The sequence below is a fragment of the Desulfovibrio psychrotolerans genome, assembly GCF_013340305.1.
GTDB lineage: Bacteria > Desulfobacterota > Desulfovibrionia > Desulfovibrionales > Desulfovibrionaceae > Halodesulfovibrio > Halodesulfovibrio psychrotolerans.
This window is the reverse complement of sequence record NZ_BLVP01000010.1, coordinates 57,672-173,014: the sequence shown is the minus strand read 5'-3', so window position 1 is coordinate 173,014 and position 115,343 is coordinate 57,672. Positions and strand designations below refer to the sequence as shown.

Annotated in this window: 97 protein-coding genes, 7 tRNA genes and 1 riboswitch (2 of these 105 cut by a window edge); of the genes, 74 read left to right on the top strand and 30 right to left on the bottom strand. The window is 59.5% G+C overall.

All coding sequences use genetic code 11. The features are described from left to right. The 11 genes from HUV26_RS12690 to HUV26_RS12640 form a co-directional block, all read left to right on the top strand. Window positions 1–607, top strand: the 3' portion of a protein-coding gene (locus HUV26_RS12690) for a hypothetical protein (RefSeq protein ID WP_174410506.1). Its footprint begins 521 nt before the window's first position; the window shows 607 of its 1,128 coding nt (coding positions 522–1,128); its start codon lies off the left edge, out of view; the stop codon is at window positions 605–607. Continuing rightward, window positions 604–2,658 (top strand): glycosyltransferase, encoded by a 2,055-nt coding sequence (locus HUV26_RS12685; protein ID WP_174410505.1) that lies wholly within the window; start codon window positions 604–606, stop codon window positions 2,656–2,658. Before HUV26_RS12690 ends, HUV26_RS12685 begins: the two co-directional genes overlap by 4 nt. Window positions 2,659–2,714: 56 nt before the next feature. Continuing rightward, the gene (locus HUV26_RS12680) at window positions 2,715–3,914 is read left to right on the top strand and encodes a glycosyltransferase (protein ID WP_174410504.1); all 1,200 of its coding nucleotides are present in this window, start codon (window positions 2,715–2,717) and stop codon (window positions 3,912–3,914) included. A 58-nt stretch (window positions 3,915–3,972) separates the two neighbouring features. Further along, on the top strand, window positions 3,973–5,040 hold the full coding sequence (locus tag HUV26_RS12675; RefSeq protein ID WP_174410503.1) for a glycosyltransferase family 2 protein: 1,068 nt from the start codon (window positions 3,973–3,975) through the stop codon (window positions 5,038–5,040). A 259-nt stretch (window positions 5,041–5,299) separates the two neighbouring features. Beyond that, on the top strand, window positions 5,300–5,617 hold the full coding sequence (locus tag HUV26_RS12670) for a hypothetical protein (protein ID WP_174410502.1): 318 nt from the start codon (window positions 5,300–5,302) through the stop codon (window positions 5,615–5,617). Window positions 5,618–6,004: 387 nt separating this feature from the next. Beyond that, entirely contained in the window at window positions 6,005–6,325 is a 321-nt protein-coding gene (locus HUV26_RS12665) for a hypothetical protein (RefSeq protein WP_174410501.1), read from the top strand. A 588-nt stretch (window positions 6,326–6,913) separates the two neighbouring features. Beyond that, window positions 6,914–8,449, top strand: coding sequence for a TolC family protein (locus HUV26_RS12660; protein ID WP_174410500.1), 1,536 nt, complete (start codon window positions 6,914–6,916; stop codon window positions 8,447–8,449). Next, a complete protein-coding gene (locus HUV26_RS12655; protein WP_174410499.1) occupies window positions 8,407–9,768 on the top strand; it encodes an efflux RND transporter periplasmic adaptor subunit in 1,362 nt (453 codons plus the stop codon). The genes HUV26_RS12660 and HUV26_RS12655 overlap by 43 nt, the downstream gene beginning before the upstream one ends. Continuing rightward, a complete protein-coding gene (locus HUV26_RS12650) occupies window positions 9,765–10,433 on the top strand; it encodes an ABC transporter ATP-binding protein (protein ID WP_174410498.1) in 669 nt (222 codons plus the stop codon). Before HUV26_RS12655 ends, HUV26_RS12650 begins: the two co-directional genes overlap by 4 nt. Continuing rightward, a complete protein-coding gene (locus HUV26_RS12645; RefSeq protein WP_174410497.1) occupies window positions 10,420–11,607 on the top strand; it encodes an ABC transporter permease in 1,188 nt (395 codons plus the stop codon). The genes HUV26_RS12650 and HUV26_RS12645 overlap by 14 nt, the downstream gene beginning before the upstream one ends. A gap of 20 nt (window positions 11,608–11,627) precedes the next feature. Next, window positions 11,628–12,809 carry an ABC transporter permease gene (locus tag HUV26_RS12640; RefSeq protein WP_174410496.1) on the top strand — a complete coding sequence of 394 codons (1,182 nt, stop codon included), beginning with the start codon at window positions 11,628–11,630 and terminating at the stop codon, window positions 12,807–12,809. A gap of 127 nt (window positions 12,810–12,936) precedes the next feature. On the opposite strand, the gene HUV26_RS12635 is transcribed toward HUV26_RS12640, so the two are convergent. Then, window positions 12,937–15,243 (bottom strand): PAS domain-containing sensor histidine kinase, encoded by a 2,307-nt coding sequence (locus HUV26_RS12635; RefSeq protein WP_174410495.1) that lies wholly within the window; start codon window positions 15,241–15,243, stop codon window positions 12,937–12,939. A gap of 311 nt (window positions 15,244–15,554) precedes the next feature. Between HUV26_RS12635 and ftsY the strand changes: the two genes are divergently transcribed. Then, the gene (gene ftsY, locus HUV26_RS12630; protein WP_174410494.1) at window positions 15,555–17,051 is read left to right on the top strand and encodes a signal recognition particle-docking protein FtsY; all 1,497 of its coding nucleotides are present in this window, start codon (window positions 15,555–15,557) and stop codon (window positions 17,049–17,051) included. 91 nt (window positions 17,052–17,142) lie between these two features. Here the strand turns inward: ftsY and HUV26_RS12625 are convergent, their stop codons facing one another. After that, on the bottom strand, window positions 17,143–18,480 hold the full coding sequence (locus HUV26_RS12625; protein ID WP_174410493.1) for a Y-family DNA polymerase: 1,338 nt from the start codon (window positions 18,478–18,480) through the stop codon (window positions 17,143–17,145). A gap of 14 nt (window positions 18,481–18,494) precedes the next feature. Continuing rightward, window positions 18,495–18,932 (bottom strand): LexA family protein, encoded by a 438-nt coding sequence (locus HUV26_RS12620; protein ID WP_174410492.1) that lies wholly within the window; start codon window positions 18,930–18,932, stop codon window positions 18,495–18,497. 180 nt (window positions 18,933–19,112) lie between these two features. Here HUV26_RS12620 and HUV26_RS12615 point away from each other — a divergent pair, with 180 nt between their 5' ends. From HUV26_RS12615 to HUV26_RS12600, 4 genes are all read left to right on the top strand, one after another. Further along, entirely contained in the window at window positions 19,113–19,856 is a 744-nt protein-coding gene (locus tag HUV26_RS12615) for a hypothetical protein (RefSeq protein ID WP_174410491.1), read from the top strand. Window positions 19,857–20,134: 278 nt separating this feature from the next. Next, window positions 20,135–20,584 carry a MarR family winged helix-turn-helix transcriptional regulator gene (locus tag HUV26_RS16845; protein ID WP_243451383.1) on the top strand — a complete coding sequence of 150 codons (450 nt, stop codon included), beginning with the start codon at window positions 20,135–20,137 and terminating at the stop codon, window positions 20,582–20,584. A 2-nt stretch (window positions 20,585–20,586) separates the two neighbouring features. Further along, window positions 20,587–21,171, top strand: coding sequence for a manganese efflux pump MntP (locus HUV26_RS12605; RefSeq protein WP_174410489.1), 585 nt, complete (start codon window positions 20,587–20,589; stop codon window positions 21,169–21,171). Between the two features lie 336 nt (window positions 21,172–21,507). Continuing rightward, on the top strand, window positions 21,508–22,464 hold the full coding sequence (locus HUV26_RS12600; protein WP_174410488.1) for a BMP family lipoprotein: 957 nt from the start codon (window positions 21,508–21,510) through the stop codon (window positions 22,462–22,464). 26 nt (window positions 22,465–22,490) lie between these two features. On the opposite strand, the gene HUV26_RS12595 is transcribed toward HUV26_RS12600, so the two are convergent. Next, window positions 22,491–23,051, bottom strand: coding sequence for a CD3072 family TudS-related putative desulfidase (locus tag HUV26_RS12595; protein WP_174410487.1), 561 nt, complete (start codon window positions 23,049–23,051; stop codon window positions 22,491–22,493). A 143-nt stretch (window positions 23,052–23,194) separates the two neighbouring features. Between HUV26_RS12595 and HUV26_RS12590 the strand changes: the two genes are divergently transcribed. Then, window positions 23,195–25,729, top strand: coding sequence for a response regulator (locus HUV26_RS12590; protein WP_174410486.1), 2,535 nt, complete (start codon window positions 23,195–23,197; stop codon window positions 25,727–25,729). A 14-nt stretch (window positions 25,730–25,743) separates the two neighbouring features. On the opposite strand, the gene HUV26_RS12585 is transcribed toward HUV26_RS12590, so the two are convergent. Further along, window positions 25,744–26,499: a TlyA family RNA methyltransferase gene (locus HUV26_RS12585; protein WP_174410485.1), complete on the bottom strand. Its 756-nt coding sequence runs from the start codon at window positions 26,497–26,499 to the stop codon at window positions 25,744–25,746. A 233-nt stretch (window positions 26,500–26,732) separates the two neighbouring features. On the opposite strand from HUV26_RS12585, the gene rpmE reads away from it, so the two are divergent. The 28 genes from rpmE to HUV26_RS12445 all read left to right on the top strand — a co-directional run bounded on the left by rpmE (window position 26,733) and on the right by HUV26_RS12445 (window position 53,886). Next, window positions 26,733–26,942: a 50S ribosomal protein L31 gene (gene rpmE, locus HUV26_RS12580; protein WP_174410484.1), complete on the top strand. Its 210-nt coding sequence runs from the start codon at window positions 26,733–26,735 to the stop codon at window positions 26,940–26,942. Window positions 26,943–27,210: 268 nt separating this feature from the next. Continuing rightward, window positions 27,211–28,137 (top strand): DUF1385 domain-containing protein, encoded by a 927-nt coding sequence (locus HUV26_RS12575; RefSeq protein WP_243451390.1) that lies wholly within the window; start codon window positions 27,211–27,213, stop codon window positions 28,135–28,137. Beyond that, the gene (prfA, locus tag HUV26_RS12570) at window positions 28,137–29,207 is read left to right on the top strand and encodes a peptide chain release factor 1 (protein ID WP_174410483.1); all 1,071 of its coding nucleotides are present in this window, start codon (window positions 28,137–28,139) and stop codon (window positions 29,205–29,207) included. The genes HUV26_RS12575 and prfA overlap by 1 nt, the downstream gene beginning before the upstream one ends. Window positions 29,208–29,213: 6 nt before the next feature. Continuing rightward, window positions 29,214–30,119 carry a peptide chain release factor N(5)-glutamine methyltransferase gene (prmC, locus tag HUV26_RS12565; protein ID WP_243451382.1) on the top strand — a complete coding sequence of 302 codons (906 nt, stop codon included), beginning with the start codon at window positions 29,214–29,216 and terminating at the stop codon, window positions 30,117–30,119. A gap of 112 nt (window positions 30,120–30,231) precedes the next feature. Continuing rightward, window positions 30,232–31,146 (top strand): UDP-3-O-acyl-N-acetylglucosamine deacetylase, encoded by a 915-nt coding sequence (lpxC, locus tag HUV26_RS12560; RefSeq protein WP_174410482.1) that lies wholly within the window; start codon window positions 30,232–30,234, stop codon window positions 31,144–31,146. Between the two features lie 389 nt (window positions 31,147–31,535). Then, window positions 31,536–31,611 (top strand) — tRNA-Thr (locus HUV26_RS12555). Between the two features lie 3 nt (window positions 31,612–31,614). Beyond that, a tRNA-Tyr gene (locus tag HUV26_RS12550) sits at window positions 31,615–31,700 on the top strand. A gap of 58 nt (window positions 31,701–31,758) precedes the next feature. Next, window positions 31,759–31,834 (top strand) — tRNA-Gly (locus HUV26_RS12545). 36 nt (window positions 31,835–31,870) lie between these two features. Beyond that, window positions 31,871–31,946 (top strand) — tRNA-Thr (locus HUV26_RS12540). A 49-nt stretch (window positions 31,947–31,995) separates the two neighbouring features. Then, window positions 31,996–33,189, top strand: a complete 1,194-nt coding sequence (gene tuf / locus HUV26_RS12535; protein ID WP_174410481.1) for an elongation factor Tu — start codon at window positions 31,996–31,998, stop codon at window positions 33,187–33,189. A gap of 3 nt (window positions 33,190–33,192) precedes the next feature. After that, entirely contained in the window at window positions 33,193–33,342 is a 150-nt protein-coding gene (rpmG, locus tag HUV26_RS12530) for a 50S ribosomal protein L33 (protein ID WP_174410480.1), read from the top strand. A 17-nt stretch (window positions 33,343–33,359) separates the two neighbouring features. Beyond that, window positions 33,360–33,436: transfer RNA gene (locus HUV26_RS12525), tRNA-Trp, on the top strand. A gap of 35 nt (window positions 33,437–33,471) precedes the next feature. Then, window positions 33,472–33,720 carry a preprotein translocase subunit SecE gene (gene secE / locus HUV26_RS12520; RefSeq protein WP_174410479.1) on the top strand — a complete coding sequence of 83 codons (249 nt, stop codon included), beginning with the start codon at window positions 33,472–33,474 and terminating at the stop codon, window positions 33,718–33,720. A gap of 14 nt (window positions 33,721–33,734) precedes the next feature. Further along, the gene (gene nusG, locus HUV26_RS12515; RefSeq protein WP_174410478.1) at window positions 33,735–34,289 is read left to right on the top strand and encodes a transcription termination/antitermination protein NusG; all 555 of its coding nucleotides are present in this window, start codon (window positions 33,735–33,737) and stop codon (window positions 34,287–34,289) included. Between the two features lie 54 nt (window positions 34,290–34,343). Next, the gene (rplK, locus tag HUV26_RS12510; protein WP_174410477.1) at window positions 34,344–34,766 is read left to right on the top strand and encodes a 50S ribosomal protein L11; all 423 of its coding nucleotides are present in this window, start codon (window positions 34,344–34,346) and stop codon (window positions 34,764–34,766) included. A 123-nt stretch (window positions 34,767–34,889) separates the two neighbouring features. Then, a complete protein-coding gene (gene rplA, locus HUV26_RS12505) occupies window positions 34,890–35,597 on the top strand; it encodes a 50S ribosomal protein L1 (protein ID WP_174410476.1) in 708 nt (235 codons plus the stop codon). Between the two features lie 169 nt (window positions 35,598–35,766). Further along, a complete protein-coding gene (gene rplJ, locus HUV26_RS12500) occupies window positions 35,767–36,288 on the top strand; it encodes a 50S ribosomal protein L10 (protein WP_174410475.1) in 522 nt (173 codons plus the stop codon). Between the two features lie 40 nt (window positions 36,289–36,328). After that, window positions 36,329–36,712: a 50S ribosomal protein L7/L12 gene (rplL, locus tag HUV26_RS12495; RefSeq protein WP_174410474.1), complete on the top strand. Its 384-nt coding sequence runs from the start codon at window positions 36,329–36,331 to the stop codon at window positions 36,710–36,712. A 465-nt stretch (window positions 36,713–37,177) separates the two neighbouring features. Further along, the gene (rpoB, locus tag HUV26_RS12490; protein ID WP_174410473.1) at window positions 37,178–41,287 is read left to right on the top strand and encodes a DNA-directed RNA polymerase subunit beta; all 4,110 of its coding nucleotides are present in this window, start codon (window positions 37,178–37,180) and stop codon (window positions 41,285–41,287) included. 105 nt (window positions 41,288–41,392) lie between these two features. Further along, entirely contained in the window at window positions 41,393–45,565 is a 4,173-nt protein-coding gene (rpoC, locus tag HUV26_RS12485; protein ID WP_174410472.1) for a DNA-directed RNA polymerase subunit beta', read from the top strand. 223 nt (window positions 45,566–45,788) lie between these two features. Further along, window positions 45,789–46,568, top strand: coding sequence for a GAK system XXXCH domain-containing protein (locus tag HUV26_RS12480; protein WP_174410471.1), 780 nt, complete (start codon window positions 45,789–45,791; stop codon window positions 46,566–46,568). 14 nt (window positions 46,569–46,582) lie between these two features. Further along, window positions 46,583–47,749, top strand: coding sequence for a PHP domain-containing protein (locus HUV26_RS12475; protein ID WP_174410470.1), 1,167 nt, complete (start codon window positions 46,583–46,585; stop codon window positions 47,747–47,749). A gap of 18 nt (window positions 47,750–47,767) precedes the next feature. Next, window positions 47,768–48,040: an amphi-Trp domain-containing protein gene (locus HUV26_RS12470; RefSeq protein ID WP_174410469.1), complete on the top strand. Its 273-nt coding sequence runs from the start codon at window positions 47,768–47,770 to the stop codon at window positions 48,038–48,040. Window positions 48,041–48,042: 2 nt separating this feature from the next. After that, complete coding sequence (locus HUV26_RS12465) at window positions 48,043–49,704, top strand: PhoU domain-containing protein (RefSeq protein WP_174410468.1); 1,662 nt, start codon at window positions 48,043–48,045, stop codon at window positions 49,702–49,704. A 23-nt stretch (window positions 49,705–49,727) separates the two neighbouring features. Then, window positions 49,728–50,603 carry a GAK system ATP-grasp enzyme gene (locus tag HUV26_RS12460; protein ID WP_174410467.1) on the top strand — a complete coding sequence of 292 codons (876 nt, stop codon included), beginning with the start codon at window positions 49,728–49,730 and terminating at the stop codon, window positions 50,601–50,603. After that, window positions 50,600–51,754, top strand: coding sequence for an HprK-related kinase B (locus HUV26_RS12455; RefSeq protein ID WP_243451381.1), 1,155 nt, complete (start codon window positions 50,600–50,602; stop codon window positions 51,752–51,754). Before HUV26_RS12460 ends, HUV26_RS12455 begins: the two co-directional genes overlap by 4 nt. Before the next feature lie 80 nt (window positions 51,755–51,834). Beyond that, on the top strand, window positions 51,835–53,193 hold the full coding sequence (locus HUV26_RS12450; protein ID WP_174410466.1) for a GAK system CofD-like protein: 1,359 nt from the start codon (window positions 51,835–51,837) through the stop codon (window positions 53,191–53,193). Between the two features lie 33 nt (window positions 53,194–53,226). Further along, window positions 53,227–53,886: an amphi-Trp domain-containing protein gene (locus tag HUV26_RS12445; RefSeq protein ID WP_174410465.1), complete on the top strand. Its 660-nt coding sequence runs from the start codon at window positions 53,227–53,229 to the stop codon at window positions 53,884–53,886. Between the two features lie 145 nt (window positions 53,887–54,031). On the opposite strand, the gene HUV26_RS12440 is transcribed toward HUV26_RS12445, so the two are convergent. Further along, window positions 54,032–54,616 carry a LysE/ArgO family amino acid transporter gene (locus HUV26_RS12440; RefSeq protein WP_243451380.1) on the bottom strand — a complete coding sequence of 195 codons (585 nt, stop codon included), beginning with the start codon at window positions 54,614–54,616 and terminating at the stop codon, window positions 54,032–54,034. A 171-nt stretch (window positions 54,617–54,787) separates the two neighbouring features. Here HUV26_RS12440 and HUV26_RS12435 point away from each other — a divergent pair, with 171 nt between their 5' ends. Then, window positions 54,788–55,684, top strand: a complete 897-nt coding sequence (locus HUV26_RS12435) for a LysR family transcriptional regulator ArgP (RefSeq protein WP_174410464.1) — start codon at window positions 54,788–54,790, stop codon at window positions 55,682–55,684. A 248-nt stretch (window positions 55,685–55,932) separates the two neighbouring features. After that, window positions 55,933–56,307, top strand: a complete 375-nt coding sequence (locus HUV26_RS12430) for a hypothetical protein (protein WP_174410463.1) — start codon at window positions 55,933–55,935, stop codon at window positions 56,305–56,307. Window positions 56,308–56,439: 132 nt separating this feature from the next. On the opposite strand, the gene HUV26_RS12425 is transcribed toward HUV26_RS12430, so the two are convergent. Then, complete coding sequence (locus HUV26_RS12425; protein ID WP_174410462.1) at window positions 56,440–57,744, bottom strand: TolC family protein; 1,305 nt, start codon at window positions 57,742–57,744, stop codon at window positions 56,440–56,442. Window positions 57,745–57,986: 242 nt separating this feature from the next. Between HUV26_RS12425 and HUV26_RS12420 the strand changes: the two genes are divergently transcribed. The 5 genes from HUV26_RS12420 (at window position 57,987) to HUV26_RS12395 (ending at window position 66,261) form a co-directional block, all read left to right on the top strand. Beyond that, window positions 57,987–59,984, top strand: a complete 1,998-nt coding sequence (locus HUV26_RS12420; RefSeq protein ID WP_243451379.1) for a response regulator — start codon at window positions 57,987–57,989, stop codon at window positions 59,982–59,984. Window positions 59,985–60,021: 37 nt separating this feature from the next. After that, window positions 60,022–62,136: a PAS domain-containing sensor histidine kinase gene (locus HUV26_RS16840; protein WP_243451378.1), complete on the top strand. Its 2,115-nt coding sequence runs from the start codon at window positions 60,022–60,024 to the stop codon at window positions 62,134–62,136. A 97-nt stretch (window positions 62,137–62,233) separates the two neighbouring features. Further along, window positions 62,234–63,682, top strand: a complete 1,449-nt coding sequence (locus HUV26_RS12405; protein ID WP_174410461.1) for a sigma-54-dependent transcriptional regulator — start codon at window positions 62,234–62,236, stop codon at window positions 63,680–63,682. A 687-nt stretch (window positions 63,683–64,369) separates the two neighbouring features. Then, window positions 64,370–65,506, top strand: a complete 1,137-nt coding sequence (locus HUV26_RS12400) for an ABC transporter substrate-binding protein (RefSeq protein WP_174410460.1) — start codon at window positions 64,370–64,372, stop codon at window positions 65,504–65,506. Between the two features lie 254 nt (window positions 65,507–65,760). Next, entirely contained in the window at window positions 65,761–66,261 is a 501-nt protein-coding gene (locus tag HUV26_RS12395) for an RrF2 family transcriptional regulator (RefSeq protein WP_174410459.1), read from the top strand. 234 nt (window positions 66,262–66,495) lie between these two features. Here the strand turns inward: HUV26_RS12395 and HUV26_RS12390 are convergent, their stop codons facing one another. The 5 genes from HUV26_RS12390 to HUV26_RS12370 form a co-directional block, all read right to left on the bottom strand. Then, the gene (locus HUV26_RS12390) at window positions 66,496–67,953 is read right to left on the bottom strand and encodes a carbon starvation CstA family protein (protein WP_174410458.1); all 1,458 of its coding nucleotides are present in this window, start codon (window positions 67,951–67,953) and stop codon (window positions 66,496–66,498) included. A 410-nt stretch (window positions 67,954–68,363) separates the two neighbouring features. Continuing rightward, window positions 68,364–69,086 carry a PAS domain-containing protein gene (locus HUV26_RS12385; RefSeq protein WP_174410457.1) on the bottom strand — a complete coding sequence of 241 codons (723 nt, stop codon included), beginning with the start codon at window positions 69,084–69,086 and terminating at the stop codon, window positions 68,364–68,366. A 187-nt stretch (window positions 69,087–69,273) separates the two neighbouring features. Continuing rightward, window positions 69,274–69,432 carry a rubredoxin gene (locus tag HUV26_RS12380; protein WP_174410456.1) on the bottom strand — a complete coding sequence of 53 codons (159 nt, stop codon included), beginning with the start codon at window positions 69,430–69,432 and terminating at the stop codon, window positions 69,274–69,276. Window positions 69,433–69,522: 90 nt separating this feature from the next. Beyond that, window positions 69,523–70,869 (bottom strand): KamA family radical SAM protein, encoded by a 1,347-nt coding sequence (locus HUV26_RS12375; RefSeq protein ID WP_174410455.1) that lies wholly within the window; start codon window positions 70,867–70,869, stop codon window positions 69,523–69,525. Between the two features lie 871 nt (window positions 70,870–71,740). After that, window positions 71,741–72,433, bottom strand: a complete 693-nt coding sequence (locus HUV26_RS12370; RefSeq protein WP_174410454.1) for an arylesterase — start codon at window positions 72,431–72,433, stop codon at window positions 71,741–71,743. Here HUV26_RS12370 and HUV26_RS12365 point away from each other — a divergent pair. Together HUV26_RS12365 and HUV26_RS12360 are read left to right on the top strand one after the other, a co-directional pair. After that, complete coding sequence (locus HUV26_RS12365) at window positions 72,432–73,235, top strand: ABC transporter ATP-binding protein (RefSeq protein ID WP_174410453.1); 804 nt, start codon at window positions 72,432–72,434, stop codon at window positions 73,233–73,235. The genes HUV26_RS12370 and HUV26_RS12365 overlap by 2 nt on opposite strands. After that, window positions 73,232–75,790 (top strand): ABC transporter permease, encoded by a 2,559-nt coding sequence (locus tag HUV26_RS12360; RefSeq protein ID WP_174410452.1) that lies wholly within the window; start codon window positions 73,232–73,234, stop codon window positions 75,788–75,790. Before HUV26_RS12365 ends, HUV26_RS12360 begins: the two co-directional genes overlap by 4 nt. Window positions 75,791–75,958: 168 nt before the next feature. Here the strand turns inward: HUV26_RS12360 and HUV26_RS12355 are convergent, their stop codons facing one another. Both HUV26_RS12355 and murI read right to left on the bottom strand, forming a co-directional pair. Continuing rightward, entirely contained in the window at window positions 75,959–76,642 is a 684-nt protein-coding gene (locus HUV26_RS12355; protein WP_174410451.1) for a hypothetical protein, read from the bottom strand. Window positions 76,643–76,786: 144 nt separating this feature from the next. Further along, on the bottom strand, window positions 76,787–77,680 hold the full coding sequence (gene murI / locus HUV26_RS12350) for a glutamate racemase (RefSeq protein WP_174410450.1): 894 nt from the start codon (window positions 77,678–77,680) through the stop codon (window positions 76,787–76,789). A gap of 488 nt (window positions 77,681–78,168) precedes the next feature. On the opposite strand from murI, the gene HUV26_RS12345 reads away from it, so the two are divergent. Then, window positions 78,169–80,148, top strand: coding sequence for a methyl-accepting chemotaxis protein (locus HUV26_RS12345; protein ID WP_243451377.1), 1,980 nt, complete (start codon window positions 78,169–78,171; stop codon window positions 80,146–80,148). Window positions 80,149–80,372: 224 nt separating this feature from the next. On the opposite strand, the gene HUV26_RS12340 is transcribed toward HUV26_RS12345, so the two are convergent. Beyond that, window positions 80,373–81,248, bottom strand: coding sequence for a flagellin N-terminal helical domain-containing protein (locus tag HUV26_RS12340; RefSeq protein ID WP_174410448.1), 876 nt, complete (start codon window positions 81,246–81,248; stop codon window positions 80,373–80,375). A 303-nt stretch (window positions 81,249–81,551) separates the two neighbouring features. Continuing rightward, a riboswitch (cobalamin riboswitch) is annotated at window positions 81,552–81,695 on the top strand. Window positions 81,696–81,920: 225 nt separating this feature from the next. On the opposite strand from HUV26_RS12340, the gene HUV26_RS12335 reads away from it, so the two are divergent. From HUV26_RS12335 to HUV26_RS12320, 4 genes are all read left to right on the top strand, one after another. After that, window positions 81,921–83,984 (top strand): ribonucleoside triphosphate reductase, encoded by a 2,064-nt coding sequence (locus tag HUV26_RS12335; protein WP_174410447.1) that lies wholly within the window; start codon window positions 81,921–81,923, stop codon window positions 83,982–83,984. Window positions 83,985–84,244: 260 nt separating this feature from the next. Continuing rightward, window positions 84,245–84,880 (top strand): cysteine hydrolase family protein, encoded by a 636-nt coding sequence (locus tag HUV26_RS12330; protein ID WP_243451376.1) that lies wholly within the window; start codon window positions 84,245–84,247, stop codon window positions 84,878–84,880. Between the two features lie 81 nt (window positions 84,881–84,961). Further along, a tRNA-Val gene (locus tag HUV26_RS12325) sits at window positions 84,962–85,037 on the top strand. Window positions 85,038–85,042: 5 nt separating this feature from the next. Then, a tRNA-Asp gene (locus tag HUV26_RS12320) sits at window positions 85,043–85,119 on the top strand. 153 nt (window positions 85,120–85,272) lie between these two features. Here the strand turns inward: HUV26_RS12320 and HUV26_RS12315 are convergent. The 11 genes from HUV26_RS12315 to HUV26_RS12265 all read right to left on the bottom strand — a co-directional run bounded on the left by HUV26_RS12315 (window position 85,273) and on the right by HUV26_RS12265 (window position 98,104). Continuing rightward, window positions 85,273–87,381: an SLC13 family permease gene (locus HUV26_RS12315; protein WP_174410446.1), complete on the bottom strand. Its 2,109-nt coding sequence runs from the start codon at window positions 87,379–87,381 to the stop codon at window positions 85,273–85,275. Between the two features lie 191 nt (window positions 87,382–87,572). Next, window positions 87,573–88,445: a uracil-DNA glycosylase gene (locus HUV26_RS12310; protein WP_174410445.1), complete on the bottom strand. Its 873-nt coding sequence runs from the start codon at window positions 88,443–88,445 to the stop codon at window positions 87,573–87,575. Further along, window positions 88,445–89,638 (bottom strand): pyridoxal phosphate-dependent aminotransferase, encoded by a 1,194-nt coding sequence (locus HUV26_RS12305; RefSeq protein WP_174410444.1) that lies wholly within the window; start codon window positions 89,636–89,638, stop codon window positions 88,445–88,447. The genes HUV26_RS12310 and HUV26_RS12305 overlap by 1 nt, the downstream gene beginning before the upstream one ends. Window positions 89,639–90,016: 378 nt before the next feature. After that, window positions 90,017–91,243 carry a PhzF family phenazine biosynthesis isomerase gene (locus HUV26_RS12300; RefSeq protein WP_174410443.1) on the bottom strand — a complete coding sequence of 409 codons (1,227 nt, stop codon included), beginning with the start codon at window positions 91,241–91,243 and terminating at the stop codon, window positions 90,017–90,019. A gap of 90 nt (window positions 91,244–91,333) precedes the next feature. Continuing rightward, window positions 91,334–92,401 (bottom strand): glycosyltransferase family 4 protein, encoded by a 1,068-nt coding sequence (locus tag HUV26_RS12295; protein WP_174410442.1) that lies wholly within the window; start codon window positions 92,399–92,401, stop codon window positions 91,334–91,336. Between the two features lie 108 nt (window positions 92,402–92,509). Then, window positions 92,510–93,454 carry an aminotransferase class IV gene (locus HUV26_RS12290; protein WP_174410441.1) on the bottom strand — a complete coding sequence of 315 codons (945 nt, stop codon included), beginning with the start codon at window positions 93,452–93,454 and terminating at the stop codon, window positions 92,510–92,512. 25 nt (window positions 93,455–93,479) lie between these two features. Further along, complete coding sequence (locus tag HUV26_RS12285; RefSeq protein WP_174410440.1) at window positions 93,480–94,526, bottom strand: aspartate-semialdehyde dehydrogenase; 1,047 nt, start codon at window positions 94,524–94,526, stop codon at window positions 93,480–93,482. Between the two features lie 100 nt (window positions 94,527–94,626). Further along, entirely contained in the window at window positions 94,627–95,040 is a 414-nt protein-coding gene (locus tag HUV26_RS12280; RefSeq protein ID WP_174410439.1) for a bacteriohemerythrin, read from the bottom strand. Window positions 95,041–95,266: 226 nt separating this feature from the next. Then, complete coding sequence (locus HUV26_RS12275) at window positions 95,267–95,710, bottom strand: DMT family transporter (RefSeq protein ID WP_174410438.1); 444 nt, start codon at window positions 95,708–95,710, stop codon at window positions 95,267–95,269. Next, window positions 95,707–96,126: a (deoxy)nucleoside triphosphate pyrophosphohydrolase gene (locus tag HUV26_RS12270; protein WP_174410437.1), complete on the bottom strand. Its 420-nt coding sequence runs from the start codon at window positions 96,124–96,126 to the stop codon at window positions 95,707–95,709. The genes HUV26_RS12275 and HUV26_RS12270 overlap by 4 nt, the downstream gene beginning before the upstream one ends. Window positions 96,127–96,133: 7 nt before the next feature. Then, window positions 96,134–98,104, bottom strand: a complete 1,971-nt coding sequence (locus tag HUV26_RS12265) for an ABC-F family ATP-binding cassette domain-containing protein (RefSeq protein ID WP_174410436.1) — start codon at window positions 98,102–98,104, stop codon at window positions 96,134–96,136. Window positions 98,105–98,397: 293 nt separating this feature from the next. Between HUV26_RS12265 and flgF the strand changes: the two genes are divergently transcribed. From flgF to fliW, 11 genes are all read left to right on the top strand, one after another. Continuing rightward, window positions 98,398–99,180 (top strand): flagellar basal-body rod protein FlgF, encoded by a 783-nt coding sequence (flgF, locus tag HUV26_RS12260; RefSeq protein ID WP_174410435.1) that lies wholly within the window; start codon window positions 98,398–98,400, stop codon window positions 99,178–99,180. Window positions 99,181–99,198: 18 nt separating this feature from the next. Further along, window positions 99,199–99,984 (top strand): flagellar basal-body rod protein FlgG, encoded by a 786-nt coding sequence (gene flgG, locus HUV26_RS12255; RefSeq protein WP_174410434.1) that lies wholly within the window; start codon window positions 99,199–99,201, stop codon window positions 99,982–99,984. Between the two features lie 238 nt (window positions 99,985–100,222). Next, window positions 100,223–101,221, top strand: a complete 999-nt coding sequence (gene flgA, locus HUV26_RS12250) for a flagellar basal body P-ring formation chaperone FlgA (RefSeq protein WP_174410433.1) — start codon at window positions 100,223–100,225, stop codon at window positions 101,219–101,221. A 63-nt stretch (window positions 101,222–101,284) separates the two neighbouring features. Next, window positions 101,285–101,986 carry a flagellar basal body L-ring protein FlgH gene (locus HUV26_RS12245; RefSeq protein WP_174410627.1) on the top strand — a complete coding sequence of 234 codons (702 nt, stop codon included), beginning with the start codon at window positions 101,285–101,287 and terminating at the stop codon, window positions 101,984–101,986. A gap of 76 nt (window positions 101,987–102,062) precedes the next feature. Further along, entirely contained in the window at window positions 102,063–103,196 is a 1,134-nt protein-coding gene (locus HUV26_RS12240) for a flagellar basal body P-ring protein FlgI (RefSeq protein WP_174410626.1), read from the top strand. Between the two features lies 1 nt (window position 103,197). Then, entirely contained in the window at window positions 103,198–104,607 is a 1,410-nt protein-coding gene (locus HUV26_RS12230) for a peptidoglycan DD-metalloendopeptidase family protein (protein WP_243451375.1), read from the top strand. A 12-nt stretch (window positions 104,608–104,619) separates the two neighbouring features. Next, the gene (locus HUV26_RS12225) at window positions 104,620–105,084 is read left to right on the top strand and encodes a flagellar protein FlgN (protein WP_174410432.1); all 465 of its coding nucleotides are present in this window, start codon (window positions 104,620–104,622) and stop codon (window positions 105,082–105,084) included. A 12-nt stretch (window positions 105,085–105,096) separates the two neighbouring features. Further along, window positions 105,097–107,220: a flagellar hook-associated protein FlgK gene (gene flgK, locus HUV26_RS12220; protein WP_174410431.1), complete on the top strand. Its 2,124-nt coding sequence runs from the start codon at window positions 105,097–105,099 to the stop codon at window positions 107,218–107,220. Between the two features lie 24 nt (window positions 107,221–107,244). Beyond that, window positions 107,245–108,795 (top strand): flagellar hook-associated protein FlgL, encoded by a 1,551-nt coding sequence (flgL, locus tag HUV26_RS12215; RefSeq protein ID WP_174410430.1) that lies wholly within the window; start codon window positions 107,245–107,247, stop codon window positions 108,793–108,795. Between the two features lie 5 nt (window positions 108,796–108,800). Further along, the gene (csrA, locus tag HUV26_RS12210; protein ID WP_174410429.1) at window positions 108,801–109,040 is read left to right on the top strand and encodes a carbon storage regulator CsrA; all 240 of its coding nucleotides are present in this window, start codon (window positions 108,801–108,803) and stop codon (window positions 109,038–109,040) included. Next, window positions 109,016–109,465 (top strand): flagellar assembly protein FliW, encoded by a 450-nt coding sequence (fliW, locus tag HUV26_RS12205; RefSeq protein ID WP_174410428.1) that lies wholly within the window; start codon window positions 109,016–109,018, stop codon window positions 109,463–109,465. Before csrA ends, fliW begins: the two co-directional genes overlap by 25 nt. A gap of 530 nt (window positions 109,466–109,995) precedes the next feature. Here fliW and flgM read toward each other — a convergent pair. Continuing rightward, window positions 109,996–110,304, bottom strand: a complete 309-nt coding sequence (gene flgM / locus HUV26_RS12200; RefSeq protein WP_174410427.1) for a flagellar biosynthesis anti-sigma factor FlgM — start codon at window positions 110,302–110,304, stop codon at window positions 109,996–109,998. A 27-nt stretch (window positions 110,305–110,331) separates the two neighbouring features. After that, on the bottom strand, window positions 110,332–110,748 hold the full coding sequence (locus HUV26_RS12195; protein WP_174410426.1) for a DVU0524 family FlgM-associated protein: 417 nt from the start codon (window positions 110,746–110,748) through the stop codon (window positions 110,332–110,334). A gap of 300 nt (window positions 110,749–111,048) precedes the next feature. Between HUV26_RS12195 and HUV26_RS12190 the strand changes: the two genes are divergently transcribed. From HUV26_RS12190 to HUV26_RS12180, 3 genes are all read left to right on the top strand, one after another. Next, on the top strand, window positions 111,049–111,795 hold the full coding sequence (locus tag HUV26_RS12190; protein WP_174410425.1) for a Maf family protein: 747 nt from the start codon (window positions 111,049–111,051) through the stop codon (window positions 111,793–111,795). Window positions 111,796–112,008: 213 nt separating this feature from the next. Further along, window positions 112,009–112,764: a substrate-binding periplasmic protein gene (locus HUV26_RS12185; protein WP_174410424.1), complete on the top strand. Its 756-nt coding sequence runs from the start codon at window positions 112,009–112,011 to the stop codon at window positions 112,762–112,764. A gap of 216 nt (window positions 112,765–112,980) precedes the next feature. After that, window positions 112,981–113,664, top strand: a complete 684-nt coding sequence (locus HUV26_RS12180) for a helix-turn-helix domain-containing protein (RefSeq protein WP_174410423.1) — start codon at window positions 112,981–112,983, stop codon at window positions 113,662–113,664. On the opposite strand, the gene HUV26_RS12175 is transcribed toward HUV26_RS12180, so the two are convergent. Continuing rightward, a complete protein-coding gene (locus HUV26_RS12175) occupies window positions 113,622–114,011 on the bottom strand; it encodes a VOC family protein (protein ID WP_174410422.1) in 390 nt (129 codons plus the stop codon). The two genes, HUV26_RS12180 and HUV26_RS12175, sit on opposite strands and share 43 nt — an antisense overlap. A 217-nt stretch (window positions 114,012–114,228) precedes the next feature. On the opposite strand from HUV26_RS12175, the gene HUV26_RS12170 reads away from it, so the two are divergent. Continuing rightward, window positions 114,229–114,627, top strand: coding sequence for a hypothetical protein (locus HUV26_RS12170; RefSeq protein WP_174410421.1), 399 nt, complete (start codon window positions 114,229–114,231; stop codon window positions 114,625–114,627). Window positions 114,628–114,921: 294 nt separating this feature from the next. Here HUV26_RS12170 and HUV26_RS12165 read toward each other — a convergent pair whose 3' ends face one another. Further along, on the bottom strand, window positions 114,922–115,343 hold the 3' end of the coding sequence (locus HUV26_RS12165) for a sensor domain-containing diguanylate cyclase (protein ID WP_174410420.1). 514 nt of this gene lie beyond the right edge of the window; the window shows 422 of its 936 coding nt (coding positions 515–936); the start codon falls outside the window, past its right edge; the stop codon is at window positions 114,922–114,924.

Genomic DNA, 115,343 nt, shown 5'->3' with positions numbered 1-115,343 from the left:
GCTACGCGGGCAAGACGGCGAAACCCCGTGGGATAAGCCTGCGGGCAGCCAGTGGCTTCCTCCGTTCCAGCATTTTGACGGCGCGGTGGCCTATCTGCGTACCGACACCCTGTGGGCAGGCGACGGGCCTGAACCTTGCTCGGACGCCCGATCTGAGAATGATGCACCGCCCCGCGTGGCCTATAAAACAGGGGGCGAGACTTCCCTTGGCGTTATGGGAATCCCCGGCAGCATAACCGCAGACGGAGAATCCCTGCCCCTGCTCTACGCCCTGCCCCTGTTCGACCTTCATCCGGACCAGCCCGTACACTGGTCCCTGACGGAGCAGGATGCGGAACGGCTGCTGCACCCCTTCCCCGCTCCCTGCCACGCCGCGCACCCGAACGCTGTTGCGGACGGGCCTCTTGTGCCGCATTCGCCCCATTCGCACGGCACGCCAGCTGTACCAGTTTCGCCAGCATCGCCAGCATCACCAGCATCACCAGTCGCGCAAGCCAAACCAGCCACACCGGTTCCTCAGGCGGCAGAATCTGTCAGGAAGGCTTTGCCCGCCCCGGCTTATTCCCGTCGTCCTTCCGCGCAGACAGCCCACGGAACACGTTCATGAAAGCCCTGTTCTGCACCTACGACCGCCCCGGCTATGTGGGCGGGCCCAACGCCGGACTGCGCCGCCTGCTGCCCGCCCTGCGGGAGCGCGGCATAGAGGCGGAATGCCTGCTGCTTACCTTCGGGGATGTACGCGCCTGCCCCACGCTAAACGCTCTGCACAGGTCGGGCGTGCCGTGCCAGCACGCCCCCTACCACGCCACCACGGAAGAGCGTGTGCGCTGGATACTCTCCGCCGTGCAGCAACGCCCGCCCGCCGTGTTTGTCCCCAACATCGTGCCCGCCGCCTACTACGCCGCCATGCACCTGAAACGGCGCGGCATCCGCTGCATAGGCGTGCTGCGCTCGGACGACGGGTTCCACAGGCAACTGGCCCAACTCTTCCTGCGCACATCGCAGGAGCGGGCCATGGATGCGTGGGTTGCCGTTTCCGACCATCTCAAACGCATGGTGGAGCAACACACCCCCTGTGTGGTGCAGATTCCCTCCAGCGCGGTCTTTCCCCATGACGATTTTCTGCCGCGCATGCACCCGGACCAGCCCCTGCGCATCCTCTATTCCGGAAGGCTCGCCGACACCCAGAAACGCATCAGCCTTGTTACGCGCTCCCTGTGCAGGCTCACGCACACCCTCCCGGACACGCAGGCAACCATAGCGGGCAACGGACCGCAGCGCGCAGAGGTGGAAGCTATTCTCGCCGCCCACCCAAATGCCCGCGTCACGCTGCTGCCTCCGCAGGACAGCGCGAACATGCCCGCCCTGCTGCGCACCCACCATGCGGTGCTGCTCATGTCGGAATACGAGGGAATGCCCCTGTGCCTTCTGGAAGGCATGGCCCACGGCCTTGTGCCTCTTTCCACCCCCGTGGAGAGCGGCGTGCCCGAACTTATCCGCCACGGAGAAACCGGTTTTCTGCTCCATGAACCGGAACGCGATCTTGAAGAAGCGGCCCGTGCCCTGCGCGACCCGCACACCTTTGCCCGTCTTTCCCGCAACGCCCGCGACCTTGTGCGGGAACGGTTTTCGCCCGATGCCTGTGCCGATGCGTGGGCGCACCTCATCGCCACGCAGGGTGCATCTGCCCGCCCGCAGCCCGTCCGCATGCCCGTAAGGCTCTGCCTGCCCCCGTCTGTCGGCATCCGCGAGGATGACCGCGCAACCCCTTTCCGGGCGCTCACGGCAGCCGCAGCCAGCCTGCTGCCCCCGCACCACCCGTTTCTGCGCCCCCGCTGCCGCCCCGGCTTTGTGGACCTGTATACCGTCCGCCGCAGCATCCTTGCCGCCCTCACGCACACCCTGCCCCAGTTCCGGGGAACGGTGGTGGACATGGGGGCAGGATGCGCCCCGTACCGCACGCTGTTTCTGGATGCCCCCGCCGTCACCCGCTATCTGACGGCAGACATGCCGCAGGGCGGCTACGGTCCTCAGGATATGCCCCATGACGCCCCGCCGCCGTGGGATATGCCATGGGACGGACGCACCCTGCCCATGGAACCGGGCAAGGCAGGTGCCGTGGTGCTCACCGAGGTGCTGGAACACTGCCCGGACCCGGCCCGCGTACTGGCAGAGGCGCACCGCGTTCTTACACCGGGCGGCCTGATTTTCCTGACCGTGCCCTTTCTCTGGCCCCTGCACGATGTGCCCTGTGATGCCTACCGCTACACCCCGTGGACGCTGGAGCGCCTGCTGCAATCAACTGGCTTTGCCGATGTGCAGGTACGGCCGCTGGGCGGGTTCGATGCGGCCATGGCTCAGATGCTGGGCCTGTACATCCGCCGCCGTTCCCTGCAGAGCGGCTACCTGCGCGTTCTGCGCCCCCTGCTCTCTTTCGCCGCCGCTCCGGTTGTCCGGCTGCTCACCGCGCAGGACAATCCCCCGAGCCATTTTCATGAAGGGCTCATGTGCTCCGGCCTGTGGGCCACCGCCCGCAAGCCCTCTTTTGCGCCCCATGCGGACGCAGGAACCCCGGCACCGGAAGCCCGGCACGGCGAGCGCGGGTGCGCTTCTCCCCTGCCTGATGCCTGCACTCCCGCCGCACCCGAACAGTCGTGACCGGAACATTCATACATGGCACAAGCACGAATGGAACTGGCATAAAGGGAACTGGCATGACCGAAACAGCCCATGCGCCCCGCACCGCTCCGCAGGCGGAATCCGCCGCCGGGCGCGTCTCCGGTGCCGCACTGCGCATCTGCCTTGCGCACCCCAATCCCGGACCGGAATGCGAAACGTTCATCCGTGCCCATATCCGGGGATTATCCGGCGTGCACGCCGTGCTGCACGGAGGCCACATGGCCCTGCGGGATACTGCGGACAACGTGCTACACCCCGGCCTGCCGCAGGAACCTGCGCAGCTCTTCTCCCCCTCGGGCAAGGCGGAAACGCAGACGCACGGGCAGGCTGCCATGAACATGGCCCGGTTTCTGCGCTCCGGCCGCACGGATGTGGTGCTGGCGCAATACGGCCCCACGGGAGTGGCCCTGCTGCCAGCCTGCCGTGAGGCCCAAATTCCGCTGGTGGCGCACTTCCATGGTTACGACGCTTCGCTCTGCCCTGTGCTTGCCAAGTACGCTGCGGGCTACGCCGCACTCTTTGAGCACGCCGCCGCCGTTATAGCCGTTTCGCAGGAAATGCGGCAGGACCTGCTGCGCCTTGGCGCGCCCGAAGACCGCTTGCACGTCATCCCCTACGGTGTAGATGCGTCCATGTTCACTGCTGCTTCGCCGCAGGATGCCCCGCCCCGGTTCGTCAGCGTTGGGCGATTTGTAGACAAAAAGGCCCCGGAAACGGTGCTTGCGGCCTTTGCCGCCGTGCACGCCGACATACCCGATGCCACTCTGGTCATGCTGGGTGATGGTGTGCTGCGTCCGGCGTGCATCCGCCTTGCCGCCTGCCTTGGTGTGGCGCACGCCGTGTCTTTTCCCGGAGCCGTTTCCCATGACGAGGTTGCGCAGGCTATGCGCGGGGCGCGCTGTTTTGTGCAGCATTCCGTCACCGCCCCCACCGGCGACAAGGAAGGCACGCCCAACGCCGTGCTGGAGGCGGCTGCCTCGGGCCTGCCTGTTGTGGCCACGTATCATGCAGGTATCCGCGAAGCCGTAGTGCATGAGCACACCGGCCTGCTGTGCCATGAACACGATGCCGCCACCATGGCCGACCACATGCGCCGCATGGCCCGCTCTCCTGCGCTTGCCGCCGCGCTGGGCGCGGCCGGAAGGGCACACGTGCAGGCCTGCTACGACAGGGAAAGGCAGCTTGCGGCACTGACGCAGGTGCTTCAGGCTGCGGTACAGGAAACGCCTCGCTGAGCCGCTGACACCGGACAACCGCCCTCCGCAATCCCCCACATCCTCAGGAGTAAACGCCATGCCTGACACCATACCGAAAAGCGCCCTTGCCCCGAGCCGGTTCCATGTGGTCATCCCGTGCTACAACTGCGAGCGCTACATTGATATCTGCCTTGATTCTTTGCGGAATCAGGCCTTTACACAATGGACCGCCCTGGTTGCAGACGATGCCTCGCAGGACAGAACGGCACGCCTCGCATCCCGCCACGCAGCCGATGACCCGCGCATAACGGTGCATTCGGGCTTCCAGCGGGCATGGCTCATGGGCAACACGCTGGCCACGCTGCGTTCACTCCACCTTGCTCCATCCGATGTGGTGGCCGTGCTGGACGGGGACGATTTTATCCGCCCGGACTGCCTGCAACGCTTGTGGGATGCCCATCAGCAGGGCTACGACATTGTGTATACCGATGAGACCATTGAGAGACAGAAACACTCCATCGGCGGCCCGCTGCTGCGCGGCGTGCCTGTTCGCGAACAGGCATGGTGCTTCTCGCAGCTACGCTCATTCAAAGCTTACCTGTTCGGGCTTCTGGACGATGCCACGTTCCGCGATGAAAGCGGGAGATACTTCCGCGCGGCTGGCGACCTTTCGCTCTACCTGCCCATGGCAGAGCTTGCCGGGCCGGATAAGGTACACTTCATACCGGAGCGCCTCTATTTCTACCGTGTGCACGACCAGTGCAACTCCGCCGTGATGCGTCATGAACAGTTGTGCAACAACAGGTACATACGGTCCAGACCGGCACTGGCAAGGCAGACCACCCATTTTGATTTCCGCCTGCGGCTCAACGGTCACCAGCAACCGCCAGCATCACAGCACACGCCCGACCTGTGGTCGCAGCTCTCGGAGCTCATCCAAAACGAAGTGCTGCATCAGCACAGCACAATAGAATTGCCCGTGACTCTGGAAAAAAGCGATCTTCCCCGCCTGGGCCCGGCAGTGCGCGCCCTGCTTCCTCAGCCTTACACCATAGCGGTGGAGCACATCATATTACCTGAAGAGCGGGATGCGTGGCGTGCCTACCATGGCCTGTGGATTGGCGAGGGAGTGTTCCTTATGGGGGTGCCTGCGTCTACGATGTAACGGCAAGTTTATATTGACACTTATTGTCAAGGTGTGCATTAACTTCTCAGGGGCACTTGGCAGGTGCATAAAAAACAACGGATCCACGTTGTTTTTTTTCAAGATCCCATTGAGAATGAAATGCAAATTCAAACCAGTAACGTAACGCGAAGACAGGGAGGATGAGGCTTTTCGACGTAAGAACTGGAATTTTCATTACTGCAATGCGGAATATACCGGCAAGACACCCTTTTAGAATAGATTAAGGAAAAGTGACCATATGAATGCAAGACATATACTGCTAGCGTTTCTTACAGCTTCATTAAGCTTTATTCTCTATGTCCTCATCGCCCATCAAGCTGCAGACAAGTTGACAACATATAGACACTCTTTTTTGCTTGTAGCACTACTTGCACTTATCGCCCAGCTAGCCACGGCCGGAGAAGAAAAAGCAAGAAACATTAATACTGACATTAAAAGTACTAATAAAAATGAGTCAAGCTTCTTTAAAAAGAATTTTTTAACTAAAAACACAACCCAATCCAGCATACTTACCGTTATTGTTCTTTTCTCATGCTTTATGTATTTCGGAAAATAATGAGCCACTGAGGCGAGTCTGTTCACCACAATAAGTCAAGGCCACACGCTCCCACCATTACATTAATCTGAATCTCTGATGGCATTGGCCATACAACCAATGCCAACAGAACTGTAATGACTTCACAGCATTACAAGACAAGCCATATCTATCGAGAGTAGCCCAGCTCATTCTTTACGCTTTTGACCAATACAAGCAGACAACAAAACAACACATAACACTACAAAACACACCGAAGAAGTGTCGATAGCATTCGACACTACATACCCTGCATTCAATGCAAAGTTTTCATAAAAAACATCATCGATACCGACAATGCTGAATATGACAAACATGATTTTTATGCTATCCAACATGACTCATAACTAACGAACAAGAAGGCAAAAAATGAAAATGAAACTTTTAATTACAGGCATTGTTGCAAACCTTTTCGGAATACTTCTTTGCTATGCCATGCTTAACCTGCCAGAAGGAAGGCAAGCTGCCTTAAAATATGGATACCTGCTTGTGTCCATGATCACCCTGTCCTCCATGTTTGTTTATACAAAAGATGATTCTACATCTGAGCAAATTGCACAAAAGAACGAAAACGACACTTCATTCAAACCAATAAACAACGACACAGAACAGATAAATCGCAATATTATTCGCAACCTGCTACTTTCCGTAGCATTCATCTTTTGCTTCACGATGTTTCTAAAAGCATGAAACAGAAACTTTTGAGCATATCATAATTGAAAACACAATACAAAACGTATTCAAAAGGATAGTAGCCACATGAATGCAAAATCAATCCTATTCGCACTAGTCACGGCTTTTTTCAGTCTTCTTCTCTATTATCTCATGACCCGTCAAATCACAGGACCGTATGCGATATACAGATACTCATTCTTAATAGTGTCTGTACTTGCTTTTGTCGCACAGCTAATCGAAATCATAGACGATAAAACAAAGATTACTGAAAACAAAAAAGGCAATTCAAATAACGTAATCACCAATGAACCGAAAAACAAGTTTATAACACTAAAATTAATTCAAACTAGCATAATTGGAATTATCTCTCTTTTCTCATTCTTTATGTTTCTAGGAAGATGGTAAATCCTTAAGGCAATTCAACACGCAGAAACAGAAACTGATCACACGCAACCACCATCACACCAAACTGAAACCCTGGTGGCATTGGCCATACAACCAATGCCACCAGAGCTAACAGACCTCACATCACTGCAAGACAATCCGTAGCAATAGGCTAAAACCACATTATATTATACACTAGAAGCCACCCTCGGTACACACATGCCCATCCAAAAGACGACTTTTAAAACAATTACCACAGCTACATTTTTAGCAATTTCAATTTTCATTTTCTTTTTCAGCAAAGATGCATATGCAGACACCTCTCTCCCAAGCCAGGAACCGGTCGAGCTACACTTAGATGAAGCTGTTGCTCTTGCACTACGAACCAATCGAACCGTAACCATGGCAAACATTGAACGACTCGCAGACAAATTCGACCTAGAAGTCGCACACGATAAATTTAAGCCCGACGTTAATTTTGACATAGGCAATACATATTCCGGGGGACAGAACCTATCAGACAAAGCATCTAGAATACAATCGCAGTCATCTGTCACACCTGGAGTAGAAGTAACACAGCTATTCAGCACAGGGTCTAAAGTAATATTCTCTTGGGATCGCTATGCTGATACCTCTGGAAAAAGATCTGACAACAACGGCAACAGCTGGTCAGTAAATTTTTCCCAACCACTTTTAAAAGGTGCCGGACAAGAGGTTAACACTGCATCTATTGTTTTAGCAGAAATGTCTGAACAATCAAGCCTTCTCTCTTTGAAAAAGAAGACAACAAACACAGTTAACCAAACAATAAGACAATTCAGACACTACTACTCTACCATTCAGCAACTAGAAATTAACGCATCTGCTCTTAAACGCGCCAGAGACAGCTTAGAGTCTAATCAATTACTTGTACAACTAGGCCGCATTCCTGCAAATGAAATTATACAAAGCGAATCACAACTTGCAAATCAGGAATACGCTTACCAATCCTCGCTTGACAATGTGGACAAAGCGCGACTTCAACTGCTGGGTGTTTTAGACCTGCCGAACACTACACGAATAATACCCAGAGAAAACCAACAACCCACGTCAACCCACCCAGACCTTAAACAATGTATTGAAATTGCTTTGAAGAAACGGGCAGACCACCTCGAGGCAGAAATGAACGTTGAGCGCGCCCGAATCAATCTCATGCTTGCCAAGAACAACGCACAATGGGACCTAAGTCTAGATGCCAGCTACAAAGGTGCCTCGCAGCTCAGTCCGCTCACTAAAGACACAGGCACACACAGATGGGAAGCAGGCGTAAACTTGCGTATTCCACTGTACGGCGACCTTACCCGAGAACAAAACATGCGCAGGGCAGATGCCAACCTTAAACAAGCTGAAATCGCACTGACTGAAACTCGCGAGAACATAACGCTGGAAGTAATTAACGCCATCAGAGACGTTGAGAACACAAAGACCAAACTGCAACTGGCAACAAAAGCACGCAACCTGTCAGAAAGAAAACTGGAAGTCGAAAGAGAAAAGCTGTCTCTAGGCCGTTCTAACAGCTTTCAGGTTGTTTCTTTTCAAAACGAGTTGGTAGAGCGAGAAACCCAAGAACTTAATGCTCTCATCAATCATCACAATGCGCTCACTACGCTTGATGAAACGCTGAATACCACCCTTGAGACATGGCAGGTGGAATATAATAAGGAGCACGGCAGATGGCTGGACACACGCCTAACAATGCAACCAACCACAAACTGACGAGCGTATTAATACGAAGGGCCCTTCACAAACTTAAGAAGCACCTCCTTATCTCAACACTTTTAGCAGTCACTTTAGCGGCAACAGCAGCATATTTATGGGTTAATGAGTCTGCATTTTCCACATCTACAAACGATCATAATAGTCTTTCATCTGTCAAAGTGACAACTCGAAAATTTTCAACCAATATTTTGCTAAGTGGAAGGCTTGCACCACTCGAAGATGTGCCTATTACCGCACCATTTCAAGGTATTTTAAAAAAAGTTTTTTTTGAATACAACACCAAAGTAACGAAAGGCACGCTTCTTGCCGCCATGGAAACTGACGAAATTGAAAGACAACTACGCACGACAAAGGCAGAGCAAATCAAATCTGCGCAAAAACTAAAGGAACTAGAAAATTGGGAAAGAGGGCCAGAAGTAATATCTGCACGCAGATCCTGTATAAAAGCTAAAATCGGCCTTGAGAATGCGCATCTGAAACTTCAAGAAAATAAATTCCTTTTTGAAAAGGGGATTATTTCCGGAAACGAGTTGCGCGCATCAGAACAGGATTATAACGACAGAGAATCTACCCTGCTTGAGGCTGAAGAGTCTTTTAAAACAACACTGGCTCAAGGCAGCCGCGACAACATAGAGATGGCACGACTTGAACTCACCAATGCACAAACCCTCTTGCAATCACTCACAAGAAAACTGGACAACGAGAAGATTATTGCCCCTGTTGACGGGGTAATACTCGAAGCTTCCGGCGATTCAACCAAAACGCTAGAACCGGGGCGCTCCGTCGATCAAGGCGAACTTCTCTTCACTATAGGCAATATTACCGGTTTATCTGTCAAATCCCGAGCTGATGAGGCAGACATTAACAATATCCATTTGGGGCAACGGGTAGAAGTTTCCGGAGATGGGTTTGATTTTATCATGCAAGGCACTATCCGACACATTTCTTCCAATGCAGCGCCATCGGATAAAAATGAAAGATCATACGGAATGCCAGCTGAAGGTGCTAAATTTGAGATTGTTGCCGTTATAGAAAATGTACCAGCAGAGCTTCAGTCAAAATTGCGCCTGGGAATGACATCAACGCTAAAGATAATCACGTACGAAAATCCCGCAGCACTTGTTATTCCCATACAAGCAGTTACCGTGGCCGGATCACAGAGAACGGTAAAAATTCTTGATAGTCGCACGGGCAACATCATTGACCACCCCATCTCTACAGGCCGTGTTTCCGGCAACTTTGTTGAGGTTGCAGACGGCATTGAGCATGGCCAGGAAATATTCATCGTGTCACCTGCACACAAAAAACTCCCATGATCCACCTTAAGGACATTTGTAAAACATTTGTTTTAGGCGACAGCCCCCTGAAGGTTCTCAAGAACATTAATCTTGAGATTCATTCCGGTTCGCTCGTGTCTGTGGTGGGCCGCTCCGGATGTGGCAAATCCACCTTAATGAACATTCTTGGCCTGCTGGAAACTCCGGACTCCGGAACATATCTCCTTAATGGCCAGGCGACCTCTGGCCTCAACGATGCAAACGCATCGCGCATTCGGAACCGCGAAATTGGTTTCGTATTCCAGCAGTTCCATCTTTTGCCCAGGCTGACGGTTTTTGAAAACATCGCCCTGCCCTTAGTCTATGGCGGCGTTGGCGAGGCAGACCGAAAAGAAATGGTCAGCGCGATGCTTGACCGCGTAGACATGCTTGCCTGGCAGAACCAACTTCCTTCCCGACTGTCTGGGGGCCAGCAACAACGGGTAGCGGTGGCAAGAGCTCTTGTCGCAAAACCAAAGCTTGTATTGGCTGACGAACCGACAGGAGCACTAGACCAGCAGACCGGACAAGACATAATGAGCCTTTTCTTACGCCTAAACAGAGAAGAGCGCACCACACTTGTCATTATCACGCACGACCCTGCCGTAGCAGGAACATGCGATATTCGTTTCAGAATGCAGGACGGCGTCATTGAGCCCGCTTAAAACCATTATTTATGGAGCTTTCAGAAACCTATCTGCGTCTCCGCTTAAGTCACTTCTTGCCCTTACGGGAATCATAACAGGCGTTGGATCTGTTATTGCGTTGCTTGCCGGAACCACTATGATCAGAGAACAGGCGCTTTCCGCATTTTCAGAAATGGGGACTGATGCAATATCTATCATCGTGGTAAAAAACCCATCTGAAACACATAAGAAACCAGTTACTTTCGAAACCCTGCAAAAGCTTCCTGATATCTTTCCTGAAATCAACCAGGCGGCTTCCTATATTTCTGGCCCTCAAGCAACCGTTGTTTTTAATGGAAAAAATAGCGTAGCGCACGTTATTGGCGCATCACCTGAACTAGCTTCTGTCACAATGCTTTCGCTTGAGACAGGGCGTTTTATTCACCCGCTGGATCACGGGGAGATGGTTTGCGTTGTCGGCTTTTCTCTTGCCGAAAAATTACGCAGCTCCGGGCACGCCTCCATAGTAGGGAGTCAACTTCGTTTAGACGGGCGTCCATTGACTATTATAGGCGTACTCCAACGCACCGAAAGTTCATCTGAATTTCGACCAGCTCAACTGAGCAACGGCGTTGTCATTCCCATTTCCACACGATACAGGCTTTTTGAAAGAGACACAGGAACTCTTATCACTATACTTTCAACTCACAACACCCCACAAGACGTAAAGAAGAAAATAGAATCTTATTTTATTCAAGAAGACTATCGACGAATTAACGTACGATGCGCCGATGATTTACTGAATTTACGATCACAACAAGATGGCCTGCTCATACAGCTTTTATGCATTCTTGGAGCCACTTCTCTTATCGTTGGCAGTGTTAGTGTTATGAACATCATGCTTGCCTCGGTAACAGAACGAACACAAGAAATAGGCATACGAAGAGCACTTGGCGCGACACGGCAAGCTATCCTACTTCAGTTCATGCTCGAATCAATAATCCTTTGCCTTATTGGCGGATCACTGGGCATCGCAATTGGAACACTAATGAGTCTTGCTATTGCCATAATTTTCAATCTTCCATTCATGATTCCAATGCTCGCCTTCTGGGCCGGATGCGGTGCATCGTTCGGAGCTGGTCTATGTGCTGGCACCTACCCTGCAATACGGGCTGCGCGCCTTAATCCTGCCGTTGCGATAAACACCCGATGATGCCCTTACTGAGAACACACATGCCGCCCGTCAAAACAATTGTTTATGACGCCTTAAAAAACCTGACTCTGTATCCAATTCGCTCTGCCCTTGCATTAATTGGCATCATGGTAGGCATAGGATCGGTAATCTCCATGGTGGCAAGCACCGCCATGATCAAAAACACGGCCATGTCTCGCTTTGAAGAAATGGGCAAAAACACGCTGACCATCAAGACCTTATACGACATCCCCCACGCCGCCCCTTATGCCCACATGGATATTTTACAAAACATCCCCTCCCATTGCTCCGGGGTGCTAACTGTCGCACCTGTGTCCATGCAAAGCGGCTTTCTAAAGCTGCAGGGACAACCCAAAACTACCTCTTTTCTCGGAGCAACACCCGACCTACTGAGAGCCGCCCGGCTAGAAGTGCGAGAAGGACGCTTCTTACACCATTTGGAAGATCGCCTGTTAGTTTGCGTTCTCGGCTCGGACATAGCCCGTGCACTAAGGTACGGCGAATCAACTCCTATTATCGGAACACATATCGCTATCAACGGGTATCACCTTGAAATCATAGGCGAGCTTGAAAAGTCAGGCGCCTCAGCAATCGCCAATTCATATGAACAAATCAACAACACAATCATTCTTCCACTTGCCAGTCTGTACAAAATATTCGGAATCAACAAGTCAATGACAACACTCGTGACTACACAAGGAGACATACATCTAGCGGAAACAGCTATTAATAACTACCTAAAGCAGAACAACTTTAAACAAACATCCATTCTTAAGGCAGAAGAGATACTTCAACTCTCTTCCAAACAAAACACGACGTTAAGCAATCTAATGATATTTGTCTGCATAATCTCACTTACAGTAGGAGGCATAGGCGTAGTTAATGTCATGCTCTCCGCTGTCACGGAGAGAAAAAAAGAAATTGGCATACGCAGAGCAATTGGAGCAACGCAAACCGACATAATACTGCAATTTGTCATGGAATCTGTCATTCTGTGCATAGTAGGCGGGATTCTAGGCATAGCAGTAGGCATTACGCTAACCAAAAGCACCGCACTCTTATACAACCTGCTCTATTCAATTCCGCAAGAAGCGTTATGGATAGGATGCGCCACATCGCTTGCGTCAGGACTATGCGCCGGCATCTACCCCGCGATGAGAGCGTCTCAACTGAACCCTACAGATGCGCTACGGGCTGATTGACGCAAGGCTGCTCCACCCCTGCTTCACACACAGGCGCAGGGGCATAACCCATTATCATTCGTATGCTTGCAGGGGGGGGAGGCTCAACAGCCCGGAAACATTAAGGGCGGGAGGGGTACGGGAAGGCCTACCGCCTGCCCAGCGGCAGCCGGATGGTGAAGGTAGTGCCGCGTCCCGGTTCTGCGTCCACGGTGAACTGACCTTCGTGATTGGTGGTGATGATGAAGTAGGAGACGGAAAGCCCAAGCCCCGTTCCTTCGCCCACCGCCTTGGTGGTGAAGAACGGCTCGAACACGCGCTTGCGGGTTTCCTCGTCCATGCCGGGACCGTTATCGGCCACGTCTATGCGGGCGCGCCCCCGGTCAAGGCTGGTGGTTATGACAATGCGCGGGGCATCGCTCCGATCGCCGCGTTCCACCATCGCCTGTGCGGCGTTCTTGAGCAGGTTCAGCAGCACCTGTTCAACCTCCTGCGGCGAGCAGAGCACCTGCGGCAGGGTAGGATCGTACTGGCGGACGATCTCAATGTGCCTGAAGTCATATTTCTTTTTCAGGTCATAGTCATTGGCGGCCAGCTCTATGGTTTTGTCTATCAGTTCGCCAAGATTCACAGACGAGCGACGCGCCTCGCTGCGGCGGCTGAATTCCAGCATGTTGCTCACAATATCTGCTGCGCGCCTGCCGGATTCGGTAATGCCTTCCAGAAAACGGATGATTCCCCGGCTCTCCAGATAGGTGCGGATGTTCTCCAGCGGGCATCCTGCTTCTTCCGCCGCCTTGTGGTTGGCAGGAAAATCCATGGAAATGCGGCGTTTGATATTCTGTGTGCCCTGCAAAATTCCGCCGAGCGGGTTATTGATTTCGTGCGCCATACCTGCCGCCAGCCCGCCCACGGAAAGCATCTTCTCAGTCTGAACCATCATTTCCTCAATGCGGAAGCGGTCCGTTACGTCATCCAGCCGGATAACGGCGGAAAACTCTCCCCGCGTGACAACAGGGTAGATGATGATGTCAAAATACCGGGTGCGCGCGTCTTCGGTAACAGCTTCTTTTTCCAGAGAAATATTGGTTCCCGTGGCAATGGATTCCGTAATGTGTGAGAGCAGGAACCCGTAGCGGGGCAGCACGTCCGCAAAGGGCCGCCCGTAGGCTTCGGCGGCGGCAATGCCCGTCACTTCTTCCGCCGTCTTGTTCCACTGGGTTATGCGCGCGTCCTTGTCCACGCTCACAATGGTGGAGGGCATGGAGTTGAGGATGTTGTCTAGGGTGTTCTTGGTTTCCCAGAGCTCACGTTCCGCCTGCTTGCGCTGGGTAATATCCGTGTGTGCGCCCGCCATGCGGTAGGGTTCGCCCGATTCGTCACGCACACACATGCCGCGCCCAAGTATCCAGCGGTATTCGCCGTCCTTGTGGCGCATCCGGTATTCCACCTCAAACTGCTCCGTCACGCCGCTCAGATAATCGTCCTGCGCGCGCAGCACCCTGTCGAGATCGGCAGGATGCATACGCCCCTGCCACTCGTCCAGATTATTGTCTATCTCGGCGTCCTGATACCCGATAATGGCTTTCCAGCGGGTGGAATAATACACCCGGTCCTGCCGCAGGTCCCAGTCCCATATGCCGTCGTTGGTGGCGATAACAGCCAGCGAATAACGTTCCTCACTCTGCCGCAGGGCGGCTTCTGCCCGTTCGCGCTCGCGTATCTGGGCTTCCAGTTGGCGGTTCATTTCCACAAGCTGCTTTTCGCGCGCCGCCACCTCTGCCGCCATAACGGCAAAGTTGTCGGCAATAAGCCCCAGTTCCGCGTTCTGAATGACGCTGAAGTCGAACTTGAAGTCGCCCCGCGCCACCTGCCCCATGCCCCGGAGCAGCTCTTCCAGCGGCTTGCGCAGATGGATGCGCAGCAGAATGCCCGTGGCCACAAGAATAACCACCAGCACGCCGCTCAGTGCCAGCAGGTTGGTGGTGACAAGACGCGATAAGTCCTTCTTGTATCCGGCAAGAGTGAGCACCACCGTGGCGTGGCCTATCACCTCGCCCTCGTACATGATGTCGCGCTCGCGGTAGACCCGGGCATCCGCGTCATCACGCTTTACGGTGCTGAAAAGCACCTTGCCCAGCGGGTCCATTATGCGCACCTCGTTCACCAAGTCGTACTGGGCGAACACGGTGCCTATCTGATCAATGGTGCGGGTGTCGAAATTCCAGATGGGAACAGACAGAATATCCGAAAGGCGGGTTATGTACTCATCGGCCTTGCTTTCCACTTCGCGGAGCATGGCCTGCGAATTGCGCAGATACTGCCACGAAAGCGTGGAAGCCACCACAAGCAGGATCATGACCATAAGGCTTATGGTCAGATCACGCGATATAGAGCGCCCCCTGAAGAGGTTCACCGGTGAATACGCACGTTTGGAAGCAACCTTTTCCTGCATGCTCAACCTGTATTGCCCGTATTGCCAGCAGGGCCAGTATGAAAGATACACCGCGCCGCATGCTCAAACGAACCGCCACGAACGACAAAACGTAACAGCCTGTGCCATAAGGGACATAGCATAAGTACGTGCTGACTTAAAGGTAAATATTGCACGTTTTCCCGCCTCTGCGCAACCTCCCGCACTTGACTCCGTGCGCGTAATGCGCAAGAAAGACTGGTTCATCAAACCCACATCGCGGCAGATGCACCATTGGTCGCGCTTATTTTTCAATACAGACGGGATACGTCCCGCTTCAGTCGGGGAACGCCATGGGCTTTTTTTCCAAGTTGAAACGGTTGTGGTCCGGCGAGACCACTGACGATACGGCAGCCGCTCCGGCAGAAACCGCTGCACAGCCGACCGATGCCCAGGCACCGGGACAGGCTGCCCCGGAAGAACTGCCGGTACTGTCGGAACTGCCGGAACAGATAACGCAGGCAGAACCGGAAAAACAGACCACGGCATCGCCTGACACTCCGGCGGAAGGCGCGCCTTCACGCGTGCAGGCTCCGGCTGCTCAGGAACCGGCACAGCAACCGGCACAGGCAACGGCACGGGCAGACTCGCCCCAGTGGCAGAAGGATCTCACCCTTGCCCTGCGCGGCGCGGAACCCCGCCTTTCTGTCTGGCTGGAGCATGTGCTCGGCGGAGTGGACAAGGCGGACGACACCCTGTGGGAACGTCTGCGCTTCTTCTTCTCCGCGCTGGACGCCCCCGCAGCGGAAGCGGATGCCTTCATCGCTGAATTCTCCCGCTGGCTGGATGTTATGGAATACGTCCACGTGGGCGACTTCCGCTCCGAACTACAATACCGCCTTGCCCTTGCCCTTGATCTGGAAGACGAGGAGGACGAGCGTTCGCGCCTGCTCCTCAAGCTTTCCGAGGGGCTTACCAAGACCAAGGAGCAGATTACCCGCCAGATAGACGGGCTGCTCTCTTCCCACGCCACCATGAACGAAGGCTTCTGGCAGGAGCTGGAAGAAATACTCATTATGGCGGATGTGGGCTTTGAACCCACCATGAAGCTGGTGAACCGCCTGCGCGAACGGGTACGCAAATCCGGCACGGACAAGCCCGAACACTTCAAGGCCCTTATGCGCGAGGAGCTTGAGGAAATTTTCAAGATGCCGCCGCGCATCAAGGCCGTGAACCTGCCGGAAGTGGTGCTCATGATCGGCGTAAACGGCGTGGGCAAGACCACCACCATTGCCAAACTCGCCTACCGCGCCCGCATGCAGGGAAAAAAGGTGCTCATTGCGGCGAGCGACACCTTCCGCGCCGCCGCCATAGAGCAGTTGCAGGTATGGGCGGACCGCGTGGGCGCAGGCTTCTATGCCAAGGGCCCGAACTCAGACCCCGCCGCCGTTGCCTATGAAGCTGTGGAGCTGGCCGTAAAGGAAGGGTATGATGTACTCTTTGTAGACACGGCGGGCAGGTTGCAGACCAAGGTGGACCTTATGGCGGAACTGCAGAAGATACGTAACGTGCTGGGCAAAAAACATCCCGGCGCACCGCACCGCACCATCCTGACCATAGACGCCACCACGGGACAGAACGCCCTTTCGCAGACCAAGATTTTCAACGAGTCGTGCAAGCTGGACGAGATTATTCTCACCAAGCTGGACGGCACCGCCAAGGGCGGGATTGTGGTCGCCGTAGCCATGGAATTTGGCATACCCATTTCGCACATCGGGCTCGGAGAAAAGATGGAAGACCTGCGCCCCTTCAACGGCGCGGACTTTGCCGCCGCCCTGCTGGGCAGCTAGCGACTGACCGGCGCACCGCGCCCGTGACCTGCACCCGTGTACCCGCACTGATTCCGGCCATGATGTACGAAACGCCGAGCATTTTCTGCTGCTACCCGCGTACCCGGGCAAGCTCCTTCCATGCCGTGGTGTAACCCGGCGAACGGAAACGCTGCCGCATGTGCCACGGGGCCTTTTCATCCGCCCCTTCTGCGGCATAGCGCAGGGTGCCGCGCCCGTGGCGGGCGTTAATGCTGTCTGCCGTGCGCATCAGGGCATCGCGCGTTTTGTCGCGGGCCGATTCTCCGGTCATGCAGTCCAGCAGACTGTGCTGCCCCGCGTGTCTGCCCTCCAGCCCTGTAAGCAGCACCCCCACCTTTTTGTAGCGCAGCCCCTCACGGAATACGGCATCCAGCAGTTCGCGCCCCGCCTGCAGCAGGTGGGGCGTGTAGTCCGTGGCGCGGACAAGGTGACGGGTGGCGAAGTCGGCATAGGGTCTGTCTTCCCCGCCGGCATCTTCGTCAGCAGTGCGGGCGATTGCGGCAAGGCTGTCATACGCCCGGATCATCACGCCCGCCGTATGCGCCACCAGCCCTTCCCGGCGCAGCTTCTCCGCCGCGCGGGTGATATGCGCCGTCAGAGCCTCGTGCGCATGGGCGCGCAGTTTCACCGGCGTGCCGAAGGAGCGGGAAGAAAGAATGGACCGCCGGGGCTGCACGTCCTCCGGCTCCACGCAGGAAATACCCCGCAACTCCAGCACCGTACGCAGACCCACAACGGTCATGCGTCGGCGCACCCAGTCGTCGGGCATATCCCGCAGTTGCCGCGCGGTAAGCACGCCGTGGCGCTCCAGCATGGCGGCATAGCGTCTGCCCACGCCCCACACATCTCCCGCCGCCACCGTATCCAGAATACGGTTCATGGCTGCGGCATCCCCGGCATAGCGCGTCAGGTCAAACACACCATCGCAGGCGGGTATGGATTTGCACACCCGGCTTGCCAGCTTGGCAAGGGTTCTGGTGGGCCCCATGCCCACGGAAACAGGTATGCCCGTCCACTGCCGCACCTGTTGCCGCATGCGGCGGGCATGTTCCGTGCGCTTCTGCCCGGCAACGCCTTCCAGCCGCAGAAAAGCCTCGTCAATGGAATAGACTTCCACCATGGGACTGAACATCTCCAGCACGCGCATGACCCGGGCAGACAGGTCGCCGTACAGGGCGTAGTTGGAGGAAAACACCGTCACCCCCTGCCGGAGCAACGCCCCCTTGAGCTTATGGTACGGCTCGCCCATGCCTATGCCCAGCTTCTTGGCTTCCGCCGAGCGGGCTATGATGCAGCCGTCGTTGTTGGAAAGCACCACCACCGGGCGCGCTTCAAGGTCCGGGCGGAAGACCCGCTCGCAGGAGCAGTAGAAATTATTGCAGTCCACAAGGGCAAAAACGGCAGCCATCTCCGTCTCCTTGCCTACAGGGTGCGCACCACTGCCGTTACCACGCCCCACACGGTCACGTCCTCCTGTCCGGTCACATCCAGCGGCGGATAGTTCTCGTTTTCGGGCATGAGCAGCACGGCACCTTCCCGCAGATACAGGCGCTTTACCGTAAGTTCCCCATGCACGGCGGCAATGACGATGCGGTTATGCACAGGGGCCACGGAGCGGTCCACCACCAGAATGTCCCCGTCCAGAATGCCCGCCCCGGTCATGGAATCTCCCTGCGCGCGGACAAAGAAGGTGGCAACCGGGTTGCGCACAAGGTGTTCGTTAAGGTCCAGCGGACGTTCCACATAGTCCTCCGCCGGAGAGGGAAACCCCGCTGCAACGGGATTGAGAAACAGCGGGCATCCCCGCCCGCCCGTTCCGTGTTCCGGTACCATGCCGGATGCAGATTGTACTTGTGTCATACGCCATCTCCCTGTACGGACGAAAAACGGCCCCGCCCGGCGGGACCCCATGAAAGACCATACACCGCCGGTACACGGAGCGCGAGAGCAACACGGACTGATGTCCGCTCCTGAACTGCGGGCAGTGCAGCCACCCTATGCAACAAATAATCCGGCAGTCCCGCCGCCGGTCAGGACACCATGCCCCTGCAACACACGCCGCCTCCCCACTGGATAGCCCTTGTCGACCCGCGCCTGAAGATACTTCTCGCGGGCTGCTTCGGCGTGCTCGCATGGCACCTTTCCCCCGCGGCACTGGCCATACTGGGCACCTGCCTGTGGATTCTCTGCCTCAGGGCAGAATTCTTCTCACGCACCCACTGGCCCATGCTGCGCTCCTACGGCATGTTCGTGCTGTTATGGGGCCTGCTCAAATTCGGGCTGGATGCCATGGCCCTGCTGCACACGCCGCCCCCCTACGCTCCCCTGCTTCGACAGGCAGCGGCGGATGCGGGCCTGCTGGCGGGGAGGCTGGGCATTCTCATAGCACTGGGGCTTATTCTCGCGCTCAGCAGCTCCCCCCGCCAACTGGGACTGGCCCTGTCATGGTTCCTGCGGCCCCTGCTGGGGCGCAACAGCTGGAAAACAGCTCTGTCTCTGGCACTCATGATCCATTTTCTGCCCCTTGCCCAACGCACCCTCATGCAGGTGCGCGAATCCATGCGCCTGCGCCGTCCCAGGCGGTCGCGGTGGCAGTGTTTCCTGCTGGTTCCGCAGGCGGTGCTACGCGTGCTTGCGCAGAAAACATGGACCCAGACCGTGGCTGTGGCCGCACGCGGGCTGGACACGCCGGAAGCATGGGTGCCCAGCTTTCCCCCGCAGCCCCTTGCATGGACGGGCGGATGCCTTGTGGCGGCCATGGGCCTTGCCCTGCTCTATCTCTGAGCCTGTGCGACCTCAATCCGCCATACCGCCCGCGAAGGGCAAAACCGGGCAAGGCCTTGGCACTTGCAGGCATCACCGTTACCATCTATAGAACCCCAGATGCCTTGCGCATCCGGCCTATTCCGGCGCATGCCGCCTGGCCTATTCCGGCGCATGCTGCCTGGCCGGAGCACGGCGAACGCGCAACGTCAGAAACTGCCGCAACCCGGCTGCCGCCTTCTCTACCCGCAGGCACCCAAAAGAACCTCTCTGCGGGAACAGATTTGAGGGGAACCGCTTTGAACGATACGGACCACGGCAATGAGCACGACCCGTGCTGCCATACCAGACTGAACCATCTCATCATCGAATTCTACGAGCGGCTCTCATCGTGGGAGCATGATGTGGTGCGGGAAAAGGGGCTCACCCTGCCGCAGGTGCACACGCTGGAAGTGCTGGGCATTCACGGCTCCATGCCCATGAAAGAGCTTGCCGCGCACATGGGCATCACCACCGGCACGCTGACCGTGCTTGTGGACAGACTTTCCGACAAAGGCTGCGTGCGCCGCCGCCCCCACGAATCCGACCGCCGTTCCATCATCGTGGAACTGACAGCAACGGGCAGGGAACTCTTCGAGGAACACGACAGGCTGCACATGCAACTGACGGAAACCCTCACCGCCAGCCTGAGTGATGAAGAACGCGCAACCCTGCGCCACTGCCTGCACATTATGAACAAGGCTTTCTGACCGTGAACGGACTTGAACTCGTTGCCATAGCCGTGGCGCTTGCCATGGATGCCTTTGCCGTTGCCATTGCCACGGGCGTGCAGCTCAAATGCGTGGATTCGCGCCAGACCTTCCGCCTGGCGTGGCACTTCGGCCTGTTTCAGGCCATCATGCCCATTATCGGCTGGTCACTGGGCCTCACCGTGCGGGGATTCATCGAATCGTACGCCCACTGGATAGCCTTTGCCCTGCTGGCGTGGATAGGAGTGCGCATGCTGCGCGAAGCCTTTGAAGCGGACTGCGAGGAAGGGGAACGCTGCGACCCCACGCGGGGCATGTCGCTTATCATGCTTTCCGTGGCCACCAGCATAGACGCACTGGCTGTGGGGCTTTCCATGTCCGTGCTGGGCATATCCATATGGTACCCCGCCCTCATCATCGGTCTGATAGCCCTTATCTTCACGGCGGCAGGTCTGCATATCGGCCGCCTCATCGCCGGAGCCTCCCGTTTCGGACAGGTGGCGGAGGTGGCGGGCGGCTGCGTGCTGCTGCTCATTGGCGTGAAGATTCTTGCGGAACGCGGCGTCTTCACGGCATTTTTCGGATGAAAACCGGCCATGCCCGGAAGGGTGCGGCATAACGGCAACAGGCGGCGCACTGCCGCAAAGGGGTTCTTCATGAGGAACAAGGAATTCCGGCTCCGTGCCACGCCCGCCCGATCTGCCCTGCTCACTCTGCTGCCCCGGTTCACCCCGTCGTCACGCGTCATGCGGCCCGCACACAGTTCATTCAGCGCACCGCAGCCAGTGGCCGCAATCCTCTCACGGTGCACCCGGCTCCCCCGACCCGGCGTGCTGTCCATCGCGACCTGCCTGCTTGCTGCCCTTCTGGTACTGACGGTTCCGGTTCACCGTGCGCACGCCGCACCGTCCGCAATGTCCGCGATGTCTGCAGACACCTCCGCTCCCGATCCCCGCGCCATAACCGTCGGTTTTGTCACCGGCGCGGGCGGACTCGGCGATATGTCCTTCAACGACATGGCCTACGGCGGCCTGCGCAAGGCTCAGCAGGAGCTGGGCTTCGCCCTCAATGTGCTGGAAGCCGACGCCACAGGCACGGCCAAGACAGAGGCTGTGGCTCATCTTGTGCGGCAGTGCGACATTATGGTGCTGCTCGGCGCACAGCACACGGGCCATGCCCGCGTCTTTGCCGAACAGTTCCCGGAAAAAAAGTTCATCTTTTATGAGGAAAAAGTCTCCGGCATTCCCAACTTGGCGTCCATCCTTTTCCGCCAGCACGAAGGTTCTTTCCTTGCCGGAGCACTGGCAGGCCGCGTGAGCAAAACCCGGCGGGTGGGCTTTCTGGGCGGCACGGACATTCCCCCCGTGGCCGCCTTCGCGCAGGGATTCATGGAAGGGGTACGCCACGTGGCTCCCGATGTGGTGGTGGAAATACACCACGTAAGCGGGCCGGGAGACTTTTCCGGATTCGACAACCCCGACGCAGGTTTTACCATGGCCGCTGCCATGTTCGAAGACGGCGTGGATATCATCTTCGCCGTGGCGGGCCTTACGGGCAACGGGGTTATAGAGGCGGCACGCAGGACGGAAAACCGCTACGTCATAGGCGTAGATTCGGATCAGGACGACATGGCCAGAGGCAAGGTGCTTACCAGCATGGTCAAACGGCTGGACACCGCCACCTACGCAGAGGTCTCCAAGGCTGTACAGGGCAGATTCACGATGGGCGTCGCGGACTTCGGCCTTGTTTCCGGCGGCGTAAGCCTTACGGACATGCGGCACACGCGGGACATCATCTCCGCCCCGGTGGTGGAGGAACTGGAATCGCTCCGGCAGGCCATCATCGACGGAAAGATTGTCGTTACCGACCTGCGCCCCTGACAAGCACAGCCGCCGGACACAGGGTGTTAGCCGCGCAGCAGCTCTTCCAGCGCGGCCAGCCCGCCTCCGGCAGCGTCCCGTGCGGACCCCACGCCCAGCAAAGGCGGCAGGGCTACGCCCCGCTGCGCAAAAACCTGCTCCAGCACTTCCATCCAAACGCCCTTTCCTGCCCGTTTTGCAACGGCGGGGTCCACATCACGCGGGCGTCCTCCCCATTCCGCGTGGTCATACACCCGGTTCACGCCGCAACTGGGGCTGCCCTCCACCCCCAGCACCGCCAGCAGGCGCACTCCCGCCCCCCGGTACATAAGAGCCTGATCAGCCACGCTGTCCGCCAGCGCGGAACACAGGGCACGATAGGCGGGCGTGTCATACTGGCTGCGGGTCTGCCACCAGCGCGCAGGCCCCATATGCAGAAATTCCGGGCACGGCAGCTGCACCACCCCCACCCCGGCGGGCAGAAGCGTCTCCCAAACAGGACGGTGCGCCCCGGCATAGGCAGCCAGACCGCAGACCTTCACATTGGCGTTAAGCAGGCAGTGGCTTACAAACACCACTCTGCCCCCGCGCGCGTCACCGCATGGCATGGCGGCGTCCTCCTTTCAGTCCGTTCCGGCAATACACACCGAATCTTTCCGTGTCCGGTAAAAATTTCACTCCCGCTCCCCCAAAGATGCCATTGGCAAAAGGCAAAACTGCCGATAGACTACGCTTATACGATATACACAGCATGAAACGCATCACGGGAAACCGCCTCCGCATACGGGTCAACGCAGGACTCATCCTTATTCTCGGCAGCGGACTGCTCATTCTGGGAACCTTTGTCCTTTCTGCCCAGCACACCCAGCTTGTACGCACTCTGGAAGACCAAGGCAACCACATGGCACAGGTGGTTGCCAGAACCAGCGCGGAATACATTAAAAAATACAGCTTCTACCTGCTGGAAGGCCTTGCCTCGTCCGTTGAGGCATCTGCACATGTGGCCTATTGCGACATAACCGATGCCGAAGGCAAAAGCCTTGTGCGCGCGGGCGATTCCCCGGCGGGAGTAGTGCCCATGACCAAGCTGTCGCAGGGCGCGCTGCCTAATGCGGCACCTCCCGCAACGCCGCCCGAACCACGTTCCGCCATCCGCAACCTCATGTTCGCCCCTGCGGAAAACGCCCTGCCCACGCTGGCAGGGCAGGTGCTGCGGGTCTCCGCCCCCATCAGCAACGATTCCGGCGATACCGTTGGTTTGGTACATATAGGACTGCACACCTCCCACCTGCGCGACGTACTCTTCGTCCGGGCCACACAACTCACGATCTTTTTCGTCTTCTTTCTGGTCGTCTCCTCCGTTATTATCAATACATTTCTGAACCGCATGTTCATCACGCCTGTGTCCCGGCTGGCGGAACTGGCACGCGACATCTCGCAGCGGCGGTTCCGCACGCTGGAACAGCCCGCCCGCGATGACGAGGTGGGCCAGCTCACCCGCGACTTCAACAACATGAGCACCGCCCTGAAAGACCTCTACGACGACCTGGAACGCAAGGTGCATGAACGTACAGAAAGCCTTTCGCTGGCCAACCAGCAACTGCGCACCGCCTATCAGCGCGAGCGCAGCCTTGCGGAGCAGGCAGAGCAGGCAAGCATGGCCAAGAGCCGCTTCCTCGCCTCCATGAGCCACGAAATACGCACCCCGCTCAACTCCATTCTCGGCATGGCGGACCTGCTGTGGGAAACGCGGCTTACCCGCGACCAGAGGCAGTATGTGGATATCTTCCGCAACGCGGGTGAAAATCTGCTCGCCATCATCAACGACATTCTGGACCTTTCGCGCATAGAGGCGGAAGAAATGCCTTTTGAGCGCATTCCCTTCAACCTGCGCCAATGCGTGGACGATGCCGTGCGCCTTTCCGCGCACCCGATCCTGCGCAAGGGGCTGGATTTCGGCGTATCCGTACCGCCCGCCCTTCCCGAAACCGTATACGGCGACCCCAAACGGCTGCGGCAGATTCTGGTAAACCTGCTGGGCAACGCCGCCAAGTTCACCAACAAGGGCGAAGTGGAACTGCGCCTGCACTGCGAGGTGCTGCACGGAGTGGAAGCCCCCCCCTCCGCCCTGCTCCGCTTCTTCGTGCGCGACACGGGCATAGGCATTCCGCAGGCGCAGCAGCAGGCGGTGTTCGAACGCTTCACGCAGGCAGACTCCTCCACCAGCCGGGAATACGGCGGAACAGGACTGGGGCTTACCATCAGCAAGCTGCTCTGCGAAAAGATGGGCGGCGGCATCCACTTGCAATCCTCACCGGGAGCGGGCAGCACCTTTGAAGTGCGCATGATGCTGGAATGTGACGAATCCACAGACAGCTTTGCCCCATTACCCGCAGGACACCGCGCCCTTGTGGTGGAACCGCACGAACTTTCCCGCACGCTCCTCGTCGCCATGCTTGCGGAACATGGCGCGGAATGCCTTCAGGCTGCCTGCCACGCAGAAGCCGTGGCCCTGCTCCGCCAGTCTGCCCCCGTATCTTTGCTCTTTCTGGACAGCAGCCTTGCCTATGACCAATGCGTACAACTGGAGCAGCTGACTCTGGAACCCGCCCCGGCGCAATCCGGTGAAGGAGAGTGCGAGCCTCTCTGCCCTTTCCCTGCACGCCCCGCGCTCATACGCCTGACCCGTGGCATGGCGGAAAGCGAAACCTGCGCCGCCTCGGCAGACATGATCACCCTGCGCATGCCTGTTCTGCACGCCGACCTCTCTGCCGCCTTTGCCCTTGCCGGTCTGCTTGGCACGCAGGCGCGAGACGCCGCCCGGCACCCTGCTGCACATAATGCCCTGTCGCGAGAAGGCGAGCCGAATCATCCTGAGCAAGGACTACGGCTGCTGGTGGTGGAAGACAATGAATCCAACCGCAAACTGGTGGAGTTGTATCTGAAGAATTCGGGCCACTCGGCGGAGTTTGCCCAGAACGGGGAGCAGGCGGTGCGCATGTTCAGAGAAACACGCTACGATCTGGTGCTCATGGATGTGGAAATGCCCCGCATGGACGGACTCACCGCCACACGGGAATTCCGCAGAATGGAAGACGAACAGGGCAGACCGCGCACCCCCATTGCCGCCATAACCGCCCATGCCCTGCCCGAATACCGGCAGGAATGCTTTGACGCAGGCTGCGACTTCCACATTACCAAGCCCTTCAAAAAGAAGGATCTGGCCATGCTCATCCATTCTGTCCGCTCCCTTGGCGGGGAGCCGCAGACACAGGCAGTGCAGTAAGCGCAGGCGCGAATCTAGCGGAGCGTTCCCTTGCACATGTACGCCATGAATTCCTGATTGCCCTTGGGGCCCTTAATGGCAGAGGCAACCACCCCCACCACCTCCAGACCCAGCACATCGCGCGCAAAATCACACACCTTGTCCACGGCCTGCCGGTGCAGGTCCGCATCGCGCACCACGCCCTTGTCGGTCATATCCGGCCCAAGCTCAAACTGTGGCTTGATAAGCACAGCCAGTTCGCCGCCCGGACGCAAAAACCGCACGCATGGCGGCAGCACAAGGGTAAGGGAAATGAAGGAGACATCGGCCACCACCAGATCAACCGGTTCCGGTATGAGCGTTTCGGGCGCAATGCGCAGGTTGGTACGCTCCAGATTGACCACCCGTGCGTCCTGCCGCAGCTTCTCGTGCAGTTGGCCGTAGCCCACGTCCACAGCATACACCCGCACGGCACCGTGCTGGAGCAGGCAGTCCGTGAATCCGCCCGTGGAAGCCCCGGCATCCAGCGCCACCTTGCCTGCCACGGCAATACCGAAATGCTCCAGCGCCGTGAGCAGCTTATAGGCTCCCCGGCTCACAAACCGGTCCACCCCGCGCAGTTCCAGCACGGCGTCCGTATCCAGCTTCTGCCCCGGCTTGGCAACCGGCTCGGGCACGCCGTTGCGCACAAGATATACCTGCCCGGCCATTATGTAGCGCTTGGCCTTCTCACGGCTTTCAGCCAGTCCTGCCTCGTGCAGCAGTTGATCTGCCCGTTCCTTTTTCGCCATACCTTACCTTGACATCACGGCCCATGAGGCATACCTCGACAAGGCCGGGGAAATTCCAGACCGGAAACCGTTCCGGGGGGGATGCGCCGGCAGCCGGAACCCGGCCCGCAGACAAGCGCAAACCCAGACAACTACACCAACGGCACATGCGGCACAACAAATAATTCCTTGCCTTCCCCACCTGTTTGCAGTATGAGCATCCGTTCCGCATCTTCCGTGAGGAGTTTACAGTTATGAAGAAAGACACCCATCCCAAAGTGTATCTGGCCAAGGTAACCTGCGCCTGCGGTTACGAATCCGAACTGCGCACCACCAAGGCCGAACATCTGGCACTGGAAATATGCTCGCAGTGCCACCCCTTCTACACCGGCAAGCAGCGTCTTCTGGACACCGCCGGCCGCATTGACCGTTTCCGCAAGAAATACGCCGGCCTTCAGAAGTAGCCGTTTTCTACGGCGTACGGTTCGTGGTCCGGATGTGCCGGGCAACGTTTTTTCCTCCCCGGGAACAGCGGTTTCCGGGGAGGAGTATTCTATTGCTACAGCGGGAGACTGTGTGAAAGAACGTTCCAAAGCCGCAGGCGGCCCCGGTGGCGCAACTATTCCTGTCCCTGCCTCTGACGCTGACAAGCAGCGCGCATGCCGCCCCGGCAGGGTGTTCGCAGCCGCTCTGGCTGCGTCCGCCCGGTGCACCGTGGGCGGACAGGCGGTCATGGAAGGCGTGATGATGCGCAACAAGGACCGTCTTGCCATTGCCGTGCGCAGGCCGGACGGCTCCATCGTGGTGGAAAACCGTCCGTGGTTCACCCTCACGGGAAACGACTTTCTCAAACGCCCCTTTGTGCGCGGCTTTCCCATTCTTATCGAGACGCTGGTAAACGGCATCAAGGCCCTGAACTACTCAGCCACGCAGGCTGTGGACGAGGAAGTGGAAGGCGAACTGAAGCCGTGGCACCTTGCCGCAACGCTTGCGGCATCCATAATGCTTGCGCTGGGCCTTTTCGTGGTGCTGCCGCACCTGTTCTCCATGGGCATGAACATGCTGGGACTGGGCGGCGATGCCGACGGACTGAGCTTTCACGTCTGGGACGGCATCTTCAAATTCGGCATATTTCTGGCTTACATTCTGGGCATTTCATTCATCCCGGATATCCGCCGCGTCTTCCAATATCACGGGGCGGAGCACAAGGTTATCTGGACCTATGAAGACGGCAACGCCGTAACCACCGGCTCCGCCAGCCTGCGCAGCAGGCTGCACCCCCGGTGCGGCACCACTTTTCTGCTGTTCGTGCTCTCCATCGCCATCATCCTGCACACGGTGCTCGTCCCCGCGCTGCTGCTGGTCTGGAAGCCGGAAGGCACACTCTTCAAGCACAGCATGATCATTCTGTTCAAGCTCGCGCTCATGGCTCCCATAAGTGCCATAGCGTATGAGGCCATCAAGTATTCCGCCAGAGTGAACGAGACCATATGGGGCCGCCTTCTCAGCGCCCCCGGCATGCTGCTCCAGATGCTCACCACCCATGAGCCGGATACCCCGCAACTGGAAGTGGCCATTGTGGCGCTGAAGGAAGCTCTGGGCCCGGAAGCCACTGAAGAAGTGCACGCCCCCGCCTACACTGTTTCGGAGAAAAACTGATGTTTTCCAAGCTAGAGAATCTTGAGCGCCGTTTCGAAGATCTGGAACAGCAGCTCAGCTCACCGGAAGTGTTCAACGATCAGGACCGCTACCGGCAGCTGACCAAAACCCATTCCGATCTCAAACTGGTGGTCGATGCTTTCCGCAAGTACACCGACATGAAGCGCGACCTTGAGGAAAACAAGCTCCTTCTGCACGACAGCGACCCGGAAATGGCTCAGATGGCGCGCGAGGAGATCAAAAGCATTGAGCAGGCTCTGCCTGTGCTTGAGCAAGACCTGAAGATTTTGCTCCTGCCCAAAGACCCCATGGACGAGAAGAACTGCATTCTCGAAATCCGCGCAGGCACCGGCGGCGAAGAAGCAGCCCTGTTCGCGGCAGACCTGTTCCGCATGTACAGCCGCTACGCCGAAACAACGGGCTGGCGGCTGGAGATTCTGGAATCCAGCGAAACAGGCACCGGGGGCCTTAAGGAAGTCATCGCCATCGTCAAGGGCGACAAGGTATACAGCCGCCTCAAGTTCGAATCGGGCATTCACCGCGTGCAGCGCGTGCCCGCCACGGAAACGCAGGGACGTATCCATACTTCTGCGGCCACCGTGGCCGTTATGCCCGAGGCAGACGAGGTGGACCTGAACATCCGGCCTGAAGACCTGCGCTTCGATGTCTACCGCTCCTCCGGTCCCGGCGGACAGTCGGTGAACACCACGGACTCCGCCGTACGCGTCACCCACATTCCCACCGGCCTTGTGGTCTGCTGTCAGGACGAAAAGTCGCAGCATAAAAACAAGGCCAAGGGCTTGAAAATTCTTTCTTCCCGGCTCCTCCAGCTGGAGCAGGATAAGCAGCATGCCCAGCAGGCAGAGCAGCGCAAGCTGCTGGTGGGTTCCGGCGACCGTTCGGGACGCATCCGCACCTACAATTTCCCGCAGGGAAGATGCACAGACCACCGTATCAACCTCACGCTCTACAAGCTGGAAGCCATTATGGAAGGCGATCTGGACGATCTGCTGAACGCCCTTGTCACCCACGACCAGACTGAAGCCCTGCAGGCGCAGGCTCAGGCCTAAGCCATCGTGGTCTCCAGACCCGCCCCCTGCACCATACGCACGGTCATTGCGGCCTTCTCGGACTACCTGTCCGGGAAGGCCGTTGATTCTCCCCGCCTGTCCGCAGGCCTTATCTGCATGCACGTGCTGGGCAAGGACCGCCTGCACCTGCTCACTAATCCGCATCAGCCCGTAACCGACTCCCAGTGGGCAGCCATGCTGTCTCTTGTGCTGCGCAGGGGGCAGGGCGAGCCTGCGGCCTATCTCATCGGTTCGCGCGAATTTTTCGGGCGCGAGTTCACAGTTTCCCCGGCCACCCTCATCCCCAGACCGGAAACGGAACATATCGTAGAAGAAGTGGTCCGCCAATTTGCCCGCTCGGGCCCTTTCACCTTCGCGGATCTGGGCACCGGCAGCGGCTGCATTGCCGTCAGCATCGCCGCCGAACTGCCCCACGCGCGCGGCATAGCCGTGGACCGCAGTGCCGATGCGCTCTCTGTGGCTGCACGCAATGCCCGCAGGCACGGTGTGGCAGACCGCATTCTCTTCGTGCAGGGCGACTTCACCTCCTGCCTGTTCCGCCCCGGCAGCCTTGACTGCGTGGCCACCAATCCGCCTTACGTCAGCGCGGCGGAACACGCGCAGCTCAGCAGCGAGGTGCGCGACTTCGAACCTGCTTCGGCTCTTGTTCCGGGGGCCGCAGGCACGGAGCACGCCGATATCCTCATTCCTTCCGCAGCCTGCTGGCTCAGGCCCGGCGGCCTTTTTGTCATGGAAATGGGCTGCTCGCAGGGGCCCTATGCCCTTGCCGCACTCAACGAACCACCCCGGACATGGCAAGACGCCCGCATCGTCCGCGACCTTGCGGGACTGGATCGGCTGGCCGTTGCCACGCGCTCCGCTTATCAGTGCGAAAAAACAACACAGTGCTGAAAGCACACACTCTCACCCACCTCGCAAAACCAAAAAACTTCTTCTATTCCAGTATATTAAAACCTTGCCCAATCAAGGCACGTCTTTTGCTTACAAGCTGAACGGAGGCATCATGAAGCAATCGACAATCAAAAAAGCCATAGGCTGCTCCGGCATCGGCCTGCACAGCGGCAAGGTGGTCAGACTCTCCCTTTCTCCCGCACCGGAAGACACGGGCATCGTGTTCCACATCCACGGCGAGAACGGCTGCAAAGTCATCACCCCCGAGCCGCATGCGGTCATCGCAACGGGCCTTGCCACTACGCTGGGACTGGACGGCACCTCCGTGGCCACTGTGGAGCACCTGCTCGCAGCCATTGCCGGTTTGCAGATTGACAATATCCGCATAGACATAGAAGGCGGCGAAGTGCCCATTATGGATGGCAGCGCAGCCTCCTTCGTCTTCCTGCTCCGCGATGCAGGCATTGCAGTGCAAAACCGCACCCGCACGGTGCAGCGCATCACCAAGCCCATCCACTTCGAACGCGACGGCAAGTACATTTCCGCCTCCCCGTACGCCGGTCTGCGCATCGATTACACCATAGATTTCGACCACCCCCTCATCGGCAGACAGACCATGAGCGTGGAAGTCACCCCCGCCACCTTCACGCGAGAAATAGCCAAGGCCCGTACCTTCGGCTTTCTGCGCGAGGTGGAGTATCTGCACAAGAACGGCCTCGCCCTCGGCGGGTCGCTGGATAACGCCATCGTTCTGGACGAATACGGCGTGCTGAACGAAGACGGTCTGCGCTTTGACGATGAATTCGTGCGCCACAAGATTCTCGACTTCATCGGCGACATGTCTATGCTGGGTGCCCCCTTGCAGGGCCACTTCGAAGTATTCGCCTCCGGGCACGCGCTGAACAACCAGTTCCTGCGCACGATTCAGGAGCACGCAGACATCTATCTGGAAACCGTGGAGATGGACGCCTTCCGCCCGGAAGCCGTGCCTGCACGGGAGCACGCAGGCCAGCCCGTCGCCGCCTAACAATAGTCTATTTGCGCGGCATTGCCGCGAAGCGCGCGACCACATTCTGATTATCCGGGCCGCTCCACATCGGGGCGGCCCTTTCATTTATATATGCTCCGCTGCCGTATGCCGCCCCACACCCCCACATACGCCTCACCCACAACACACAGGCACACTGCGCCGAATTATCCTTGCGGGTTTGGTCCCCGTTGTATACAACCCCTACCTACAGCCGGAAGCGCGGAGGTTAGCTCGGCTCCCGGACATTGGCGGGCGCATCGGTGCCGACAGCGGCCCTCGGGACCTATCCCATGGGCTGTTATGGGAGATTCAGGAAAAAAAGTACCTGAATCACCATTTTTCGCTTGCCAAATGTTCACGCCGCGTATAAACACTCATCTCCGTTGGCTGGCGTAGCTCAACTGGCAGAGCAGCTGATTTGTAATCAGCCGGTTGCGGGTTCGAGTCCCATCGCCAGCTCCACGTGGAGGGGTTCCCGAGTGGCCAAAGGGAACAGACTGTAAATCTGTCGTCGTATGACTTCGGAGGTTCAAATCCTCCCCCCTCCACCACGACGAAAAGCGCTGACAGGCTGTAGGAGACATGCGTCGGAGAACTACGGCATACTATGCGGGAATAGCTCAATGGCTAGAGCATCAGCCTTCCAAGCTGAGGGTTGCGAGTTCGAGTCTCGTTTCCCGCTCCATTTCCGCCTGAGTTCTCCCTACAGTTGAGTATATTGGCCCACATAGCTCAGTCGGCAGAGCGCGTCCTTGGTAAGGACGAGGTCAGCAGTTCAATCCTGCTTGTGGGCTCCATTTCTTTTCGGTGTAACATCGAGAACAACATTGCCAGGGAGAATTACTCATGGGTAAGGAAAAATTTACTCGTAACAAGCCGCATGTTAACATCGGCACCATCGGCCACATTGACCACGGTAAGACCACCCTCACCGCAGCAATCACCAAGGTTGCAGCCCTGATGGGCGGCGGCAAGGCCATCGCATTCGACGAAATCGACAAGGCCCCCGAAGAAAAGGAACGTGGCATCACCATCGCCACCGCCCACGTCGAATACGAATCCCCCAAGCGCCACTATGCGCACGTTGACTGCCCCGGCCACGCCGACTACATCAAGAACATGATCACCGGCGCAGCCCAGATGGACGGCGGTATCATCGTTGTGGCAGCCACCGACGGCCCCATGCCCCAGACCCGTGAGCACATCCTGCTCGCCCGTCAGGTTGGCGTGCCGTCCCTCGTCGTGTTCATGAACAAGTGCGACATGGTGGACGACGAAGAACTGCTGGAACTGGTTGAACTGGAAGTTCGCGAACTTCTTTCTTCCTACGACTTCCCCGGCGACGACATCCCGGTTATCCGCGGTTCCGCTCTGAAGGCTCTGGAAGCCGACAGCGCCGACGATCCGGCCACCAACTGCATCAAGGAACTTCTGGACGCCTGCGACTCTTTCATTCCTGAGCCCCAGCGCGAAATCGACAAGCCCTTCCTGCTGCCCATCGAAGACGTGTTCTCCATCTCCGGCCGTGGTACCGTTGTTACCGGTCGTATTGAGCGCGGCGTGATCAAGGTCGGCGAAGAAGTGGAAATCGTGGGCATCCGCCCCAACCAGAAGACCACCTGCACCGGCGTTGAAATGTTCCGCAAGCTGCTTGACGAAGGTCAGGCCGGCGACAACGTGGGTCTGCTCATCCGCGGCATCAAGCGCGATGAAGTGGAACGCGGACAGGTTCTCTGCAAGCCCGGTTCCATCAAGCCCCACACCAAGTTCAAGGCAGAAGTGTACGTGCTCTCCAAGGACGAAGGCGGCCGCCACACTCCCTTCTTCACCGGCTACCGTCCCCAGTTCTACTTCCGTACCACCGACATCACCGGCGTTATCGCCCTGGATGAAGGCGTGGAAATGGTTATGCCCGGCGACAACGCAGTCTTCAACGTGGAACTCATTAACCCCATCGCCATGGAAAAGGGCCTGCGCTTCGCTATCCGCGAAGGTGGCCGTACCGTTGGCGCAGGTGTTGTTTCTGAGATCGTGGAGTAAGTCATGCGCGTAAACATTCAGCTCGCCTGCACCGAGTGCAAGCGGCGCAACTACGCGACCGACAAGAATAAGAAGAACACTACCGGTCGCATGGAGCTTAAGAAGTATTGTCCCTGGGACAAGAAACACACGCTCCATCGCGAAACCAAATAGGTAGTTTTCCATAGTGCAGGGGTGTAGCTCCAACGGCTAGAGCGCCGGTCTCCAAAACCGGATGTTGCGGGTTCGAATCCCTCCACCCCTGCCATTTTTTCTTCTTACCCCCTTTTCGGTGAGGCGACCATGGCGAATAAGCACTCAAAGAAAGCTGATAAGGCCAACGACTCCCAGGTGGGTGTTGAAAGCAAGATTACACAGCTCAAAGAGTTCTTCGAAGAGTCCCAGGTTGAAATCAAGAAGGTCGTATGGCCTTCCCGGAAGGAAACTGTGACCACAGGCGTAGCAGTGCTGGTGCTTGTGGTTGTCATGTCTATTTTTCTGGGTGTGATAGACCTTGGCCTCACGAAACTCGTTGAATACATCCTTTCCTAACATTGGACTTACCCATGACCGAGGAAATGACCCCCGCTCCTAAGGCTCGTTGGTTCATAATCCACACCTATTCCGGTTTTGAACAGCGTGTGGAGCAGACCATCAACCAGATGATCCGCACCAACGAAGCTCAGGGCCAGATAGAAGAAGTCGTTGTACCGACTGAAAAGGTTGTGGAGCTTGTAAAGGGCGAAAAAAGAACGTCTACCCGCAAGTTCTACCCCGGGTACGTCATGGTCAAAATGGTCATGACCGATTTTTCATGGCATCTGGTCTCCAATATCCAGCGGGTAACCGGCTTTGTGGGCGGCAAGAACCGTCCCACCCCCATGCGGGATTCCGAAGCCGTGCGCATCCTCGCCATGATGGAGTCCAGACAGGAACAGCCCAGGCCGAAGTTCAACTTCGAGCGTGGGGATGAGGTCCGGGTCATTGACGGTCCCTTCGGCGGCTTCAACGGCCTTGTTGAGGACGTCAATTTTGACAAGGGCAAACTTCGCGTTTCCGTGTCCATTTTCGGCAGGCAAACACCTGTCGAACTCGATTTTGTTCAGGTGGACAAGGGATAGCGTACATCGTGCATTTTCGCTGCCAAACAGCGACTGCCATAGAGGTATAGTGGAATGGCTAAGAAAGAAGTAGCAAAAATCAAGCTTCAGATTCCTGCTGGTGCGGCTAACCCCTCCCCGCCCATCGGCCCTGCGCTGGGTCAGCACGGTCTGAACATCATGGAATTCTGCAAGGCATACAACGCCAAAACGATGGACCAGAAGGGACTTATCATCCCCGTGGTCATCACCGTATACGCAGACCGTACCTTCACCTTCATCACCAAGACTCCTCCCGCGTCTGTTCTTATTCTGCGCGAGGTCGGCGTGAAGAGTGGTTCCGGCGAACCCAACCGTAAAAAGGTGGGCTCCCTGACCATGCAGCAGGTGGAAGAGATTGCAAAGCTGAAGATGCCCGACCTGAACGCCGCGAGCCTTGAGTCTGCCAAAAAGACCATCATGGGCACCGCGCGCAGCATGGGCGTTGACATCAAGTAGTTTCTGGAAATCAGTCGGACTGCCGTTCGCTGGCCATAGCTCTTCACGGGGCAGGCGCAGCAGTGTTCGCATAGCATTGAACGGCAGGAGATTCTCACAGAACAAGACAAAGGAAGGCAGACAATGCCCAAGCATGGGAAGAAATATCGCAAGGCCGTAGAGGGCGCTTCGCTCCTCGACCGCCTGCCCGTTGAAGAGGCTGTGGCTAAGTCCGTAGCTTCGGCGTTCGCCAAATTCGACGAGACTGTGGACGTTGCGCTGAATCTGGGTGTAGACCCCAAGTATTCCGACCAGATGGTGCGCGGTGCCTGTGCCCTGCCCCACGGCCTCGGCAAGACCGTGCGTGTTGCCGTGTTCTGCAAGGGCGAAAAGCAGGCAGAAGCCACCGCAGCCGGTGCCGACGTAGTGGGCGCTGAAGACTTGGTCGAAAAGATCAAGGGCGGCTGGCTGGACTTCGACAGCGCCATCGCCACCCCCGACTGCATGGCCCTTGTGGGTCAGGTCGGTCGTGTGCTCGGCCCCCGCGGCCTTATGCCCAACGCCAAGACCGGCACCGTCACGTTCGACGTTTCCGGCGCGGTCAAGGAAGTAAAGGCTGGTCGTGTGGAATTCAAGGTCGATAAGGCCGGTGTTCTGCATGCCCCCATCGGCAAGGTTTCCTTCGGTCCCGAGAAGCTTCTCGGCAACCTGAAGACCCTGCTCGAAACCGTCAACCGCCTCAAGCCTTCGTCCGCCAAGGGATCTTACATGCGCGCCATGTCCGTTTCCAGCACCATGGGCCCCGGCTACAAGGTTGACACCACTCTGATTAAGAAATTCCTCGAAGGCTAGCCGCAAGGCACTTCGAATGACTTTCGGCTTGGGGGGCTTTTGCCTCCCAAGTCTTTTGGCAAGAGGACTGGAATCTAAGTCGCAGACAGCAGGCATCCGCAAGGAGCAAGCCCTGCCGAGACGATTGGCTTAGCTTCCACTTGGCACCCCTTAGTCCAAGGAGACTACCGTGAACAGGTCTGATAAAGCCGCGATCATTGAGCGTTTGAAGTCTCATGCTGAAAACGCGAGCATTGCGGTTGTGACCGACTTCAAGGGCATGCCGGTGGAAAAGATGACCGAGCTTCGGTGCGCGCTTCGCGATATCGGTGGTGAATACCACGTCGTGAAGAACACCCTTGCAGGCATCGCGTTCACTGGCAGCCAGCATGAAGTTCTTTCTTCCAAGTTGAAGGAGAACTGCGCTGTCGCCCTTGGGTTCGAAGACCCCGTTGCAGTGGCTAAGGCGCTTGTTGAATTTACCAAGAAGAGCAAAACCTTCTCCATCCGCTTCGCATCCCTTGAGGGCTCGTTCCTCAGCGACGCGCAGGTGGGTGATCTGGCAAAGCTCCCCGGCAAGCAGGAACTGCTCGCCAGGGCTCTTGGCACAATGAACGCCGTTCCCACCAACTTCGTTGGCCTTTTCGCCAACATCCTGCGTACCTTCCTGTATGCCTTGAACGCCATCAAGGAACAGAAGGAAGCAGCGTAACCCGCACAAAAACAAGCCAAATCATTGTAAGGAGATTACCATGTCCGTTACCAAAGAACAGGTTGTTGAGTTCATTTCCAATATGACCGTGCTGCAGCTCTCCGAATTCATCAAGGAACTCGAAGAGAAGTTCGGCGTTTCCGCTGCCGCTCCCGTTGCTGCCATGGTTGCAGGCCCCGCTGCCGCAGCTCCTGCTGAAGAAGCTGAAGAAAAGACCGAGTTCGACGTTATCCTGAAGAGCGCCGGTGCCAACAAGATCGCTGTCATCAAGGTTGTGCGCGCTCTTACCGGCCTGGGCCTGAAGGAAGCCAAGGACAAGGTTGACGGCGCTCCTGCTTCCCTGAAGGAAGGCGTGTCCAAGGACGACGCAGAAGCTGCCAAGAAGCAGCTGGAAGAAGCTGGCGCAGAAGTCGAAATCAAGTAGTTTCGGCCTCGGGTTTACTGAATGCAAGCGCGGGCAGGCCATACCTGCCCGCGCTTCTTCGACTAAAAAAATCACGGCAGTTTCCAAAAAAACCACTTGCCAATTTACGTTAGTCAAACTACTCTGCAAATTTTGGTCGACCTCTCCGTATTCCTAACGTAAATCCATATCGGGCGATACGTTGCACACCCTTTTCGGACGCATAATACCCCGAATTTCCTGCAAAAACGCAGAGCGCATTCTGGCGGACGCGCTCTGTTTCTCGTTGCCGTTGCCCAGCAACAGCGGCATCCCTTCCCCGGCCGGCCCCGCAGCGCTTGTCATGCGCGCGTGTCGGCTGAGTTCCGCTTTTGTTCGTCCGTTCCCGAACACCGCCAGCAACGGTCTCGCAACTGCCGTCGCCTGTTGATGCGGCCCTGCCGTCCAACCGCATCAATGGCAAACCTTCTCCCCTGAGGTGAAAACATGGGCCAGCTCACAAAGAAATTTGGTACGATCGACGTAACCCTTCCTATTCCGCACCTGCTGAACCTGCAAGTGGACTCCTATAAGAAGTTCCTGCAGGAAGGCCGCACGGAAAAGCTTCCTGAAGAGGGTCTTGAGGGCGTATTCCGCTCCGTCTTTCCTATAGAAGACTTCAACCGCACCGCCAGCCTCGAGTATGTCAGCTACGAGGTGGGTGAACCCAAATACGACCAGGCCGAGTGCATTTCCAAGGGCCTCACCTACGAAGCCCCTATCCGCATAAAGGTGCGTCTCGTCGTGTACGATGTGGACGAAGAGACCCAGAACCGCACCATTCGTGACATCAAGGAACAGGATATCTATTTCGGCACCCTGCCCCTGATGACCGAAAAGGGCACCTTCATTATAAACGGCACCGAGCGCGTCATCGTCAACCAGTTGCAGCGCTCGCCCGGCATTATCTTTGAACACGACTCCGGCAAGACCCACTCCAGCCGCAAGGTGCTCTACAGTTGCCGCATCATTCCCATGCGCGGTTCGTGGCTCGATTTCGACTTCGACCACAAAGACATCCTCTACGTGCGCATTGACCGCCGCCGCAAGATGCCCGCCACCATCCTGTTCAAGGCCATGGGCATGAGCCGCAGCCAGATTCTGGACTACTTCTACAAGAAAGAATACTTCCAGCTCGACGGCGCAAAGCTCCTCTGGGAAGTGGACAAGGACATGTACCGCAAGGAACCCGCGTATGCGGATATCGGCGACGGTACCACCGTGTTCGCCAAGCAGGGCAAGCTCATCACCAAGCGTGCATGGCGCCAGATTGTGGACGCGGGCATTAAGACCATAGAAGTCGCCCCGGACACCATCATCGGCATGTATCTCGCCACGGATATCGTGGACGAGAAAACAGGCGAAGTTCTTGCGGAAGCTGCGGACGAAATCTTCCCGGAAACCGTGGAACGTCTGCGCGATGCAGGCGTCACCCGTCTGCCCATCCTGCATACCAAGGGTTCGGATGTCTCCTCCTCCATGCGTGACACGCTGGTGCAGGACAAGACCTCCGACATGGACAGCGCGCGCGTGGAAATCTACCGCCGCCTGCGCCCCAGCTCACCGCCCACTCCGGAGATTGCCTCCTCCTTCTTCGAGAACCTGTTCCGCAATGCGGACTACTACGATCTCTCCCCCGTGGGCCGCTACAAGCTGAACCAGCGCCTCGGCGTCAAGCAGGCTCTTGACCTGCGCACGCTGGCCGATGACGATATCCTCACGGCCATTTCCGTGCTCTGCAAGCTCAAAGACTCCCACGGCCCTGCGGACGACATTGACCATCTGGGCAACCGCCGCGTGCGCCCCGTGGGCGAGCTGGTGGAAAACCAGTACCGCATCGGCCTTGTGCGCATGGAGCGCGCCATCAAGGAGCGCATGAGCCTGCAGGAAGTGGCCACCCTCATGCCGCACGACCTCATCAACCCCAAGCCGGTCGCTGCGGTGCTCAAGGAATTCTTCGGCACTTCACAGCTCAGCCAGTTCATGGACCAGACCAACTCCCTGTCGGAAGTCACGCACAAACGCAGACTCTCCGCTCTAGGACCCGGCGGCCTTACCCGTGAACGCGCAGGCTTTGAAGTACGCGACGTGCACACCTCGCACTACGGACGCATCTGCCCCATCGAAACGCCTGAAGGTCCGAACATCGGCCTCATCGTTTCGCTCACCACCTATGCAAAGGTGAACGACTTCGGCTTCATCGAAACGCCTTACCGCGTGGTGCGCGAAGGCCGCGTCACCGATGAGGTGTACTACATGGACGCCTCCGGCGAACTGGATCAGGTGGTGGCGCAGGCCAACGCCGAACTGGACGCGGAAGGCCGCTTCGTCAACGAATTCGTCACCACCCGTGTGCATGGCGACGTGATTATGTCCCCGCGTGAAGAAGTAACGCTCATGGACATCTCGCCCAGCCAGATGGTGTCCATCTCCGCCGCGCTCATCCCTTTCCTTGAGCACGACGACGCAAACCGCGCGCTCATGGGTTCGAACATGCAGCGTCAGGCCGTTCCGCTGCTGCGCTGCAACAAGCCCATCGTGGGCACCGGCATGGAAGGCGACGTGGCACACGACTCCGGCGCATGCATCATTGCGGAAGGCGCAGGCATCATCCGCTACGTGGACGCAGACCGCATCATCGTGAGCTACGAAGAGGGCCTCTACCCGGCCACCGGCGGCGTGCGCAACTACGACCTGCTGAAGTATCACAAGTCCAACCAGAACTCCTGTTTCGGACAAAAGCCCACCTGCCAGCCCGGCCAGATCGTCAAAAAGGGAGACATCCTCGCAGACGGTCCCGGCATAGATGAGGGCGAACTGGCACTGGGCAAGAACCTTGTGGTGGCCTTCATGCCGTGGTGCGGTTACAACTTCGAAGACTCCATCCTCATCTCCGAGCGCATGGTCAAGGAAGATGTCTTCACCTCCGTGCATATCGAAGAATTCGAAGTGGTCGCGCGCGACACCAAGCTCGGCCCTGAAGAAATAACCCGCGACATCCCCAACGTCAGCGAAGAGATGCTGCGCAACCTCGATGCCAGCGGCATCATCCGCATCGGCGCGAATGTGAAGCCGGACGACATCCTTGTTGGCAAAATCACCCCCAAGGGCGAAACCCAGCTCACCCCGGAAGAAAAGCTTTTGCGCGCCATCTTCGGCGACAAGGCCCGCGACGTAAAGAACACCTCCCTCAAGGTGCCCCCGGGCATTGAGGGTACCGTCATTGACGTGAAGGTGTTCAACCGCCGCTCCGGCGAAAAGGATGAGCGCACGCATAATATAGAAGATTACGAAGTCGCCCGTCTGGACCGCAAGGAACAGGACCACGTAGACGCCCTCACCGCCACCACCATGGATAAAATCGTGGCACTGGTGACCGGCAAGCAGCTTGCCACAAACATCGCCGGCAAAAAGAAGGGCGAAGTACTGGCAGAAGCAGGGCACGTTCCTTCGGAAGATGTGCTCCGTCAGGTGCCCGTGAAGAAGCTTGCAGGCCTCTTCAAGGACAAGGAAATCAACGAGCAGCTTGATGCACTCATAGAAGCGTACGATGCCCAGATATCCTTCATCAAAGGCATTTACGACAACAAGCGTGAAAAGGTGACAGAAGGCGACGACCTGCCCCCCGGCGTTATCAAGATGGCCAAGTGCTACATCGCCGTGAAGCGTAAGCTCAGCGTGGGTGACAAAATGGCCGGACGCCACGGGAACAAGGGTGTCGTATCCCAGATCCTTCCCATGGAAGACATGCCCTTCTTTGCCGACGGTTCCGCCGTGGACATCGTTCTTAACCCGCTGGGCGTTCCCTCGCGTATGAACATCGGGCAGATCATGGAAACCCACCTCGGCTGGGGCGCGCTCAAGCTCGGCCAGCAGCTTGCAGAACTGGTTGCCTCCGGCGAACCGCTCAAGCAGGTTCGCCAGCAGGTCAAGGATGTGTTCAAGTCCAAGACCATCGATGCCATGGTAGACTCCATGGATGACGAAGAATTCGCCAAGTCCGTGCGCAAGCTGGAAAGCGGCATCGTAACCAAAACCCCGGTCTTCGACGGTGCTTCCGAAGAACAGATCTGGAGCTGGCTCGACCGCGCAGGCCTTGCAGATGACGGCAAAACCGTACTCTACGACGGCCGCACCGGCGATGCCTTCCACAACCGCGTAACCACGGGCGTGATGTACATTCTCAAGCTGCACCACTTGGTAGATGAGAAGATCCACGCACGTTCCACCGGCCCCTACTCGCTGGTTACCCAGCAGCCGCTGGGCGGCAAGGCCCAGTTCGGCGGCCAGCGACTGGGCGAAATGGAAGTGTGGGCACTGGAAGCGCACGGCGCTGCCTACATGCTGCAAGAGTTCCTCACCGTCAAATCCGACGACGTGACGGGCCGCGTGAAGATGTACGAAAAGATCGTGAAGGGAGACAACTTCCTGGAAGCAGGTCTGCCCGAATCCTTCAACGTGCTCGTCAAGGAACTCATGTCCCTCGGACTGGATGTGACCCTGCATCAGGAAGAAGGGAAAAAGCGTTCCAAGCGCACTGGCTTCATTACCGAGTAACCTTACGGGCCCGCGGCGGCACCCAACAGCTGCGGGCCCGGTTCAGAAATACTGATACAGGTTCCCGAAACCCGCATACAAACCATTTTGGGTGGGGTATCAACCATGACGTTAGACGATCTTTTCACCAATCGGGGCATCGGCGCCCAGACCACCAACATCCGCAATCTTAAGGCCATCCAAATTTCCGTCGCCTCGCCGGAAAGCATCCGAGAATGGTCCTACGGTGAGGTCAAAAAGCCGGAAACCATCAACTACCGTACCTTCAAGCCGGAACGCGACGGCCTTTTCTGCGCCAAAATATTCGGCCCCGTTAAGGACTACGAATGCAACTGCGGCAAGTACAAGCGCATGAAGCACCGCGGCATCGTCTGCGAAAAGTGCGGCGTTGAAGTCATTGCCTCCAAGGTGCGCCGCGAACGCATGGGCCACATAGAGCTTGCCGCCCCTGTCGCGCATATATGGTTCCTCAAGACCCTGCCCTCCAAAATCGGCACCCTGCTCGACATGACCATGGCCGATCTGGAAAAGGTGCTCTATTTCGACTCCTACATCGTGCTGGATGCAGGCCAGACCTCGCTCTCCAAGATGCAGGTCATCTCCGAAGACCAGTACTTCCAGGTGCTGGATCACTACGGAGAAGACGCCATCACCGTGGGCATGGGCGCAGAAGCCGTGCGCTCCCTGCTGGAAGAGCTGGATATGGAAGCCCTGCGCGCCACCCTGCGCGAGGAATCCCTTGCCACCCGCTCCCAGACCAAGAAGAAAAAAATAACCAAGCGCCTCAAGATTGTTGAAGCGTTCATAGAGTCCAACAACAAGCCCGAATGGATGATCATGGAAGTGGTTCCGGTCATCCCGCCGGAACTGCGCCCCCTCGTTCCTCTGGACGGCGGCCGTTTCGCCACTTCGGACCTGAACGACCTGTACCGCCGCGTCATCAACCGCAACAACCGCCTCAAGCGACTGATGGAACTGGGCGCGCCCGACATCATCATCCGCAACGAAAAGCGTATGCTGCAGGAAGCCGTGGACGCCCTCTTCGACAACGGACGCCGTGGCCGCGCCATTACCGGCACCAACGGACGCCCGCTCAAGTCCCTGTCCGACATGATCAAGGGCAAGCAGGGCCGGTTCCGCCAGAACCTGCTCGGCAAGCGCGTGGACTACTCCGGCCGTTCCGTTATCGTTGTGGGCCCCAACCTCAAGCTGCACCAGTGCGGCCTGCCCAAAAAGATGGCGCTGGAACTGTTCAAGCCCTTCATCTACTCCAAGCTGGAAGAAAGGGAGCTTGCCTCCACCATCAAGAGCGCCAAAAAGATGGTGGAACGCGAAGAACTGGTGGTGTGGGACATCCTTGAAGAGGTGGTGCGCGAATACCCCATCCTGCTGAACCGCGCCCCCACGCTGCACCGTCTGGGCATTCAGGCCTTTGAGCCCATCCTCGTGGAAGGCAAGGCCATCCGCCTGCACCCGCTGGTGTGCTCCGCCTACAACGCCGACTTCGACGGCGACCAGATGGCAGTGCACGTGCCCCTTTCCGTGGAAGCGCAGATAGAAGCCCGCGTGCTCATGATGTCCACAAACAACATCCTGTCGCCCGCCAACGGCTCGCCCGTCATCGTTCCCTCGCAGGACATCGTTCTCGGTCTGTACTACATGACCGTGGACCGTTCCTTCGAAAAGGGCGAAGGCATGAAATTCTGCGACCCGTGGGAAGTGGTCACCGCGTATGACCACGGTCAGGTCTCCCTGCATGCCCGCGTCAAGGTGCGCATGCCCGATGGCCGCTTTGTGGAAACCACCCCTGGCCGCGTGCTCGTTTCCGAAATCCTGCCGGAAGGCATGAGCTTCGACATGGTCAACTGCGTCATGACCAAGAAGAACATCGCCCGTCTGGTCAGCTCCGCCTACCGTGAGGCAGGCAGCAAGGCCACGGTTCTGCTCTGCGACAACCTGAAGAATCTGGGCTACGAGTTCGGCACCCGCGCCGGTGTAACCATCGCGGTGAAGGACCTGACCATCCCCCATCGCAAGAAGGGCATCATCGAAACCTCGCAGGCAGAAGTGGACGACATCGAGCGCCAGTACCGCGAAGGTATCATCACCCGTACGGAAAAATACAACAAGATCGTGGACGTATGGACAAAGACCACACAGGACGTGTCCAACGAAATGATCAAGGAAATTTCCACGGAAACGCTTACCTGTCCCAAGACCGGCAAGCAGGAGGTGAACCAGACCTTCAACTCCATCTTCATGATGTCCAACTCCGGTGCCCGAGGCAACCAGGACCAGATGCGCCAGCTTGCGGGCATGCGAGGCCTTATGGCCAAGCCCTCCGGCGAAATCATTGAAACCCCCATCACCTCCAGCTTCCGCGAGGGGCTGTCGGTGCTGCAATACTTCACCTCCACCCACGGCGCACGTAAGGGTCTTGCGGACACCGCGCTCAAAACCGCGAACTCCGGTTACCTTACCCGTCGTCTCGTAGACGTGGTGCAGGACGTGATCATCGGCGAACATGACTGCGGCACGGTAGACGGTCTGGAACTCGGCCACCTCATCAAGGGTGGCGAAGTGAAAATGCGCCTCACGGAACGTGCGCTGGGCCGAGTGCTGCTCTACCCCGTGTTCGACCCGGAAACCAAGAACGTGCTGGTTCCCGCCAACACGCTCATTGACGAAAACGTGACCGCAACGCTGGATGCAGCAGGCATAAACACCATCACCATCCGCTCCGCGCTCACCTGCGGCAGCGAGCATGGCGTGTGCGCCCTGTGCTATGGCCGCGACCTTGCCCGCGGGCAGCTGGTGAACACCGGCGAAACCGTAGGCATCATCGCCGCGCAGTCCATCGGCGAGCCCGGCACGCAGCTCACCATGCGTACCTTCCACATAGGCGGTACGGCATCGCGTGAAATCGAGCGTTCCAACATAGAGGCCCAGCACTCCGGACGTGTGGTCATGTCACGCGTCAAGGCCGTAACCAACCGCGACGGCTACATGCTGGTGCTCGGCAAGTCCGGTCAGGTCAGCATCGTGGACGAACAGGGCCGCGAGCGCGAAAAGTACACCCTGCCCAACGGCTCGCGCCTGAACGTCAAGGACGGTCAGGAAGTGAAAAAGGGTACCATCATCGCGGAATGGGACCCCTTCAACGAACCCTTTGTTTCGGAAGTGGAAGGCGTTGTCCGCTTCAACGACCTTATAGACGGCAAGACCTTCCAGGAAAAGATAGACGAAGCCACCCACATGGCCTCGCGCACCATCATCGAATACCGCACCACCAACCTGCGTCCCTCCGTCGCCCTGTGCGATGCGGACGGCAGCGTCAAAATGCGCGGCGATTCCAGCATCCCGGCGGTCTACCAGCTGCCCGTGGGCGCCATTCTGATGATCCGCGACGGGCAGGAACTGGCGGCGGGCGATATCTTTGCCCGTAAGCCGCGCGAAACCTCCAAGACCAAAGACATCGTGGGCGGTCTTCCCCGCGTGGCCGAGCTCTTTGAAGTGCGCAAGCCCAAGGACCTTGCTGTGGTTACGGAAATCGACGGCGTGGTGTCCTTCGAGGGCGAAACCAAGGGCAAGCGCAAGCTCAAGGTCACGCCGGAAATCGGCGAAGCCAAGGAATACCTGGTACCCAAGGGCAAGCACATCACCGTGTCCGACGGCGACTTTGTGGAAGCCGGCGAACAGCTCACCGAAGGCCAGCCGGAACTGCACGACATTCTCCGCATCAAGGGCGAGAAGTTCCTTGCCAACTACCTGTGCGAAGAAGTGCAGGACGTGTACCGCTTCCAGGGCGTGGGCATAGATGACAAGCACATCGAAATCATCGTGCGCCAGATGCTCAAGAAGGTCACCGTCATCGATACAGGCGAATCCAGCTTCCTCGTAGGCGAGCAGGTGGACAAGCAGGAATTCCGTCAGGAAAACCTGCGCCTGCTGGCAGAAGGCCGTCAGGCCGCCAAGGCCGAACCGCTGGTGCTGGGCATAACGCAGGCGTCGCTTACCACGTCTTCGTTCATCTCCGCAGCCTCCTTCCAGGAAACCACCAAGGTCCTCACCGAGGCCGCCCTGCGCGGCAAGATGGACCCCCTGCGCGGCCTGAAGGAAAACGTCATCGTCGGCCGCCTCATCCCCGCGGGTACAGGCTACCGCGAATACGTGAACTCGGAAATCGAAGTGCCCAATCAGGAAGAACTGCCTGACAAGTTCCTCGAAGAACTGGACGACACCCGTCACATGATGGATACCCCGGACTTCTACGCGTAGCCGCATTCGGCAGCCCGCGTTACAGAAGCATCACAGCCCCCGCGCAAGCGGGGGCTTTTTGCGTTCGGGCGTCTGCTGTCACACCCATTCCGACGTCACAAAGCCCGCGACACGCAATTGACACACTGTTGCCGTCATGTAGTGTGTAACGTGATGCATATCTCTCTGGGCGCACGGCTTTCGCCGCTGCGCACCGCTACGCCACAAAAAGGGGTGGAACATCATGAGCAGCAAAATCGACTTTCACTGCACACGGGAGGAACTGCCCGGCCTGTTCCGCGCTCTGGCAGACGCGCTGGAAGCACGCACCGCACCGCCCCCTGCCTCCAAACCCTCCGAACTGTCCGAACAATCTGAAAAGGCTGAACAGGCCGGAAACTCCGGCACGTCTTCCCCCCCTGTACCCGCAGGGAATGCCGCTGCCGCTGCATATGCCGATGCACATTCCGCCACGCATACCGAGCCGATGCCTCCGCAGTCCGATCCTGTCCCCCTGCAGGCAATGCCGGTTCACTGCGACTGCCCGGCAGGAACGGTGCAGCAGCAAGCCAACGGATTCTCGCCCGATGCCCTCACGCTCCTGTCCGGCTTCCGTAAAATGAAGCTCTCGGTCAAGGACGAGTTCGGGCAGGTGAGCGTCAAGATCAAGTTCCGCTCCGACCTCGGCGATCTGGAAGCACCGGACTGCGCCTGCGGCGGCACCCTTCCCGGCGGCATGCCTTCGTACAAATCTCTGAAAAAGCGCATGCGTTCCAGCTTCAAGTCCGTCTATCAGGCCGTGCATGCAGGGCGTTTGCCCTCCGGTGACGCCGTGGCGGCTTTTGTGGCGGAATCTCGTCTCATGGTGCAATATCCCGGTTATGGTGATCCGTACTACGCGGCCTATGATACGGCGGTAAACGCCTTTGAAGCTGCGTGGCAGACACAGGACATCCCCGCCCTGCACGCTGCCGTGGACGCCCTCAACCACCTGAAGACCGACTGCCACCAGCGGTATAAGTAAGGAACGGGAGCAACATGAAACTTATCAAGACAAGCGCACGCCAGTGCGAAGATCTGGACGCCCGCCTCGCCGCCCTGCCGGACGAGATAACGGAGGAAGAACGCGACCTCTTCTTCCGCGTGGTCTCCACAGAGCTTGAAGACTGGCAGATTCGGCAGATTCTGGAACCTTCCGCCATCTACCGCAGGCAGGAAAGCGTACTCGCCTGCCACTGGCACCCGGAGTTCGTCTCCATGGACATGTGCCGCAGCCGCATAGAGACCATGTTCCCCAATGCGCAGGACCATCTGATCATTCCCACGCAGCACAACGAACTCATGAGCTACGGTCCCTATTCGGGCGTAGAGGTGGACTGCTACTCCAGCGGCTTCAACCAGAAGGTACAGCTGCTGCTCCACTTCACCAACGAACGGGTGGCAGAAGCCCACGTGCTCAAATCCATTCTCACGCACACCTTCAAATACCGCTCCAGCCAGCTTTTCGAATTCATGCACTGCTTCACCCGCCCCCATCAGGACAGGCTGGACAGGGCAGCCCGCAACACCGGAGCAGACGAGCAGCTTGTGGGCTTTCTGTGCGCCATGGTGGGCAAGATACAGACCCTTCTGGACGATAACTGGTCTTCCGTACCGCCCATGTCGGTCAAAAACAAACTTCTGCGCAACTTTTTCGATGGTCTGCGCCCACGCTACGGCGACCTGTTCATAGACCGCGCACAAGCCTTCCTCAAGGCTGTCAAGGAACTGGTCAAGCAGGAATTCTCGCTGGACTACTTCTACCGCGCCTCCGAGGTCATAGAAGAAACCCGCTCGCTGGGCGGCTGCGTGGTCATTCCCCACCCGGAAGAATTCTGGCCCATCCTGCTGCGCGGGTACGATGTGGACGGCTACGAAGTGTGGAACCCGCAATCCCGCCGCTATACGGAATTTCTCATAGAGGTGGTCAACCGCCACAACCGCACACGCGCCGCCTCGCAGCGCGAACTGCTCATCTTCATGGGTGATGACTGCCATCTGGGCGAAAAAGCGCGCCCGCTGGAACAGCAGGACCCGGAAAAATCCATTCGCGAGGTGGGCCTGCAACCCGCGTGGGATGACCTGAACATCCGCAAGAAACTGATCATAGGCGAAGTGAGCCGCAACACCGTTATCCGCCGCTACAGGGAACGGCTGGCGGGATAAACCCAACCGGAGAAAGCAATGGCTGAAGAAAAATTCGTGTTCGAATCCATGCAGGACGCTCAGTCCATCAAGGTGTTTCTGGAATCCCTCATGCAGGGTTTCGAGAACGAGAAGGTGGTTCTCGCCTCAAACGGCGACCGCATCGAGCTTACCCCTTCGGGCCTTCTGGATTTTTCGGTCAAGGCGCGCCGGAAAGGCGACAGCAGCAAGCTGAGCATAAAGATTGAATGGAAGGACAACCGCAAACAGCTTACCGTCACAGACGCAAACCTCTCCGTGAGCACGGAATAGCCATGATCACCTTCGAAGGTCTGAGCGAGAACTTCAAATTCATCATTCTGGAAGTGGAAGGACAGATAAACAGCACCCTGTCCTTCCTCCGGTCCCCTTCGCGGGCGTTGTTCGAGAAGATAGAATCGCGCGACGACTACATCGACAACCTGAAAACCATCATAGAAAACAAGTGTTACTCCCGCCTGCATGCAGACAGACAACTGGACAAGCAGGAAATAAACCGCATCCGGGCCATAAACACCATATCGGTGAATCTGGAACGCATTGCGGACCACTGTGTGAACATCATCCGCCAGATGGGCTACCTCACGGACAAGAGTTTCCTGCGCGAATCAGACTATCTGCCCATCTTTGAACAGATACAGGACGCCATAAAGCGTATCCTTCCCGCCTTCGAGCGGGACGACCTGTCGTGGGCACTGGCCATATGCCGCTCGGAGTTTGAACTGGACCGCATGTACAAGGATGTGTTTGAGCGCGTCCTCACGGAACTGGGCACCGGGCGAGACGTGCAGAGCCACATCACGGTCATCTTCATCTTCCGGTATCTGGAGCGCATAGGCGACTCGCTGCTGAACATAGGCGAGGCCCTCATCTTCAGCACGCTGGGAGAGAAGATCAAAATCACCCAGTTCGACGCCCTCCAGCGCACGCTGAAAAACTCCGGCTTTCAGGGCTCATTGCAGGACATTGACTTTCAGGCCATATGGGGCACCCGCTCGGGCTGCCGCATCGGCAAGGTGGACGCCGTCCCGGACAAGGAAGGGCAGACCCGACGTGGCGTAGATACGCAGGGCTCCATCTACAAGGAAGGCACCGTCGCCAAAATCAAGCAGGAACGCGCCAACATAGATCGCTGGAGCGCAGTGTTCCCCAATCTTGTGCCGCAGGTTTACGGCTACCATGAAGAGGGCGGCAATGCCTCCCTGCTGGTGGAATTCCTGCGCGGCTGCACGCTGGACGAAGTGCTCATCACCGGCAGCGACGAACTGGCACAGAACGCCCTGTTCATCCTGCTGCAAACCCTGCGCGAGGTGTGGGATAAAACCCGCCTTGATACCCCCGTGCCCACGGACTACATCGCCCAGCTCAAATCGCGCCTGCCTTCCGTGCAGCAGGTGCACCCCGAACTGTTCCGCAAGGCACTGGATGTGGGAAGTGCCTGCGTCCTGTCCACAGACGCGCTGGTAAACGCCTGTTACGCGCTGGAACAGGAGCTGGAAGCCCCCTTCACCGTGCTCATCCACGGCGACTTCAACCTGAACAACATTGTCTACGACCATGTGCAGCAGGCAGTGCGGTACATAGACCTGCACCGCTCCCGCGATTACGACTACGTTCAGGACGCCTCCGTGTTCATGGTTTCCAACTTCCGTATGCCCATCTTCGAACCCAGCCTGCGCCACAGGCTGAACTGGGCCATACAGGAATTCTTCACCTTTGCTGCAAGCTACGCCCATCACAGCGGCGATGCCACCTTTGAGGCGCGGCTTGGGTTTGCACTGGCGCGGTCGTTCTACTCTTCCACGCGATACGAACTGAATTTCTCCTTTGCCAGAGAAATGTACCTGCGGGCGCATTTCCTCATGGAAAAACTGCTGGCGCACAGAGACGCCCCGTGGCAGCACTTCCGGCTGCCGCGCGATGTCCTCTTCTATTGATCCAATCCCGCGAGGTACAAGAAGTGAAAATAGGCGTTGTCGGCACCAAAGGCGGGTGGTCTTCGGAACTGCTCGCAGACACGGTGGAAAAGAGCACCGGCTACCGGCTGCTCATAGAAATGGACAAGGTGCGGCTGGACCTGCCCTCCGGCAGGTGCTGGTACGAAGATACAGACATCTCCACCCTTGACGCGCTCATCGTCAAGAAAATCGGCTCATGGTATTCCCCGGACCTGCTGGACAGGCTGGAAATCCTGCGCCTGCTCCGCGAACGCGGCCTGCCCGTGTTTTCAGACCCTTACAAAATCATGCGTGTGCTGGACCGCCTGTCCTGCACCGTGACTCTGCAAAGCGGCAACATTCCCATGCCGCCCACCACCATAACGGAAGACGTGGACCACGCCCTTGCCGCTGTCCGCGACTACGGGCGCGCGGTGTTCAAGCCGTTGTTCACATCCAAGGCGCGCGGCATGTTCATGCTGGAAGACGGTCCCGACGCCCGCGATACCATCGCCGCCTACGCCCGCGACTACCGCATTCTGTACATCCAGAAGGCCATCAATCTGGAAGGCGGCAAGGACCTTGGCATCGTGTTTCTGGGCGGCCAATACCTCACCACCTACGCCCGCTGCAAAACCAACGATTCATGGAACACCACCACGGTAAACGGCGGCAAATACGCCCTGTACCAGCCCTCTGCCGATGTCATTGCCGTTGCCCACAAGGCGCAGCAGCTCTTCGGGCTGGATTTCACCTGCGTGGATGTGGCCCTTACCGATGACGGCCCCTACGTGTTCGAAGTCTCGGCCTTTGGTGGTTTTCGCGGCATTCTGGACACCAGCGGTCTGGATGCCGCCCAACTTTATCTGGATTACGTGATGAAGGAGACCGCGCGATGACAGCCGCCACCCCCAACGCCGCCCCCACGGCCCACGCCTCACTCACGGACCACATGCTGGCCATCCGCCACACCCTGCCCGTGCACTGCGGCCTGCTCCTGCGCGTGGGCGACCTCACCATCAGCGTGCGCACAAACAATGATGCCCTTGCCACAGCCCTGCGCCGCTACTTCAGCGAATTTCTGGAACCGGAGACAGAGAGCGGTGCCCCGCAGACGCCCCCGGACATACTCATCACCGCGCACGAAACCGATGACCGCGAGCTTCCCTTCCCCCTGCCCGGTCCCTTTCTGGTCAAAACCCCGGACCCCGGAAAGGCCAAGATAAAGGAAGAATGGCTCGACCTGCCGGACGGACGCATAGTCCGCAAGCGCATCACGGGCATGCATTTCCTGTTCGGCGATGCAGGCAACGTGGCAGTAGGCGCATGCCTTGCCAACGATAATCAGGTCATCAACTTCATAAACAACCGCTATCTGGAACACATGCTGGACAGGGGCTGCCTGCTGGGCCATGCCGCAGGCGTCATGCACCATGGCCGGGGTATCTCGCTGGCGGGCTTTTCGGGCATGGGCAAATCCACACTGGCTCTGCACCTCATGAGCAAGGGCACCACCTTTGTCAGCAACGACAGGGTTCTTCTGCGCGTCAATGCCGAAGAGCCGGAAGGCCTGCCCACCATGCTCGGCATCCCCAAACAGCCGCGCATCAATCCCGGTACGGCGCTGCACAACCCGGACCTGCGCGACATCATCGCCCCGCAGGACCGCGAACGCTTCCTCGCCCTGTCCACCACCGACCTGTGGCATCTGGAACACAAATACGATGCCATCATAGAAGAATGTTACGGCAAAGGCCGCTTTGCCCTGCAAGCCCCCATGAATGCGCTGGTCATACTAAACTGGAGCCGCACCGGGCAGCCCGTGGCCGTAAACGTGGTAGATCCCCTCACGCGGCGCGATCTGCTCCCGGCTTTCATGAAGTCCACAGGCCTGTTCTACCGCCCGTGCTCACCGGACTATACGGAACCTTCGGAATCCGCCTACGCGCAAGTTCTTGCGCGCACTACCGTGCTGGAGGTTACGGGCGGCGTGGACTTTGATGCGGCGGCAGATATCTGCCTCTCCTTCATGCGCACGGGTTCCCTGTAATATTACGGCACACTGCCAGCTCCCTGTCAGCACCCTGTCGGCACCCAGTCCGACACTGAATACACAAAGGCACACCGCATATGGACCGCCCGACACGCCTTACGGTCACCCGCGAGACCACCCTGCCGGACCCGCTCAAGCTGGAACGCTTCCGCCATGCTCCGCAACTTGGCCCCCGCATCCTCTTCTTCAGCGGTGGCACGGCACTGCGGAGTGTTGCGCGCCATCTCACCGGCTACACCCACAACTCCATCCACCTGATCACCCCCTTCGATTCCGGCGGCAGCTCCGCCGTGCTGCGCAACGCCTTCCACATGCCGGCCGTGGGCGACGTGCGCAACCGCCTTATGGCACTGGCGGATCAGACCATTCAGGGCAACCCGGAGATATTCGACCTCTTCGCCCACCGGCTGGACCCCCTTGCGCCGCCGGAGGCCCTGCAGGCAGAACTTGCTTCCCTGGCAACAGGCAGGCACAGGCTCATCCGGTGCATCACAGACCCCATGCGCAAGATCATCCGCAATCACTTCCACATCTTCACCGACCACATGCCCCCCGGCTTCGACCTGCGCGGGGCCAGCCTCGGCAATCTTGTGCTCACGGCAGGCTTCCTGAGCAACCGGCGGCATCTGGACCCGGTGATCTACCTGTTCTCCAAACTGGTGGAGGTGCGCGGCACCGTGCGGCCCGTCACCGGCAAATACGGCCATCTGGCGGTACGCCTCGCGGACGGCACGGTTATAACCGGGCAGCACAACTTCACCGGCAAGGCCACCGCCCCTGTCAGCAGCCCCATAGAGGACATCTGGATTACGGAAGCCCTGCCCGATCGTCAGGAAACCGAAGCCTCGCCAAATCAGGGCGCGCCCGACATTCCCGCCCCTATCCGGCCCGCCACCCGATCTGTCATCCGGCCCGCCATCCGGTCAAAAACCCGCCAGCTCATTGGTTCCGCAGACCTCATCTGCTATCCCATGGGCAGCTTCTATTCCAGCCTCATCGCCACCCTGCTGCCCGCAGGCGTGGGACAGGCCGTGGCGCAGAGCGGGAAACCCAAAATTTTCATCCCCAACACAGGCACCGACCCGGAACTTCTGGGCCACGACCTCGGCATGCAGGTGGAAAGGCTCCTCCACCATCTGCATGCAAGCTGCGCCGCCCCCTGCAAAGCAACGTCTCCCACGGGCGAAATGGACGAAATGGGTGAAAAGGGCGATACGGGCACTCAGGCCCCGCCCGCAACGGCAGATGCCGACCTGCTCTCCTTCGTGCTCGTGGATTCCAAAAACGGCGTCTATCCGGGCACCGCTGCCTCGCTGGACAGGCAGGCACTGGCTGCCCGCGGCATTACCGTGCTGGACCGGCAGCTCGTAAGCAAAGTGAGCGCGCCATACATAGACGAAACCCTGCTCAATCCCGTGCTGCTCTCGCTGTGCTAGCACGGACAACCCGATACCCGAAACGGAGTGGTCATGGAAAAAAACAAGATCAGCGTAACGCAGCAATTGGCCTTTGCCGATGCCGTTGCGTACCTTGAGGCCCTGGTGCAAAGCCTCAAGGCAGGCAGAGTCGTGGTGGAACAAGGCGGCGAGCAGGTGGTGCTCACCACCCCGGAGCACTTGGAAGTGACCGTGGAAGCCAGAACGAAAAAGGACAGGCAGAAGTTTGCTCTGGAACTGGAATGGTACTCCGCTCCGGCCGTGGAATCCGCAGCTGTGACCATCTCGGCGGTACCCGCCGCCCCCTGCTGCACAGCAACCGCAGCGACACCAGATACCACGGCTACCACGGTCACAGTGGAAACCACACAGCAAGCCCCTGCGGAGGAAAACGCTTCCTCTGAGGAATGCGCGACTCCCGAATCTCCTGCCTCGCCGGAGCCGCGCCATATAACCACCGCGCAGGAAAAAAACGCACCACAAGCCGTTGCGGCACCGGCACAGCCAAATACCGCCAAACCCGCTCCGGCACCGGAGGCCCCGGCATCAAAAGCCCCGGCACCCAAAGCCTCAGCCGGGACAGCGGGAAAGAATGCGGCAGTACCCCCCCGCAGCAAAGCTCCCGGCCAGAAAACAGGCAAGGCGGGCAACCGCAGCGCAAAAAAACAGCCCGCAGGCAGACGCACCAGCTAACGCCTGCGCCGCAGCGGGCGGACTCTCACCCCCGTCCGCACATCCGGTCGCTCACGCTTTCCCCATAGAGCGTTTGCCCCGGCAGCATACAGGGCCTCCGCGCCTCCCCGTATACAATCACACCGGGGCGCGCGGGGGCTTTTTTTTACAAAGACATGCCGTGCAGCGCCAGCCGCATGCCAATGCCCCACATGGTGGCGCAGACCACTCCATCCAGCACCCGCCACGCCCCGCGTGACCGGAACAGCGGGGCCATCATGCCCCCGCCCAGCGCCAGCGTGAAAAACCAGAGAACAGAGGCGGTGGCCGCTCCCGCCCCGAACACATACCGGGCATCCTGCGCATACTGTCCGCTCACCGCGCCCAGCAGCACCACCGTATCCAGATACACGTGCGGATTCAGCAGCGTAATGGCCAGCGTGGCCATGACCGTAGCCCGCGCTGTGACAAGAACCCGTGCCTCGTCCTCAAGGCAGCCGCCCCGCAGGGCAGAGCGCAACGCCCCCAGCCCGTACCAGAACAGGAAAAGCGCCCCCAGCCATGCGCTCCAACGCCCCAGCACAGGGTTGGCGGCAACAGCAGCGCCTATGCCGGTCACTCCCACCCCTATGAGCACGGCATCGCACAGACTGCACAGCAGGGCCACCAGCAGTGCGTTATTCCGGCGCACTGCCTGCGAAAATACAAACGCGTTCTGCGCCCCTATGGCGACTATCAAACCTCCGCCCATAGCCATTCCCTGCAAGTACGCCGTAACCAATCTTCCTCCCGGATTATCAAATACCCGCAGCGCAACGGAACCCTTCCTGTAAGCGCATCTCCGGGAGCACCGTACTCCGCCTTTTCCCAGATAGTAAAACTAATAGTTTTACTATCTCATTAATTTTGCTAATACTGATCCATGCTGGATAACAGACTTATGCAGGCGCTTGCCGCTGTGGTGCAGGAAGGCGGGTTTGAAAAGGCCGCATCGCGGCTGCACATCACGCAGTCCGCCGTCTCGCAGCGTATCCGGTCGCTGGAAGATGCCATGGGGCAGCCGCTGCTTGTACGCGCCTCTCCCGTGCGCCCTACCGAAGCCGGACAACGCCTGCTGGCTCACTACCGCCGCGTGCGCCATCTGGAAGACGACCTGCTGGCAACCTTCCGGTCTTCTTCCCCGTCAGACGCAATGGACACGCCTGTGGTCATGCCCCTCGCCGTGAACGAAGACAGCCTCGCCACATGGTTTCTGCCTGTACTGCGTCCGTTTCTGGCTAGCCGCCCCGTGCTGCTGGACATCTACACCGATGATCAGGAAGTCACCCACGCCCTGCTGCGTACCGGCGTGGTCACAGGCTGCATAAGCAGCCTTGCCACCCCCATACAGGGCTGCCGCTGTGTGCCCTTGGGCAGAATGGATTACCAGTGCCTCGCCACCCCGCAGTTCGTGTCCCGCTGGTTCCCGCACGGGGTGGAAGAACAGGCACTGCGCCGTGCCCCCGCCGTCACCTTCAACCGCAAGGACCTGCTGCACTGCCGCTTCGCCGCCCTGTGGGGCGTGGAAGATAACGGCTTTCCCCCGCACTATGTCCCCTCATCCAGCCAGTTCGTGGAGATGATCCGCGCAGGGCATGCCTACGGCATGGTGCCCCACCCGCAGGGCAACCCGCTGCTGCATTCAGGCGAGCTCATCCCCCTTGCTCCGCACCACGCCGTTCCGGTCAGCCTCTACTGGCACCACTGGAATCTCGGCACCTCACTGCTTGAAGAGCTTTCCGAAACCCTTGTGCAGGGATGCCGGAAGCATCTGCTGTAAAAACAGCATCATAGACAACGTGAAAAATCCATCACGCAACAGCATGATCCGTTGTGTTTCTTTCACATGCCCGCTTTCAGGACGCCATTCTCTCTATGCAGTGAGTTACATCAATCATTTTCTTCATATACCGCTTTCATAAAGAGCAATGTCATCTCCCTGTCGCAATAAATATCATCCCCTTTCGTGCAGTGCGTGCTATGCTGAAAGCAGACTCTCAATCCTACAATCCACAAAAGGAGCAACCTATGCCGAACATGGACTACCCCGGCCCGTGCGAAAGCTGCTCGGCCATCGAGGGATGCAGCACCAACGAACAGCGTGAAGCCGCCGTGCAGAACTACTGCAAGGGCGTGGAAATGGAACTGAACATCTGGAAAGCCCGCCTCTACGATGTGCTTGCCAATGTGGACAAGGCGCAGGGCAAGGCCGGCTTTGAGGATACCCTCAATCTCATCAAGTCCACGGTGCGCGAAATTGAAATGCTGAATGCCCAACTCGCCAACGAATGCAGCATGGACATCTCGGCGCAGGAAAAAGCGATGGGCGGCAAACTGGCCCTGCTGCGCAGCAAGTATACAGAAGCCCTGTCCGTCATCAGCCCCGGCTATTTCGGCGGCTGATCCTTTCAGGCATCCTTCTCCCTGCATGGAAGGAATGCAGGACAAACCGCACATAAAAACCCGCCCGCAGCTCAGGCTGCGGGCGGGTTCCGTTCCAGCGGGAAACACTTCCGGGCAGGGAGCGCCCAAACTCTACTTGGTGAACAGGCTCACTTCCAGTTTGCCCATGGCATGCAGCGTGGCGTACCCGGAACGAATGGCGTCTGCCTCGGCAGCCAGTGCGGCGCTAACGGCGTTGATGTAGTTCACTTCCGCCACCAGCACGTCCAGCAGCGAGCGGGTTCCCAGCGTGCGCTCACGCTTGGCCAGATCCATAAACTCGCCCAGAATATCCGTCTGCTCCCGCAGCAGGGTGGCATTGCGACGGTTGGTACGCAAATCCTGCCATGCGGTGCGCACGTTCTGCTCAATGCTGCGGCGCAGGTCGGCCTGTGCGTAACGGGCCTGCGCCACCGAGGCACGGGATGCACGCAACTGCGATTCGTCTCCGAAGCCGGAGAACAGGTTCCATGCCATTTCCACGCCCACGGCGGAGTTGTCGCGTACGCCGGAGTCGCCGTTGTCGTTTTCACGGCGGCGGGCTTCTGCAAAAAGATTGAAGGTGGGGTAAAAACGGGTACGGTCAATCTCCACCTGCTTAGCCCCTGCCTCCACGGAAGCGGCGGCAGCCTTCAGCACGGGATTGTCCTCTATAGCTATGGTCACGGCCTCATCGGCGTTAGCGGGCAGCCTGTCGGAAGGCAGCACGGGCTTTTCAAACTCCCTCACCTCGTCAAGCTCCGGTTCATATCCGAACACGGCCCGGAAATGCGCTGTTGCCTTGGCAAGTTCGCCCTCTATATTCACGCGCAGTGCCATGGCGCCCAGCAACTGCTGCTTGGCCTGCAACACGTCAGATGAAACCCCGGCCCCGCGCTGCACCAGCGTTTCTTCAATACCGGTCTGCTGCTTGATGCGCTCCTCGGAACGGGTGGCATACTCCAGCCGCTTATAGGCCTTGTACACGTCCAGAAACGCGCCAATACCCTCCAGCAGCAGGTCCTGACTGGTGGCATCCATCTCCATCCGGCTGCGTTCCAGCAGATTCTCAGATTGTTCCACACGCTTGGAAGTGGCGTCAAAATCATACAGGAGCTGCCTGCCCCGCAACTGCTGCATATTGCGCACGCGGTTGGTATAGTCGTCCTGCTGGCTGCCGGGCTTGCCGGTCTGCTCGCTGGCCACGTCGCTCACAAAATCCAGCCGGGGAAACCATCCGGAACGGCTCACGTCCACCCCATGGGCAGATGCCTCCACCTGACTTTCCTTGGCCAGCACTCTCTCGTGCTGCTCCAGCAATCCGGGCAGCAGGTCAGAAAGCCCCTTGGCATTGGCCAATCCGGCATTTCCCATCACCAGACAGGCCAGCATCAGCAACACAGGCAGGTTTCTTTTCACGGCGTCCCCCGTTCGTGCATGCAAAAGATTCCCATTCAAATGACATGATTGAGCTGTCAAGTCAATGCTCACTCTCCAGAACCGCATGCCTATACTTGAAAGAGACTGTTGTTTGTTGCATACCTTCTGGAGCACGGACAAGGAGTAGCATACGCGGGCATGGTTCCGTCCTGCACTTTTCCGCCCATTCACGCGGCTGCACCATGCACCGCCCCTTACGTAAGACTTCCGCCGGAGGACACATGCCCCCGCTGAACATCCTTGTCGTGGACGATGAACAGATCGTGGCGCTGGATATCAGACGCACTCTGGAACGTCTGGGATACTCCGTCCCCGCCATTGTCGCAGACGGTCCCACCGCCATCCGCAAGGCAACAGAACTGCGTCCCGGCCTTGTCCTTATGGACATCCGCCTGAAGGGCGAAATGGACGGCATACAGGCCGCGGGCATCATTTCCGGCAAACTCAAGATCCCTGTCATCTACCTCACCGCCTATTCCGACCAAGCCACGCTTGAACGCGCAAAAACATCCAACCCTTTCGGCTTCCTCATCAAGCCCTTTGAAGAACGCGAACTGCACTCCACCATAGAAATAGCCCTGCTCAAACACTCCGCAGAGCGCAGACTGGAAGACGCACGGCGCAAAGCAGAGCAGGATAACCTTGCCAAATCAGGCTATTTCGCCGACATGAGCCACGAAATACGCAACTCGCTCAACGGCATCATGGGCATGGCAGACCTCGCGCTGGACACCCCCCTCTCCGAAGAGCAGCGCGAATATCTTACCACCATCGTGGATTCGGCGGAAAACCTGCTCGCCATCCTCAATGATGTGCTGGATATCTCGCGCATAGAGGCCCGGCGGCTTTCCCTCACGGAAAAACCGTTCGATATAGCCCGCACCGTTGCCAAGGTGGTCCGCAGCGTAAAGCCGGATGCGGAAAAGAAAGGACTGCGCCTTTCCTACCATCTGGGACCGGGCGTGCCTGCCACCGTGCAGGGCGATTCCGGCAGGCTGCACCAGATTCTCGCCAACCTGCTGGGCAACGCTGTCAAGTTCACGGAAAACGGCACTATTGTCGTGGAGATAAATCTGGTCAAAGGCGGCACGCCGGAAATGCCGGACGCGCACTCCCTCCCTGCGGAAGAGAGTCTGCAACTGCTCTTTTCCGTACGTGATACCGGCTTAGGCATACCGGAGAACAGGCTCTCCACCATTTTCGAACGCTACAGACAGGTAGACAGGGAAACAGAGCAGGAACATGTGGGGTCCGGCCTCGGCCTTGCTATCTGTAAAGAACTTGTGGACCTTATGGATGGAAAAATGTGGGTGCGCAGCCGCCTCAACCACGGCAGTACCTTCTACTTCACCGCCCATTTCACCCCCTGCGAACGCCACGTGCCGGACATCCGCCATTCAGGCGTCGGGCAGGCCGTTCTCCCGCAGGCTATGCGCAGGCTCTCCGTGCTCACGGCAGACGACAACCTCGTCAGCCGCAACCTTGTGCGCATGCTGCTGGAAAAACAGGGGCACAGTTGCACCACCGCCTCCAACGGCTTGGAAATGCTTGCGCTTCTGGCGCAGGACCGCTACGACCTTGTGCTCACCAACATCCAGATGCCCCGCATGGGCGGACTGGAGGCTGTGCGGCGCATACGTTCGGGCACTGCAGACGGCGTGCCGCAGGACATTCCCATCATCGCGGTCACCGCCCACGCCCTGAAGGGCGACCGCGAACGGTTCATAGAAGCAGGCATGACGGACTACATTGCCAAGCCCCTGCACGCGGAACGTTTTTACGAGGTCATCAACCGGGTGTTCACCAACGAACGCACAGCCGATGAAGATGCGCCGCAACCCCATCAGGGCGATGTGCTGCCGCTTCTGGATACGGCGGATGTGCTCCGGCGCATGCAGGGCGATACCCTGCTCGTGCGGGCTATATGGCAATCCTTTCTTGCCGATTCGCACGAACAGATGGCAGACATCCGCGAGGCATTGCGCGGTCAGGGTACACGGCTGGACATCACCCGTGCGGAAGTAAGCCTGGGCGCGACCATGGCCCTTGCCACCGCATCCCGCAACATCGGTGCATCGGAACTGGCAGCCACGGCAGACCTGTGTGCCGATGCGTTGCGCCACGGCGAGCGGGAGCGCGCTGCCACAGCCATCCGCAGGCTGGAAGAAACGCTCTCCCATACCCTGAGCATCATGGACACAAGCATGAAAAGCCTGTAGCCCCAATGCACGCAACCACCACGGAGCCATTTACAGCATGCACAGCACCCCGCGCGCCGCACACGGTCTTTTTGCAGGCCCTCCCCCTGCCCCGGTGCTGTGGTTCCTGCGCCAGATAAGCGACTCCGCCTCCGGCGGCAATGCGCTGGACCTTACCTACGCCGCCGGAGCACTCACCCCCCTGCTGGATTATCCGCGCCGCGAACTGCTGCAACGGCTCACAGAAGCCCTTTCCTCGCCACAGTCTCTCGCCGTGCTGGAAGAGCAGATGCGCCTTCAGCAGCGGGGCGTTTTCACGCCCTACACCCTGCGCCTGCCGTCCGCCAAAGGGCTGCCTGTGGATATACAGGTCTGCCCTCGCACCATCCTCCTGCCGGACGGCACAGAAGCCATAACCGCCACCCTTGCCCCCGCCCCGGCAGGGCTTGAGGAACAGCGCACCATGCAGGCGGAACGTGCGCGCCTGCTCTCCCTGCTGGACAGGCTCCCCGCCTACGTGGCACTCATCGCGCCGGACCACTCCATCCGCTACGCCAACCAGACCTTCCGCGAACTGTTCGGCCCGCCCGGCAACCGGCCCTGCTATGCAGCCATACGGGAAGAATCAACCCCCTGCGCCGACTGCCCTCCCTTCGACGCCTTCGACACCGGCAGCCTGTCCATATGCGAATGGACAAGCCCTGCCAGCGGGCGGTCCTTCCGCATATACACCTACCCGTTCACCGATGTGGACCGCACCCCGCTGGTGCTCAAGCTGGGCATGGACATCACGCAGAGCAAACAGGTGCAGGAAGCCCTTGCCCTTTCGGAAGAGCGCTACCGGTCCATTACCGACAACCTTGCGGTGGGCATAGCCGTCATTGATGCCAACATGCGCATCACCGCCGCCAATCCGCTGTTCTCCCGCTGGTTCAGCCCTGCGCCAAGCTCATTAAAGGGCGGCACACAAGACGATGCTGCCCGCCGTGAGGCGGAAACACTGGAAACCCTGCTCCGCATTGTGCCCAAGGAGTGCGCTTCCGTCCCGGCCGACAATATATCTCCGTCCGGCAATATCCCCCCGTCCGGCAGCACTACTCCATCCGGCACCACCACTCCGTCCGGCAGCATTACTCCGTTCGGCACTGCGGAAGGGACTCCGGAAAACGGCAACACCCCGGCAGACCTCATCCTGCGCACCTTTGCAGACGGGCAGGTCCACGAACAGGAATTTTCCTGCCGCCTGCATACCGCGCACTGCGCAGGCAGCGTAACCAGCCATAATACAACAAATAACGCGGACCACGCCTTCCGCATCACGGCCTGTCCCATCCGGGGCACGGCGGGCGATGTGCCCTCCGTCATCGTGCTGCTGGAAGACATTACCGAACGCAAGCGCGTGGCGGAACGGCTGAACCGTGTCCGGCAACTGGAAGCCATGGGCACCCTCGCCGCAGGCATCGCCCACGAGATAAATCAACCCCTCTCCGCCCTGCGCCTTTACGCCAGCGGGCTGGAAATGCTGATGGAACAGCAGCGCACCATCGCGCCGGAAACGCTTCTCTCACGGCTGGGCTGGATTCTGCGCGAAGCGGACAACATCCACGAAATCATCGCGCACATGCGTTCACTGGTCATGCAGCAGGATGCGCCGCCCACAGGCAGCGCCTGCCTGAACAAGGCCGTGGAACGCGCGCTGAGTCTGGTGGGAGCACAGCTCACCGCCCACGGCATCCGTGTGGACCTGTGCCTTACCCCTTTCCTGCCGGAAGCCCTTGCCAATCCGGTGCAGCTGGAACAGGTTGTGATCAACCTCGTGGTCAACGCCATGCACGCACTGGACACCGTGGAGGCTTCAGGGCAGGACAAGTGGATACGCATCACCACAGGACAAACGCAGGATGATGCCCTGCGTCTGGAGGTGCGGGACAACGGCCCCGGCCTGCAAGGGCTGGAATCCCGCGTCTTCGACCCCTTCTTCACCACCAAGGAGGCGGGCGGCGGCATGGGGTTGGGCCTTTCCATCGTCCACACCTTTGTGGAGGCATGGCTGGGCGAGATCGCCATCGTTCCTCCGCCGGAGGGCACGGGGGCGGTGTTCGTGGTCCGGCTGCATGCGGCCGGGCACGCAGCCCAAATCCCTGCCCCCGGGGCAACCCCCAATGTACCCTAACGATGTCTGTACTAACAATATCTGTACAGCCGCCGCCGGAATGCCGGGCAATGCACGGTCAAGAACCCCAACAGACACGCGGCAGCAGGAGAAAAGGATGCGCATCCTCATAGTTGACGACAACCCCACCAGCCTGCAAAGCCTGAGCGTGGTCCTCAGCGACCTCGGCCACGACCCCGCGCCCTTCGCCGACCCCGTGCGCGCGCTGGAAGAAGCACTGCGCACCCACTACCCGCTTATCATCACAGACATCCGCATGCCCCGCATGGACGGCATCACCCTCCTGCGCAAACTCAAAAGCACGCCGCACACAGAAACCTGCGACGTTGTACTCATCACCGGGCACGGCGACATGGAAACAGCCGTGGGTGCCCTGCGCCACGGTGCCTACGACTACCTGAACAAGCCCATAAACGCGCGGGAACTGGCCGCCGTGGTAGAACGCAGCGCGGAGCATCAGGCCCTGCTTCTGGAAAACCGCGACCTGCGGCAAAATCTGGACCTGCGTGTCCGCGAGGTGGCAGACACCCTCCACCGCGACCTTGAAGAAGCCCGCACCTGCCTGCGTCAGGTCTTCGGCATAGGGAGCGTGGTATCGGAATCCCCCGCCACGGAACAGGTCATGAACGACGCCCGCATGTTCCACAACGACCCCAGCGTACCCGTGCTCATAGAAGGCGAAACAGGCACCGGCAAGGAGATCATCGCCCGCCTCATCCACTTCGGCGAAGCGGGCAGCATGCACCCCTTCGTGGCCATCAACTGTGCCGCCATCCCCCACGAACTGTTCGAAAGCGAACTCTTCGGGCATGAGGCAGGCGCCTATACCGGCAGCCGTGCGGGCGGCTCTGCGGGCAAACTGGAACTGGCGGCAGAAGGCACCCTCTTTCTGGACGAAGTGGCAGAAATGCCGCTCTCCCTGCAACCCAAGCTGCTGCGCGTGCTGGAAGACCGCACCTACTACCGCGTGGGCGGCCTGCGCAAACGCGATTTCCGCGCCCGCGTCATCTGCGCCGCCAACCGCGACCTCGAAGAACTCGTGGAGCGCGGCCTGTTCCGGCGCGACCTTTACCACCGCCTCAAGGTAGGGCACCTCGTCATCCCCCCCCTGCGCGAACGCCGGGAAGATATCCCCGCGCTCGCCCGCCTGTTCCTCACGCGGCAGGCAGAACGCAAGCGCAAACAGTTCACCTCTGTTTCCCCGCAGGCCATGGATATCCTGCTCCGCCAGCCGTGGCCCGGGAACGTGCGTGAACTGGAAAACACCATAGAACGCGCCGTACTCATTCACGATGCTCCCACCCTCAGACCGGAGCACCTCACCTTCCTTACGGAACGGCAAAGTGCCTACAGCTGCGCCGGTGTCCCCAAAAAACTGCCGCTCGATCTGGAAAATCTGGAACTGCCGGAAGCTCCGCTCGATCTGGAAGCCCTCACCACGGCCATCGTCCAGAAGGCCTTGGACCGCTTCGAAGGCAACAAGAGCAAGGCTGCGGCTTACCTCGGCATCTCTCGCTTCGCCCTGCACCGCCGCCTGCAGAAATAGCCGCTGCATACCAGTACGCTTTCGCTCATCTGTGCGCTTTCGCACGTGCGCATCCGCACCCTCCTGATTTTCTCATGCTCTTCACGTCTCCCCTCCCTGTCACCCACAGGGGACTATTCCGCTAACTCACTACAAACAAATATCTTTATCACAGAAGGCCACACCATTCTCTGCACCATCCGATATGGCACGGCCTATGCAGAGTTGTCAGTGCAGATATTGTTCAGAATGCCAGCGATCAGGCGTTCACCCCCCCCAACAATTCTGGATGATGTCTGCAACGGGATCTGAATACCGGATACGTCCGCAGGGCCACCGAAATCCCCCCCTTTGGTGCCCATAATGCTGCGTTTCCGGGGCGTTTGTTCAGACCAACCTATCTGAGGGCTTCCGGACCGGTCACCCCCCCCCGACCACCGGAAGCCCTCCCTTTTTGCGGCAGCCTCACGCCCATCCCCGCGCCTGCCCGCAGACAGCCAGACACGATGACACTCCGCCCGCACCGGATAGCAGCCCGTTACGCCCGTCACCTCACGGCACACCACACCGGCACCCCGCACTTGACATTGTTGTCACCATCCGAAAAGATTCCCCCATCGGGTCGGGCATTCCGCCCCTCCGGCCAAGGCTGGGCCTCTCGCCGCAAGGCGCTGCCCGCACCGCAACTCAACCATGAGAGGGGATTACATGAAACGTTCCGGGCTGTTACTCGCTGTATTGGTGCTTCTTTTTACCCGCACCGCCTTTGCGGCAGACCCCATCCGAATAGGCGCGGTCTTTTCCAGCACCGGCCCGGCATCCTTCCTCGGAGAGCCGGAAAAAAACAGCCTGCTCATGGCTGCGGATTCCATCAACGCCGCCGGTGGCATTCTGGGCAGGCAGGTGGAAATCATCCACTATGATGACGAGACAGACGTAAACAAATGCGTCCTCGCCGTGGAAAAGCTGGCCCGCAAGGACCGGGTTTCAGCCATTGTGGGCCCCACCACCTCCGGCAACACGCTGGCCATCATGCGCAACATGGAACGCTACGGCATCCCGCTGGTTTCCTGCGCCTCTTCAGACAAGATCGTCCAGCCGGTGAACCCATGGGTCTTCAAGGTGGCTCCCTCCGACAATTTCGCCATAGAAACCCTTCTGGACAATATCCTTGCCACGGGTGCCAAACGCATCGCCATCCTCACCGTCTCTGACGGCTACGGCCAGTCCGGTCGCGCCGGATTACTCTCGCTCATCCCGCAGGCTGGTCTGGAACTGGTCGCGGACGAGGTCTACGGCCCCAAAGACACAGACATGACCGCCCAACTTACCAAAATCCGCGGACTCGGCGCAGATGCCACCATCTGCTGGGGCACCAACCCCGGCCCCGCCGTCATCGCGCGCAACCACAAGCAGCTCGGCATGACCACCCCGCTGTACATGAGCCATGGCGTTGCCTCCAAAAAATTCATTGAGCTGGCGGGCGACGCGGCAGAAGGACTCATCCTGCCCGCAGGCCGCCTCATCGTTGCCGACCAGATTCCCGACGGCCACCCGCAAAAGGCCATGCTGCTCGATTACGCCGCAGGCTACACCCAGCGTTTCAAGGCAGATGTGTCCACTTTCGGCGGACACGCATGGGACGCCATGCTCCTGCTCAAGGCCGCCATTGAGAAAGCCGGCAGCGACGATCCCAAGGCCATCCGCGATGCCATGGAACAGGTAACGGGCCTTGTGGGCACGGCGGGCATCTTCTCCTTCTCCGCAGAAGACCACGGCGGGCTGGATAAAACCGCCTTCGAAGTCATCCGCATAGAAAACGCCGACTGGACCATTGTGCGCTAGCCCCGCCCCTCTCCGATCTCCCCTGTCCGCAACGCCCCGCCTTCCGTTTTCCGGAAGGCGGGGCGCAGTCATTTTCCGTGCATCGCCAATTCATACCCTTGAAGTATGCTATTGACCGTTTCCTATGCGCCCTATACTATCCCATCATAGTAAAACCCCATGCCCCGGCTCTGCCCCGGCTCTGCACAGACCCTGCACAGGCTCTGCACTGTCAAAGCACCGCCAATGCACAGCCACCGCACAGGAGGAACCGGATGAAGCTCTCCGCCCGCGCACGCTACGCTGTCCGCCTGCTGCTTGTCCTTGCGGAACACGCTGAGCATACAGACATCGTAAACACCACCACCCTCTCGGCGCACACCGGCGTTTCCGTGCAGTTCATCGAGCAGATCATCCGTCCCCTCAAGCAGGAAGGCATGGTAGTCAGCACGCGCGGCGTCATGGGCGGGCACGCGCTGGGCAGAGATGCCGCCTCCATCACGCTGGGCGATGTGGTCCGGGCCATAGAAGGCCCCATAGACCTCATCCCCTGCTGCGACGAGTCCGTTGCCGAAGAATGCCCCCGCCACGAAAACTGTCCCACCCGCCCCGCATGGCTGCACATCTCCCGCGTTCTGGAACGCGAGATGGACGCCATAACCCTTGCAGACCTGCTCACCAGCCCGGCCTCCCTGCCGGACCGCCATGCCGCGCCGCCCATGGGCCGTGCCCGCAGTGCGTCCCGGCACCTTTCGCTGGTCCCCAGATACGACTAATCTTCGCAGGACAACAGCCTTACCGTCCCGCGCGGAACGCAGAAGCCCCCGCCAATGTCCTGCGACGTTGGCGGGGGCTTTGTTTCTATGAATCAATGATCGGCCCGCGTATCAGCCTTGATGCGTCTTTCTCCCAAGGCCGCTTCAGAAGGGACCCTGCCTGCCGCACGAACGGTTCATGCCTGAACGTCCGGGCGGTTCACCGTCCCCAGGGCGTTACTCTTTTTCTGCGGCCTAGATGGTTCCGGGTGAATCAGGAGCGTCAACCACAACCGGGGTATTACGCGCCTTGAACATAAACCACACAAAGCACGCCGCAGCCACGGCTATGCCTATGCCATAGCCCACAGATTCGCTCAGATGCAGCGGAAACTCCGGTGCCACGCACAGGTAGGTGGCGCACACGGCGGTCATGAACACGGCGGGAACAGTGGCAATCCAGTGCACCTTGCCGTGGCGCACCAGATACATGGCAGCTGCCCACAGCACAATGGTGGCAAGGGTCTGGTTGGAGAAGCCGAAGTAACGCCATATCACGCCGAACTCAGTCTTGGTGATCAGGAAGCCCACGGCAAACAGGGGCACGGCGATCATAAGACGCTTCACCACGTCGCGCTGAGCGATATTGGTGAAGTCCGCGATGATGAGACGTGCGGAACGGAACGCCGTATCACCGGAAGAGATAGGCAGGATGATAACACCGATAATGGCAAGGAAGCCGCCAATGGGGCCCATAAGGGTGGTGGCAACCTGATCGACCACGGCAGCAGGTCCGCCCTGTGCCAGCACAGCCTGCAACGCTTCGGGGGTCTGGTAGAAGGTCATGCCCAGCGTCGCCCACACCAGCGCGATAATGCCTTCACCGATCATGGCGCCGTAAAACACGGGGCGGCCGCACTTTTCATCGGGGATGCAGCGTGCCATCAGCGGCGACTGCGTGGCATGGAAGCCGGAAATGGCGCCGCAGGCAATGGTAATGAACATCAGGGGCCACAGGGGCAGCCCGGTGGGATGCACGTTGGCAAGTCCCACACCGTTGGGGAAGAAGGTGTAGCCGTCCACGATGAGCATAACAGAAAGCCCGCCTGCCATGATGAGCAGTGCCAGCGCAAACAGGGGGTACAGGCGGCCGATAATCTTGTCCACGGGCAGAATGGTGGCAAGGAAGTAGTAGGCGAAGATAATGCCCGTCCACAGCATTACGGCGGTGGCGTTATCAAGGTCAAAGCCGATCTTGTTGGCCAGCAGCTTTGCCGGTCCCAGCACAAAGACCACGCCCACCAGCAGCAGCAGAACAATGGAAAACACGTTCATAAACTGCTTGGCAAACTTGCCCAGGTTGTAGCCCACAGCGTCCGGAATGGACTTGCCGTCATAGCGCACCGAGAGCATGCCGGAAAAATAGTCATGCACGGCACCGGCAAAAATGCTGCCCAGTACTATCCACACCAGCGCGGCAGGGCCGTACAGCGCGCCCAGAATGGGGCCGAAAATGGGGCCAAGCCCGGCAATGTTCAGCAACTGGATAAGATAGATCTTCTTGGGATCCATCTTCACAAAGTCCACCCCGTCTTCCATACGGCAGGCGGGGGTGGCGCGGCAGTTGTCCACGCCGAAATTAGCTTCCACTATCTTGCCGTACACAAAGTACCCGGCAATAAGCATGGCGCATGCCAGAAAAAAGTAAAACATTCCTCACTCCTTGGACTGTAGTTGGTGCTTCGGGCCGTCGGCCCCCCAAACGGGCAGACGGCGGCCTCCGGCGGTTCCCCTGCAGCCCGAATTCAAGATACGACGTGGCAGGGCGTGCTGCGCGTGGAAAGGAACCGGCCGGTATCACGCTTTCCCCTTGTGGAGGTATTGCAGTCCTACACCTGTTTTCGGGGGGCAAACCGCATCGGGAGTGAAAAGACATTTTGGAAAGACGAAATGCACCCCTGCCGGAGTGAACCGCACGCCATAAGCCTCTACCGGCAGGCAGGTCAGTTGCCGGAACACACCGTTGTGCGGACAGGAGTATAATCAGGGATACAGCCCGAAGGCCGTTCAGGAAGGGAATGCCATGCAAAAAGACGCAGGGCAGATAGGCGGCGCCGCCCTTCTCAGCGGTCCGTTATGTCCACCCGCAATTCAATGCAGTGGGTAATGGTGCCGTCCTCCGCCCGGACAGGCGTGGTGGCAATTAGCCAGCGGGTGGCCGTACCATCAGGGTAGGTTCCGGTTTCTTCAAGCAGGCGGGCTTCTCCGTCTGCAAAAGTCAGTGCCACCGGGCAATCCCCGCCGGGCGCGGGGCGGTTGCACATGCGGCGGCACGAATCGCCGGGGCGGGTATGAAAAACCTCTGTAAAAGCCCTGTTGCAGCGGGCCACACGGAAAAACCGATCCTGCACACTCACAAATCCGGGCAGATTGTCAAACAACCGCTCCAGCATGTCGTTAGAGGTGCGCAGCATGCGCAGGCGCTCCGCCAGCGCCTCGCCGGAACGAACCAGTGCCACGGTCAGGCCGTCCAGTTCATCCTCCACGGGAATCTGCGTGGGCAGCGGTGCGCTGCCCAAATCCCGCGCGGTTTCCGTCAACGCTTCCAGCGGCTGCGATATGAGCGTCCGGCACAGATGGGTGAACACAAAATAATACAGCGGCATAAACAGTGCCGCACAGCATGCCATGATCCACAAAATATCTTCCGGTGTCAGCGGCGCGCTCAAGGCAAGCGCCAGCATCACGCCCAGCACCACCATGCCCGCCAGAGCAAACAGCACCGTGGCAATAACAGCCACCTTCGCCGCCAGCGCCATGCGTATTCCGCGAATAATTCCGAGCACGCACCCTCCCCTGTTGCAGCCGCACACAGGCGGCTTTCCGCAATTCCGTGCCCGGTAATCCGCACCGGGCCTTGCGTTCCCTATCACGGACTGCGCAAGTGCTCAACCGCTCACCTCCTCTACCGGCAAACCGACACCCCCTGCCGGAATGCATAAAAAAGCCCCCGCGGGCGGGGGCTTCCGGGAGCTATCCCTTCTTGGTAAAAAATTCCTTCTCCGCCCCGCACAGCGGGCACACCCAGCCTTCGGGCAGATCTTCAAAGGCCGTTTCCGGGGGAATATTGTTGTCGGGGTCGCCTTCCATAGGGTCATACACATAACCGCAGGGACATTCGTACTTCTGCATTCCTTCCTCCATGTTTTCCGGCAGTCGTCAGAGAACCGCTCCGTAAAGGGGGCTGTACGGCACCTTCCCGCCCCTCTTAGGTTCCCTGTGTTATTGTCTAGACGTGCGCAGCATGGGTGTCAACCGCGACCGGATATCCGAACCGCACGTGCTGCACGTACCGCACGAACGGGAAGAACCGCCTGCAGAAAAATCCTCGGCGGAGCACACAGTGCACCCGTCCTTTCCGCGTTGCGCCCCGCCCGCCGGCGCGGCATACCGGGGCGCGCTTCCAGCATCCACTCCGTCACGCCTGCCGCGCGGCACAGAAAGATCCTCGGCAACGGCAAGCCCCGCCATGCTGTCTCCCAGCTCCTCATCCGGCAGGGCATAGTCGTCCAGCCACACGGCATCGGGATTGCGCGGGCAGCCGAATATCCTTCCCGCATCCATGGGGTCGGGCGCGCGGTGCCGCCTGAACAGCACCCGGTCCTCTTCCACGCCCAGCACCTCTATCTTGCCCGTGGCGTGCGACATGCAGAACCGTGCCCGCTTGGCAGGTCCGGAGCAATGGCGCAGGGCTTCCTGCAAAATTTCGTATCCCTCTTCCACGGGCACGGTGAAATGCCTGTTCCCCATGGTGGGGCGGCAGACAAAAAGATAGTACGGCTGCACCCCTATCCGGGCCAGCCCGCTGAACAGCGCAGCCAGCGTGGCGGGGTCGTCGTTCACCCCGCGCAGCAACGGCGTCTGGTTGGTCAGAATCACACCCGCCCGCTGCAACAGGTGCACGGCCTTGCGCGAAAGGTCGGTAATCTCGTTGGGGTGATTAAAGTGGGTCTGGATGTATATCTTCCGGCGCGGCGTGCTGTACCGCGCCAGCATGTCCGACAGTCCGGGGTCGTGAATTATGCGTTGCGGGTCAAACACCGGCATGCGCGACCCTATTCGGATGAACTCCACATGCCCTATGCCCGCCAGCCCCCGGATAATCTCTTCCAGCGCAGCGGTGGAAAGCAGCAGCGGGTCACCGCCGGAAACAAGCACGTTGGTTATCTCATGGCTGTCCGCAATATACCGCAGCGCGGCAGGCACATCCACGCGCGCATGGTCGGAACCGTCCATGAAGATGCGCTTGCGGAAGCAGAAGCGGCACAGCCCGCCGCACACATCGTTGGCAAGCAGAATGGCGGTGTCGGGGTACTTGTGCTGCAACCCCGGCATGACCGTATGGTCACTCTCGCCGGAAGGATCCAGATTCCCCCAGTCGTGCGACTCGTCCTCATGGGGCACTATGATGCGGCGGACAGGATCATCCGGGTCGTCCCAGTCGATGAGCGAAAGATAATACTCGTTGGCGCGGAAGGGATAACGCGCGGTCACGCGTGCCGCAGCTTCCCTTTCGGCAAAAGAAAGCGGCAGGGACTTCAATGAATGAGTATAACGGGATATGGACATGGCGTTTTCCTCCTTCTTGCCGCCCCGCAGGGACACCGGCTGCACCGGATTCACCGGACGCGCCGGACACGGGACGGTTGACACGGTGCCGGGGCACCGCGCACATTCTCTCCTTTCCGGTCTTCAGCAACGAAGCAAGACCGGCAAGCCCTGATGGATGTCGAACAAACAGCCCTTGTCAGGCTGAAACAATCACTTCTTCAGACCGTTCAAAAAGAAAGAGAGGCACGGCGCGAAAACGTTCAGACAATGCTCTTCAGGGGCGTGCGCAAAAACATGCACGGGCATCTGAACATTTCGCTGCAACGCAGCCGTTTGCTTCGTAAACGGTCCCTTATGACCGGCAATGGTGTTTTCTCTGTTCCGGCGGGCAGAACCGCCCCGGCAAGCCATGAAGAGTCTGCGGGGTTCGGGGCGGAAGACATGTCGTATGCAAGCGCAATCTAATCAAACCGGACCGGCAGTTCCGTAAGATGAACCGGTCACTTGGCGGCGCTGCCGGGCTCCTGCCCGGTCACGTCCCGTCTGCATCCATGTGCAGACGGGACGGAACGCCTTCTCCGCCGGATATGGGGGGCGGAACAGCCGCAGAATAAGCGGCCTTCTCCACCGACTACACCGAAATACCTCAATGCGGAGGCAAAATCAAGGCGAAAAACCGGCATTCCCGTGGCACCTGCCACAGGCGTGGCACATGCCGTCCCTCATGGCGGCAAACATCCGGCAAGCATCCGGCAAGAATCCGGCAATCGACCGGCAATCTTCCCAGCGATTGCAATGATTGGGCAATGACCGGGCAAAGCCTTGGCAAGGCTCCGGCAATAATTGGCAACGGCTGGCAACGCTCCGGTTATCCGGTATCCGCAACGCGCTACCGCAGCGCGTCGAGCATCCCCGCCACCACGGGTGCCATGCGGGAGACAATAACCCGCACCCCGGCAGCGTTGGGGTGCATGCCGTCATCCAGATTCAGCGTGCGGTCCAGCGCAACCCCTTCCAGAAAGAACGGATACAGCGCCACGCCGTATTCCCGCGCAAGGTCGGGATACAGCGCGTCAAACCGCGCTGCGTAGTCCTCTCCCATGTTGCGCGGCGCATGCATGCCCGCCAGCAGCACGGTAACGCCGTGCGCGCGGCAGGATTCCAGGATGGCGGCAAGATTGGTCCGCGTCACATCGGGCGAAATGCCCTGCAAGGCGTCATTGGCACCCAGCTCCAGAATAAGAAGCTCCGGTGCAGACTCCAGCGCCCATGCTATGCGCGCCGCCCCCCCGGCCGAGGTATCGCCGGAAACGCCCGCGTTGGTCACGCGCACGTTGTAGCCCATGCCGAGCAACTCCCCTTCCAGCACGGCGGGAAAACTATGGGCGTTCGCCAGCCCGTAGCCCGCCGTCAGGCTGTCCCCGAAGGCCATGATATGCACAGGGGCTGAGGCGGCAGTGCCGGAATCCTCCACGCCATTGCCAGACGCGGGATATTGATTACTATACACAGGACGCGCGTCCGCACAGAGCAGAAACGCCACCAGCAGCACACTCGAAACAGCCGGGAGAAGAAAACGCATGCGCAACCCCATGATTGAACTTTCAGATATACACCTCAGTCTAGTGGGCGGCTCGGGCGAGGTCAACATCCTGCGCGGCGTGGACCTGCGTGTTGATGCCGGAGAAACCCTTGCCATTGTCGGCCCTTCCGGCTCCGGCAAGACCACCACCCTCATGATCATGGCAGGGCTGGAACGCCCCACATCAGGTGCCGTGCGCGTTGCGGGCAACGATCTGGGCGGCATGAACGAAGACGCCCTCGCCCGCTTCCGACGCACACACATGGGCATCGTGTTCCAGTCGTTCCACCTTGTGCCCACCATGACCGCGCTGGAAAACACGGCCCTGCCGCTGGAATTTGCCCACATCCCCCACGCCCGCGCCCGCGCGGCAGAGGCGCTTGCCGCCGTGGGACTTGCAGACAGGGCGCACCATTACCCCGCACAGCTTTCCGGCGGCGAACAGCAGCGCACCGCCCTTGCCCGCGCCTTTGCGGCAGACCCCAAGGTCATTCTCGCGGACGAACCCACGGGCAACCTCGATACGGAAACAGGCGAACGCATCATCGATCATCTGTTTGCCATGCAGCGGCAGCACGGCACCACGCTGGTGCTCATCACCCACGACAGGGGACTTGCCGCCCGCTGCCACAGGCAGGTGCGCATGGCGGACGGGCGTATTGCGGGGGCAGCGCAACCCGGCCTTACCGGACAGGCAGAACAGGCAGAACAGGCCAACAAAAACGAACAGGCCGGGCATTCCGGACATGACGAACAACAGGCCGCCCAAACCACCGGACAACCCAAAGGAACACGCCCATGACCCTGCGCGATGCCCTGCTCGCCCTCAGGCTGGCACTGCGCGAACTGCGGTCCGGCAAGCGGCGGTTCACCGTCTTTCTCAGCTGCCTTGTCCTCGGCGTGTTCGCCATTGCCGCCGTGGGATCGGTTTCAGAATCGGCCCGTTCCGCCATCAGCCGCGACGCCCGCATCCTGCTGGGCGGCGACGCCTCCGTGCAGCTTGCCGACCCGTTCCCCGAACCGGATGAACTGGCATGGCTGAACGCGCGCGGCACCGTGAGCCACTCCATTTCCCTGCGCGGCATGGCCCGCACGGCACAGGGCGATTCCGCCCTTGTGGCGGTCAAGGGCGTGGATAACGCTTACCCCCTGTACGGCTCGGCAACCCTTGCTCCCTCCATTCCCCTTGCGGATGCCCTCGGCATGCAGACGGCAGGCGACTCTGCGCCCCTGCACGGCGTTGCCGTGGATGCGCTGCTGCTGGAAAGGCTCGGTATCCGCGTAGGCGAAACCATTACCGTGGGCGACCGCGCGTTCCGCATAACCGCCATACTTGAAAAAGAACCGGACAGGGCGTTTCAGGGCATCACCTTCGGCCCCCGCGTGCTCATGTCCATGGAAGGACTCAGGCAGACAGGGCTGCTGCTTCCGGGCAGCCTGCTGAACAGCCACCTGCGCGTGCGTCTGCACACACAGGGTGGCACCGCCGCGCCGGAAGCGCAGGTCACAGCCTTTGCGGAAGAGGCCCGCCGGACCTTCCCCGACACGGGCTGGCGCATAGAACCCTTTTCCCGTGCCGCACCGCGCATCCGCAATATTCTGGACCGCATGGATACCGACCTCATGCTCATCGGCCTCGGCGCACTGCTGGTGGGCGGTCTGGGTATTGCAGAAGCCGTGCGCGGCTACCTCGCCACCCGCATCCAGAATATCGCCATGCTCAAATGCGTGGGCGGCGGGGTCGCCACCGTGCTCTGGACCTATCTGCTCCAGATACTGCTCATAGGCGGCATGGGCATCTTCGCGGGCTGCGCGCTGGGTGCGCTGGTGCCCTACCTTGCCCGCGAAACGCTGGGCCACCTGCTGCCCGTCGCCATGGATGCCTCGCTGCACTGGCAGCCCCTGCTCCGGGCCGCCCTGCTGGGGCTTGCCATCATTGTGGCATTTTCCCTGCGCCCCCTGCTGCTGGCGGGCGCCGTGCCCCCAGCCGTGCTGTTCCGGGGCTATGTGGCCACGCAGCGCACCCGGCTGTCCGGCAGCGGCAGACTGCTGGTGGGAACGGCCTTTGCCGTGCTGGCGGGGCTGGTCTACCTGCTCACTCCGGACAAACGCATGGTGCTGGGCTTCGGTGCTGTGGTCATCGGCTGCCTTGCGGTCTTCCGCTTCGTGGCATGGGCCATGCGGGCGGCTTCGCGCCGCGCGCCGCAGACCGGGCATCCCAGCCTGCGCCTCGGTATCTCCTCCATCCACCGTCCGGGCGCGCCCACCACGCATCTGGTCTTTGCCCTCGGCCTGGGCCTCACCGCGCTGGTCGCCATCGCGCAGATCGAACAGAATCTCACCAAGGCGCTGGAACGCGACCTCTCGCGCGATGCCCCCGCCTTCTTCTTCATCAACATCCTGCCGGATCAGCTCGCCACCATGGACGAGCTTGCCGCCACCCCCGGCGTGACCCGCGTGGAACAGGGGCCCATGGTCCGCGGACGCATCATGCGCATTGCCGGTGTTCCCGTGGAAGAGGCGGTCATCACTCCGGACGTGCAGTGGGCCGTGCGCGGCGACAGGGGCCTCAGCCACGCCGCAGCCATGCCGGACGATGCGGAACTGGTGTCGGGCGCATGGTGGCCTGAAGACTATGCAGGCCCGCCCCTCATCTCCCTTACGGACGATCTGGCCAAAGGCTTCGGCGTCACCGTCGGCGATACGCTCACCTTCAACATCCTCGGGCGCGAGGTCACAGCCCCCATCGCCAACATCCGCAAGGTGGACTGGATGACCTTCCAGCTGCAGTTCGCGGTCCTCTTCGCCCCCGGCCTGCTGGACAACGCTCCGGTGACATGGGTGGCCACCGTATACGGCAACGGCCAGCAGGTGGATTCCCTGTACCGCACGGTCACCAACGCCCACCCCAACATCACAGCCCTGAGCATGCGCGAGATATTGCAGGACGTGCGCAACATCATGCACCACATGGGCACGGTGTTCCGGGCCATGGCCGCCGTCATGCTGTTCACGGGCCTGCTGGTACTTGCCGGGGCCGTGCTGGCAGACCGGCACAGGCGCATCTATGATGCCGTGATCTACAAAGTGTGCGGTGCCACCCGGCGCGACATCCTTCTGGCTCTGGTCACCGAGTTTTCCCTCACCGGCATGGTCACGGGCCTTTTCAGTGCGCTCACCGGCACGGCTGCCGCATGGGCCGCCGTCACCGGCCTCATGCACCTGAACTTCACCGTGCAGCCCGTTGCCATGGTCGCCACCATCGCGGCGGGGGCGGGCATATCCCTGCTTATCGGCCTTGCAGGCACGGCGCGGGCCCTTAACAAAAAACCTGCACCTTACCTGCGTAACGAATAACCCCCGCAACACACCGGATACTCCCCAAAAAAAAGTTCAGGCCCCCGCGCATGGTATACGCGGGGGCCTGAACTTCTCGCAATTAAGCTTATACGCTCCGCTAAGCTTACATGCTCCGCTGGGCTTGCACAGTCTGGCGGGCTTGCCCGGCATATCCGAATGCCCCGATCAGTCTGACTTTCCTGACTTTCCAGATTTTTCCGGCTTGCCTGCCTTTCCCGGCTTGCCTGCGGCCTCAGGCTTGCCGCCCCTGCCATCCTCTTCTGCGGCAGCCGGGGAACTCTCCATACCGGTCATACCGGCCTTGTCATTTTTTCCGGGCTTTCCGGGCTTGTCGGGCTTACCGCGCTTGTCTCCCTTATCGGGCGCGTCAGACTTTCCCTTTCCGCCCTTGCCAAGTACAGAAGGCGGCACCCCAAGTTCGTTGCAGATAGCCCCCCAGCCCTTGCCGGAAGCCCTCATGGAACGCACCCTTTCCTGCGGCACGCCTGCGGCATGGGCAATGGAAGCGATACGGGCTTCGTGCAGACGGGCGTTGGAGCTGCGCACATCACGTTCCGCGTTCCGCCACGCCTCCTCGGCTCTGCGCACCTCCCCCTCAGGGCTGCCCACCCTTTTGGCCCGGTCATACACCTCGCGCGCCCGCTCGGCCCGGCCTAACGCCTCATCCACCGAATCCAGCACCGAATCAACCGCTGCCACCGGGTCCTGCCCCGCCTGGCCGCCCTGTCCCGTCTGGGCCACGCCCATTCCCGGCATGAGCAGAAAAGCCAGAATCACCGCACGCAACGCCCACTCCCGTACCGTACGCACGTCCGTCACGGCTGCCGACACACACCCTTCCCGTAGCATACTGCAACTCCTCGCAAACGTTTCAAAACCATCCCAAGACCGGGTGCATCCGCAGCACTGCTGCAGCCCGTCCCCGCAATGCCTGTGGTACCGGAACACTGCAACACTACGGCTCCATGGGCAATGATATCAACCTGCAACCCCTTACAGGTCCACCAGTTCCACATCCGTCTCGGCTATGGGCATGCCGAGGAACAGACTGCCGGTGCGTGCAAACCGGGGCACATCGTCCGTGGTAAGAAAACGGGTGGTGCCGCATCCCGCTTCCGTACGCAGCAGGCCACGCGCGGCAAGCTCAGCCTGCACTGCGCTGGCAGTGGTCTCCGCAGAATCCACTATGGCCACATCAGGGCCTATGACGTTGCGTATGGCCGATGCAAGCAGCGGAAAATGCGTGCACCCCAGCACAAGGCAGTCCGGCTCATCCGCCAGAAACGGCTGCAACGGCTGCAACGGCTGGACCCGGGAAACTGTGGAATCTTCCGGATTCTGGCAGGACTGCGGATTAAGCCGGAACAGCGGAGCCAGATACCGCGCCGCCACGCCTTCCACCAGTTCACCGTCCACCCAGCCTTCCTCCGCAAGTGCCACAAACAGCGGGCACGGCCTGCCTATTACCCGCGCCTGCGGGCGTATGGCATGAATGGCCCGCTGGTAGGCGTTCCCCCGGATGGTAGACTCCGTCGCGATAACCGCAATGGTTCCCGTGCGGGAAGCCGCACAGCTCGCCTGCGCCCCCGGCTCCACCACACCGACCACGGGAATGCCGGGATACGCCTCGCGCAAAGCCTCCAGTGCCACGGAACTGGCGGTATTGCAGGCTACCACCAGCAATTTCACCCCACGTTCCACCAACCTGCCGGAAGCCTGCACCGCATAGCGGGTAACCGTTTCCGGACTCTTGGTTCCGTAGGGCAACCGGGCCGTATCCCCCAGATACAATATATCTTCGCAGGGCAGGCAGGTACGCAGTGCCTTGAGCACGGTCAGCCCCCCCACGCCCGAATCGAACATGCCTATGGGCAATGTCTTGGTCATAACTGCTCCATCTCTCTTCTCCGGCTGCACATGCCGCCGTGCGGGGCACAGCAACACGACCGCCGGAAAAATGCAAGCGCACAGCCCCTGACCATCTTTAATGCCTAAAAATCTCCGGTCATCTTCCATATTTGTAATGGCACACAGTCACAATCCATGCTATTCTGCCCGGAAAGCATGTCAAATTCATGCTACCGTGTCCGATTCTAATTGCCTTATAAATTCAGTTGTCCCTATAAGCCATCTTTCCGGTTATGCCGATACGGAAGAAAAGATACAGAGTAACATGGGGGCAACCGCCTCCCGGCGCATTTGAACAACAGGCAAGCCTGCACTGCAGCTGAATCTGAGGGGCAAATCAGCGCATAGGCGTTTTGGAAAACATTCATCACTTTTTATCATATGTATGATTATGTTCCGGAGGTTTTATGAAATTCGGTTTGCGGGAACGAGTACTTATACCAGTCTTAACACTCATTGTTCTTGGCATGGGTTTTTCTTCCCTCTTATCCTATCGTCTTTCCAAATCGGCCGTTGAAGAGGCCATGAACGGGCAGGCTGCACAGTCTGCAGAATCGCTTGCCCGCCAGACAACAGCATGGGTCGACGACATCCAGAACTCCCTTGCATGGGAAGCCCACTGGGACGTGTACACCCGGGTCATGGACAACGGCGGCATCTATCAGCACGAGGTCACCGCCGCCAACGAACAGCTCGCCCTGTTCGCCAAGCACTCCAAGTTTGTTTCCGCCATCAAGTTCACCAATGCCGAAGGCACGGTCATCGCCAGCTCCACACCCAGCGAGATAGGCACCCTCAATGTGGGCAACCGTGACTATTTCGCCAAAGCCATGCGCGGCGAACCGGCGGTTTCCGATGCCATCCTCAGCCGCGCCACCGGCAAGCCCGTTGTGGTCATGGCCGTTCCTGCCAAGACCAACAACAGGATAACCGGCATATTCTACGGCACGGTGGAACTGGCAGACTTTACAGGGCTGGTGGTAGACCCTGTCCGGCTGGGCAACACCGGCTATGCCTTCATCATTGCCCGGTCCGGTCAGGTGGCAGCCCACCCCGAAAAAGACATTATCCTCAAGCTGGATATCACCGAACAGGACTGGGGCAAGGCCATTGTCTCCCAGAAGAACGGCATGATTGAATACGTCTTTGAAGGTGCGGACAAAATGGTCACCTTCCGCGAAGAACCCCGCACGGGCTGGATAATCGGCGTGGGAGCCATGAGTTCAGACATCTACGCCGCCGCCCTTCAGGTACGCAACACCAGCCTGTACATCACGGCGGGCGTCATTCTCATCGTGGGGCTGGTCACCTTCCTCATCGTGCGCAGCATCATCGCCGCCATACGGCGCAGCGTGCTCTTTGCAGATGCCGTTGCCGGAGGCGATCTCAGCGGAACGCTCACCCTTGCGCGGAATGACGAACTGGGCACCCTCGCCAACGCACTGCGCACCATGGTGGAAAAGCTCAAGGAAATGATCGGCATGGCCGAACGCAAGACCGCAGAGGCAGAGGAAGAATCCTCCCGCGCCCGCGAAGCCATGGGGCAGGCGGAAGAAGCACGCCTGAAGGCGGAAAGCGCCAAGCGGGAAGGCATGTTGCAGGCAGCGGCTCAGCTTGAATCCATTGTGGAACGCATCCACGCCTCCTCCGGCCTTCTCACGCAGCAGATCGGCGAAGCCCTGCAAGGTTCCGAACGCCAGCGTGAGCGCACGGCAGAATCAGCCACCGCCATGGAAGAAATGAACGCAACCGTCATGGAAGTGGCCCGCAACGCCTCTGAAGCTGCGGAACACTCGGAAGATGCCCGGCGCAAAGCAACCGAAGGCTCCGGCGTGGTAGATTCCGTGGTCAGTGCCATCTCCGACGTGAACACCAAGTCCATGTCGCTGCGCGAAAGTCTGGGAGAACTGGGCAAGCGCGCAGAGGGCATCGGCTCGGTCATGGGCGTCATTTCGGACATTGCGGACCAGACCAACCTTCTGGCACTGAACGCGGCCATAGAAGCCGCCCGCGCGGGCGAAGCCGGACGCGGATTCGCCGTGGTTGCCGACGAGGTACGCAAGCTGGCGGAAAAGACCATGCAGGCCACCAAAGAAGTGCACACCGCCATTCAGGCTATTCAGCAGGCCTCGCGCGAGAACATCAAGGGCATGGAAGAAGCCTCTGTCTCCGTGGATAAGTCCACGGAACTTGCCACCGTGGCAGGCGACTCGCTCAAGGCCATTGTGGATATCGTGCAGGCCAATGCCGATCAGGTCCGCGCCATTGCCACCGCCAGCGAAGAACAGTCCGCCGCCTCGGAAGAAATAAGCCGCGGCGCGGAAGAGGTGAACATGATTGCGCTGGAAACCTCTGAAATAATGACCCGTTCATCACAGGCTGTAGACGAGCTGGCCGAGATGGCGCAGGAGCTGCAAGGCCTTATTGAGGACCTGAAAACGGCCTGATCCGGTCACGCAAGATTGTACCCAAGATAAAAGCTCCCGGAACCGACTGCGGTTCCGGGAGCTTCGTTTTGCGAATAAACCTCCGCTCCGTCACGTCCCGTCCTGCGCCCTCAGGAGAACGGCGGACGCCCCTTGCCGCCGGCACTCCAGCCCGGAGCCGAATACGCACTCGGATTCTTCCTGTTCCCGGCTTACGGTCAAAAAAATCCCTTTCTGCGGACCACTCAGGAAGAACTGTCCACCAGCTTGCCCGCATCCGTGACAAGATAGTCCAGAATAAGCTGCTCAAGGGTGCGCGATTCGGTGGTACGCGCACGGGTGGCAGCGGCTGTGTCCAGAATGGATGCCTGCGAGGCAAGGGCGGAAGCCTGCGAGGCAAACCCGGTGGCACGGCTGGAAAGCATGGATTCTATGCCGGATACATACGAAGAAAGTGATGAAAGCCTTGTAGCGGCTGTGGAGGCGGCAGACGCGTCAGCCAGATCGGTGGCTCCCACCATGGTCAGGCCGTTCACGCCGCTCAGGCTGCCAAAGCTGCGGTCGGCAATGAACGACATGTCATGCAGGCTCATATCAAACCCGCCGGTACCTGCCTGAATGTGTACCTTGCCCGTGGTTCCCGGTGCGCCCGCCGTTCCGGTCAGGGTAATGCGTTCGTCCGCCGCCCAGCCGTCGCTGTCAAACAGCTTCATGCCGTTGTAGGATGCGGAGGCGATAGCGCCGTCTATCACCTTGACCAGATCATTATATTCCGCCCGTCCGGCCGTGGTGCTTATGCTGCCATCGGCAACCCCTTCCGCAATGGCCTTCATCCGGTCCAGCGACTCACGCATGCTGGTCACGCCGGAAGCCGCCATAAGCGACACAGAAGCCGCCTCGGACACATTGCGCGAGGCCTGCCGCAGCATGCCCGCATCGCTCCGGATACGCCCCGTCAGGGCAGCCGCCGTGGGGTCCGTAAGACGTCTGGCCCCGGTGCTCTTGAGCAGCAGGCTGCGCAGGTCCGCCCCGCCGCCGGAGAGCAGTGTCTTGGCCAAGGTATCCTGCTGCAGCAACTGCATGGTCAGGCTGAGGATGAGCGCGCTGTTGTCGGTGGTCATGGCAGTCTCCTCCCGCATACGCCACAATGCACGGTATAATCCTGATAAGGCATATCGGAGCTTTGCCGCAGAACTTTAGTACCCATGCGAAAAATCTGTCCGCGCCGCCCGCCCTATCATGCGGAGCAATGCTGCCAGGGGTCCCCTTCAGCACCGGCCCGCAATCATCTGGGGGCAAGGATAAAATTTTATCACACGGTATCAGCATGTTGCAAATAAGCATGCGGCTTCACGCCATGCCCTCGTTCACCCGCAGCAGTTGCAACCTTGAACACGCGGCGAGGTTCTGCTAACTTGCCGATTGTCGCAACGTACTCTTCAGGTGGCCCGCACGGGCCGGTACAGGGAATCCGGTGGAAAACCGGAGCGGTCCCGCCGCTGTAATCCCGCACGCCTCCGGGCGGCACATGGGAAAGCCAGAATACCTGCCTGAAGCGATTTCAGAACGCGCAACGGCACGAGGATGCCCGAACGCGGTCTTGAACTCTCTTTTCCAACGCACGCCGGTGCTGTGCGGGGGTTCCGCCGCCCGCACGAACAGCCTCCCGGCAAAATGACAACACACGCCCGCCGCCCGACGGTGCAGGTGCCTTTTTTGCGTGCAGTTTCGCCCTTAACGCCGGGGTGTTGTGCTGTGCGCTGCAAAGCACGCCGTGTGTTGCCGGAGACAGAATGCCCAATCAGATTCTCAAACGTGACGGCCGAATCGAAACATGGTCTCTGGACCGCATTGCCAACGCCATATTCAAGGCACTGAAAGGCAGCGGCATAAAAGACCCCCTGCTCTCCAAACGCCTTGCCGGCAAGGTGGAGAAAAAGCTGGAGGGACTGGACATGCCCGAGCAGGAGCATGTGCAGGACATGGTGCAGCAGGTGCTCATGGAAGCACGGCTCTACACCGTGGCGGAACGCTACATCATCTACCGCGAAAAACGGCGCGAAATGCGCAGCCAGAATCAGGCGTATCTGGACATTTCCAAGATGATTGAAAGCTATCTGGACCGCAGCGACTGGCGCGTGCAGGAAAACTCCAACATGGGCCACTCGTTTCAGGGCCTCATTCTGCACATGGCGGGCACGGTTCAGGCGCGCTACGTGCTGGAGAAATACCCCGAAGAAATCCGCCTTGCGCATAACCACGGCTATTTTCACCTTCACGACCTTTCCTTCGGCCTTGCGGGTTACTGCTCCGGCTGGAGCCTGCGCGACCTTTTGCTGGAAGGCTTCAATCTGGAAGGACGCAGCTGCTCGGCCCCGGCCAAGCACTTCGACTCCGCCTGCGGGCAGATAGTCAATTTTCTCGGCACGCTGCAAAATGAATGGGCAGGCGCACAGGCGTTCAACAATGTAGACACCTACCTTGCCCCCTTCATCCGCAACGACGGCCTGAGCTACAAGCAGGTGCGCCAGCAGTTGCAGAAGATGGTGTTCAACCTGAACACCACCTCCCGGTGGGGCGGACAGAGCCCGTTCACCAACTTTACCTTCGATATGGTTCCGCCCGCGCACATCGCCAAGGAACCCGTCATCATCGGCGGCGTGTATCAAGATACCACCTACGGCGACTACGCCGAGGAAATGGAAATGATCAACCGCGCCTTCCTTGAAGTCATGCTGGAAGGCGATGCAGACGGGCGCATCTTCTCCTTCCCCATTCCCACGTACAACGTGACCAAGGACTTTGCGTGGGATTCAGAAGCAGGCAGGCTGCTGCTGCGGCTCACCGCCAAGTACGGGGTGCCCTACTTCCAGAACTTCATCAATTCCGACCTTAACCCGGAAGACGTGCGCTCCATGTGCTGCCGTCTGCAGATGGACCTGCGCGAAATCCGCAAAAAGACAGGCGGCCTGTTCGGCGCGGGCGACCTTACCGGTTCCATAGGCGTGGTAACGCTTAACCTGCCCAAGCTTGCCTACCTTGCGCACAACGAGGAAGACTTCCTCGACCTCATCACCGAATACGCGGAACTCGCCAAGGACTCGCTGGAATTCAAACGCAAGCTGTGCGAACAGAATCTGGAATCGGGCATGTTCCCCTACAGCCGCCGCTACCTGAAGAACGGCTACAACGGCCACTTCTCCACCATCGGCGTCATCGGCGGGCATGAGGCCTGCCTGAACATGCTGGGCAAGGGCATAGAAACCGAAGGCGGCCTGCGCCTCATGCGCCGGGTGCTCAACCACCTGCGCAGCCTCACCCTCACCTTTCAGGAAGAGACAGGCCACCTGTACAACCTTGAGGCAACCCCCGGCGAAGGCACCTGCTACCGTCTCGCCAAGATTGACAAGGACCTGTACGAAGACATCAAAACCTCCGGCGATGCCGTGCCCTACTACACCAACTCCACCCTGCTGCCCGTGGGCATAACCGGCGACGTGTTCTACGCGCTGGAACACCAGAACGAGCTGCAGACCCTGTACAACGGCGGCACGGTTTTCCACACCTTCCTCGGCGAATCGGTACCCGATGAAGACAGCGTGAAAAACTACCTGCTCAAGGCCATGAGCCAGACCAAGATGCCGTACATCTCGGTCACGCCAACCTTCTCCATCTGCCGCAGCCATGGCTATCTGCACGGCGAACACTTCAACTGCCCCACCTGCGGCAGCGAAGCGGAAGTGTATACCCGTGTGGTGGGCTACTACCGCCCCGTAAGCCGCTGGAACAAGGGCAAACAGGAAGAATACCGCGAACGGCAGGAATACGGCATGTCCGCCCTGTGCGGCTGCGACTAACGCAGGCCTGCCTCCGTCACATGCACTCTCTAAAGGGCGGCCTCCGGGCCGTCCTTTTCGTTCTATGGCACAGGGTCGTTGTATGCCGGAATATAGGACTAAGAACGGCATGGCGGATGCGCAGGCTATCATTGACTCATTCCCCTGCGTCCGCCACAAAGGATACTAGAAGACCCCGGCAGGCTGAACGCATCACAGCAACCCGGCACATTGCCTTTTCAACGCCAGATTACGGATAGAGAAACAAAGGACGTAGCCATATGAAACTGTTCACCACATGCGTCATGGCCTGCCTGCTGCTGTTTGCGCCGCATGCTGCCACGGCGGAGTACAGGGATATTCTGCAAGAATGGGGCGCGGTTCAGGTACCGGAAAAGCCCCCTGTTCAGGCGGTCTCCGTGGACCACTCCACCACTGCCCTGCTCATTCTGGACATTGAGGAACTCACCTGCAATGAAGAACGCCGCCCGCGCTGTCTGGAAACCGTGCCCCGCATAGAGGCACTCATGCGCAAGGCCCGCAACGCAGGCATGCCTGTCATTTACAGCCTCACCACGCGGGGAACGCGGGAGAGCATTCTCCCGCCTGTTACGCCCCGCCAGATAGACCCGGTGGTGCAGTCCAGCGTGGACAAATTCTTCAATACGCCGCTTGCGGCCATTCTTGATGACATGCGCATAAAGGCCGTCATCGTCACAGGCACTGCCGCCCACGGCGCAGTGCTGCATACGGCCACAGGGGCGGCCCAGCGCGGCCTGCAGGTCATTCTGCCCGTAGACGCACTTTCCGCCTCATCGCTGTACATAGAACAGGCGGCGGTGTGGCTGCTGCATACCGGCCCCGCCACCAGCCAGCGGCTCATTCTCACCCGCACGGCGGACATCAGCGTCCAGTAGCTTTTTTTCGGTTTTTTACGCCTCGTCGAAAGTTCGCTATTGACAGCGAGGGGCCGTAACGATAAACAAGCCTTCCTTCATGGACGGTTAGCTCAGCTGGTAGAGCATCGCCTTCACACGGCGGGGGCCACAGGTTCAAGTCCTGTACCGTCTACCACATGCGGAGCGGTAGTTAAGTCGGTTATAACGCCGGCCTGTCACGCCGGAGGCCGCGGGTTCGAGTCCCGTCCGCTCCGCCATGAAAGCAAAAGAAGCCCTTGCACAACGCAGGGGCTTTTTGCATTGGCGGCCTCCCGTTCCGATCTGCCGCCGCGGGTTCGAGTCCCGTCCGCTCCGCCATGAAAGCAAAGAAGCCCTTGCACAACGCAGGGGCTTTTTGCATTTCACCACCGCTACAGGGGCCAGAACCAGACAAGCAGCGGCAGGCTTACTGCAAGAACAATAAGGTCTGTGGGCAGGCCCATGCGCCAGTAATCTCCGAAGCGGAATCCGCCCGGGCCGAGAATGAGCGTATTGTTCTGGTGCCCTATGGGCGTGAGAAAGGCGCAGGATGCGCTTATGGCAACGGCCATGAGAAAGGTATCCGGGTTTGCCTCCAGTTGCACTGCGGCACCCAGCCCTATAGGTGCCATCACGGCAGCCGTGGCGGCGTTGTTCATCAGGTCCGTCAAAACCATGGTGGTGACCATAATCACAGCCAGCCCCACCATTGCATTGCCCTGCGCAACGGCATCCAGCAGAAACCGGGCAACAAGGTCTGCCGCTTCCGTACTCTGCATTGCCCCCGCCACGGGCAGCAGACTTGCCAGCAGCACCACCACGGGCCAATCCACCGATTCATAAGCCGACCGCAGCGGCACGGTGCGCAGCGCCATGGATGCCAGCACCCCTGCCGCAAAGGAAACAGCCGCAGGCAAAAGACCCAGCGCGGCAACTCCCACCGAAACCAGCATAATCCCCGTAGCCATTGCGGCCTTGCGCTTGTCCGGAATACGCAGGTCACGCTGCGCCAGAGGCACGCAGCCAGAGTGGTTTGCAAACTCCGCCAGATTCTCCGGTGCTCCCTGCAGCAGTAACACATCGCCCGGCTGTATGCGCAGTGAACGCAGCCGCGCCATGGAGTACCTGCCCTGCCGGGACACTGCCAGCAGATTGATGCTGAACCGGGTACGCAGCAGCAGATCGCTTGCCGAGCGGGAGGCAATCTCCGATGCGGGAAGCACCGCCATTTCCATAAGCACTGCCTCGCCACCGGCAGCAGTTTTTTCATGCTTCCTGACCGGTTTTTCGCCTGCCTTGGCAGCGGAGCCTCTTACCGGCATCACGGGACCGGACATGGCGTCCAACGCTATTCCCCGTGCCTTTTCCGGCAGTTCTGACAGAATCGAAATTTTCGGCAGGGACGCACTCTTTGACCTCTCCGCCCCTTCCGGCCCTTCCGGCCCTTCCGATTGTTCCGATTGTTCCGAACGTCTCGACCTTTCCGACAGACCCGCTGCATCTGGCAGACCGTCATCGGGCAGTTCCCCCTCCAGAGCAGGTTCACTGCCCCCGCTGCCTGCATCTTCCGGTACTGCAGCGTCCGCACTCTTTTCGCCTGCAGAAACGCGCTTGTCCTCTTCCAGCTTCAGGTCCAGTCTGGAGAGCACATCGGACAATGCCTCCACATCCGCCTCAAGCATCAGAATATCTCCAGCCCGCAGCACACGGCTGGGACGCGGCGCAATCATATGCACACCGTTGCGCACAAGGTCCACCACCTGCGCATCCCCCTCTTCCAGCACCGCCTCAATTTCGCGCAACCGCTTACCCGCCGTGGAACTTCCCTCGGGAATGCGCACCTCCGTTATATAGGCTCCGGTCTCAAAACCGCCCGTATCGGCGTGTTTGCGGTTCGGCACCAGCCTCCAGCCCGCCAGCGCGATAAAGGCAACCCCTACCACCGTAAGCGGCACACCCACATAGGCGAAGTCAAACATGGCGTATCCGCTCATACCCGCCTGATTCTCGCGGAAGCCGGAGATGATAAGGTTGGGCGGCGTGCCGATAAGCGTGGTGGTTCCGCCCAGAATAGACCCGAAGGCCAGAGGCATGAGCACCCTGCCCGGCGCAAGTCCCAGCCTGCCCGCCACCTGAATGGCCACGGGCATGAGCAGCGCAAGCGCGCCCACGTTGTTCATAAAGCCGGAAAGCACGGCGGCCAGAGCGGCCAGAGCGGCAATGCTCACTGTGGGCCCGGCATTGGCGGGCAGCACGTTGCGCGTAAGCACGTCCACCGCGCCGGAAAGCTGCAACCCCCGGCTGAGCACCAGCACGCAGGCTACCGTGACCACGGCAGGATGCCCGAAACCGCTGAAGGCGTTGCCCGGAGCAACCAGCCCAGCCAGCACGCAAGCCAGCAGGGAACCCACGGCCACCATATCGTGCCGCCATTTGCCCCACAAAAACATGGCGATAGTCGCCACAAGAATACCCATGATGATGAGCTGGTCCTGCGTCATGCCTTTCCTCCGCCCGGATGGGCAGGGCGCGGTGCCCTGCGCGGTTGAACGCCTGCGCACCACCTTGAGCGAGTCACCTGCCCGGAGTTACCGGGGTGTCCTGAACAAGGCGAAGCAGGAAGAGCATAACGCAGTTGCGGAAAAAAGCCTATCCGCCGGTGCGGATTGTTCCGCCGGATGCAGCGGGCGCGCTACCAGACGATGCCGCCTGCCCCGTGCTGCGCAAGCCATGCGTTAGCCCGCGCAAAATGCCCGCAGCCGAAGAAGCCGCGATGGGCGGAAAATGGTGAAGGATGCGCCGCCTCCAGCACCAGATGGCGGGCAGGGTCCACCAAGGCTGCCTTCTGGTGTGCGTGTGCGCCCCAGAGCATGAAAACCGCAGAGGCACAACGTTCGCTCACGGTGCGGATGATATCATCCGTCAGCTCGTCCCAGCCCAGCCGCGCGTGGGATGCTGGTCTGCCCGCATCCACGGTAAGGGTGGTGTTCAGCAGCAGCACGCCCTGCACCGCCCAGCGGGTAAGGTCCGGCGAATGCGCCCCCGGCACATGGTTTGTCCCGGCCCGGCCTGCCATATCTGCATGGCCGCCGTGGTCGCTGTGTCCGCCGCGTCCGTTCTCCCCTCCGGGCTGGGCGTCAATTTCCTTGAATATGTTGCGCAGCGAGGGCGGCATCCTGGCTCCCGCGGCAAGAGTCGCCTCCGGCACGGAAAACGCCAGCCCGTGCGCCTGTCCCGGACCATGGTAGGGGTCCTGCCCCACTATGACCACGCGCACCGCTGCCAGCGGTGTCAGATGCAGGGCATTGAACACCAGCGATTCCGGCGGATACACCGTACCCTGTTCCCGCCGCGCCGCCACGGCTTCCAGAACGGCCCTGTGCCGTCCCTGCCGCAGAAAGGGCACAGCCGCCAGCCAGTCCTCCGGTATGGCGGAACCGGCAACCACGCCCTGCCCTGCCAGTCCTGCGTCACCAGCGCTGCTTACGGCAACATCGCCACTATCACCCCGTTCACCCCGTTCACCTGTCGGGCGCGCCCCGCCGTAACGGCCAGCCCTCGGCATCAGGCGTTCTCCCTCACCCACGCCCCAAGGCGGCTAAAGCACTCCGCAAGTTCCTCCTGCTCTCCCCCGAAAGAAAGCCGCAGATGCCCCTCACCCTCCGGTCCGAACGAACCGCCCGGAATGGTAATCACGCGGGCCTCTTCCAGAATCCTGCGGGCCACCTCAGGTGAGGCCGCATGGCTGAAACGGTACCGCGCCATCACATAAAACGCCCCGCGCGGAATCACATACGAAAAATGATCGGCCATGCCGTCCAGTGCCGCGCAGGTCTGGGCACGCCGCAGGCACAGGGCGCTGCGCATGGCATCCACGCAATCCTGCGGTCCGGTAAGCGCGGCAAGGGCGGCATACTGCGAAACCGTGGGCGCGCATATGGCAGCGGCATCGTGCACCTTGAGCAGTTCGTCCATCCAGCGTTTGTCCGCCGCCACATAGCCCACGCGCCAGCCCGTGAGTGCGTATTTCTTGGAAAAGGAGTTTATACAGATAACATGGTCGCGCATCTCCGGCAGGCTTGCCGGACTGAACGGCATGGGGGCAGGGTTTCCCGCCGCATCGTAAACCATGAAGTCGTATGTTTCATCCGATATGATCACAAAATCCTGTTCCAGCGCCAGCGCGCACAGGGCGCGCACATCCGCCTCATCATACACGGTCCCTGTGGGGTTGCCGGGATTGCACAGAATAACGGCGCGGGTGCGGTCCGTCACGGCGGCGCGTATGGCTTCCACGTCCAGCCCCCAATCTGCGGGACGCAGGGGAACATACACGGGCACCCCTTCCGCCATAAGCACCTGCTCGGCGTGCGAGGCGTAGCCGGGAGAGGGAACAATCACCTCGTCCCCGCGGTCCACCACCGTGAGCATGGTCATGAGCAGCGCCTCCATGGCACCCACGGTCACGCCCACCTCGGTGCCGGGGTCCACGACAAAGCCTTTTTCCTCTGCCAGCCGCCCGGCAATAACCTCGCGCAGCACGGGCATCCCCGGTTGCAGCGAATACTTGCCTATGCCCGGTTCATCGCGCAGGGCGCGGGAAACGGCTTCGGCTATATGCGGCGGCGTGGGAAACGAGGGAACCCCCTGCCCCAACGAGACGCATCCGCCGATTCTGGCGGCGAGCATGGGCATGAGCTTGGTGGCGGAAATGCGGATATTCTGCACGCGGCGGCTGATTTTGTGTACTCTGGCCATGGAAAGGTCTCCTCGGAGGTAGCATAGAGGCATGAGGGTCGGACGAACTAGCAGAGGCATCGGAACCGCAAAGAAAGCTCCCCGGTCTGCCGTGGCGGCGACCCTACACCCGTGCCCTTCGCCTTGCAACCGTCGGCAGTCGGTGTCGCGGTTCCACATCTCGGCGCGCAGCACCCTTGCCGCACATCTGGACACCACCAACCACATCCGCACGCACATCGGCATTCTGCCGCACCATGAAGGGGAAGCCTCCGTAGCACCGCCAAGGTTCTCGGATATCCGCCTCACGGCAGAAAACCGCCGGGGCGCGCTGGAACTGCACAGCGCCATCGTCAGCATCTCGCCTGAACCGGAACAGGGCGCTGCCGCCTGCGCCCGTCACGCCTCCTCAGTAACTGTTGCCGCGCCCCCGGCCGCGCAGCGGGTTACGCACCTGGTTGCGCAGCGGGTTACGCCCCGGGTTACACGAAGACGCATGCTGCCCGCCATAACGGCCTTTCCGGCAATCTGCACCGCCACGGGCATGCCGCCAAACCGGTACACCGTCACCTCCACCAGCCCCGGCCTGCCCATGGCATACCCCTGCCGCGCGGTAAAGCTGATCGTATCATCGCCCACCGCGCCATCGTCCGGCCCCCTGCGGGCGTCAAAAACCCCGTGCGCAGCCAGATAGATTCCGGCCGGGCCGCTTGCCGTTCCCGTCACAGGGTCTTCGTCAATACCTTCCGCCGGACAGAACATCCGCCCGTCTATGAGAAAGCCAGATCCCGCAGGGTCGGCACCGGACTCAGGCACGCCGTCCCGCAACGCCTTCCGTCCTCCGGCAAACACAAAGACATAAAGCATGGCACAGCTCAGACGCGGAGCCAGGGCGGCAAGGGCAGCAAAGTCCGGCCGCATGGAGTGCAGGCAGGCGGCTTCGCGCAGCGGAAGGATAACCACCTGTGATCCCGTGGAGACATACTGCACGGGCAGGTCATCGCGCAAATCGCCAAGGCGTATGCCCAGCGCGGCGGCAAGGGCGGCCCGGTCCGTCTCATCCAGCACCGTGCCTATCTGCGGTTCACCCAGTGTCATGGTTATTTCCGGCTCGCCGCGTCCGTCCGTGCCTATGAGCACGGGCAGGCGCCCTGCCCCCGTGTCCATGGCCACATTGGCCTCCCGCACGGAAAACAGCTTGGCAAGGGCATAGTGGGTGGCAATGGTGGCATGCCCGCACACGGGCACTTCCATGACAGGCGTGAAAAAGCGCACCAGCATGTCCGCCGCATCCGGTCCCACGCCGCCCCTTGCGCGTCCGGCATCTGTTATGGCGGCGACTATGCCTGCTGCTCCGCCCGCCTGCGGGCCACCGCGTGAGCCTCCCTGTGCGGGAGGCAGCACAAAGGCGGTTTCCGAAACATTCACATACGCCGCCACCGCCTGCATCTGCTCCGCAGAAAGCCCTTCTGCATCCAGAACCACTCCGGCGCGGTTGCCCCTGCCCACCTCTGTGGTAAAGGCGTCCACAAGCAGCACCGTCACCGTTACGGCGTCTTCCGCCGCCGGTTCAGAAGGTGACAAACCGGAATATACCGGAGCAGAAGCTATCGGAGCCTTCGTCATATGCCTCTCCTTGCGGCGCATTGCCTCACGCCGGAAAAAAGGCCGGCACCCATGCGGCACCGGCCCTGAACAATCAACTCCTGCCGGGAACTATCCCGCCAGCGAACGATACAATTCCATATATGCCGCCGCCATGCGCTCGTCCGTAAACTCCTGCACGGTTTCGGCACCGCCCTGCACCAGCCGTTCGCAAAGGGTCGCATCCCGCATCAGGCGGGTAAGGCACGCCGCCAGTGCCGCATGGTCGCGGTTGGGGAAGGTCAGGCCGTTGCGCCCGTCCGTCACCAGTTCCAGATTGGATGCAAGGTCGGAACAGACCACGGGTATGCCCACAGCCCACGCCTCCTTGATGGTGGCAGAGGAACCCTCGCCGTCCACGGAAGGAACCGTCAGCATGTCAAAGTCCGGCAGAAAATCGCGGCTGTCCTGCCACCCCAGCATGGACATATGCGCATCCACGCCCAGTTCGGCGGCAAGGGCGGCCACCGGGGCAAACCGCTCTCCGGAACCGATCATGCGCACCTCCCACGGGGGCAGGCCGGTTTCCCGGTCCAGTTCCGCAAGAGCCTGCACCAGCACCTCGTGCCCCTTCTGCGGGGTAAACGCGCCCACCATGCCCACCACAACACGCCCGTCACCGCGCTGACGCCGCTTTTCATAGCGTGCGCAGTCTATGCCGGAATGGATGACGCGCACCTTAGGTTCCGGCATGCCGGAGGCGATCATCACGTCCGCTATCTCACGGCTCACGGCAACCACTGCGTCCGCCTGCACATACTTGCTCCCGCGCCAGCCCTTCTTCAGCGGATAGGAGACGCGGCGGGAATGCACAGCCAGCACCTTGGCAGACCACAGCCGCTTGCATATTCCCACAAGGGTGGCGCTCTTTGCGCAGTGCGAGTGCAGCACGCGCACTCCCTCTGTATGCACCAGCCTGCGTATGGTGTGCAGGGTGCGCGGGTCCCATTCACGGCAGCCCGCAAGGGGCAGGGTGCGCACGCCCTCCAGTGCTGCGGCGTGCCGCATCAGGGGCGCATCCGCAGGGGCGGCGAGAATGGGAGAAAATTCGCCGGAACGGGCAAGGGCGCGGGTAAGATAATAGACCTGCCATTGCCCGCCGCGCATTTCCTTTCCCAGATCAATCAGCAATATATGCATCAAGGAGAAATATCCCCGCAGGTAAAAGCCGGCACCGGAAGCCTTCCGGTGCCGGTCTGTCATGCATCGGTTTACGCCGTATGCCGGATAAATCCGGCGTGCGGCAGACTACCGCAACGGAATGCCGCAGTCCTTTATATCCTGCCGCAGCAGGTCGCGAATTCTCCGGGCAACGGGACCGGGACGCACATCGTGGATGGGCTGCCCCTCAAACCGCACAACGCCCACGCAGTCACCCGTTGTGCCCAGCATCAGCACTTCACGGGCACGGTAGAGGTCATCCTCCCGCACCCGCTGGAACACAATGGGCATCTCGTCCTTGAGCAGTTCCACGGCGCGCATGATGGTGGTGCCCGTCAGCGCATTGGTGAATTCCGGTATCACCAGCCTGCCTTCCGTGTCCACCAGCGCCACGTTTTCCGTTGCGCCTTCCGCAAGGAAGTCGTTGTCGTCAAACGCCAGCGGCAGGTTCATGCCCCGCTCGGTCGCCTCGCGGCGCATAAGCACGTTGGGGATATAGTTGGCGTTCTTCATACGCGCCATGTAGCCGGGCTTTGCCGGAATGGACGAACGGAACGCCGTAAGTCCCTTTTCGTAAAGCTCTTCGGGCATGGGCTTGAAGCGGTAGGCAACCACATACAGGCTGGAAACGGGGCACTCCGCCGGATCAATGCCAAAGCCGCCGGGTCCGCGCCCCATAAGCACCCGCAGCATGCCGTTTTCCGTTTCCGCAGCACGCGCCACCTCTAGGGCTATGTCGCGCACCCGCTCCCACGGGCAGGGCGGCGCAAGATACAGCCCCTTGGCGGACCGCTGCATACGCTCAATATGCGCATCCAGCTGATAGACGCGCCCGTCCACCCACTTCATGCTTTCAAAGATGCCGTCTCCCCGATGGGCAAGGTGGTCATCCATGGGCAGAAGCATCAGGCGCGGGTTCCGGCATATACAACCTATGCGGTGTTCGTAAAACGCCAGCACCCCCTGCTCGCCCGCGCGGCGGGCGGCAAGGAGTTTTTCCATATATTCTTCCGTTTCACAGACAGGTATCACGTATTGTTCCTGTTCCCGTGGGACGTTACTGGAATAGGGTAGTGTCCTTCACGCCAAGCAGGTCGCGCTCCAGAAGCGTTTCGGCAATCTGCACGGCGTTCAGGGCTGCGCCCTTGCGGATGTTGTCGGCAACAATCCACATGTTCAGGCCGTTTTCTATGGTCTCATCCTCACGGATGCGCCCCACGAAGGTGGCGTCCTCTCCCGCGGCATCCAGTGCCATGGGATAAATCTTCTCGCCGGGGTTATCCAGCACGGTCACGCCCGGTGCCTGCGTAAGGACAACACGCGCCTCAGCGGGGGTAAGCTTCTTCTCCGTTTCTATGTTCACGGATTCGCTGTGCCCGTAAAACACGGGAATACGCACTGCGGTAGCCGTAACCTTGAGGGAGGGGTCGCCCATAATCTTCACGGTTTCGTGCACCATCTTCATTTCTTCCTTGGTGTACCCGTTGTCCATGAAGACATCTATCTGCGGCAGCGCGTTGAAGGCTATCTGGTAGGGATACACCTTGGGCTCGGGCTGCTGCATGTTGAAGAGCTGACGCACCTGCGTTTCCAGTTCCTCAATGGCCTTCTGCCCGGTGCCGGAAACCGCCTGATAGGTGGAAACCACCACCCGCTTGATGCGCGCGGCATCGTGCAAGGGCTTGAGCGCCACCACCATCTGAATGGTGGAACAGTTGGGGTTGGCAATAATGCCGTTGTGCCACGCCAGATCATGGGCGTTCACTTCCGGCACCACCAGCGGACAACGCTTGTCCATGCGCCATGCGCTGGAGTTGTCCACCACCACGCAGCCCGCTTTGGCGGCATGGGGGGCATACTTCTCGGAAGTGGAACCACCGGCGGAAAACAGCGCCAGATCCACGCCCGCAAAGGAGTCTTCCGTCAGCTCACGAACGGTCAGCTCCCCGCCCCGGTACGGAACCTTCATACCCGCCGAACGGGCGGATGCAAGGGCAATAACCTCATGGGCAGGAAAATCCCTCTGCTCCAGCGTCTTCAACATTTCGCGGCCAACGGCCCCTGTCGCGCCCACAACGGCTACGACCAGCTTCTCTTTACTCATGGGAACACCTCTTCTTCATCACGCACCACAAATTCGCTGCCCGGGAGCCCCCGGACCTGTCCATTGCCTCTGCGCCCGCCGGGTCCGCCAACCCTGCGGACTACTCCACGCCATTGGCCCGCAGAACCGCTCCCATGACCTGATCCGTCCCGTTGATGTGCTTCATCCACCAGTCGGTCAGATAATCCAGCAGTTCCGGCGTGATGCCGGTTCCCTTGTCCAGATACTCCAGCAGAAAGTTTACGCCGCTGCTGAAAAACTCGCGATGCTGGCGCATGTGCTCCTCATAATTGGGCATCTGCCCAATGTACGGAGCCATGTACCGGCGTTCGGTGGCAAAATGCTCCTGCGCGTACTCGTTCACCTTGGCGATCAGTTCCGCCAGCACGGCGTGGTCCTCGCCCTTCATGTACGCCTGATACAGGTCATTGATGATCGCGGTCAGCCTCTCGTGCTGCTCATCAATCTCGCGCACCCCTATCTGCATGCTCGCCTTCCATTCCGCCATGCTCATGTCCGCTCCTGCCGGAAGATATCTCCGCGCCCCCTGCCGGGGCAAAAAACAATGCGGGGAGCATAGGACAACACGCCGTCAATGACAATGCGTATGATGCCCTGATCCTTCATACTGCCGCACCCTTGCCGCCCCTATCCTCAGAGGGAGAACACCCTCTTCACCGCGCCTGCGCAATACGCCGGGCACGCCACTCCGGCGGTGCGCCTGCGCGCTGCGGTTCCGCCTAAAACCGGCGGATAAGCACCACACCGCCCACCAGCATGGCAATGCCCGCCAGCCGCATAAGCGTGAGGGGGCGCTCCGCATAGCCCAACGCCCCGAAGTGGTCCAATCCTACGGAGGCGATCATCTGCCCCGCCACCACCAGCCCCACCATGGTTGCCGCCCCCAGACGGGGCGCAAGAAAGGTGACCACGGTAACGAACACCGCCCCCAGCAGACCGCCCACCCAGTGCCACCACTGGGTGGTTGTCCCTGCAAGGGAGGGAAAAGGCACCCGCGCCGCAACGCAATAGCCCACCAGCGCCAGCGTGCCCACCGTAAAGGAAACAAGGGACGCAAGGGCGGGATGCCGTGCCCAGTGCAACTGCAACTGCGCGTTTATGCCCGCCTGCGTGGGTAGGGTTGCCCCTGCCAGCAGGGCAAGGGCTATCCAGAATAGATTCATGACTGCTCCTGTGCCGTGTGTCCGAAGTACGGCGCATTCCGCAATTCGCGCACAACGGCTATGTCCGCTTCCAGAAAAGGCAGTTCAAGGGCCTGCTCATGGCTGAACCAGCCTGTCTCGTGCCCTTCAGCAGGATGCACGCTGCCCGCGAACGACGTAATGTGGTAAAAATACAGGTGCACCACCTGTTCGGGATAGGCATGACGCACGGTACGCCAGAACTCCCATACCAGGGGAGTTATGCTCATCTCCTCGCGGAATTCGCGCACCAGCGCCTGCTCACGGGTTTCGCCGGGTTCCATCTTGCCTCCGGGAAATTCCCAGAATCCCGCATGGGCCTTGCCCTCCGGCCTGCGCGCGGCAAGAAAACGCCCATTGCGCCACACAATACCCGCCACCACGTGAATCTCTTTCATCTTGCGCCTATTCGGTGTCCGCAAGGGCCGCCCTGCGTGCTTCCAGATCATTGATCACCGCTTCCAGTTCGCCCATCTTTTCCATAAGCGTCTCCCCCTGCGCCTGCAGGGCATGAAAGCGCTTGAGCAACTCAGACGCCTTGGCGGAATCGGCATACACCGCAGGGTCCGCAAGCTGCGCCTCCACCCCGCCCTGCTCTCCGAGCAGCGTCTCAAACTGCGTTTCCAGCTTGGCGTAGGCTTCCTGCTTGGGCTTCAGTTCCTTGTAGATGGCGTTGCGCATCTCCGCCTGCTGGCGCTTGATGCGCTTCTGTTCTTCCCGGCTCAGGCCTCCGCCCCGCTGTGCGTCATCGCCGCCCCGTGCGGCCTCGGCATTCTGCTGCCGCCGCGCCCGGTCGTACTCCTCAAAGCCCGATTCGTATACCGTGAACCCGTTTTCCGAAAGCGCCCACACCTGATCCGCCACCTCAGAGAGCAGATACCTGTCATGCGCCACCATGAACAGCGTGCCGTCAAAGGCGTCCAGCGCATCCACCAGCGCCTCGCGCGATTCAAGGTCCAGATGGTTGGTGGGTTCGTCCAGTACAAGAAAGTTGCTGCGCGAAAGGAACAGGGTGGCCAGCAGCAGGCGGCTTTTTTCGCCGCCGGAAAGGGTGCCTACCTGCCTGTCAAAATAGCTCTGTCCAAGCATGAACAGGCCCAGCACAGACATAAGCTCTTCCTCTGTGGTGCGCGGATCGGAAAGACGGCGGATTTCGCTGAGGGCCGAACCGGAGGCGTTCAGCACCTCCAGTTGGTGCTGGCTGAAAAAGCCCATGCGCACCTTGGAACCGAACACCACATTGCCCGCCATCTTCTCCAGCCTGCCCGCCACCAGCTTGAGCAGGGTGGACTTGCCGCATCCGTTGGGACCCACCAGCGCCACCCGCATGCCTCTGTACAACTGGAAATCCAGCGTCGGCCACAGGCGTGTCCCGTCGGGAAATGCGAACTCCAGCCCTACCACGCTGCACACGGTCTTGTCTGCCTGCACAGGCTCCGGCCATTTGAACTGCAGAGTGCGGCGCTTGGCCTCAAGCTGAATGCCGTCCAGCTCCTTTTCCAGCCGCGCCGCCATCTTCTGTTTGGACCCGGCCTGCCGCGCCTTGGACGCCTTGGCCTTGAAGCGGCGCACAAAATCCATCTTGCGCTCAATTTCTTCGGCAAGACGCTGACGCTCGCGCACCTTCTGGGTCTCTATCTCTTCCTGCAAATCAAGAAACTGGGTAAAACTGCCCTTGCGGAACATGGGCTTGGACGCGCCAAGATACAGCACGTGGGTGCCTATCTTGTCCATAAACACCCGGTCATGGGCCACAAAAACCAGCACGCCCTTGTACTCCAGCAGAAAATTCTCCAGCCACTCCACCGCTTCAAGGTCAAGATGGTTGGTGGGCTCGTCCAGCAGCAGCACGTCCGCCCCGGCGGTAAGCACACGGGCAAGCTTGGCCCTCTCCCGCCAGCCGCCGGAAAGCTGCCCTATGGGCATACGCCACTTGCGCTCGGCAAACCCAAGACCGGAAAGCACCGTCTTGGCTCTGTGTTCCGGGTTATGCCCGTACACCTGCTCAAGCTCTGCCTGCCGCACACCCAGCCGCTTCAGGGCGGCCTCGTCACCGGCCTGCGTAGCCGCCTCCCACTCGGCCCAGAAGTCGTTCCAGTCCGGCAGCACTTCAAGAACCCATGTGAGCAGCGGGGTTTCCAGCAGGCTCTCGTCCATCTCCTGCGCCACATAGCCCATGCGGCAGCCGCGCGGCACGCTTACCCGCCCCCCGTCCGACGAGGAAACCCCGGCAATAAGCTTTATCAGGGTGGATTTGCCGCAGCCATTGGGCCCGCACACGCACAGCCGCACGCCGGATTGAATCTCCAGCGAAAAATTGGCAAAGATGTCATGCCCGCCGAAAGTCTTGGTCAGATTCTGTATATTGATATTCATGGTATGCCTCGCAAGGAAGCACGGCATACCAGAACAGCCGCCGCTTGGCTAGCCGCGATGCCCCTCCTGCCCTGCCTCACCGCCGCAGCCGGCCGGTCACGGCCTGCTGCAAGCACCTCCATCGCATAACCGCCAACAGAGTATCCCTTAACGGCAATATCCATGGATAGCAGCTCAAATATGGGCTGCTCCGACTTCCGGCACAAGCATCCCCCCCCTTCACCCGCACATCCATTCTGGCCCTTCTTTTGCATAACATCCTGCACGCGGCCTGTGCCGCAAGGAGGATAGCTATGCAGGACAGTATGTACAGTGCGCTCTTCGGCGCGCTTTCCAACGAGCATCGCCTGAACAGTATTACCAATAATCTGGCGAACGTGAACACCACGGGCTACAAGCGGGACCAGCTTGCCTTCGCGGATACCTTCGTCATGTTCGCGCACGACCAGATCATGGAACCCGTGGCAACAGTCCGCTCCAAAAAACTGTTCCCGGAACCCATACACATTGCCAAGCCCCGGCTTGCCGTCTCACAGACAGATTTTACCCAAGGAAGTCTGCGTATTACCGGAGCACCGCTGGATGTAGCCCTGCACGGGGAAGGCTTCCTGAAGGTGCAGACCCCCGACGGCGACTATTACACCCGCAACGGTCATTTCCGTCAAAGTGCTGACGGCACGCTCCTCACGGAGCAGGGCTGGCCGGTGCTGGGAACGGGCGGCCCCATAGTCATTCCGCCCAACGCGCAGGTGCACATCAGCGAAGACGGGCAGATATTCAACGGCGACGAGGCCATCGGACAGTTGCAGGTGGTCTCGCTCGAAGACCCCACCGTGCTGGAAAAACGCGGCCGCAACCTGTTCCAGCCGCGCGCCGGGGTACAGCCCGCGGAGCAGCCTGCGGAGGGCACCGTGGTCACACAGGGCTTTCTGGAAACAGCCAACGTGGAAGTGGTTACGGAGATGGTGAACATGATCGAAGCCCAGCGGCAGTTCGAAGCATACACCAAGGTCATGCAAAGCACAGATGCGCTGGACAAGGATGCCATCCAGCGCGTTTCCAAATCACGGTTATAGCGTCGGGAGGATACCACCATGATGCGTTCCCTGTGGACAGCCGCCACGGGCATGATTGCCCAGCAGCTCAATATTGACGTTATTTCCAACAACCTTGCCAACGTGAACACCATCGGCTTTAAAAAAAGCCGGGCCGAGTTCGAGGACCTTATGTACCAGAACCTGAAGATTGCGGGCTCCGTCACCGGAGAAGACAACCGCATTCCCACAGGCATTCAGGTCGGCCTTGGCGTGCGCCCCACCACGGTGCACAAGTTCTTCACGCAGGGCGACTACCAGAATACCGGCAACGCGCTGGACCTTGCCATAGAAGGCGAAGGTTTCTTTCAGGTAGAAGTGAACGGCGAGCTTATGTACACGCGCGCCGGGGCTTTCAAGCTCAATCAGGACGGCACCATCGTCACCGCCAACGGCTATGTGCTGCAGCCGCAGTTCAACGTTCCGGCGGAGACCAAAAACATCGCCGTTTCGGAAACCGGCCACATTGCCGCGCTGGACAGCACCGGAACGGAGCTGGCGGCGGCAGAGATTCCCCTCTTCACCTTCATCAACGCGGCAGGTCTGGATGCCCGGGGCCGTAACCTCTACTCGGAAACGGAAGCCTCCGGTGCCGCGGTGGAAGGCGTGCCCGGCACAGACAATGTGGGCACCGTTGCGCAGGGCTTCCTTGAAATGTCCAACGTGGAAATAGTGGACGAAATGGTCAACATGATCGTGGGCCAGCGCGCGTACGAAATGAACTCCAAGGCCATTCAGACCTCAGACTCCATGCTCCAGATGGCTGTCCAGCTGAAGCGGTCGTAACAGGCTCCCGGCAAAGGGCTGCCAGATAAGGTTGCCAGATAAGGCTGCCTGACACGGCTGCCTGACACGACAGCATAAGCCCGGCCTGTTGCGAAAAGCTAACAGACTGCCAGTGCTGACTCTTTTCAAACAATTGCACAAACAGCCCCCAGAGCGATTTACGCAAGCGGGCCTGCGCAACACGTACCAGGCTCTTTTGTACAGGACTTCGGTGCAGAAACCTTCGGGAGACGACAACATGAGACAACACAGACACACCACACTACGCCGCATCCGGCGCACGCTGCTGGCGCTGACGCTGGTGTTGTCGGTTGCCGCCGCCGCTTACGCCAAGGCGGATGCAGACTGGCGCATCCATATCCGCGATGCCGCCGTCGTCATGGGCGAGCGGGTGCGGCTGGGCGAAATAGCCGATCCTTCAGGCACCATCAATCCCGCCAACTGGCAGCGGTTTGCAGATATGGAACTGTGGCCCTCTCCTCCCCGTCCCGGCCAGCCCATGAGCATCTCGCGCACGCGACTGCATGAGGAACTGACCAAGTATCTGGGAGAAAACGCCCAGCTTGCCGTGCTGCCTTCGTCCATCGCCATCCAGAAGGGCGGCAGCGTTCTGCGGCAGGACGAACTGCACACGCTGGTCGTCAGTTCCCTGACACGCCATACCGCCACCATGCAGGGCGAGGCAGGCATCCGCGACATCCAGCTGCCCTCCTTCATCTTCCTGCGGGACCGCCTGAACAGGCTGGAGGTGGAACCACCCACCTCTCTCTCGCCGGGGCAGCTTCCCATCCGGCTGCGCGAAGTAACACAGCGCGGCGAGGTTGTCCGCCGCATCACCGGCGGAGCCGTGCTGGACCAGTGGGTCACTGTTCCCTGCGCCGCCATTCCGCTGAACAGGCTGGATACCCTTACGCCGGAATCCGTCACCTTTGCCCGCAAAAATCTGGCCTTTGTGCGGGGCGATGTGTGGGACGGCAAAGGCGGTCCGTGGCGGGTGCTGCGCTCCGTCGGCACGGGCAGCGTGATCTATTTCACCGACCTTGAATCTCTGCCCCTGCTCCAGAAAGGCAACCGCGTGAGCCTTATCTATCAGGGCAAGAGCCTGCGCCTCACCGTCCCGGCAGAAGCCATGAGCGACGGCAAGCCGGGTGAGATGATTCCGGTCCGCAATTTGCAAACCCAAAAGCAGATATACGCTACCGTGCGCGACGAAAACACGGTGGTCATCAGCAGATAACGGGCGGTTCTCCCAAAGAACCGCACAGGCCGGGGCTTCCGGTCAGAGAGGTGGATTATGAACATGGTACGCATTCTCGTCGGCATTTTGGCGGTGCTGGTCATCAGCGGTTGTCAGGCGGCCAAAGAAACCCCTTCGCCCATGCCTCCCATGCTGCCGGAACCCGCCGCCATGACTCCTGAGGAGCGCGCGGCCAATCCCGGTTCACTGTTCGACGATGCAGAGGCGGATTTTCTCTTTTCCGACAACCGCGCACGCCGTTTGGGCGATATCGTGCTCGTGAAAATTGTGGAAACCACCACCGCCAAGAACAAGGCGGAAACATCCACGGAAAAGGAATCGTCCATTGAGCTCGGCGTAGAAAATTTCTTCGGGCACAACCGCGTGGGGCTTGGCCCCATGGCGGTGGCAGGCTCGCTGGGAACCACCCCCCTGCTCAAGGCAGGTTCCACCTCATCGTTTGACGGCAAGGGAGAGACCAAACGCGAGAACACTCTCACCGCCACCATTGCCTGCCGCGTCATCAAGGTGCTGCCGGGCGGTCTGCTGCAGGTGGAAGGCGCACGCGAAACCCGTGTGAACGATGAAACGCAATACATGGTCATCAGCGGTCTGGTGCGCACCTCCGACGTAGGAGCGGACAACTCCGTCAAGTCCACCCAACTGGCCAATTCCCGCATTGCCTACTACGGCGAAGGCGTCATAGGCGACAAGCAGAAGCCCGGCTGGTTTGTGCGGCTCATGGACAACATCTGGCCCTTCTAGCGCCGTGGAGAACAATATGAATATCCGCCCCCATCACCACTCTGCCCGCACCGCACGCTCCGGCCATACAGCCGCCATGCCGGTGCAGGCTCCCCGTATCCGCCAGGTTGCCCTGCTCCTTCTCCCGCTGCTGGCCCTTGTTCTGACATGCCTGCTGGCCCTGCCTCCCCGGGCAGGCGCGGTACGCATCAAGGATATCGCCAGCTTCGGCGGCATGCGGGACAACCAGCTCGTGGGATACGGGCTTGTGGTGGGCCTTAGCGGCACGGGAGACGGCAGAACCTCCACCTTCACCATCAGTTCCATGGCCAACATGCTGGACAAGATGGGCGTAAGCGTGGACCGTGACGCCCTGCGGCCCAAGAACGTGGCCGCGGTCATGGTCACAGCCAAAATGCCTTCCTCCGCGCAGCCGGGATCACGGCTCGACGCCACTATCTCCAGCATCGGCGACGCCTCCAGCCTGCTGGGCGGTGTGCTTTTGCTCACCCCCCTCAAGGGCATAGACGGCAAGGTCTACGGACTGGCGCAAGGCCCGCTGGCCCTCGGCGGTTTTTCCGCAGAAGGCGAGGCCGCCCGCGCACAGAAAAACATCACCACCGTGGGCCGCATTCCCAACGGCGTTTCCGTGGAACGCGGCATCCCGTTCCAGTTCAACAGTCAGGACGCCCTGTCCCTGCACATGAACAATGCAGACTTTTCCACCACCCAGCAGGTGGTAAACCGCCTGAACGAAACCATCGGCGGCGACTTTGCCTACGCCACAGACGCCTCCACCATCCGGTTGCGCGTTCCGCCCGAGTACCAGAACAATCTGGTGCCGCTCATGGCGTCCATAGAAAACGTGCAGATCACCCCCGACTCGCGCGCGCGCGTGGTGGTGGATGAAAAGACCGGCACGGTTGTGGTGGGCCGCGATGTACGCATCTCTCAGGTGGCCATTGCCCACGGCGCACTGCAAATCGTGGTGCAGGAAGGCATGCAGGTTTCGCAGCCCGGTGCCTTCAGCCCCGGACAGACCGTTGCCGCTCCCGCCACCGACATTGCCGCGCAGGAAGAAAACCGACGGCTCGTTCTGGTGGAAGGTGCCACCCTGCAGGAACTCACCGATGGCCTGAACTCCATCGGCGCAACCCCGCGCGACCTTATCTCCATCCTCCGCGCCCTTAAGGCAGCAGGTTCGCTGCACGCGGAGCTTGAGGTGATCTGACATGACCACGCCTCTCGACCCCAACCTCCTCAATGCCCAGATGAGCGGGCAGGATCTCATCCGCCGCAAGCTGGAAATGGATGCCCTGCGTAAGCGCCTTGTCGACCCGGACGCCAAGGACAAAAAGCTGCGTGAGGCTGTGGAAGGGTTTGAGGCCATCTTCATTCAGAAAATGTGGCAGCAGATGCGCGCCACCGTGCCCAAAGAAGGCTACCTGCACGGCAAGGACGAAGAATTCTGGCAGGGCATGTTCGATCAGGAACTTTCCAAAAAAATGGCCTCCGCCGGCGGCATAGGCCTTGCGGACATGCTGGTTGAGCAGTTGCAAAGCTCCATGGGCAGTGCCAGCCGCACCACGGCTCCCAGCCGGGTCTCCACTCCCGTGCCTGTGGAACCGCTGCGCCATGCGGACAGGCCGGAAGACACCCCCCTGCGGCAGGATATACCGCATGATGACAGTTTGTATTCCCCTCTGAATGACGCGCAGGACCAGATGACGGATGAGCAGGGTATCATTCTGCCCTCTCCTCTGCCGCTTATCCCGCCTCAGGGCATGCCTCCGGCTACCCCGGCTACTCCGGCAGCTACGCAGCCCGGACGGGCGGCACCGTTACGTTCCGCCCCTCTCTCGTCCGGCCTGTCACCGCAATCACAGGGCACACAGCCCCATGCCCAGGCACACTTCACGGCGCAGGATTCCTCCGTGCACACCGAGGTGGACCGCATAGCCCGCTCCATCCTCACCGGCACCCCGGCGGATGAGCCTTCCGGCGTGGGCGGGGCGTCTCCGTCCATGCGCCGCCCCCCTCTGCAAGCCCCCGCACAGGTCAACCCCGGATACGGCATGCCCCCCCGCCGGGATGGCGCAACCTATGATCCCGAAGATTTGCAACATTCCGCCGCCGTCAGCAGGGCTGGCAGCGCAGGCTTTGCAGAAAGAAACGAAGGCACGCTCGCCATGGGCGGCCCCGTGAGCCGCAATCCGGAAATGGGCATGCTCAACTGGCCCCTGCCCGGACGCATCACCTCCGGCTTCGGCTGGCGCGATGATCCGTTCACCGGCATGCGCGAGTGGCACGCAGGCATGGACATCGCCGGTAACGTGGGCGACCCCGTCGCCGCCGCATGGGACGGCAAGGTGGTCTTCGCGGGAGAAAGGGAAGGATACGGCAATCTTGTGGTGCTGGAACACGAGGGCGGCTGGCACACCTATTACGGCCACAACAGCAAACTCACCGTTGCGGAGGGCGACTACATCAGCTCCGGCAGGAAAATTGCAGAGGTAGGAAGCACAGGCCGTTCCACCGGGCCGCACCTGCACTTCGAAATCCGGCAGGGCGAGCTGGCATGGAACCCGGAACAGGTCAGAAACAGGCTTCTGGCCGGGCTTTCAGTAGGACGCCGAAGCTAACGGAGGTCGCTCATGTTCTCATATGCCAACGGCAATCTTGTCCGTCAATACAAGGGACTTCAGGTGCTCGACCTGCTTATCAGGGAAGAGTTTGCCCAGCTCAGGGATAACAAGCCGCAGGAAGTTACCGCAACAGAATTCGCCATCCATGAACTTATGCGCCAGATTGCCGTAGAACGGCTGGAATTGCGCAAAGAACTGGGCGGCAAGCGGCTCAGAGAGCTTACCCCCACCCTGCCTGAAGAAGAGCAGGTGGTGCTGGAGCAGCTTCTGGACGACATCGACCTTCTGGAACAGGAATGCGCACGGCAGGCGTCCATGAACGCCAGGCTGGCGCTTGCCCTGCACGACCAGAACCAGCACCTGCTGGAGTTCCTGCACGATCAGGTCGCCCCCAAGGCTCAGAACACCTACGGCAAGATGGGCCGATTCACCCAGTCGCGCCCCCAGGCATCCCTCATTCAGGGCAGACTCTAAGAGAGGTCCAACATGGGCGGTCTTACCTCGCTCCTCAACATCGGCAACAGCGCGCTGTTTGCCTCGCAAAGTGCCATACAGGTCACCGGCAACAACATAGCCAACGTGAACACCACCGGGTATTCGCGTCAGGCCGTGCGGTTCGAGGAGAGCATCACCATTGACAGCCGCCCCGGTCAACTGGGTACCGGGGTCAATGCGGTAGAGGTGTTCCGCTATTTCGACAAGTTCGTGGAAGAACAGTTCAACGACCGCAACTCCATCTACCAGCGCTGGAACACGCAGCAGGAAGTGCTGAAAAGCGTGGAAAGCCTGTACAACGAATCCAACTCACAGGGCCTGAACGCCATGATGAACCAGTTCTTCAAGGACTGGCAGGAACTGGCCAAACGGCCCGATGACGATGCCGTGCGCGAGGCACTGTTGGCGCACACGGAAAATCTGGTCTTCCTCATGCGCGACATTGAACAGAACATGAGCCGCATGCAGACGCAGATGGACGACTACATCCGGCAGGAAGTGGATCAGGCCAACGATCTGATGACCCGTATCGCCGAGCTGAACAGGCAGATACAGGTACACGACGTACCCGGCTCCAACAACGCCAACACCCTGCTGGACCAGCGCAACCAGCTTGTCCGCCTGCTGGCGGAAAAGGTTGATATTGACGTCATAGACAACGGCAGCGGCGATTTTACGGTCAACACCAAGGCGGGCCACACCCTTGTGGACGGCACAGAGGTCTATGAACTGCGCTTCACGGGTCCTGCCGCCTATCCTTCGCTCACTTCCGGCTCCACCTTTGACGGCACCATCGCCTTTGATGGGCAGGACGAATACGAATACACCTTCGAGGTCGTCAGCGGCGGCACGGTCACCAGCAGTGCCGGTGTGGGCGCAGCCATGCTGCGTGTTTCACTGGACGGCGGCCGCACGTGGCTGAAGGACGAAAACGGGAACGAACTGCACATTCCCGCACGTCCGGAATCGGAAAAGGTGCGCGTGCAGGGCTCAAACATCGACATCTATTTCACCGACAGCACGCAGAACCTTGCCGTGGGCGACAAGTTCACCGTGGTGCCCAAAAGCCACCTCATGTGGGTCACGCCCACCACGCAGGACCTGAATATCACACCGCAGTCCTTCTTTGACGGTACGGAAAACGAACGCCGCCTCACCGGCGGTTCCATCTCCGGCTACTTCTACCTGCGCGACTATAACATCGGCCGGTACCGCGAAAAATTAGACGGACTGAGCGAGGCACTGGTCTGGGAAGTAAACCGCCTGCACAGTCAGGGCAGCGGCAGCGAGGCACACACCCTGCTGCAGGGCACGTACGGGGTAAAGAATACCGGCCTTGCGCTTAATTCGCCCAGTGCCGGACTGGACTACGGCCACAAGCTGACCGAAGGCAACATGATGTTCTATGCCTACAACGAACAGACGGGCGAGCTTGCCTCCCCCACCTCGTTCGGGCCGCTGGATTTCGACTCGGTCACCCCCGGCATACAGAATTTCGATCCCAGTGTGCACACGCTGGAAGACGTGCGCGATGCCTTCAACAACACCATGGGCACCTTTGTCACAGCCTCCATCGTGGACAACAAGCTGACCCTGCGGGCCAACAGCGGCTACACCTTCGAACTGGGGTCAGATTCTTCGGGCCTTGCCGCAGCCCTGGGCCTGAACACCTTCTTCAAGGGTAACTCCTCCTCCACCATCGCCATACGCGATGAACTGCGGCAGGACTCCAAGCTCATCAACGCAGGCAGCGTGAACGGCGGCGGAGAGGCAAATACCGGCGACAACAGCATCGCCCTCGGCATTGCCCAGTTAAAGGACAAGAAGGTGTCCATAAACACGGCGTCGGATTCCTCCTCCAACCAGTCGCTCCAGCAATACTACAACTCGCTGGTGGGTCTGGTGGGCGCAGATACGGCCAACGCCAAATTCAACGCCATGTTCAATCAAACGCTGGCCAAGGACCTGAACGAGCGGCAGAACGCCGTCGCCGGGGTAAACCTGGATGAAGAGATGAGCAACCTCATCAAGTTCCAGCATTCGTACAAGGCTGCCGCCAAGCTCATCACCACGGCGGACCAGATGATGCAGACAGTCCTGAGTCTGAAGAACTAACGGCCACAGGCAGGGAATAACGCCATGTCAGTCAGAGTATCACAGCGCAGCATGTTCACGAACTTCGTGACCAACATGAACTCGTCGCTTGCCGACCTCATGGAATCGAACATTCAGGCCTCCAGCCAGAAGCGCATCAACAAGCCTTCGGATGACTCCATCGGCACGGCGCGGGTTCTGAACTACCGCGACTCGCTTTCCGGCATTGAGCAGTACAAGAAGAATATTGATACCGCCAAAAGCTGGCTGGGCCTTGCGGACCAGACCCTGCTGCAGGTAAACACCCTTCTCACCCGCATGAAGGGCCTTGCCGAACAGGCTGCCACCGGCACGCTGGACGCAAACAACCGCGAACAGATAAGCTTCGAACTGCGCCAGCAGTATGAGCAGCTCATCAACCTTGCCAACACCCAGTACGAGGGACGCCACCTCTTTGCCGGTCACAAGACCGACCAGCCCGCCTTTGTGCAGGGGCTCGGCCTCACCTCCAACGACAGCGTGTTCCCCGACGGCAGCTATTCCATCACCGGTGCCGCCAGCAAAACCTTTGTGGTGCAGTTCACCAGCAATGCCACCATCGGCGGCGCCACGCCCGTAACCCTTCGCTATTCCACCGATGCGGGCAGAACATGGCAGAACGGCGTAATCGCCGCAGGCCAGAACTCACTCACCATCGACGGCGTGAACCTGACCATGCAGGCAGGCACGGCGGTGCAGGCGGTGGATACCACCAATGTGCACGATACGCTGAGCAACGGTTCCATAAACGGCACGTGGCTCTACATACGTCCCACAGCCATATACAAGGGCGATGATAACGACCTGCCGCCCACCATAACACATTTCGGCGCATCGCCGGTCACAGGTGCCGCCTCCGGGGTCTTCTCCAAGGACGTGCTCGTGCGCATAGACTCGTCCAATGCCAGCCTCGGCGGACAGATTGTCTATTCCTACAGTCTGGACAACGGCAACTCGTGGACCAGAGGCAACATAGCCTCTTCCGCAGGCACCTCAAACAGCGCGCCTCTGTCCATTCCCGGCGGGTTCCTCACCCTGTCCTCCAACGGCGGTAACACGCTGGCACAGGGTGATCAGTTCATCGTGCGCCCGCACCGGGGCGACATCACCTTCGAAATTTCCCGCAACCAGACCCTTACCGTGAACAGCATCGGCAAGGACGTGTTCGGCGGTCTGTACCAAGGCCCCAACGACTCCGTGCCCATGGCGGCGTATGGCGGCGACGGACGCAACCTGTTCGAAACCGTGGGCAGGCTCATCGGGTTCATGGAGAGCAACAACCAGCAGGGTATTCAGGAAGCGCTGGCCGATCTGGACACCGCCAGCTCGCTCATCATGACGCAGGCAGCCGCTGTAGGCGGACGCGAAAACCGGCTGGAAGTGGTGGGCAATGTGCTGGACACCATTCAACTGGACGAAAAAGCAAGAATGAGCAATATTGAGGACATCGATGTGGCAGAACTGATGACCAAGCTGGCCCAGCAGCAGCTCATCTACAACAGTGTTCTCAAGTCTTCCGCGCAGATTATGCAAATGAACCTTACCAACTTCATCTAACACCTATGCTCATCCTAACCCGGCGCCCCGGCGAAAGCCTGCACTTGGGCGACAACATAAAAATCACGGTGCTGAGCGTGCAGGGCAAGCAGATAAAGCTTGGCCTTGACGTGCCGGAAGATATGACCGTGTACCGGGAAGAAGTGTACTTGCGTGTTAAGGAACAAAACCGTCTGTCACTCGAAACAAGCGACGCGGATCTTCTGGCGGCTACGCAGATATGGCAAGGAAAAACGAAAAGATAGTTCATACGCGCCTCGGCAGGCAAGTGGTGTCCATGGATAAGGTCATATACTTTCCCCGTGGACTCATGGGCTTTGAGGACAAGCACGACTTCACCCTGCTGCAACTCAAGGAAGGCTCGCCCTTTCTCGTGCTGCAAAGCATGGATGATCCCCGTCTCGGCCTTCTGGTGGCAGACCCGTACAGCTTTCTGGAAGACTACCCCATCCGTGTGGGTGAGGCGGAACAGAAGCTCCTGCGCCTGCAGAACATCCGGCAGGTGGCCGTGCTGGTTACCGTCAGCATCCCCAAGGGTGAGCCGGAAAAAACTGCCCTTAACCTCTCCGGCCCCATACTCGTGAACCATCAGGCCCGGCTGGGCTTGCAGATTCCGCAGACAGACGGCAAGTTCCCCAGTCAGGTCTACCTGCACATGCCCAAGGAATAGCCGCGCACAGGGCTGCATGGTGCAGGGGAGTCTCCTTCCCCGCACTGCAAACGCTTCAGGGCCGCCGTGTCTGATCATTGACACGGCGGCCCTGAAGCGTTTTTGCGCCTGCACCGCCCGAACGGCCTACATTAACCACCAACCGGCATACAGCAAAACCACGCAGGCACGCTGCCACCGCCCCCTCCTGCGGAAAAAAACAGCCATGCCGCGACATCCCCGCAGGAAGCGTATCTCCCGCTGGCAACCCGTCCTCAGACACTACCGCAGGCAGCCATCCTACAGGCAGCCACCCTACAGGTAGCTATCCCGCAAGCAACTATCGTACAGATAACTATCCCGCAGGCAGCTATTCCGCAGGCGCAAAAAAAGCAGGCCCCGCCTGCCCGTATTTCCGCAAATACCCCCGTACAACCCGTACTGCCCGGTATCGCCAGTTACTGCCCGTAACCGTCGGCTACTGGCCGCAGCTGCTGCCTACCCCGCTGCACAAGAAAAGGCCCTTCCGAAACACGTTCGGAAAGGCCTGCTTACATGAACAGTTCCACTTCTTCCTTGATCAGCTTTTCGGCAACCTTCTGGCTGTCCACAATATACTCACCGGCGTCCACCTTCGCCTTTATGGCGTTCACCTTCTCCTGACGCACATCCGGTGTGCTCAGGGCGGTACGGTAGGCCTCGGTGCGCAGGCGGGCTTCGTCAGAAACGCTCACCCGGTCGCCTTCCGCTGCACTCTTGCCGGATTCGCCGCTCTTGGCTTTCCGGGCCTTGGCTGCATCGGCCTTGTCCAGCTGTGCCTGATAGGGATCAAGACCCTTCAGGTAATTCTTTATTTCCATAATGAACCTCCCCGGGGCGCAATGCCCTTATAGCATGGTGGCGTTCACCCTGTCCAAAGAGATTTGCCACAGCTTCTCCATAATGACCATTTTCTCGGCTGGCGTTACCTCCACGGTGCCATCGGGGGTTTCCCGGTACACCTGAAGGTCGAGTTCGGTCGGAGGGTAGGTGAAGGTAAGCTTCTCGCCCACTTCACGCTCAAGCTGTTCCTTAATCTCCCGGACCACGGGATTGTCACTGCCGGAAAGCAACAGACTTTCCATCACTTCTCTGGCAATGCGCTCCACCATTATGCCGCGCTTCACATCCGGAGGAAGGGTTTCCTCTCCGTCGCCACGAGCCATCTTGAGCGCCTGATTGTAGCGCGCAAGCCGCCTTGCGGTGACAAGCTGCTTGTCGTACTTGAGCAGCATATTGCGGATGTAAAACGACTTTACGCTCATTACGTTCTCCCCTCATGTCCCTTATCGGAACCTTAGGAAGAGAACTTTAGGGCTGCATACGCATTTTTCTCAAAAAAAGTTTGAGGGGAGAAAGCGGCGCATGCTCTCACCCCTCTTTTCGACTGCACGGCAAAAAAGTTTAGGCCACGCGTAAAGTTGTCACCGCTGCCCCACCCGTCATTACATCCTGCCCCCGCAACAGCCCCGCCTGCGGGCGCATGGCCCGCCCTTACTCTTGCCGTTGCGTGCAAAATCCGGCATGGCTTACAGCATCCGCAACACACATATCCTGCAGGCACCATGACAAAACGCCCGACTTCTCCCCATCACCCGCCCGCTGTGCATGAGCATGACCGGGAAAACCTGCCCCCGTCCACAGTTCGTCCACTTTCGTCCCCCGCAGGTCCCTCATATCCGGACACGCCCCCGGTGTTTACCGCCCTGCTTCCCGTGGTGCTGGCTTCCGGTTCTCCCCGGCGCAGCCAGTTTCTGCGCGAATTGGGCATCCCTTTTTCCGTCCACACCGCACCAGATGCAGAACCCGCACCGCAGCCGGACGAAAACCCGGAAGACTACGCCCGCCGCGCAGCCCTTGCCAAAACGCTGCCCGTGGCAGAACACCACCGGGAAGCCTGTGTCATCGGGGCAGACACCATTGTGGTGCTGGGCAGGGAAATCATGGGCAAACCGCAGGATAATGACCATGCGCTAGACATGCTCAGCCGCCTTGCAGGCACAACCCACGAGGTTATCACCGGTGTCTGCGTGGTCATGCCGCAAACCGCGGCACCTGCCGCAGAGCGGATTCACACCTTTGCCGTCTCCACCCGCGTGACCATGGCCCCGCAAAGCCGGACAGCCCTGCTTGCCTACATCCGCACGGGAGAACCCGCCGACAAGGCCGGAGCCTACGCCATTCAGGGCATAGGCTCGTTTCTGGTGGAACGCATAGACGGCTCATGGTCCAACGTGGTGGGCCTGCCGCTGACGCGGGTGATTGAGACTTTGGTTCAGCGGGAAGTCGTTCACCCGGGGATGGGGAGATAATCTTGCCGAGTTTATAACTGCTAACAAATTACGACATTAAGGCGATGATACAGTAAACAATGACAAGATTTAGGTTTGCTTACAAACTTCTTACCATCGCGGGACAATAATCATTTTCTACCGAGCTTGCCCACGTCTAATCTCAGGAATTAACGAAAACTGTTTATCAGCTACCCCCTTCTGCCGCTGAAATTTAATCGAAGAGGCAAGCAAATGATCTGGCAATGGAAGATGAAATCATTAAATATTTTACTGATCATTCTATTCCTTGGGCTATCATCAGCCGTAAAAGCTCAGGAACTTACTATTTTTGTCGACAACTGGCCTCCGTATAACTTTATGGAAAATGGCAAGATTGTTGGAATCAGCACGGAACTGATAGAAGCAGCGTTACAGAATGCCGACATTAAATATAAACTTGTTCCTCACCCTTTCAAGCGAGCCTTGCTTACTGTAGAAAGAACCCCAAACACCATGCTATATACAGTAGCACGAATCCCACAACGCGAAGATATGTTTGTATGGATTGGCCCGCTACATTCAAGGAAAGTATATCTTTATAAACTAAAAAACAGAACCGACATACAAATCAATGACCTAGAAGACATTAAAAAATATCAGACAGGAGTCCTTTCCGGGGGATCTGTCGAACAGTTTTTCATCTCCAACGGTTTTCATGAAAACAATTACTACGTAGCGTCCAATTCTGAGCAATTGTTGAAAATGCTATTTGCAAAGCGTATCGATCTTATTCCAGGAGACCCGTTAGATTTAGAGTACCAAATGAGTGGATTGGAACACAACTATTCAAGCATCGAAACTGCACATCTTCTTTCTGATGAAGGCGACTATTACATGATAGCAAACAAAAAAACTTCTGAAAACATTCTCGTTACGCTACAAAGATCCTTAGAAGATGTAATGGCCACAGGCGCCAAAGATAAAATTATACAAAAATATGTGAAGTAATCTTGATATAAACATGACAATATCCATTCATTGCTGGAATCATCGCTCGCCCCCACACACAATCTCACCCCAGAACAATTTCAAGACGAGTGAACACTCACATTTACAACACATAATCACTGATTAACGTGGCAGGCTGCCAACAGCGGAACTGCTGCACGTGCTGGCAGCCTATCACGTCATTGCGCCACGGAAAGACTAAGAGACAGAAAAGACATGGCAGACAGCGATCCCATACTGGCCACATGGTCGTTTTCAACAGACAAACCCCACACAACCATCGTCATGCCGGACGGCTGCCGCGACCTCATCATCAGGCAAAGGCCCGATGGCACGCAGCACGTCTTCTTCTCACACCTTATGCACTCGCCCGAAACCGTTTCCGTTTTACCGGGAGAAATGTTTTTCGGGGTGCGGCTCAAGCCCGGCGCGGCCATCGCGGCCCACATCCTCAGTAAAGCGCCCACGCCAAACTCCCTGAGCACGCTCGCGGCACTTGCGCGCGAAGCTGCCTCCATCTCATCCGACAGCACGGAAATGCTGGCCTGTCTGGCCGTTGCCACTTCCTCCGCCTCCGCCGCGCACGCTCTGGGCGTGAGTTTGCGGACCCTGCAACGCCATGCCGTGCAGATAACCGGAGAGTCCCCCGACTTCTGGCGTCAGCTGGCCCGGGCCCGGAAGGCGGCTCGCGGCATCCTGTCCGGTCACCACCTGCAGGATGCCGTAGCCGGATGTCTTTTTTCGGATCAGGCCCACATGACAAGAGACCTGAAACGCTGGTTCGGGTTCACGCCGGGGGCATTGGCATCCGGGCGGAACAACCCCTCCCACCCGGCGTGGAGCATTTGCGAGACAGGCTACGATGCCCCGCTGACCGGGGAACATATCTCAATCAGATAACCATCACCGCCGGTCACATACGCGGTTGTCTGCCCCCACGGCTCCTCGCGAACCTCCTGCACTACCGTGGCACCGGCAGCCCGTGCCCTCTCCAGTGCTGCGGCCACGTCGTCCGTCTCGAAGGCTATCTCAAAAACCGGCGAGGAAGGATCGGCGTTCCCCGGTGTTTTTCCCAGCTGGGTCATGAGCCGCAGGGAAGAAAAGGATAACGTTGTGGCCCCGGTATCCAGTTCGCCATAGTCGCCGGATTCGTGAATCATCCGGCGGCTGAGCCCGAAAGCCTGCTCAAAAAACTCTATGCTCCGGGTCACATTCTCCACAAACAATATCGTGTACTTAAAGCGCATGTCATACTCCTTTGCAGCCGTTTCTCCACCCGTACACGTAAAGCCAACCTCGTGTCTTGAAGAATCACGACAGGAACAGCACACCGTCCCGGCTGGCCGAATTTCTTGGAAACGCCTCCCAAAATGTCTCTGTCCCCTTTGCCCCCTCTTGCAGAAAGCACTCATTTACATTACAGGAAATGCTCCTTCACACACAAGAAGGCACAAGGGGGAAGCCTTGTCCTACACCATATCCGTCGAATACAGAGGCGACCACGTGTTAGCCCGCCATACGGGCGAGGACAACTACCGCATCAGTCTGGAGCTGTGGAGCAAAATTGTGGACACCTGCACACGCCGCAATTGCTATTACGTACTGGGCGTTGCAGAAACCACCACACCGCTGAACACCATGGACGCCTTCAGCCACGGAGAAATCTTCAAGTCACTTGGCGTCACCTCAAAATACCGCATCGCCTGGGCGGAACGAAACCCCGCTGCCCTGCAATCCCTGCGCTTTGTGGAAACAGTGCTCCGCAACAGAGGCATAACCAACGGACGCCTGTTCAGCGATGAATCCGAAGCGCTGTACTGGCTTCTTGCAGAAGAGGCGGCCCTGGCCGGAAGCGCTCTCTAGCCCGCAACCACCGTATTTCTCCTCCACTACGCGCTACCGACCTCGCTTCGCGGCCATTGCCCGCCATTGCCCGCCGTTGCCCACCATTGCCCACCATTGAAAGACGCGATCAGGTCGGTCAGGAGCGATCAGGCGTAATCTGGCGCGACCACATGCAACCAGGTGCAGCCTGGTGCAGTCTTCTGGTGCAGGCTGGCGCCCTCGTCCCCGCCCACTGGATCATTTTCAGCCGGAACAAAAAAACGCCACACCGCACAGCGGTATGGCGCATTACCATTTCCTTTCCGGCGCGCGTCAACTGCCGCAGGCGGCCTCATCCTCTGTCTGGGGATTAAAGGCAAACCCGTTCTTGCCATCGCGCTTCACATCATACATGGCCTCATCCGCCACCTGCACCAACTCCTCAAGCGTGCCCCCGTCCTGCGGGAAGATACTCACTCCCACGCTCACACCCACGGCACAGTCCTGCCCTTCTATGAGCACGGGGGAATTGATGTTGGCTATAAGACGGCTCAGTGCTTCCGCCACGTCTTCACGCGAACAGACATCCCGCATAACCACAACAAATTCATCGCCCCCAAGACGCACCACGCATTCTTCCGGCACATAGCGCACCAGCTTTTCCGCCACCTTTTTGAGCAGCAAGTCACCCACGCGATGCCCGTACGTGTCATTGACCTGTTTAAAGCCGTCCAGATCAAGGAAACACACCGCCA

What these genes read in the sequence shown, in the direction of transcription:
- HUV26_RS12685 (WP_174410505.1), top strand. Translation starts at nt 604, where the DNA reads ATGAAAGCCCTGTTCTGCACCTACGACCGCCCCGGCTATGTGGGCGGG.
- HUV26_RS12680 (WP_174410504.1), top strand. Translation starts at nt 2,715, where the DNA reads ATGACCGAAACAGCCCATGCGCCCCGCACCGCTCCGCAGGCGGAATCC.
- HUV26_RS12675 (WP_174410503.1), top strand. Translation starts at nt 3,973, where the DNA reads ATGCCTGACACCATACCGAAAAGCGCCCTTGCCCCGAGCCGGTTCCAT.
- HUV26_RS12670 (WP_174410502.1), top strand. Translation starts at nt 5,300, where the DNA reads ATGAATGCAAGACATATACTGCTAGCGTTTCTTACAGCTTCATTAAGC.
- HUV26_RS12665 (WP_174410501.1), top strand. Translation starts at nt 6,005, where the DNA reads ATGAAAATGAAACTTTTAATTACAGGCATTGTTGCAAACCTTTTCGGA.
- HUV26_RS12660 (WP_174410500.1), top strand. Translation starts at nt 6,914, where the DNA reads ATGCCCATCCAAAAGACGACTTTTAAAACAATTACCACAGCTACATTT.
- HUV26_RS12655 (WP_174410499.1), top strand. Translation starts at nt 8,407, where the DNA reads ATGGCTGGACACACGCCTAACAATGCAACCAACCACAAACTGACGAGC.
- HUV26_RS12650 (WP_174410498.1), top strand. Translation starts at nt 9,765, where the DNA reads ATGATCCACCTTAAGGACATTTGTAAAACATTTGTTTTAGGCGACAGC.
- HUV26_RS12640 (WP_174410496.1), top strand. Translation starts at nt 11,628, where the DNA reads ATGCCGCCCGTCAAAACAATTGTTTATGACGCCTTAAAAAACCTGACT.
- HUV26_RS12635 (WP_174410495.1), bottom strand. Translation starts at nt 15,243, where the DNA reads ATGCAGGAAAAGGTTGCTTCCAAACGTGCGTATTCACCGGTGAACCTC.
- ftsY (WP_174410494.1), top strand. Translation starts at nt 15,555, where the DNA reads ATGGGCTTTTTTTCCAAGTTGAAACGGTTGTGGTCCGGCGAGACCACT.
- HUV26_RS12625 (WP_174410493.1), bottom strand. Translation starts at nt 18,480, where the DNA reads ATGGCTGCCGTTTTTGCCCTTGTGGACTGCAATAATTTCTACTGCTCC.
- HUV26_RS12620 (WP_174410492.1), bottom strand. Translation starts at nt 18,932, where the DNA reads ATGACACAAGTACAATCTGCATCCGGCATGGTACCGGAACACGGAACG.
- HUV26_RS12615 (WP_174410491.1), top strand. Translation starts at nt 19,113, where the DNA reads ATGCCCCTGCAACACACGCCGCCTCCCCACTGGATAGCCCTTGTCGAC.
- HUV26_RS12600 (WP_174410488.1), top strand. Translation starts at nt 21,508, where the DNA reads ATGTCTGCAGACACCTCCGCTCCCGATCCCCGCGCCATAACCGTCGGT.
- HUV26_RS12595 (WP_174410487.1), bottom strand. Translation starts at nt 23,051, where the DNA reads ATGCCATGCGGTGACGCGCGCGGGGGCAGAGTGGTGTTTGTAAGCCAC.
- HUV26_RS12590 (WP_174410486.1), top strand. Translation starts at nt 23,195, where the DNA reads ATGAAACGCATCACGGGAAACCGCCTCCGCATACGGGTCAACGCAGGA.
- HUV26_RS12585 (WP_174410485.1), bottom strand. Translation starts at nt 26,499, where the DNA reads ATGGCGAAAAAGGAACGGGCAGATCAACTGCTGCACGAGGCAGGACTG.
- rpmE (WP_174410484.1), top strand. Translation starts at nt 26,733, where the DNA reads ATGAAGAAAGACACCCATCCCAAAGTGTATCTGGCCAAGGTAACCTGC.
- HUV26_RS12575 (WP_243451390.1), top strand. Translation starts at nt 27,211, where the DNA reads ATGGAAGGCGTGATGATGCGCAACAAGGACCGTCTTGCCATTGCCGTG.
- prfA (WP_174410483.1), top strand. Translation starts at nt 28,137, where the DNA reads ATGTTTTCCAAGCTAGAGAATCTTGAGCGCCGTTTCGAAGATCTGGAA.
- lpxC (WP_174410482.1), top strand. Translation starts at nt 30,232, where the DNA reads ATGAAGCAATCGACAATCAAAAAAGCCATAGGCTGCTCCGGCATCGGC.
- tuf (WP_174410481.1), top strand. Translation starts at nt 31,996, where the DNA reads ATGGGTAAGGAAAAATTTACTCGTAACAAGCCGCATGTTAACATCGGC.
- rpmG (WP_174410480.1), top strand. Translation starts at nt 33,193, where the DNA reads ATGCGCGTAAACATTCAGCTCGCCTGCACCGAGTGCAAGCGGCGCAAC.
- secE (WP_174410479.1), top strand. Translation starts at nt 33,472, where the DNA reads ATGGCGAATAAGCACTCAAAGAAAGCTGATAAGGCCAACGACTCCCAG.
- nusG (WP_174410478.1), top strand. Translation starts at nt 33,735, where the DNA reads ATGACCGAGGAAATGACCCCCGCTCCTAAGGCTCGTTGGTTCATAATC.
- rplK (WP_174410477.1), top strand. Translation starts at nt 34,344, where the DNA reads ATGGCTAAGAAAGAAGTAGCAAAAATCAAGCTTCAGATTCCTGCTGGT.
- rplA (WP_174410476.1), top strand. Translation starts at nt 34,890, where the DNA reads ATGCCCAAGCATGGGAAGAAATATCGCAAGGCCGTAGAGGGCGCTTCG.
- rplL (WP_174410474.1), top strand. Translation starts at nt 36,329, where the DNA reads ATGTCCGTTACCAAAGAACAGGTTGTTGAGTTCATTTCCAATATGACC.
- rpoB (WP_174410473.1), top strand. Translation starts at nt 37,178, where the DNA reads ATGGGCCAGCTCACAAAGAAATTTGGTACGATCGACGTAACCCTTCCT.
- rpoC (WP_174410472.1), top strand. Translation starts at nt 41,393, where the DNA reads ATGACGTTAGACGATCTTTTCACCAATCGGGGCATCGGCGCCCAGACC.
- HUV26_RS12480 (WP_174410471.1), top strand. Translation starts at nt 45,789, where the DNA reads ATGAGCAGCAAAATCGACTTTCACTGCACACGGGAGGAACTGCCCGGC.
- HUV26_RS12475 (WP_174410470.1), top strand. Translation starts at nt 46,583, where the DNA reads ATGAAACTTATCAAGACAAGCGCACGCCAGTGCGAAGATCTGGACGCC.
- HUV26_RS12470 (WP_174410469.1), top strand. Translation starts at nt 47,768, where the DNA reads ATGGCTGAAGAAAAATTCGTGTTCGAATCCATGCAGGACGCTCAGTCC.
- HUV26_RS12465 (WP_174410468.1), top strand. Translation starts at nt 48,043, where the DNA reads ATGATCACCTTCGAAGGTCTGAGCGAGAACTTCAAATTCATCATTCTG.
- HUV26_RS12455 (WP_243451381.1), top strand. Translation starts at nt 50,600, where the DNA reads ATGACAGCCGCCACCCCCAACGCCGCCCCCACGGCCCACGCCTCACTC.
- HUV26_RS12450 (WP_174410466.1), top strand. Translation starts at nt 51,835, where the DNA reads ATGGACCGCCCGACACGCCTTACGGTCACCCGCGAGACCACCCTGCCG.
- HUV26_RS12445 (WP_174410465.1), top strand. Translation starts at nt 53,227, where the DNA reads ATGGAAAAAAACAAGATCAGCGTAACGCAGCAATTGGCCTTTGCCGAT.
- HUV26_RS12440 (WP_243451380.1), bottom strand. Translation starts at nt 54,616, where the DNA reads ATGGGCGGAGGTTTGATAGTCGCCATAGGGGCGCAGAACGCGTTTGTA.
- HUV26_RS12435 (WP_174410464.1), top strand. Translation starts at nt 54,788, where the DNA reads ATGCTGGATAACAGACTTATGCAGGCGCTTGCCGCTGTGGTGCAGGAA.
- HUV26_RS12430 (WP_174410463.1), top strand. Translation starts at nt 55,933, where the DNA reads ATGCCGAACATGGACTACCCCGGCCCGTGCGAAAGCTGCTCGGCCATC.
- HUV26_RS12420 (WP_243451379.1), top strand. Translation starts at nt 57,987, where the DNA reads ATGCCCCCGCTGAACATCCTTGTCGTGGACGATGAACAGATCGTGGCG.
- HUV26_RS16840 (WP_243451378.1), top strand. Translation starts at nt 60,022, where the DNA reads ATGCACAGCACCCCGCGCGCCGCACACGGTCTTTTTGCAGGCCCTCCC.
- HUV26_RS12405 (WP_174410461.1), top strand. Translation starts at nt 62,234, where the DNA reads ATGCGCATCCTCATAGTTGACGACAACCCCACCAGCCTGCAAAGCCTG.
- HUV26_RS12400 (WP_174410460.1), top strand. Translation starts at nt 64,370, where the DNA reads ATGAAACGTTCCGGGCTGTTACTCGCTGTATTGGTGCTTCTTTTTACC.
- HUV26_RS12395 (WP_174410459.1), top strand. Translation starts at nt 65,761, where the DNA reads ATGAAGCTCTCCGCCCGCGCACGCTACGCTGTCCGCCTGCTGCTTGTC.
- HUV26_RS12390 (WP_174410458.1), bottom strand. Translation starts at nt 67,953, where the DNA reads ATGTTTTACTTTTTTCTGGCATGCGCCATGCTTATTGCCGGGTACTTT.
- HUV26_RS12380 (WP_174410456.1), bottom strand. Translation starts at nt 69,432, where the DNA reads ATGCAGAAGTACGAATGTCCCTGCGGTTATGTGTATGACCCTATGGAA.
- HUV26_RS12375 (WP_174410455.1), bottom strand. Translation starts at nt 70,869, where the DNA reads ATGTCCATATCCCGTTATACTCATTCATTGAAGTCCCTGCCGCTTTCT.
- HUV26_RS12365 (WP_174410453.1), top strand. Translation starts at nt 72,432, where the DNA reads ATGCGCAACCCCATGATTGAACTTTCAGATATACACCTCAGTCTAGTG.
- HUV26_RS12370 (WP_174410454.1), bottom strand. Translation starts at nt 72,433, where the DNA reads ATGCGTTTTCTTCTCCCGGCTGTTTCGAGTGTGCTGCTGGTGGCGTTT.
- HUV26_RS12360 (WP_174410452.1), top strand. Translation starts at nt 73,232, where the DNA reads ATGACCCTGCGCGATGCCCTGCTCGCCCTCAGGCTGGCACTGCGCGAA.
- HUV26_RS12355 (WP_174410451.1), bottom strand. Translation starts at nt 76,642, where the DNA reads ATGCTACGGGAAGGGTGTGTGTCGGCAGCCGTGACGGACGTGCGTACG.
- murI (WP_174410450.1), bottom strand. Translation starts at nt 77,680, where the DNA reads ATGACCAAGACATTGCCCATAGGCATGTTCGATTCGGGCGTGGGGGGG.
- HUV26_RS12345 (WP_243451377.1), top strand. Translation starts at nt 78,169, where the DNA reads ATGGGTTTTTCTTCCCTCTTATCCTATCGTCTTTCCAAATCGGCCGTT.
- HUV26_RS12340 (WP_174410448.1), bottom strand. Translation starts at nt 81,248, where the DNA reads ATGACCACCGACAACAGCGCGCTCATCCTCAGCCTGACCATGCAGTTG.
- HUV26_RS12335 (WP_174410447.1), top strand. Translation starts at nt 81,921, where the DNA reads ATGCCCAATCAGATTCTCAAACGTGACGGCCGAATCGAAACATGGTCT.
- HUV26_RS12330 (WP_243451376.1), top strand. Translation starts at nt 84,245, where the DNA reads ATGAAACTGTTCACCACATGCGTCATGGCCTGCCTGCTGCTGTTTGCG.
- HUV26_RS12315 (WP_174410446.1), bottom strand. Translation starts at nt 87,381, where the DNA reads ATGACGCAGGACCAGCTCATCATCATGGGTATTCTTGTGGCGACTATC.
- HUV26_RS12310 (WP_174410445.1), bottom strand. Translation starts at nt 88,445, where the DNA reads ATGCCGAGGGCTGGCCGTTACGGCGGGGCGCGCCCGACAGGTGAACGG.
- HUV26_RS12305 (WP_174410444.1), bottom strand. Translation starts at nt 89,638, where the DNA reads ATGGCCAGAGTACACAAAATCAGCCGCCGCGTGCAGAATATCCGCATT.
- HUV26_RS12300 (WP_174410443.1), bottom strand. Translation starts at nt 91,243, where the DNA reads ATGACGAAGGCTCCGATAGCTTCTGCTCCGGTATATTCCGGTTTGTCA.
- HUV26_RS12295 (WP_174410442.1), bottom strand. Translation starts at nt 92,401, where the DNA reads ATGCATATATTGCTGATTGATCTGGGAAAGGAAATGCGCGGCGGGCAA.
- HUV26_RS12285 (WP_174410440.1), bottom strand. Translation starts at nt 94,526, where the DNA reads ATGAGTAAAGAGAAGCTGGTCGTAGCCGTTGTGGGCGCGACAGGGGCC.
- HUV26_RS12280 (WP_174410439.1), bottom strand. Translation starts at nt 95,040, where the DNA reads ATGAGCATGGCGGAATGGAAGGCGAGCATGCAGATAGGGGTGCGCGAG.
- HUV26_RS12275 (WP_174410438.1), bottom strand. Translation starts at nt 95,710, where the DNA reads ATGAATCTATTCTGGATAGCCCTTGCCCTGCTGGCAGGGGCAACCCTA.
- HUV26_RS12270 (WP_174410437.1), bottom strand. Translation starts at nt 96,126, where the DNA reads ATGAAAGAGATTCACGTGGTGGCGGGTATTGTGTGGCGCAATGGGCGT.
- HUV26_RS12265 (WP_174410436.1), bottom strand. Translation starts at nt 98,104, where the DNA reads ATGAATATCAATATACAGAATCTGACCAAGACTTTCGGCGGGCATGAC.
- flgF (WP_174410435.1), top strand. Translation starts at nt 98,398, where the DNA reads ATGCAGGACAGTATGTACAGTGCGCTCTTCGGCGCGCTTTCCAACGAG.
- flgG (WP_174410434.1), top strand. Translation starts at nt 99,199, where the DNA reads ATGATGCGTTCCCTGTGGACAGCCGCCACGGGCATGATTGCCCAGCAG.
- flgA (WP_174410433.1), top strand. Translation starts at nt 100,223, where the DNA reads ATGAGACAACACAGACACACCACACTACGCCGCATCCGGCGCACGCTG.
- HUV26_RS12245 (WP_174410627.1), top strand. Translation starts at nt 101,285, where the DNA reads ATGGTACGCATTCTCGTCGGCATTTTGGCGGTGCTGGTCATCAGCGGT.
- HUV26_RS12240 (WP_174410626.1), top strand. Translation starts at nt 102,063, where the DNA reads ATGCCGGTGCAGGCTCCCCGTATCCGCCAGGTTGCCCTGCTCCTTCTC.
- HUV26_RS12230 (WP_243451375.1), top strand. Translation starts at nt 103,198, where the DNA reads ATGACCACGCCTCTCGACCCCAACCTCCTCAATGCCCAGATGAGCGGG.
- HUV26_RS12225 (WP_174410432.1), top strand. Translation starts at nt 104,620, where the DNA reads ATGTTCTCATATGCCAACGGCAATCTTGTCCGTCAATACAAGGGACTT.
- flgK (WP_174410431.1), top strand. Translation starts at nt 105,097, where the DNA reads ATGGGCGGTCTTACCTCGCTCCTCAACATCGGCAACAGCGCGCTGTTT.
- flgL (WP_174410430.1), top strand. Translation starts at nt 107,245, where the DNA reads ATGTCAGTCAGAGTATCACAGCGCAGCATGTTCACGAACTTCGTGACC.
- csrA (WP_174410429.1), top strand. Translation starts at nt 108,801, where the DNA reads ATGCTCATCCTAACCCGGCGCCCCGGCGAAAGCCTGCACTTGGGCGAC.
- fliW (WP_174410428.1), top strand. Translation starts at nt 109,016, where the DNA reads ATGGCAAGGAAAAACGAAAAGATAGTTCATACGCGCCTCGGCAGGCAA.
- flgM (WP_174410427.1), bottom strand. Translation starts at nt 110,304, where the DNA reads ATGGAAATAAAGAATTACCTGAAGGGTCTTGATCCCTATCAGGCACAG.
- HUV26_RS12195 (WP_174410426.1), bottom strand. Translation starts at nt 110,748, where the DNA reads ATGAGCGTAAAGTCGTTTTACATCCGCAATATGCTGCTCAAGTACGAC.
- HUV26_RS12190 (WP_174410425.1), top strand. Translation starts at nt 111,049, where the DNA reads ATGACAAAACGCCCGACTTCTCCCCATCACCCGCCCGCTGTGCATGAG.
- HUV26_RS12185 (WP_174410424.1), top strand. Translation starts at nt 112,009, where the DNA reads ATGATCTGGCAATGGAAGATGAAATCATTAAATATTTTACTGATCATT.
- HUV26_RS12180 (WP_174410423.1), top strand. Translation starts at nt 112,981, where the DNA reads ATGGCAGACAGCGATCCCATACTGGCCACATGGTCGTTTTCAACAGAC.
- HUV26_RS12175 (WP_174410422.1), bottom strand. Translation starts at nt 114,011, where the DNA reads ATGCGCTTTAAGTACACGATATTGTTTGTGGAGAATGTGACCCGGAGC.